Here is an 83,794-nt window from a genome sequence, read left to right on the forward strand (position 1 = left end):
CCCAGTAGCACCTTGAGCCCCCGCCGGTCCTTGAGGTCCAGTAGCCCCCGTAGCCCCCGTAGCACCAGTTGCTCCTCCTCCTCCAAGGCATCCTGACCCGTATTGAACTAGGATAGCTTGGATCTCTGTTATGAGTTTAACTAGTTTGTCGGTCGTACAACAATCTACTTTGAATAACTTAGCGATATACAATAAATAATTAAGCAGGCTTTGTAGTTCAACGTACAACGCTCCGCATGAGAAAGGTGTTGTTCTTAAAATAGTTAATAGATTAGCAATGATAGAATTTCCAATTTGTTTTTGTGCTGGAGATAAATCTAAGCAATTGAGAAATTTTTGTAAGTTATTTAGGGCAGCGATTAAGTTATCGATATTATTTTGAGAAGGGTTTTGAAAGACAGCTTGAATAGCTTGGCCAAGAGCTTGAAGAAGTCTAACGAATTCTGTAAGTTCGGACTTAGAGATGTTAATATGACTACAAGCTCTGACTTCGCAACAGTCATTACCATAAAATACTTTTCCTTTATTTTTATTGTTCATCTTTTCATTCCTTTCTTTCATAGAATCAATAGTCATTACTATATATTAAAATGAAATTTATACTAAATCCGTGATGGACAAACTACCATTTCTAAAAAAATAAGGAATTGGCCCGCTTGGCAAACAAATAAGTAAGATATAGAGAAGGTTTCATATAATGTAAAGAAGAAAAGTTCAACATAAAAAACTGCATGTCGATTGTTAAGGGATTTAACAATCGACATGCAGTTCGTGGATTGGATTTTATTTTATTTGTCTTGATTTAATCTTTCAAGGGCTGTTTTAGGTAAGATTGGAATTGAAATAGTAAAAGTAGTACCATCTTCATTACTAGTCATTTTTAATGTACCGTTATGATTTTGAATAATTTTTTTCGTTACTGCCAAGCCGAGTCCTGTACCGGAATCTTTTGTTGAGAAGAATGGATCAAATATATATTCTTGAATCGCTGATGGAATACCAGTTCCATTATCAGTGAAAGTAATACGAACAAAATTATCTAGGCGGTAACTAGTAATTTGGATAGAAAGTTTTTTTTCTCCTTGAGCATCGACAGCGTTCTGGAATAAGTTTAAAAAAACTTGCACAAGTTCATGACGATCAATATGAACTAAAATATCATCTAATTCGGTAGAAAAATTATAATCAATTGAAATGTTATGTAAAAAGACTTCGCTAGCTAGTAACTGTTGAATATAATCACGTAAAAATGTATTAATTGGAAAGGGTTCTCTTGTAAATTCACGTGTTTTTGAAATAGATAAAAATTTTGTAATGATACTATTTGCGCGATCTAATTCAGGAATAAGTAAGTTTTTAAATAGTTCTTTATTAGATGGAGAAACAGTTTCTTGTAAAAATTGTAAATAACCTCGTACGGTTGTAAGAGGATTACGTACTTCATGTGCAATACCAGCTGCAATTCGCCCTGCTAACGAAAATTTTTCTGCATCACGTTCTGTGTTTAAATAATGAAAGACACTAATAACTCTAAAAATTTCTCCGTTATAATCACGAATAATCCGGTTATTTAAAATGCCATAGTTTTTGTCTAAAACTTCTTCATTATATATTTCTGTGCCTGTTCTTAATGTTTCAAGAGCTTTAATTTTTTCTTCAGGTAATTTTAGTAATTGTTGAATTGGTTTTCCGATTATATCATTTCGTACTACACCAAAATCATCTGCCGCAGCCTGATTACATAAAGTTATATTTCCTTTATTATCAACAAAGGTTACATGATGTGAAAAAGCATCAAAAATATGAACAAAGTATGTTTCAAGTTGTTTAAATAAAAATAATGAATCGCAAGTAAGCTGAAAATCAGCCTCTTTATTCTCTTTTTGTATGTTTTGAATAGAATGAGTTGATCTCGTTTTCTTTATTTGTAAACCAATCTGTGGATTTTTATATGTGAAATGATGTGGTAATTGATTCACAAGTTCTTCATAAAAACGTACTTTATTTTCTAATTCTTCTATTCGTTTTTCATGACACACAATATCATCTTTTGGAAGCATAAATAAATAACCCCTCAATTTAAAAATTCTTCCATCTAGTATATCATATTTTTATACGGATACTCTTAAAGAAGGGACTACTTAATGAAATTGATTGGTCGAAGTGTTCAGGAAGTGAGTAGAATGGATAGTAGGTGAAGTTAAAAAGGGAGGAATATATTTGCTTTTCATTGGAGTAACAGGGTGGGGAGATCATGATTCTTTATATATAGACCCCTATGAAAATAGAAATAAATTACGAACATATAGTGAGTATTTCCCTATAGTAGAAGTGGATAGTTCATTTTATGCGATGCAACCTGCACGAAACTATACAAAATGGGCAATGGAAACACCGAAAGATTTTTCTTTTATCGTCAAAGCATATCAAGGAATGACAGGACATATGAAAGGTGAAATTCCTTTTTCTACGTTCGATGAGATGTTTGATGTATATAAACAATCTATTCTTCCTTTAATTGAAGCTGGTAAATTAAAAACGATTTTATTTCAATATCCACCATGGTTTGATTGTAAAAAGAAAAATGTAGATTTTCTCCGATATACGAAAGAAAAAATGGAAGGTTTGCCGTGTGCAATAGAATTTCGAAATCAAACATGGTTTTATCCAGAAATGAGAGATAAGACGTTACAGTTTCTAGAGCAAGAGAAATGGATTCATACAATTTGTGATGAGCCACAAGCAGGGATGGGTTCAGTACCACTCGTATTAGAAGTAACGAATGCAGAGATGGTGTTAATACGTTTTCATGGCCGAAATGTTCATGGCTGGCTTGATAAAGGGGAAAATTGGAGAGCGGTTCGTTGCTTATATCGCTACAACAATAAAGAATTAGAAGAATGGGTAGAAAGACTAGAACAATTAAAAAAGAAGACAAAGGACATATACGTACTATTTAACAATAATTCAGGCGGAGATGCAGCTGATAATGCGAAACAGCTTATGAAAATGATGAACATTACATATGGTGAGCCAAAGCCTGAGCAATTAAATTTGTTTGAGTGATAATAAACAAGAAAGGCACTGTACAAACAGGGGGAATGTACAGTGCCTTTCTATATGAAAAAGAGGGGTAACAATGTTACTGAGCGTTTGGTTGATTCATCAATTGTTGGCTTCGTAATAAATGATAATGGTTATCATTATCATTGTCAATGGTTTTCCTGAAAATAAATAAAAAATTTTTTGTGAGGTAGTAACGATAGGGAGATGCCTAATAGAAGTTTGGCTAAAGTAAGGAATTGTTTCGAGGTAGATTTCCGGCAAACCCCTGATAAAGTGAAACTTTAATCAGTGGGGGGGTGTTCATCCCCCACTGATTATTAGTTGAAGCAATCGGGCTTTTACGGGCAGCCCGCCCCCCACCCACCTAACTTCTTTGCTTCCGCTGAATTTTGAGGTGGGGTCTTACTGCCCGTTAATGCGGGATAAAGTATAAAAAAAGAACAGCAATTAATGCTGTTCTTTGCTAGTGATGAATTGTTGTAAATCAAAAGGAGTTATCGCTTGGATAAATTCTTTTGAGATAAGTGTTTGAACAAGAGTACTCTCAGAAATAGAAGCACCTGTTTTCTTTTCATAAGCTTGTTTTAATAAATCAAGTTTTTCAGCCGTTTCTTTCGGTAATTCAATTGTTAAAGTGTTCATAATTTCTCCCCCTTACTATTAGAGTACCACTACAATATAGGAGAGACAAGAAAAGAGAATGTGAAACATAAAAAAGGTTACCATTTATAAATGGTAACCTTTTTTATGTATAAGAGTTATTAAGCAATACCGATATACTTTAAAGTTTTTGATGGAGTACTATGATCAAAGAAGTGTTGTAAAAATGCGATATCAACACCTGATTTGTATGCACAATATCCCCAAGTTTTTCGAAGTGTATGTGAGCTAATCCCTTCTAATCCAACTTCTTTTGCAGCTTTGTTTAAAATGTACCACGCATGTTGTCTCGTAATAGATTTTGTTCCTTTTTGAGACTTTAACAATGGTTCATTACGTTTCCAAGTTTTACGTTCTTTCATATAGTCTTCGATCGCGTGCTGTAAGTCTTCATTTACAGCGAACCATTTATGTTTCTTTACTTTTTCATTGTAAAATAAAATGGAATGGCGAACATTTTCATTTTCATCGATTACATCACTAACTTTTAATTGTAAGATTTCGCTTACTTTTAAGCCAGAATTTACAGCTAATACGAATAATAAGCCATCACGTTTCGAAGATTGTAAAAGTATATTTTTGATAGTTTCTAATTGTTTTTCGTTTTGAATAGGTTGTCCTGCTTGTTTCATTTCACGCACTCTCCTCTTTTATATGTGTAAAGGAAAGGATTAACTTGTTTCTTACTATAAAGGGAGAGTGTGAATTTCATGTGAACTCCTAGTGAAATTAAGACAAATTATTTGACTTCTTTTACTTTTTGTAAATTAAAGTAGAATACAACACTATTAGTCGTATTATATACACCGTACTCGGCATGGTGGAGGTCTAAAATATTTTTAACAATAGATAATCCAAGACCAGTACCACCAGTATGACGGCTACGCGATGCATCTAAACGATAGAAACGATCCCAAATTTTTTCAAGACTTTCTTCTGGAATAGGGTTTCCTGTGTTTTCGATTTCAACTTTTACTGTATCTTCCATTTCCATAACGGAGACTTGTATTTTTTCTCCATCTGGTGTATAGCGAATTGCATTGCTAAGTAAATTCACAACTACTTGTTCAATACGACTACGATTCGCTTTCACAAATATAGAAGGGTCTACATCTATATTCACTTGTAAATGCTTTTCCTCCATGCTAAATAATAACTTTGTATAGACTTGTTGAATTAATTCACCGATTGAGAACGTCGTCATATCTAGTTTGTACGTACCTGATTCTAATTTTGCTAATTCTAACATTTCAACAATAAGTCTGTTCATATTTTCAGTTTCTTCTAAAATAACATCTGTGTAATACGTCGTATCTTTACTAACGCCATCTTTAATTCCCTCAGCGAAACTTCTAATTACACTGAGCGGTGTTTTTAATTCGTGTGATACACCAGAAATGAATTCTTTTCGCGTTTTTTCTAATTGACGTTCACGTTCAATATCTTGTTGTAATTTTGTATTGGCAACATTTAATCGATCGATTCGGTCTTTTAAATTTACAGATAACGTATTAATACTACCGGAAAGCCCTCCAATTTCATCGTCTGCTGTTACAGGTAATTTTTCGCTAAAATCAAAATTGGCCATTTTCTTTGTAACGCGATTCATTTTAATTAATGGTTTCACAATGATTTTTGAGTAGTAGAAGGATAACAAAATAATTACGAGAAATACGATGATTAAGGCATAGACATAATAATCTTTCAAAACGAGCATCGCTTCATTAACAGGTTGCAAAGATGCTATCGCAAAAGCATATTCTGTAATCTCTCCATTTTCTATAATAGGTTTTACAAAGATACTATTCTTTATATTCTCCCCGCTATCTATTATATAAGTGTTTAATTGCTGCGAGTTAGCAGTGCCATTTCTAATAAGCTCTGCAAAATATTGAACGGCTTGTAATGTTTCAATATCATTTGCAAGACGAACCTCCGCTTTCGATGGAAGCTGTAACTTAGAGATCGTACCAGTAAACTCAATTTGAGTAACAGTTTTGTATCGGTTTGTAAGTCTATTTTTAGAAGGGTTACCATTAATAGATGAAAAATCTGAATTGGTATATTCGTTTTGCCATCTATTATAATTTGTTGTCAATTTTATTGGTGTTATTGTATTGTTTTGTAGTAAACCGACGACGTTTATCACATCGTCTTTTTTCAATCCTAAGTTTTCGAATTTCTTATATTCTTCGGGTGTTAAAAGATTATTGAGCGGAATGGAATATGTTTCATTATTTTTAGGATTAAATACATCAATATAGTAATTGCTGTCGCTTTTAATAATGCCATTCGCATTTAAAAATTGCATGTCAGCATTTGTTTTATCATGAAATTCTTGTTTTAGTTTTCGAATTTCTTCATAACTTTTATCACTTTTATCACTTTTTTCGTAAGCATCTACAAACTTCTCAAAAGCAGTTTGTACTGTTTTTACTTTTTTATTAATATAAAATTTCTCTAAAAATAGAGATTGTCCTAGGAAAAAAAGGAGGAATATGATTGTAAATAATGTTGATGTTAATAGAAATAGTTTAAAGACGATACTTCTGTTTTTCACTGCGTCACCTCTTGTGAGAAATACTGTAAATGATTTCTTTATTATAACAAACGTTACAAAAAAGTAGAGGAGAAAATCTGTCTCTTCCGAAAGTAGTTTTTTATAAAAAGTCACATAAAAAGAACTCGACAGACGTATGACGAGTTCTTTAATGTATTATTGTTGAATTGCTGCATCTAAAGCGATTTCAATCATTTCGTTAAATGTAGTTTGACGCTCTTCAGATGTTGTTTCTTCACCAGTGAAAATGTGATCGCTTACTGTTAATACAGATAACGCATTTACACCGTATTTCGCTGCTAATGTGTAAAGCGCAGTTGTTTCCATTTCTACTGCTAGTACACCGTAATCTCCAAGCTTTTTAACCATGTCCATGCTTTCGCGGTAAAATACATCTGCTGTTAAAACGTTACCAACACGAACGTGTAGGCCTTTTTCAGTTCCAGCATCGTAAGCTTTCTTTAGAAGATCGAAGTTTGCAGCTGGTGCAAAATCAAATCCTGGGAATGTTAAACGGTTCATATTAGAATCCGTACAAGCTGTCATTGCAATAATAACGTCACGTACTTTTACGTCTTTTTGAATGGCACCGCAAGTTCCAACGCGAATTAAATTTTTAACTCCGTAGCTTTGGATTAATTCGTTTACATAAATAGAAATAGAAGGAACACCCATACCTGTACCTTGCACAGATACACGTTTTCCTTTATAAGTTCCAGTGAAACCTAACATACCACGCACGTTATTATAGCAAGTAACGTCCTCTAGAAATGTTTCAGCAATATATTTTGCACGCAATGGATCACCAGGTAATAGAATAGATTCAGCAATTTCGCCTTGTTTTGCTTCAATATGTACACTCATGAAAAGTCCTCCTTATAATGTATTGATAGAAATCAATATCATTTGCATTATACACTACGAATCCTTTCAATTAAAATCTTTTTATTATTTGTAATATGTGCAAAACAGAAGGATTTCATAAATTGTCATCTAGAATATATATGTAAGAAGTTTTGTATGAATAGAGACTATAAAAATGGTAGGTGATGTTTTGAAAAATCTTGTCATTGGACTCGTTGCTTTGCTATTTGTTGTAGTAGGCGGATTTTACATAAAAAAGTATCAAGAAACTACAGAGACTGTAGGTGATGTTCAGGAAGTAAAATGGGATGTGTCAAATGGAAAAGGAAATGAGAAAGCAGATATTGTGTTTCAATTATTAAATAATAAAAGTAGCGAAGTGCGTGGTGTGAATGATCAAATTCGGGCAGTTATTGTAGACGGACAATTAAAACATGTACAACAAATGAAACCTACATTCGCAGGAAATGGATCATATAAGGTATCTTCTAAAATAGCGAAAGATGAAGGATATACAATATTTTTATATGAAGACAAAAATAAGTCTGTGCAATCATTTGCGAAGAAAGATTTTGGGAAGGAAATAGAGGCGAAAAATAAGAAAAAAGTAAAATTTCCAATCGATAGTGTACTTACAAAAAAAATAGGGGAGTATGAAGTTTCTCTTTTATTCGGTGCACTGCATCCGAATGAGCCAGTGACGTTAACATTTCAATTTCAAGCGAAAAAGGGTGAAAAATTGAAATTACATTCAGAGAGAGGAGAAGTGGAGGCGCTCTATATTGTGGACGAAACGAGAGAAAATTTTTTATATGCAATCCCTGTTGATACAGATGGACAATTACAATACCGTATTACATTTCCTGCTGAAGGAACGTACAAAATATGGGGAGATTTCTATATAAATGGTAAGAAATATGAAAAAGAATTTATTGTACAAGTTCAAAAAAGGAAAAACAGCTAACTATTTAGCTGTTTTTTCTTTTTCCTATTAATTTTGTTACAGAGAGCATTGTAATTGGTAAAGAATGATTCTTTCTAAATGCTAAATATTTACCGCTCCATGCTGGTTTATATTTTTCTTTAAAATGTCGTAACCCGCTGAAACTATATGTGTAACGAACATTATTAAAGATGGCAGCAGCAACCCGTTCAGACCAGAAAGATTGTGTCGATAAACCTACATTTGAAAGTGGTGCCATACCAATATTAAAGGAGTGGTATTCATTTTCTTTTGCCCACTGGAATAGGTGGATGAAAATTGCATCCATAATGCCGCTAGGCGCATCTGGATAATAGCGCATTAAATCAACAGACAATGATCCGTCTTGATATACGGGCATAAATGTCGTGAATGCAATGATTTTTCCATCTGCATCAGATAATGTAGCGATAGGAGCACGGCTAATATATTCACGATCAAAGTATCCGAGTGAGAAACTTTTCTCTTTTTTTCCACCGAGCCACGCATCTGAAACTTTTCTTAATTCTTCAAATAGTTCATCTGAGAACGGCGGCTGGTGAATAGAGAATGTATAGCCTTCTCGTTCAAAACGGTTGAAAGTTGCTCGCATACCGGCACGTTTTTTTCCTGTTATTGTAAATGTGTTCAAGTCAACGACAGCCTCTTCACCAAGCTTAAAGAAGTTGTAACCAAAATCATGATATAAACTCATCCATTTACTTTCGATTTGGTAGAATACACAAATGTATCCAAATCGGTCAGCTTCAGCTAAAAACTCTTGTAACACAGTACGGTAGGAGGAAGGATCTCCAATTGGATCACCTAGCACAACAAGACGTTTTCCAGTTATAGAGAAGAGAAGGAGCGCTTTCCCATCACTACTAAAGAAGAATTGTTTATCACCTAAAAAACCTAAATGACTAAGTACATTTCCACCATGTTCATCTAAAAAGTTTTGCAATCTTTTATCGTTAGCTGGTTGCCCGGGAAATTCATTTCGATAACGATTAGCAATGAGTGAGCCAATCAGTAAAAATGTAGGAACGAAAAAGGCAGCTGCTAATGCACTTCGTTTTACTTGCGTAATATTACGAACGACAAAATCAGGTTTAAAAGCTTCTTTTGCACCTGCAAATAAAATCCCTAAGTTTTTATATAAATATAAAGTTATAAGTAAGAATATAAAAACTTTTACGATATCAGAAAGTGAGACTTCCATTTTCTCGCGTACAAATCTTTTACGAAGCATATATAATACAGCGAGTACAATTAATAAAATAAACGTTTCTTCAATATCAATCCCTTTTAGCGTATTAAAGATAGCTGCTCCGATTAAAGAAACAATCGTCATATAGTAAGAACGCTTTGTTCCATAATATATGCCTCGTGAAAGGATTAGGAGGAGAATACCGAATGTTAGTGATAAGCTAAAAGAAAATTGAATAAGATGTTTTGGAGCTAGAATATGTAAGGCGTGTGCTCTGTTTATACTTGTCGGTAGAATGGTCGATAAAATAACCATTAATCCAGCAAATACTGTTAAAGCAGCAGAGGCCCATGAACCTAGTTTTCCTAGAAAATCACGCTGCAAAGTCCATATAACACCAGTTGTTTCTAATGCAGGCGCAATAAAAGGTTTGTCTTCAAACTTTTTAATGGCCACGCCTGTCATTTCAAAAGCTGCAAAAATAAGACCGAGGCAGAATGGTAAAATGTAATAGACGAGGCGATATAATAACATAGCAGGTAGTAATACGCCTGTATCAATGCCATATTGTCCGAGCCCAGTTAAAAAGACAAGGTCAAATGAACCAAGTCCACCAGGTACAAGACTAACAACACCAGCTAAAGCAGCAATGACATACACACCTAAAAACTTTTGAAATTCGATATCAATGCCAAATAATATTAGTATGACGTACATAACAATGCCAGCAGATACCCACTCAACTAATGAAACTAATGAGTATAAAACAGTTGGATTTTTCTCTTCTTCTCGTTCATCTTGTCCTTCGGTTTGCTTTGGTTTTCTATTTTTTAGTTTAGAAAAGCCGATGTATATAGGGACGAAAAGGGCGAAGAAGATCAAAACAGGCCATAGCCACGGTTTTTCATGCAAAATAAAACTTGTGTCTAATATCCCAATAAGGCCGAGGAATGAAAGAATAGCGAGTCCGTTAATAAAAGCAGTTGTCATCCAGGCGATACTTTTAATCAGCTTGCCATTTTCTTTTATGTATGGACGATAAAGCATCGTACGTACACCCGCTCCAACGAGACCACCAAATCCAATAAATCCATTTAAGGTATTAGCAATCCATGAGATACGAAAAATCTTTTGGACAGGTATATCAGCTTTTAAATAACGAAGCATAACATAGTCGTAAAAGAACATTGTTGATACGGCAAATGCACCAAGTGTAATTGCTAAAAAGACTCCTCCGGTTGGAATGTTTTTAATTGTATTGATTGCTTCTAAAAAAGAAATGCCTGCTAATTCTTTTTTTGCTTGAAAGAATACAATGGTTAATACAACAAATGGGAAGATAATTTTCCCGATTTGTAAGAAACGTTTCCATGAAAACGACATAAATACAACTCTCCTTGTATAAGAAAACTGAGACAATAATATTATTATGACAAACTTCAAGAAAAATAAAAAGGTAAATTCCTGTATGAGGAAGCTATTTTTTTATAGGGATTATATTTAAAAGAGTATTTCGTTTGTCAGAAAATTAAGTTAAAATAAATTGAAAGAAGGAAGAGAGGGGAAGTAGATGATTATAATAGGTTATGCGGGATATGAGCTAGAGAAAGCAAAACCTAATACATCAGAAGATTTCTTTAATAGATCTGAAGTGACATATATATTAAATGATAAAGAAAGAACCTTTTCTGTTTTATATGTTCGATATTTTGAAGAAGTTTTACAAGAAATTACTCCTTTTGAAGGAAATCCGGTATGTAAAGTAGAAAATCAAGACATATATTTGCGGGATATTGTAGCGATCTGTTGTTTACTGAAAGAGAATGAGCTTCGCATGCAAAAACGTTTGTATTTAAATAATATAGAAGAATTCCAACAATATTTTGATGAGGAAATAGTCGTGAAAGTACAAGAAATATTGGCTGAATTACATAAAAATAAAAGAGTAGAAATAGCGTGAACTGGCAAAGGAGAGGGAAAAATGTCTAATCTAATGGTGGAAAATCAAACAGAACAAGTTTCTATGTTTTTAGAAGATGTTATTCATTTGATAACCAATTATGTAAATTATCATACGTTGCCTTCTTTATTAGAAGAGACACCGGCAGGAAACGAACAATATTATAAAGGGTTATTAGCGTCAATAAGACGTCTTCTCGTTTTTTGTGAAGAAGGGCATGATGCGTGTTTTGTTTTGTTAAATAGCCAGCCATTTCGAAAGACAGCAGCTGAAAAGATTTTATATAAAATTTATCATCAAGTAATTGCAGAGTTTTTTTCACCAAAGAGTGATCATTGGTATGAAAATAGTCGATCTGCTTATACAGGGAAAAACTCCATCGTTTTTCAACAAACGCCACCTGCATCTATAGAGCAAGTAATGAAGAATTTAGAAGGTAAATTTCAATTGATGCGTGAAGAACTAGAATATTATGAGACGGATTACCAAACAAAGATGTTACACAAATATTAATTGTGAAAAAGAAGCTAAGGGTACTTAGCTTCTTTTCCTTTTGCACAGTTATATAAGGGATTTCCTTTGAATATATTTAAGGGGATAGCATTAAGGAGGTGTAACATGAGTCAGCAAGGTGTATTCACAGATTACTTTCATGAAGTAGAAAGCTGGTGTGAAAGTGTTCTTCACGTATTAGATAGCCGTGCAATGGAAGTGTATGATGTCCATATGCTTGCTTATAAAATTCAAACGTTATTAGATCGTATGAAAGAGCATGAGTATGATACAGATGCAGAGTTTATGTATGAAATAAGTGATGATGTAGAACATATTCAGCATCATTTGCAGGAAGTATTCGTGCAGGGAGAAGAGGAATATGAACTATGTGAAAGAGGGGATAGTGAACGAGCTGTTCCAATTGGAGGGCATACACTCCCGCCACTACCATATCCATATAATGCGTTAGAACCGTATATTTCTAGAGAAATTATGATGTTACACCATGATAAACATCATCGTAGTTACGTGGAAGGATTAAATAAGGCAGAGAAGATGATGGAAGAAGCGAGAAAAACAAATCAATTTGATTTAATTAAGCATTGGGAAAGAGAAGCTGCTTTTCATGGATCAGGTCATTACTTGCACACAATATTTTGGAATAACATGAAAAAAGGTGGCGGCGGAAGTCCAAGAGGGGCTCTTTCACACCGGATTGAACAAGATTTTGGAAGTTTCTTGCGTTTTCAAAAACATTTTACAGAAGCAGCCTCTAAAGTGGAAGGTTCAGGATGGGCAATTCTCGTTTGGGTTCCGCGATCGGGAAGATTAGAAATTTTACAGAGTACACTTCATCAATTATTTACACAATGGGATACGATACCGCTCCTTGTACTAGACGTGTGGGAACATGCGTATTATTTACAATACCAAAATCGAAAAGATGAATATATTAAAAATTGGTGGAATGTTGTAAATTGGCCGGATGTAGAAAAAAGATTTGAAAGTGCAAAACAAATAGAATGGACACCTTATTAGACGCAGATTCTCTGCGTCTTTTTTATTGGTAGGAGAGGGAGATTTCGTTCATATTTTAAAAGGCCAAGCATACACTTGTACAAAAAGTGCCAAAAGGACGTGGGGGGAAATATGAGACGAATTTGTGTAATCATTACGCTTCTTATTATGTACGCAAGCGTTATACCAATTCCTACATATGCAAAGATGACCAGCAATGTTAGTGCTCGAAATGCTGTATTAATGGAGCAACAGTCAGGTCGCGTATTATACGGAAAAGCAGAACATGAGCCGCAAAAGATTGCTAGTATAACAAAAATTATGACTGCCTTGTTAGCTGCTGAGTCAGGAAAAATGAAAGAAATGGTCTCGGTTAGTAATGAAGCAGTGAGAGTAGAAGGCTCAGCAATTTATTTGAAGCCTGGACAGAAAGTAAAATTAGAGGATTTAGTATACGGACTCATGCTTAGATCTGGTAATGATGCAGCACAAGTAATTGCTGAAAATGTAGGAGGGAGTATAGAAGGGTTTGTATATTTAATGAATGAAAAGGCGAAACAAATTGGAATGAAAGATACTCACTTTTCAAACCCACATGGTTTGGATGGAGATGGATCCCATTATTCGTCGGCCTATGACATGGCACTTTTAACAAGGTATGCAATGGGGAACGAAACCTTTAAGAAGATTTTTGGGACAAAAACGTATAAATCAGATTCGTGGGATTATCCGTGGAAAAACAAACATAAACTTGTGACGTCTTATTATGAATTTGCAACAGGAGGAAAAACGGGTTTTACGAAGAAAGCAGGACGGACGCTTGTTACAACAGCATCAAAAGATGGACTAGATTTAATTGTCGTGACTTTGAGCGCTTCTAGCGATTGGGATGATCATATGAATTTATTTGATAAAGGTTTTGAACGTTTCAAACAAACAAACGTTGTAGGACAAGGAGCTCTTGCTGAAATAACTGAAAAGAAATATGCCAATCATGTTTATACGAAAAATAGTTTTGCGGTACCTTTAACTGAGCAGGAAAGAAAGAATGTCGTATTAAAAGTTGAACTCGATAAAAGTGCGAAACTTAAGGATGGAGTAAAGGTTGGAAAGACAGAAATTTATGTTGGCAATGAGAAAGTTGGAGAACGAAATTTATTTTATAGTAAACGAAAGTTAGTAGCTACAACGGGAGTGTATTGGAATAATGTGAAAGAAATTTTTTCTCATATGATAGGTGTTGGAAGCGATGGTTAATCTCGTATGGGTAGCGATGGCAGTCATAGGGATTGTATATGCCATGATAAATGGAACGATGGAAGCAATCAATAAAGCAGTATTTGATGGAGCAAAAGACGCAGTAACAATTTGTATAGGGCTCATTAGTGTTTTAGTATTTTGGCTCGGTTTAATGAAAGTTGCAGAGGAAGCAGGGTTGTTAAAAAAGTTAGTGTCACTTTTTATGCCGATAGTAAAAAGATTGTTTCCAGAAATACCAAAGGACCATCCGTCAATGGGATTTATTTTATCGAATATGATGGCTAACTTTTTTGGGTTAGGTAATGCTGCGACCCCTCTTGGTATAAAAGCGATGGAACAATTGAAAGAGTTAAATGGGGGAAAGGATTCGGCGAGCCGTTCTATGGTGACGTTTCTTGCGTTAAATACATCAGCGATTACTTTAATTCCTACTACTGTCATTTCGATTCGAATGACGTATGAATCAGCGAATCCAACTGAAATTGTTGGGGTAACATTCATTGCACAAGTACTCTCTATGATCGGAGCGATTTGGATTGATCGCTATTTTTACCGAAGAAGGAGTAGGAAGGGGCGGAAAAAATGAGTATTGTTAATACGATATCATTATGGGTAATCCCTTGTGTAATTGGTTTTATCCTTTTATATGGAACGATAAAGAAAGTGCCGACGTATGAATCGTTCGTTGAGGGGGGGAAAGAAGGGATTCAAATTGCAATCTCTATTTTACCGTTTATGGTTGGAATGCTCGTATCTATTTCTATATTTCGAGCTTCAGGTGCATTGGATGCAATGATATCAGTAATGAAGCCGATGTTAGATTTAATTCATGTCCCAGCAGAAATTGTTCCACTGGCACTTATACGCCCTATTTCGGGCTCTGCTGGTTTAAGTATTACGACCGATTTAATTGCCACATATGGACCAGACTCATTCATTGGGCGATTGGCTTCTACGATGCAAGGGAGTACAGATACGACTTTTTATATTTTAACAGTATACTTCGGAGCTGTTGGAATTAGAAAAATGGGAGATGCATTAAAAGTAGGACTTTTTGCTGATTTAATCGGAATTATTTGTTCGATTGTGTTTGTTTCTTTAATGTTTAAGTAATACTATTCATTTTTTATGCTATTTCGCTTATAATACGTATACGACCACTATTAAGGTGTTGCTTAATAGTGGTTTTTTTATGCGGTATTTTTGACAAAATAATGAACTTTTATTGTGAGCAATATGAAAAATATGGACAATAATAAAAGGTAAAACCATGATTTGACCTTTATATGTTTATTATCATCGCTATGTTGTTTAAGTAAGAGGAAGCGAAAAGCCGTTAAGCGTATGCGGTTGCCAAGTCTTTCTAATGTAAGGTAAGATAAATTCGAGGTGAAAAAAAGAAATGGAACGATTACAAAAAGTGATTGCGCAAGCAGGTATTGCATCGAGAAGAAAGGCTGAGGAATTAATTCAGCAAGGAAAAGTGAAAGTTAACGGAAAAATAGTGAAGGAGTTAGGAACGAAAGTAACTCCTCAAGATAAAGTAGAAGTGAATAACATTCCTCTTGAAAAAGAAGAACCTGTTTATTTTTTACTATATAAACCAACTGGCGTAATTTCAAGTGTATCAGATGATAAAGGAAGAAGTGTTGTAACAGACTTTTTCCCGGAAATTACACAACGTTTATTCCCAATCGGACGATTAGATTATGATACGTCTGGCGTATTATTAATGACAAACGATGGGGACTTCGCAAATGTATTAATGCACCCTAGATATAAAGTTGAAAAAACATATGTTGCAAAAATAAAAGGTCCTCTAACAGGTGAGAAAATTCGCATGTTAGAACGCGGTGTTATGTTAGAAGACGGAAAAACAGCACCAGCGCGTGTGAAAATCATTTCTTGGGACAAGCGTAAAGAAATGGCGATTGTACAATTAACAATTCATGAAGGTCGTAACCGTCAAGTACGTCGTATGTTTGAAGCTTTAGACTGTAAAGTAGTGAAACTAAAGCGTGAACGCTACGCCTTTTTAGAAGTGGGTAGCTTGCGACCTGGTGATGCAAGAGAATTGACACCGCATGAGGTGAAACAATTACGTGCATTGGCTTCTACAAAGCCTCGCTAATCGATATTGTGAAACTTTCACCAGTGGAATGCTCCGCTGGTGATTTATTAAAAATACATATATTCATCACTCGTCGAAGAGAGGGGAAACAATATGAAAAAAAATCGCTTATTATTTCGCGTTATTATTCTGCTCATTTTAAGCGGTGCTGTAGGATTTACACTTTATCAAGGATATTTCTCTAAAGAAGAGAAAATGGAAATTGGAAAAGAAGCACCTAACTTTGTTGTGACAGATTTAGAAGGAAAGAAAATTGAGCTAAAAGATTTTAAGGGAAAAGGTGTATTTTTAAACTTTTGGGGTACGTGGTGTAAACCTTGTGAGAAAGAAATGCCTTATATGAATGAACTATATCCAAAGTATAAAGAAAAAGGTGTTGAAATCATTGCGTTAGATGCAGATGAAACGGATATTGCTGTTAAGAATTTTGTGAAACAATACGATCTTAAGTTCCCCGTTGCAATCGATAAAGGTGGAGAAATTATAAAAACGTATGGAGTAATACCATTACCAACAAGCTTCTTGATTGATAAAGATGGTAAGGTGATTCAAGAGATTAAAGGTGAACAAACGAAGGAACAATTGGAGGAGTATTTAAAGAAAATCACTCCGTAATAAAGAAAACCTTTACATACAAGGCGCTTACCTATAGTGCCTTCGGTTTAAAAATTCTGAGTATTGCGGTAACTTGAGGTTAGAATATACAATAGTACATATAGATACAGGGGCGGTGAGAGTGTTGAAAGAAATTAAATGTGAATGTGGACATGTGAATCCGATAGGAACTGTTTTTTGTGAAGCTTGTGGGAAACCATTTGAAAGCAATGAAAATATAAAACTATTGGATATGCGCTATGAGGGGAGTGCTCGGAGATCTCTCACGCAAACAAAAACGATTATTGATAAAATTTGGAGCTTTTTCTCTTCTGTAAAAGTAGGTGTATGGCTCATTGTAATCACTTTAGCTGCATCGGCGATAGGGACTATTTTTCCGCAAGAAATGTACATAACTCCAGGAATTGCACCAGCTGAATATTATAAGCAAGAATACGGATTTTTAGGGCAATTATACTATCAATTAGGCTTTAATAATTTATACGGTTCATGGTGGTATATGATGTTAATTGCTTCAATTGGTATTTCTCTTGTGATATGTAGCTTAGACCGTGTCATTCCACTTTATAAAGCTTTAAAGAAGCAAGGGGTAAAAAGACACCCTAGCTTTTTAAAGAGACAAAGATTATATGGCACTGGTACACCGCAAGAGGGAGATTTTGAAAAAGTTCAAAAGAACTTAAAGAAAACGAACTATAATGTGAAAGTGGAAGACGGAAACGTTTTAGCAGAAAAGGGACGTTTCTCGCGTTGGGGTCCATATGTAAATCATATCGGTCTTATTATCTTTTTATTCGGTGCGATGCTTCGTTTTTTACCGAGTATGTATGTAGATGAAACGCTTTGGTTACGTGATGGTGAAACGAAAGAAATACCAGGGACGGATGGCCAATATTATTTAAAAAGTGAGAAGTTTATAAAGGAAGTTTATGATAAAAGTAAGGACAAGGAAGTTTTTGATGAAGCAATTGACCGTGTAGGTGATAAAATGATTGCGAAAAACTTCCAAACGAATGCCGTATTATATAAAGCGGTAGGTGAAAAGACAGCTGGACAAAAACCAAAATTGGAAAAAGTAAAAGAAGTTGAAATTCGAGTAAATGAACCGCTGAAATTTGATCAATTTGCTGTTTATCAATTGAGTTATAGAGAAAATGAATTTAAAAGTATGTCCTTCCGTTTGCAAAATAAAGAAAATAATCAAAAGTGGGGACCGATTAAAGTTGATTTAACAAACCCTGCAGAAAAATATGATTTAGGAAATGGTTATTCTTTAGAACTATTAAGCTATTTCCCTGATTTTTATTTTGATGAGAATGGAAGGCCAAATACAAAAACAAAATTACCAAACAACCCTGCATTTGTATTTAAAATGTTTACGCCTGAAACACCAGATGGTGAAGTGAGTTTTGTTGGTATTCAGCAAAATATAGAACCTGATGGGAATAACAAATATAAAATGTCGTTTGCAGGCGTGGAAATGCAAAATGCAACAGCACTTACTGTAAGGAAAGATTTAACACTTTGGATTCTCGGTATTGGAGGATTTATATTTATGGTTGGTGTCATTCAAGGAATGTATTGGAATCATCGCCGTATTTGGATACAACGCGTTAATGATGAATGGTGGATTGCAGGACATACGAATAAAAACTGGTTCGGTTTAAAGAAAGATATTGAAAGAGTACTAGAAGGTACAGCAATTCCGCAACCAAATGATAAAGTAGTCGATAAAAAAATTAGTTAAGGTGGGGAAACGCGATATGGTGCAAATAAGTAGTAACTTTCTCTTTACCGCATTTATTTTATATTTAATTGCCACTCTATTTTTTGGGGGAGCAATTAAAGAAAAGGGTCATAAATGGGCAAACGTAGGAATAACGATTACAATTTTAGGGTTTATTGCACAAACAGTTTATTTTGTAACAAGGTGGATCGCATCAGGTCATGCGCCAGTTAGTAACTTTTTTGAATTTGGTACGTTTTTCGGCATGATGCTTGTCGGAGCATTTATTGTCATGTACTTTATGTACCGCGTAAGTATAATCGGACTATTTGCATTACCAGTTGCGCTTTTATTAATTGCTTATGCAAGTATGTTTCCGAGGGAAATATCACCGCTTATTCCATCTTTAAAAAGTAATTGGTTACATATTCACGTGACGACTGCGGCTGCAGGACAAGCAATTTTAGCAATTAGTTTTATTACGGGCGTTATGTATTTATTGAAAAATGTAGATCAATCAGTGAAAAGTAAACGTACATTTTGGCTAGAGACGGTAGTATTCACACTTGTTTGTACAGTTGGGTTTATTGGAGTAACAACGGTATATTCTAGTATGAAATATGAAGCGAAGTTTCAATGGATTGATAAAAATGAACAACAAGTGGAAATGAAATACAATCTTCCGGCTTTAGTGGGACCGCATGAAGGGAAGTTACTGACAGAAAATAAATTAGAGCCGACAGTTGAAGTTCCGGCGATTGTAAATGCGAAAAAATTAAATACTGTTATTTGGTCAGTGTTAGTTGGAACGTTACTCTATATCGTATTAAGGCTAATTTTACGTAAACGAGTATCAGCGGCACTTCAGCCGTTAGTGAAAAATACGAATAGCGATTTGTTAGATGAAATAGGATATCGTTCTATTGCAATTGGATTCCCAGTTTTCACATTAGGTGCATTAATTTTCGCCATGATTTGGGCTCAAATAGCGTGGACACGTTTTTGGGGCTGGGATCCGAAAGAGGTTTGGGCACTTATAACTTGGCTCTTTTATGCGGCGGTATTACATTTACGTTTATCAAAAGGGTGGCACGGAGAGAAGTCAGCATGGTTAGCGGTAATTGGTTTTGCAATCATTATGTTTAACTTTATTGTAGTAAACTTAATTATCGCGGGTTTACATTCATACGCATAGAGAAATAAAATAGGAGAGTGTATGTCACTTTCCTATTTTATTTTTGTCAACTTTTCTTCTTTTTTGAGAAAAACATGACAAAGTAGCGGTTGATTTTGTAAAATGATGTCGAGGACATTATATACTGTTCAAAAAAAATACATAGTTTTGGAAAAAAATTGAACAAACTTTATTATTCTTGTGAAGCATAATATGGGAAGTGAAACATTTAGAAGATTGCTTAAATAAACGAGAATAGCGCAACATAATAGTATAGAAGGGTAGGTGTGAACCGTTGTGGTAAAAGTACGCAACGGGTAGAAATGGAAAATGAATCAAGAATTTTAATTGTAGACGATGAGGATCGTATTCGTCGTTTGTTGAAAATGTATTTAGAGAGAGAACAATACACAATTGAAGAAGCAGACAATGGTGATACAGCTTTAGAAATGGCGCTGCAAAATGATTATGATTTAATTTTATTAGATCTTATGATGCCGGGTAAAGATGGTATCGAAGTATGTAAAGGGGTTCGTGAGAAGAAAGCGACGCCAATTATTATGTTGACAGCAAAAGGTGAAGAAGTAAATCGAGTACAAGGGTTTGAGGTAGGAACTGATGATTATATTGTGAAACCATTTAGCCCACGTGAAGTAGTGCTTCGAGTGAAAGCGGTCTTACGCCGTTCTGTACCAACAACATTCTTTACACAAGATACAACGACAAAAGATGTTACTGTATTCCCTCATTTAACAATTGATAATGATGCACACCGTGTTACAGCAGATGGTAATGAGGTGAACTTAACACCGAAAGAATACGAATTACTATTATTCTTAGCGAAAGCGCCTGATAAAGTATTCGATCGTGAGCAATTGCTAAAAGAAGTATGGCAATATGAATTCTTCGGAGATTTACGTACAGTTGATACGCATGTAAAGCGTTTACGTGAGAAGTTAAGTAAAAAATCACCCGATGCTGCGAAGATGATTGTTACCGTTTGGGGAGTAGGTTACAAGTTTGAGGTTGTGAACGACTGATGCTTTGGAGAAGTGTAGTAGGGAAGTTATGGATGACCATATTACTTCTCGTTTCGTTCGTGCTTGGATTTGTTGCGATTTTACTTTCACAGTTTTTTAGAACATATTATGTTGATATGAGTGAAGCTAGGCTTCAAAAAGTTGCAACAAGTGTTTCAGAGTTAATTGAAGAAGGTGCCGATGTAAAAACGATTGAGAATATCGCATACAAATTCTCTGATCCACTTTCAAGGATCATTATTGTAGAAGATGGAAAAGAAATATCTTCTTCACCGAAACAAGAAGGATTAGTCACTCTTACAATGGACGACTTAAAAGAAGATAAAGAATTAGCGGCTGTGTTTACAGACAAAAAAGAAATTAAGAATAACATTAGAAAAGCCTCTAATAGTAGAAAGAATAAAAATACTGAAAATGATATTATGATTGTTGGAAAACCAGTACAGTCAAAAAATCAAAGTGCAGTGTTTGTATACGAATCTTTACAAGTGCCGATACAAGGTATGGAAAGAACGACTGATTTTATATTCTTATCAGCAGGGATTGCGATTATATTAACAACTTTCTTTGCATTCTTCTTATCTACTCGAATTACAGCACCGCTTCGTAAAATGCGTGAGGTTGCTTTTGAGGTATCGCGTGGGAAGTTTGATGCAAAAGCTCCTATGGTATCCCAGGACGAGATTGGTGAGCTTGCAACAGCCTTAAATCAAATGGGGAAACAGTTGAAGTTTAATATGAATGCCCTGCAGCAAGAGAAAGAACAGTTAGCTAGTATTTTAAGTAGTATGGCAGATGGGGTTATTACATTAAATCAAGAGGGTGAAGTCGTTGTAATCAATCCGCCGGCTGAACATTTCTTACAAGTTTGGCAAGAAGAAAAAGAGATAGAGCTCAGTAAAAAACTACCTTCTGAACTTGTTGAACTATTCCATCTCGTTGTAGAAAGCGAACAACAACAAGTGGTTGAAATTAATTTACAAAAAGGTAACTATGTAGTTCTTATGACGCCGCTTTACAATCAAACGAAAATTCGTGGGGCTGTAGCTGTATTGCGTGATATGACGGAAGAACGCCGTCTTGAGAAAATGCGCCAAGACTTTATTGCGAACGTATCACATGAACTTCGTACACCGATGGTCATGCTCCAAGGGTATAGTGAAGCAATTTTAGATGATATTGTGCAAACAAAAGAAGAAATTAACGAGTTTGTTCAAATCATTTATGATGAATCCGTTCGTTTAGGGAAACTTGTAAATGAATTGTTAGATTTAGCGCGTATGGAAAGTGGTAATGTAGAGTTACATATAGGTGAAGTTGATATTCATCCTTTCGTTGAAAAAATAGGTCGTAAATTCCAAGGAATTGCAAAGGATAAAGAAGTCGCGTTAACGGTTGATTTCAAAAATCCAATTGAGCAATACCCGTTTGATGCAGATCGTATGGAACAAGTATTGACGAATTTAATTGATAACGCAATACGTCATACGAACGCAGGTGGACATGTAACGCTTGTAATTGATACGAAAAATAATGGTCTTATTTTTGAAGTACAAGATTCGGGCGCTGGTATTCCAGAAGAAGATATTCCATTTTTATTTGATCGTTTCTATAAAGCTGATAAAGCAAGAACACGTGGGAAAAAAGGTGGAACAGGACTCGGGCTTGCGATTGCAAAAAATATTGTGCAAGGCCATGATGGGAAAATTGCTGTTTCAAGTGTCGTTGGAGAGGGAACTACATTCTCTGTATATTTACCGAATCGTATAATTTAGATATACGTTTTTAAAGTTGATAATGAATAAAGTTCTACTGTTGTTTATTTTTTTGTAAAATCAATTAAATAAATAATAGTAGAACTTTTTTTCTAACTTAGTCAAATGAAGAATGATGAGAGGGGTGTCGTAAAGCGATGAAATTATATACAAAAACAGGAGATAAAGGGACAACAAGTGTAATAGGCGGCAGAGTGGATAAAGATAATATCCGAGTTGAAGCATATGGCACAATAGATGAGGCGAATTCTCATATTGGATATGCGATGACTAAACTACAAGGCGGGTCTTTCGGAGATATTTACAATGAACTTGAAACGATTCAACATGAACTATTTGATTGCGGGGGAGACTTGGCGATAGTAGGCGAGAAAATTCCTTATAAAGTAAAAATTGAAATGGTCGAAAACTTAGAAAGTAGGATCGATTCGTATACAGAAGAAGCACCGCCACTAGAACGGTTTATTTTACCAGGTGGAAGCGAGTCGGCAGCTGCTATTCATATTGCACGTACAGTTGTAAGGCGAGCAGAACGATGTATCGTGTCCCTGCAAAAAGAAGGAGAAATAAATGAAGTTGTTCTAAAGTATGTAAATAGATTATCTGATTATTTATTTGCAGTAGCTAGAGTAATAAACGCTCGATTACAAGTAAAAGATGTAGAGTATAATCGCAGTGCAATCGTTTTTCGTGATAAGAAAGAGAAGGAAGTGGAGTGATTCACTTTCTTTTTTTGTATAGTTTTTTCTGTAATATACCAAAATAGAGAAGGTATGGTCGTAATTAGAAAACGGAGGATGTATATGAAAGCTTTAAAATATGGCGTCATGTTATTGACAGTACTATTTTTATCTCAATTACATGTGTACGCAGAGGGAAATCAATGGGCATGGCCTGTTGAAGGACAGATAAGTGATTATTTTGGAACAAGGCACGGAAAACACTACGGTATAGATATAGCGGCACCGATCGGCGCGCCTGTGTCAGCTATTCAAGAAGGTAAGGTAACAAAGTCTTATTATTCAAGTAGTTATGGAAACGTTGTTTTTATTAAACATGGAGAATATGAGGCTGTGTATGCACATTTAAATAAGAGATATGTAGTTCAAGGGGATTATATTTCAAAAGGAGAAATAATTGGAGAAGTAGGAAATACAGGAGAATCCCGAGGTGCACACTTACATTTAGAAGTTCATCAAGGAAGATGGACGATGGCAAAAAAGAATGCGATGAATCCATTGCTTGTTTTACATGAACAAAGAAATGAAGCAGTTTCTTCATCGTTATACGTCGTCCAAAAAGGCGACACTCTAGTTAGCATTGCGCGGAAATTTAGAATGTCAGTTAAGGAAATTCAAGAAAAAAATGGGTTGCAACAAGAGCTGATTTATCCAAATCAACAATTATATGTAAAGTAAAAAAAGAGCTAGTTAAAACTAGCTCTTTTTTACCAAAAAATAAAGACACATATAAATCCAGAAATAGCTAAGTAGCTATATAAGTAAAATACTTTCGCTCTTGTTTTTTCGTTTGTTCGAAATAGTACAATAGTCGGTTCAATTAAACCAATTGTCAAACAAAGTAAACCAAGAAGCATACAACCGATTGAAATAGAGTACAGGGCGATTTGTGGTCCTTGAAATGGAATCATCCATTTTAATAAAAATGCAATGAGTGCAGTATAGCAAATGCTGCCGATGTATTTATTCAACGGTGCATTAGAACGGAAACCAGGAAGCTTTTTTAAGAAAGAGCGGGAAACAACTTCAATTTGTAAAGTTGTATGCTCTTCTATTATTTTTTGAGCGTCTTTTCCTTTTTGGAAAAGGGATAATATCCAGTTTCGCTCACCTTGAAAAATAAATTGTGAAGTTGTCAAATAATGATCAACCTTTACTTTATTCCAACTCTTCCATGGATGACGCTCACATAATTTTAATTTACTTTCTGACTTTTTATCATACTGATAAATACTGATGCCATCTTCATCGAAAGCAGCATAGTATGTCTCGCTTGAGAATGTGCCTAAATCAATTGGACAGTAGAAAAGTAATTCTTTTTTTAAGTAAAAGTATTCTTTCCTTAAGTTTTTTTTCATTGTTTCTCGAATAGAGTGTCTCTTTTCTTTCTTCATGACATTTCCTCCATAATCCAGAAAATGTTCTTATCTTAACAATTCAACATCTTATCACTTTTAATTATATATGACTAGGGGATTCATAGGAGAAATGCCGAATACTAAAAAATATGGAGTGTATTGTAAAATATAATGAATGATTTTGATTATGTAAAATTAATAACTTATTTTTAATAAGTTACGATTTTTTTGTTCACAATACGATCATGTTGTTGTATAATGAAGTAGAAAATAGAATATCGGTCTATCTTCGGGGCAGGGTGAAAATCCCGACCGGCGGTGATGAACTATATGTGATTTTGTTCTAAGCCCGCGAGCCGTTAAGGCAGGATTTGGTGTGATTCCAAAGCCGACAGTACAGTCTGGATGGGAGAAGATGGAGGTTCAAGCGTTCAAAAAAGATAGGTATTTGAACGTCTGTTTGATGTGCCTTAAATTCTCCCTTTGTGTAAAACACAAAGGGTTTTTTCGTTCTATGAAAAAGTAGGCATAGCAGAACCTTTCCACTTTCCATGAGATGATCGATGGAAAAGGAGAGAGAAAGATGAAACAAAAAAACAGTGTAGTGCAGATGGTGAGTGTAGCAATGCTAAGTAGTATTGCATATTTACTGATGATGTTGGATTTCCCATTCCCAGGGCTTCCGCCATTTTTAAAAATTGATTTTAGTGATGTGCCAGCTCTAATCGCTGCGATTATTTTCGGGCCAGTTGCAGGGGTAATTGTAGAAGCGATAAAGAATATTTTACATTACGGGATTCAAGGGAGTTTAACGGGAGTACCAGTTGGAGAAATTGCTAACTTTATTGCAGGATGTTTATTTATTGGACCAGCAACTTTCTTATTTAGGAAGTATCGTACTGTTAAGAGTTTAACGACAGGATTAATGCTAGGGACAATTACAATGGCGCTCATTATGAGTGTATTAAATTACATCATCATATTCCCAGCTTACACTTGGTTTTTAAATTCACCAGCTATGTCTAGCGAAGCGATAAAAACAACGGTTGTAACGGCAATCTTACCATTTAATTTGATTAAAGGAATTGTTGTAACAATTGTATTTGTAGCGTTATTCTCACGCCTGAAAGTATGGGTATTTGCAAAAATGAAAAATGCATAAATATAAAATAAAACCATTAGTAGTATATAACTACTAATGGTTTTTTATTAAGGAGACTGACAATAGAAAACAAAAAATACCCCTCAAATGAATGAGGGGTATTTTTTGAAGTTAATAAAAGACTATTCGAATTTTAAAGCATCGCCGTCGAATGATTCGTCAGCAACTTTAATTGAGTCAGTTGGACAACCTTCGAATGCATCCATCATATCTTCAAGTAATACATCTGGAATTTCAACGATACCTTGGTTATCGTCTAATGTTACGAATGCAATACCTTCATCATCATAGTCATAAATGTCTGGTGCAGCAGCGCCACAAGCACCACATGCAATACAAGTATCTTTATCAACGATTGTATATTTTGCCATCTTTTTTCCCTCCTGATAATATGTATGTGAAAAGCTCGCCATAAAAATTATAACCTTATTGTAAAACGGTTTTTAAAACTTTTCAACATAAAATTATAATGATAATCCTTATCAATTAGAGTGTCAACTAATTTTTGCATTATGTCATAAGATTTTCAAAATACGTAAATGTTATTTCGTTTGGTACAATATAATATATACAAGTATATATTGCCCATATGATAAGTTTAATGAGTAACGGTAGATGGCGCAATCATATCAAAAGTAATTAAGTTAGATTGAAAGGTGGAAGCGGTAATGCAACTACAATATACTGTATTGTATTGTTTAAAACAATTGAATGGTGAAAGAACCGTTTCTTCTATTTATTATTTATTAAAGGGAAAACGTTCTTCGCAAACGTTACAAGATGGAAATATGTTCCGAATTTCTTTTTTGTTTGGAATATATAAATCGTTAAATAGAAATGAATATGATCGTGAAGTTGCAAAGTTGTTGCAAGCAGATTTGATTCAAGAAATACATGAAAATACATATTTGTTAACACCTAAAGGTAAAATGCAGTTACATACATGGGAGGAAGGGTATGCTTTTCCAGCCCATTTGCATGGTTTGCACTATGGTGAATTAGGTGAAACGTTTTGGAAAAGATTATCTTTAATTATTCAAACTGTATCTAATTTACAACAGAATAATACGAAGTTTATTCCTATTCAACAAGATACAGAAATAATGGTGTGGGTGAAGCGATTTTTAACAGGTATGCCGTATAGGCGAAGTGAATTGGCGAAAAGATTATGGAAAGAAATACATAATCTTTTAGGGAAATGTGATGTGATAGAAGCGACGATTGTAACATATAGATTAACAGGATATGAACGTATCGGTTGTACATTGCAGCAGTTAGCGGAAATTACGAAACGAGATATTTTCAGGGTATATTTCTTATTTTGGGGTACAATTCATTTCCTTATACAAGAAGTTCGCGATAAAGAAAATGAATTTCCGTTATTAGCTGAGATTATCTCTTATCCAAATGAGAGAGCTGAATTATTTAGTTTATCAACGAAAAAAACATATAATTTTTGGAGACAAGGGCGCTCATTAGAAGAAATAGCGACAATTAGAAATCTAAAGGTTGCAACGATAGAAGATCATTTTGTTGAAATTGCTTTGCGTGAAAGAGATTTTTCTATCGAGATGTTTATGGAAAAAGACAAAATAGATAAAGTAACAGAAGTAATTGATGCATTACAAACACGTAAGTTGCGTGAGTTGAAACAAGCTGTTGGAGAGGGTATCTCTTATTTTGAAGTTCGTCTTGTATTGGCGCGGATGGAGGGTATAAATGAAACTTGAGGAATATTTATATAGGTGGTTTGGATATTCTGAATTTCGTCCAGGTCAAAAAGGGGTAATTACAGATTTATTGGAAGGAAAAGATGTTATAGCGATGCTTCCGACCGGAAGAGGGAAGTCTATGTGCTATCAACTTCCAGGGCTCATGCAAGAAGGGACAGTACTTGTTGTCTCACCATTATTATCTTTGATGGAAGATCAGGTTACACAATTAAAATATGTTGTGAAAAACCGAGTGATAGCATTTAATAGTTTTCGGACATTACATGAAAAAAGAGAAGCAATGAAAAGGTTAGCTTCCTATAAATTTATTTTTGTTTCACCTGAGATGTTGCAGTCGGAATTGTTAATAAGAGAATTGAAGAAAGTTCATATTTCATTATTTGTTGTGGATGAAGCTCATTGTATTTCGCAATGGGGTTATGATTTTAGACCAGATTATAAAAAACTAAATGTAGTTATTGAAAATATCGGGTCTCCTACGGTGCTAGCATTAACTGCAACAGCGACGAAAGATGTACTCCGAGATATAGCAGAGAGTTTGAATTTGGAGAATGTGACGCAGCATGTGTATTCTATTGATCGTCCAAATATAGCAATGGAAGTACAATTTGTGGAGACGATAGAAGAGAAGAAAGAGGCGCTTTTGGAACAGGTGATGTATTTACAAGGGCCGGGGATTGTATATTGTTCAAGCAGAGCGTGGACAGAACGTTTAACGGAATATTTAAGAGGAAAAGGCGTTACTGGTGTCGCTTTCTATCATGGTGGTATGGAACATGAAGAGCGCATGTTAATTCAACAGCAGTTTATGAATGACCAGTTGCAGCTTGTAATATGTACAAGTGCTTTTGGTATGGGAGTAAATAAATCAAATACGAGATATATTATTCATTTCCACTATCCGACTAATATAGCTTCTTATTTACAAGAAATCGGAAGAGCTGGAAGAGATGGTGAACCTAGTATAGCTATTTTACTATGCAGTCCGTTAGATCACGATTTACCAATTTCAATCATTGAAGATGAATTGCCAAGCCAGTCACAAATACAATTTTTATTTTCTTTACTGCAGGAAAGAATGTTTCAAACGAAAGAATTACCAATAGAAGAGGTAGAAGAAATTTGTTATAATGCAGCAAGATTTAATGAACAATATTGGCGTTTCATCCGCTATCATCTTGAAAAGCTTGGAATCATACAACAGAGAAAATTAATATTAGAGAGCTTGTCAGATGAAATTATGACAAGATTAATAGCTGAAGTAGAAATCAGGCTACGTAATAAATATAGTGAGCTAGAAAACATGAAATCATGGATACAAGTGAAAGAATGTAGACGTGAATATTTGCTGCGACAGTTCGGTTACAGAAAAGAGGGCGAGTTAAAGAATTGCTGCGACTATTGTCATATTACAAAAACAGATTATAAAAAAAGACAAGCGCAACAATCGGATTTCGACTATAATTGGGAAACAGAGTTACAAAAGCTTTTCGGTCTAGAAAAGATGGGGGAATGATGAACATTCAAAGGCATAATATTGAAGATATGAGTCCGAAAGAAATAAGGTTGAATCTGTATATCACACAGTTCATTATTATCGGTATCGGTTGTTTACTAGCATATATACTATTCCGAGATATAAAGTCGGTGTATAGTCTGTGGAAATGGGAACCGGTGTCTATACTTATAATAGGTGGCTTGTTAGCGATTGGTATTGTGTTATTAGATTATGTTGCAATGCGAGTATTTCCAGAGTCTTGGTTTGATGATGGTGGTATTAATGATAGGATGTTTCAAGGGATGTCAGTTATGCATCTACTTGTTATTACATTCATTATCGGCTTTGCAGAAGAATTTTTATTTAGAGGTGTAGTGCAGACGCACTTTGGAATTGTAATAGCGAGTTTCGTATTTGCAGTATTACATATTCGGTATATAAAAAAGCCATTTTTGTTTTGTTTCGTCTGTTTCATTAGTTTTGTTTTTGGCTATGTATTTGAATGGACAGGAAATTTGTTTATAACAATCTTTGCACACTTTCTTGTTGATTTTATAATGGGGCTCCAATTAAGAAAATAAATGGAAGGTGGTGGTGAACAACATGAGAAGACGAATTCCTGATTTTGAAGAGGAATTAGAAGTTGAGCGAGTGGAAGAAAAAGAAGGTTTACCGCCGCGTAGTGAAATTCATAGAAATAAAGAGAAAAAACAAAAGTTTAAAATGAATCATATTTTCGTCCGAGTTTTAACATTTCTATTCATATTACTACCAATTAGTATTTTATGGTATACGGATAAATATATTCAGGTGAAAAGTGATGGTAATAACGCTGGAAAAAGTGCATTTGAGGTCATTTTCTTTGATTCAGCTAAATCTCAGTCCGAGGCATCATCTGAGAAAGTTGTCACACATACGGTGAAAGAGGGAGAAACCTTAGAAAGTATAGCGAAGCAATATTTTTCAGATGAAACTGGGATCGAAGTGATTAAAAAGTATAATGATTTACAAAAAGATGAAGTGAATGTAGGTCAAGAATTAAAAATTCCGATAAAAGATAAGTCCACGAAGCGAGAGAGTTAGTAAAATACTTACTATAAAAACTGGGAATTATCTTTATGAGGAAGGGAGTAAAAAATATATGATATGGATTATCTTATTAAGTACTCTCGTTTGTATTGGTATTATATTTCTTCTTGTAATGTATACGGAAGCAACGCGTAATACGGTGCTAGAACATACTTTAATATTTGAAGAATTTCCGAAAAGTTTTCAAAAAGTAAATATATTTTTTATATCAGATATTCATAGAAGGGGCATTTCGAATTCGTTAATTGAACAAGTAAAAGGAAAAGTAGATCTTGTAATTATTGGTGGTGATTTAGCGGAAAAAGGTGTCCCTTTATCGAAAATCTCTGCAAATATACAAAAGTTAAGAGCGATAGCTCCTGTATATTTTGTATGGGGAAATAATGATTATGAAATTGAATATCATGAATTGGATGCTTTATTATTAGAAAATAATGTGAAAGTTTTAGATAATACAAGAGTTGTATTTGAGTCTGAATTAGGAGAGAAAATTTGTTTGCTCGGTGTAGATGATGTTGGCTTGAAACGTGATCGTTTAGATTTAGCGTTGGCTGATTGTAAGGAAGATGGTTTTCGCATATTAATTAGCCACAACCCTGATATAATAAATAAAATGTCTGGAAAAGAACAAATTTCACTTGTGTTAAGTGGACATACACATGGAGGACAGATTCGATTATTCCCATCTAAAAAATATTTAAAAGGTGGCGTATATAAGCATTCAAATATGACTCTTTTTGTTAGTAATGGGTATGGAACAACGTTGGTTCCATTTCGCTTCCGAGCACCTGCTCAAACACATATTATTACGTTATGCGGAGGGAAATGATGCCAACTCTAAACGGAAAATATAATATAAAAGCTGTTTCGAATATAATTGGAATTCAACCAAGTACGCTTCGTGCATGGGAAAGACGATATCAAATGATTGCCCCAAAGCGGAATCATGCGGGGCATCGATTATATACAGAAGAGCATATTCAAATTTTGAAATGGTTAATGGACAAGGTTTCTGCCGGCATGATGATTGGACAAGCAGTTCAATTATTAGAAGGGAATCGTTTGCAGAATAATGTTCAAAATGAAATACATTACGATAGAGAAGTTGTTTTAGTGGACGATATACTACAAGCTTTGTTAAAATTTGATGAAATTACAACTTCTGCATTGTTAAACGAGGCTTTTAGTATTTATACAACAGAAAAAGTTATAGCAAGTATTGTTCTTCAAGTGTCAAATAAATTGTTAGCGTTAAAAAATAATAATGAAGTTACAATGGTGCAATTCCAATATGTCGTATCATTTTTACAAACGCGTCTAGGGATGGTATATCATAATGCATCATCGTTTTCTTCTATACACAAAGTTGTCGTGTTAGAAAGTAATATGTTGAAAGGGTTTGTTTTCTCAACGTATTTACGATTAAAAGGATATGATGTGATATATATTCGGGCAAGCTTAGCGGAAGATAGTATTTCGTTAGCTGTTGAGCAAATAAGACCTAAATATGTAGTAATCTCTTTTGATGACGGACGAGAACGGAAGAACGCAATGAGCTATGTGGATTTTTTGCAAGAAAAAAATGAGAACCTTTCTGTTGGAATTATAGGAGAAATAGGTGCTCGAGATCAGTTGAACATTCAAACAAGCCTAATTGGTGATACGAAAGAAGAATGGGATGATTGGTTAAACATGTTAGAATAGTTGTTTGAAAAGAACCATCTATTTTCTATTTCATATAATAAAAATTATATTCATTGGTTGCGTAGGGAGGGTATGATATGAGGCTGGAACGATTAAATTACAATAAGATAAAAATTTTCTTAACATTTGATGATTTATCTGAAAGAGGATTAACGAAAGAAGATTTGTGGAGAAATGCACCGAAAGTACAGCAATTATTTCGTGATATGATGCAAGAAGCAAATAAAGAATTAGGATTTGAAGCGGATGGTCCGATTGCAGTTGAAGTATTTTCTCTACAAGCGCAAGGAATGGTCGTAATTGTAACGAAAGAACATCAAGAAGCGGATACAGATGATGAGTTCCGTGACGAGTTTATTGAAATGCAAGTGACTCTAGATGAAAGCGAGCATATCCTTTATGAATTTGCTACACTAGATGACGTAATTAACCTGTCGAATCGTTTATATAACCTTGATGTAACTGGCGGAAAATTATATACGTGGGATGGGCGTTTCTATCTTTGGATGGAAGAAGAGGAGCAAATTCAATTACTGAAGGCAGATTTTATAGCTATTTTAGCGGAATATGGTAATCCGTCTACAGCAACTATTTATCGTCTAATGGAGTATGGTAAAGAATTAATGGCTTCTCAAGCAATTGAACAAATACACAATTACTTTGTGAAAAAACAAAACCTTAGCTAATATAACCTAAGGTTTTGTTTTTTTTATTGTACTTAAATGTATCTTTTCAAAGTGCTGTACATGAATAAAATAAAAAATATTTAAATATTTAAGTATTTTACTTTTCTAAAAGTAATAAAAGGACTATAATGATAGTGAAAACGCTTGCAACAGAAAATACTTTGTATATATTTGTTAGCGTTTTCTATTGCATTCCAAATTTAACGGTGTATACTAGGCAATGAAGGTTTACTAAACAAGTGAAATTACAGGGGGTTTACTTACTATGGTAGCCGAAAAGGGAACTCAAACAAAAACACAACAACAAAGGGAACAACATTTTGAACTATTGAATTCAACACAAATTGTTATCAGTGAAGCGTTAGAAAAATTGGGTTATCCAAACGAAGTATATGAATTATTAAAAGAACCAGTTCGTATGATGACAGTGAAAATACCAGTTCGTATGGATGACGGGACTGTTAAAATATTTACAGGATATCGTGCACAACATAATGATGCTGTTGGTCCTACGAAAGGTGGAATTCGCTTCCATCCGAATGTAACAGAAAATGAAGTGAAAGCACTTTCAATTTGGATGAGTTTAAAATGTGGTATTGTCGACTTACCATATGGCGGAGGTAAAGGTGGAATTATCTGTGACCCACGTGAAATGTCATTCCGTGAGTTAGAAAGATTAAGCCGTGGTTATGTACGAGCAATTAGTCAAATCGTAGGGCCGACGAAAGATATTCCAGCTCCAGATGTATTCACAAACTCTCAAATTATGGCATGGATGATGGATGAGTATAGCCGTATTGATGAATTTAACTCGCCAGGATTTATTACAGGTAAGCCACTTGTATTAGGTGGATCACATGGACGTGAAACAGCAACAGCGAAAGGTGTTACAATTTGTATTCGCGAAGCTGCAAAAAAACGCGACATTGATATTAAAGGTGCGCGCGTTGTTGTTCAAGGATTCGGTAATGCTGGTAGCTTCTTAGCTAAATTTATGCATGATGCAGGTGCAAAAGTTATTGCAATCTCAGATGCTTACGGCGCATTGCATGATCCAAATGGATTAGATATTGATTATTTATTAGACCGTCGTGACAGCTTCGGTACAGTAACAAAACTATTTAATAATACAATTTCAAACAAAGAATTGTTAGAACTTGATTGTGACATTTTAGTTCCAGCTGCAATTGAGAATCAAATTACAGAAGAAAATGCTAATGATATTAAAGCAAAAATTGTTGTTGAAGCTGCAAATGGTCCAACAACATTAGAAGCAACTAAAATTTTAACAGATCGCGGAATTTTACTTGTTCCAGACGTATTAGCGAGTGCTGGTGGGGTAACAGTATCTTACTTTGAGTGGGTACAAAATAACCAAGGTTACTACTGGACTGAAGAAGAAGTAGAACAACGTTTAGAAAAAGTAATGGTAAGATCATTTGATTCTATTTATGAAACAGCACAAGTTCGTAAAGTGAACATGCGCTTAGCAGCGTATATGGTCGGTGTTCGTAAAATGGCTGAAGCAAGTCGCTTCAGAGGTTGGGTATAATATTATATTGTGAGAAAACGTGATTCCTTTCGAGGGAATCACGTTTTTTTTGTTGAAGTATTAGAGTGAGGTGTTGTAAACGGGAAATGAAATGATGGAACGAGTAGAACAATTAGAAGAAAGGGTTAAGAGGTTAGAGGGAGAACTCGTAAAAACGAAGCAAAATCGAAAAGCAAGTACCGCTCGGGTGTTCGGAGAAGGACTATTGTTTTTAATATTTGGTGCGGTTGTAGTAGGGCCGATTATCGCTTTTATATTGGTAATTATTAATTGGTTTGTTGAAAAATAAAATAAAAACAAAAAGAACGCTTGTTCTACACGAACAAACGTGCTATACTCTCCTTAGATAAACAAAACGGAAATGATTTTAAGGAGAGATAAATGATGAAAATGACAGTAGACCAAAGATTTATGATGCCAGCAGATGTTGTAGAACGAGTGGAAGTATTAAGAAACAAACAAAGTAAGCGCGGCACATTATTACAATCAGTAAATAAATTTTTCGGTTTAGATACGAAAGAAGATTGTGTTTGGTTTTACGGTTTTTATGGAGTTGCTGTAAGTATTTTATTATTTATGGTGTTCACATCAAATATTTTCGATTTTCTCTTCGCGTAAGAAATATGCTATAAGGACATTGCTACCGAATACATATATAAAGAAGTAAGGTAATCTTCTGAAGCGGGAGTTGGTAGTAATGGCGATGTTTCCTATAGAGCGTAACTATATTGGATATGGAAGTTCACGACCGGGTATTCCTCTTTCTAAAGTAAGGTTTATTGTAAGTCATGATACGGGGAATCCTGGTAGCAATGCGATTGGGAATCGGGATTATTTTAATGAAATACAGCCGAAAGCTTCGGCACATACATTTATAGATGACAAAACGATATTAGAAATTATTCCTATAAATGAAGTTGCCTACCATGTTCGATATGGTGTGCCGACAGATAATGACTTATATGGATATGATGCCAATAAGGCTGCCATTGGAGTGGAGCTTTGTTATGGCGGTGATGTTAACTTTTGGGAAGCATATACCCGTTTTACGTGGTATCATGCGTATTTATGTCAAAACTTCGGCTTGAATCCGAAAAAAGATATCGTATCACATAAAACACTTGACCCAGCTAGAAAGATTGATCCTGAAAATGTATTAGGGAAACAAGGTATTAAATTTCAGCAGTTTTTAGCAGATGTCTATCGGATGTACGTTTCGTTTAGATGACAAATATATGAAAAATGAATACAATAAAGATAGGTGCCTACTGCTGTAAGTAGGTTTTTTCTTGTTTTTATAAATAGTGTATTGGTAGAAGACTAGGAGTGAACCGAGTATGCAGAAAGAAACAGCTATTATAATTGGAGGCGGTCCGTGCGGATTAGCAGCAGCAATTTCGTTGCAAAAGGTAGGGATAAATCCGTTAGTAATTGAAAAAGGAAACATTGTAAATGCAATTTATAATTATCCAACTCATCAAACATTTTTCTCCTCTAGTGAAAAATTAGAAATTGGTGATGTAGCTTTTATTACAGAAAATCGTAAGCCTGTTCGAAATCAAGCGCTTGCGTATTATCGCGAAGTAGTAAAACGTAAATCTGTACGTGTAAATGCTTTTGAACGAGTGGAGAACGTTCAAAAAGATGGAGAAGCTTTTCAGGTTGAGACGACAAAGCGTGACGGAAGTAGAGAAATATATATAGCGAAATATATTGTAGTAGCAACTGGATATTATGACAATCCAAATTATATGAATGTTCCTGGTGAGGAATTGAAGAAGGTAGCTCACTATTTTAAAGAAGGACATCCTTATTTTGATCGAGATGTAGTCGTTATAGGTGGGAAAAACTCGAGTGTAGATGCCGCTTTAGAGCTTGTGAAAGCTGGTGCGCGTGTAACGGTTTTATATCGCGGAAGTGAGTATTCACCAAGTATAAAGCCGTGGATTTTGCCAGAGTTTGAGGCGTTAGTCCGAAATGGTACAATTGACATGCATTTCGGGGCTCATGTGAAAGAAATTACTGAACATACATTAACGTATACAGTTGATGGCGAAGCATATACAATCCAAAATGATTTTGTATTTGCGATGACTGGTTACCATCCTGATCATAGTTTCTTAACAAAGATGGGTGTTCGGATTGATGAAGAGACAGGACGTCCAATTTATGCACAGGATACGATGGAAACGAACGCTGAAAATATTTTCATTGCAGGTGTAATTGCTGCTGGAAATAATGCAAATGAAATATTTATTGAGAACGGTCGATTTCATGGGGATGCGATTGCGCAAACCATTGCAACAAGAGAAATATAAAAAGAAGCTGTCGAAATAAACTTCGACAGCTTCTTTTTTAATCGTGCATAAACATGTTTTGGATTGCTTCATGAGAAGTTGTATTCTCTAATGCAACTAATAATTTAATACGTGCTTTTTGAGCGTTTAAACCGTATGTGAATACAATACCCATATCTTTTAATTGTTTGCCGCCACCTTCATATGAATATACATCTTGAACGATGCCATTGAAACAGCGAGAAACTAATACGACAGGAATTCCTTTATTTATTAGTCGCTCTAGACTAGGAAGTGTTCTTGGAGGTAAATTACCTTGTCCAAGCGCTTCAATAACAATCCCATCTACCGGAAGATTTTCAATTGCTGCTAACAATGTATCGTCCATACCAGCGTACGCTTTTAGAACGACTACATTTTTAGAAACCTTATTTACTGAATATGTTTCGTGATGTACTAAAGCATGGTGGAATACAACACAACGTTTTGTTACCATACCAATTGGTCCATACTGTGGACTTTGGAATGTTGCTACATTACTTGTATGTGTTTTCGTTACGTTTGTAGCGCAATGAATTTCGTCGTTTAATACGACTAAAACGCCTTTTTCGGCAGCTTCACTACTGCTAGCGACTTTTACAGCTGATAAGAAGTTATATAGACCATCAGCACCTAATTCATTGCTAGAGCGCATTGCGCCTGTTACAACGATCGGAATAGTTGCTTGTACTGTTAAATCTAAGAAATAGGCTGTTTCTTCTAATGTATCCGTACCATGCGTAATGACTACGCCATGAATGTTGTCTTGTTTTACTCTTTCATCAATGATGACTTGTAATTGTAACATTTCGCTCGGTGTCATATGAGGAGATGGTAGATGAAACACATCTTCAACGATTAAATCAACATCGCCTTCTAAATCCGGAATGAATTTTAAAAGAGGATTTTTTTCACCTGGTTGTACGACCCCAGTTTCTTTATCTTCCTCCATTGCAATTGTTCCACCTGTGTGTAAAACTAGGATTCTTTTCAATGCTTATACCCCTTTCAAGTAAAAAAATACATTTAGAACATAACATGTTTTGAGTAAATTCGACAATGGAAATGTATAAAAGTATGCCTCGAAAATGACAATAAAATGAAATGCTATATGTACGATGTATAAAATTACGAAACGAAATGTGCAAATACAGTATAGGAGGGAGCCATTACGTTGAAAAAGATGGAGAGAATGCTTATTCGTATATTAATAATACAATTCATTTGTCTTTCTGTTGTGCAATTGTTATTTATACATAAGTCATCAGTGAAATATTTATCTAAAATTGTTTATTATGAAGGTGTCATGGTAAAAAACAAAGCAGAAATCTTACTGGTGAATAGGTAGTTTTCATTTTCTTCTATGAAGGATTATGCTACAATAATTGAGGATTTAATGACGTGAAGCAAATGAGAAGAAGCAGGAGAATACCTGCTTTTCGTTTTGTTTTACAAGTGAAAAAATGAGGTGTTACAATGGATAAACGAATTTCAATTGCTATAGATGGTCCAGCAGCTGCTGGAAAAAGTACAGTTGCAAAAGTTGTAGCGAAGAAGCTTTCTTACGTTTATATTGATACAGGCGCAATGTATCGTACAATTACATATGCAGCCCTTGAGCAAAAAGTGGACATTGAAAATGAAGAGCAGTTAATGGAAGTTGTAAAAAATGTAAAAATTGAGTTTCAGCAAGGAGAAAATACACAACTTGTATTTTTAAATGGACAAGATGTTTCGGAAGTCATTCGTACACCTGAGGTGACGAATCGAGTATCAATTGTGGCAAAACATCGCCTTGTTCGTGAAGAAATGGTACGTCGTCAACAAGAGTTAGCAGAAAAAGGCGGCGTTGTAATGGATGGCCGTGATATTGGTACACATGTGTTACCAGATGCTGAAGTGAAGATCTTTATGCTTGCTTCTGTTGAAGAAAGAGCAGAGAGAAGACATTTAGAAAATATGAATAAAGGCTTCGATTCTAATTTAGAGCAGTTAAAAGAAGAAATTGCTCAGCGTGATAAATTAGATTCAGAACGTGAAGTTTCTCCTCTAAAAAAAGCTGATGATGCATTGGAATTAGATACAACTTCTTTATCAATTGAAGAAGTTGTCCAAAAGATTATGAGTATTGTTTCAGGAGTGTTTGCGAAATAAAGAAAGGGCATAGCCCCTTTCTTTTTTTATTTATGAAATGTAAAGGATACGTGAATTGTGAGTCTCTTTCCTTGACAAATAATCAGATTTGTAAGAAGTTAATAAAAGAAGGATAAAACTTTCAGAATATATTCGCTATTATATTTCAAAACATACTTTCTTCAAGATGATTTTGCTGTATACTATTTATATAGGTTTAATATATTTTCTAGTGAAATGTATGAAGCTTACGTATGTGATGATAAATTCTTAAACATGCAAATGAAAACAATTGTTTTCATTTCGTATATACATAAAAAATGCTTTGTCAATTCTGTAGGGAGGTATTTCCATGGTAGAGAAAATGAATGAAGAAGTTATGGATTCAAAAGAATTACAAGTTGGTGACGTTGTTACAGGTTCTGTAACGAAAGTTGAAGAGAAACAAGTGCTTGTAAATGTTGGATACAAAACAGATGGCGTAATTCCAATTAGTGAATTAGCTAACGTTCATATTGAAAAAGCAAGCGATGTTGTAGAATTAGATCAAATACTAGAATTAAAGATTATTAAATTAGAAGAAAATGATCTTGTCTTATCTAAACGTGCTGTTGATGCAGAAAAAGCATGGGTAGAATTACAAGAGAAATTTACTTCTGGTCACGTATTTGATGTTACCGTAAAAGATATCGTGAATGGTGGATTAGTTGTGGACCTTGGTGTTCGTGGTTTTATCCCAGCTTCACTTGTAGAAGTACATTATGTAGAAGATTTTACTGACTATAAAGGGAAAACATTAGCCGTGAAAATTGTTGAATTGGACCGTGAAAAAAATCGCGTGATTCTTTCGCATAAAGCGGTAGTAGAATTAGAACTAGATTCTAAGAAGAAAGAAGCAATTTCTTCATTAAAAGAAGGAGACGTTGTGGAAGGAACAGTACAACGACTAACGGATTTTGGTGCTTTCGTTAATGTTGGAGGTGTGGACGGTTTAGTTCATATTTCACAAATTTCACACGAACGTGTAGAGCAACCTTCTGAAGTATTAGAGCAAGGTCAAAAGGTAAAGGTGAAGGTGTTATCTGTGGATGCTGATACACAACGTATTTCTTTATCAATTAAAGCAGCTCAACCAGGACCTTGGGAAAATATTGCTGGTGAAGTAAAAGCTGGAGATATTCGTGAGGGAATAGTAAAACGTCTTGTTACATTTGGTGCATTCGTTGAAATTTTACCTGGCGTCGAAGGTCTTGTGCATGTATCTCAAATTGCAAATCGTCACGTAAAAAATCCAAATGAAGTATTGGAAATGGGACAAGAAGTAAAAGTGAAAGTACTTGAAGTTCATGTAGCAGAGAAACGTATTTCTTTAAGTATAAAAGAAGCGTTTGAGGAAAATAATGTAACTGAAGATTATAGTCAGTATGAACCGAATGCTGATTCTGCTACTTTCCAATTAAGTGACATTATTGGTGAACAACTGAAAAAATTAAAGAAATAAAGAGGGGTACAAGTGGTAAGGGCAAAACGTAAATTAGATCATATTGAATACGCTCTTTCTACTGGTCAGTCTCGTACGCATGGCTTTCATGATATTGATTTTGTGCATCAAAGCTTGCCAAATTCAAATTATGACACAATAACATGTGAAACAAAAATCGGCGAACTTTCACTAAGTTCGCCGATTTTTATCAATGCGATGACTGGTGGTGGAGGAGAGAAAACGTTACATATTAATGAGCAATTAGCATATGTAGCGAAACATCATAACCTTGCTATGGCTGTAGGTTCGCAAATGGCGGCGTTAAAAGATGAAAGTGAGGCAGCTTCTTATAAGATTATCAGAAAGGTAAATCCAAATGGTATTTTCTTTGCTAATTTAGGTAGTGAGGCAACTATCGAACAGGCAGAGCGTGCTGTTGATATGATTGAAGCGAATGCATTGCAAATTCATTTAAATGTCATACAAGAGTTAACGATGCCAGAAGGAGACCGTGACTTTACTGGTGTACTTCGGCGCATTGAGAAAATTGTTTTAAATAGTAAAGTTCCTGTCATTGTGAAAGAAGTTGGATTTGGGATGAGCAAGGAAACAATGCAACAGTTAGCGAGCATAGGTGTAACGGCAATTGATATTGGCGGACAAGGTGGTACGAATTTTGCTGCTGTTGAAAATGAAAGAAGACAGCGAATGCTTTCTTATTTTAATAACTGGGGCATACAAACAGCAACCTCGATTGTTGAAGCAACCTCTACAAATAATAACCTCTCTTTTATTGCATCTGGGGGTATACAAACAGCGCTTGACGTAGCGAAAGCAATCGCATTAGGGGCGAATACAACTGCTTTTGCTGGATACTTTTTACGCATTTTAATGCAAGATGGCATCGAGAAGTTAGTGGATGAAATTGATCTTCTACATACAGATTTGAAATTTATTATGACAGCTCTCGGTGCGAAGACGATAGAAGAGTTACAATCTGTACCTCTTGTTGTAAAGGGCGAAACGTATCATTGGTTAACGCAGCGTGGTATTGATACGACGCATTATAGTAGGAGATAAAAAATCAACCGAACGGTTGATTTTTTTGTATTCTATTCGTTTTAGTAATATAAGGTGAGGGATAGAATTGATATTCTATAAAAATAAAATTGTTAATATATATAAATTTTTTATTAAATAAGTTTTGATTAAAAATGTGGAAAGTTTGCTAATTAATTATTGAAGAAGATTTAATTTTGCCAAGGGAAAAGAGAGAAGAATAGAAATAAATTGTAGAAAGATTCGCATGTGAAATGTTATTTTGATATAAATAAAAAATATGAGGGATACGTAAAAGACGGTTTCGTACAATATCGAAACCGTCTTTTTGTATTCATTAGTGCTGATTTTGCTTACGAGCTTGCTCAGGTGTATCAAGTCCAGTTGCACCCGGATATTGTAGTGATTGGTCACGATCAGATTCAACGCGGCGAGATTCTCTTAGTTTTCGTTCTTGACGATCTTTACCCATAATGAATAGCACCTCCTTATTAAAAGTGTTGCTGTTATATGAAAAAACTATGCGCGAAGAAAGTGGATTAACTTTCATAAAAAGTTCCCATAATGGAAAACATAGGAGGTGAAATGATGGAAGGGAGTACTTTTTATTTTGTAGCTTGGATAGGGTGGATTGTCGTAACATTTTTTATGAAAAAGGACTCTATTCGGTGGAAGATAAGCGCCTGTATATTGATTTTTATTATTTGTTCTCCGTTACATGTAACGATTGCTTCATTCACGGTATCAGTAAATGCACTTTTACTTTCTGGTATAGCTTTTATAGGAATCACGCTCTATTCTATTTGGAAAAAATTATATAGCTTACTTTCGGCACTTATTATTGCAATGTTATATACAAGTTTTCATTTGTTAGAAGTATATGATCCGATTTGGATTGTGGTGGACAGGTTGTTTTTGTTAAGTAGTGCTCTTGTATATGCATCCGTTTTATTACATGAGGATCGCATATTACGACTATGTTCTCTTTATATAGGAATGTTGCAGGGAGAGTTGTTTGTGACAATTATTTTTCGGAAACTGCATTTTCCTTACGATTACGGTAGTTTAGCGTTTTTTGATATCGTCGCTGTTTCTACATTATTCATGGCAATTTTATTTTGGATTGCGAAAGTATCAGTACACATGGAACAGTTTAAGAGGAAAACACGTAAAAGAAAGGCGAGGGTAATACATGATTGAATATACACCGGCCATTTTATGCGGCGTAATAGCAGGGACAGTAACGAGAGTGCTTATGCTCCGGACAGATACGCGGCAATATCCGACGAGGCTCCACGGGAAAATTATTCATATTGCGATGGGGTTAATTGCGGCAGCTTTAGGAGCGATTGCGATTCCGTCTATATTGAAAAAAGATTTTTCTGCCATTACGTTTCTTACGTTAGCAGCAACACAGTTTCGTGATGTGCGTAATATGGAAAGAAATACATTGCAACAATTAGATGGTTATGAGCTTGTACCGCGTGGGAATACATATATTGAAGGAATTGCATTAGTTTTTGAAAGTCGCAACTATTTGGCGATGTTAACGTCGTTTGTAACGACGTTTGCTTATATAGGGTTCCGTTCATGGATTGCTGGAGTAGTTATGGCTATCATCGCATTTTTTATCGCGAAAAAATTAATGTCTGGTAAGAGGTTGCATGATCTTGTTGATATCGAGCATGTTCCACTTCGTTTTGAAGGAGCGGGGCTGTATATTGATAATATTTACATTATGAATATTGGATTGCCAGCAAGACAAGAGGAAATTATGAAGTATGGAATGGGTTTTATTTTAAGACCGAAATCAATTGATGCGATGGTGACAATCTCTAACTTAGGACAACGACAAGCTATTTTACATGATGTTTCTGTTGCTTTAGGAATTTATAGAGATTCTGGTACGCCGGCACTTGTACCGTTAGCAAAGCGTGATTTAGAGGATGGCAGGGTTGGAATCTTTGTCTTGCCACAAGATCAAGATGCGGAGAAAGCGATAGGTGTCATAGGGAACGTGCCGACGTTAGAAAGTGCTGTTCATATGTCATCGGAAGCCCCGAAAGGAAGGGGAGATAAGAGATGATGTTAGAAAGTGTAATTCTTGCAGTTATTACAACGACCCCGGAGAAATTTGCTGGTGGTGCTCCTCTGTTTACTTGTGAATCTAAAGAGGAATTAGAATTTGTTGCAAATAATTTAGAGGCAATTCTAGATGGCATTGCGCATCGCTTACAAGAGAATGTATATATTATTGTGAAACATTAGCAACGTGTGTTATAATGTGAGGTGTTTTGATACGTTGAGAAATATTCTGGAATGCAAATCCCTTCTTGCACAAAGAAGGGTTTTTTACATAATAAACAGAAGCAAGTTGAAAGGATGAAAGTATATGCCGAAACCAGTAATAGCAATAGTAGGCCGCCCGAACGTAGGGAAATCTACTATTTTCAATAGAATTGTTGGAGAGAGAGTTTCAATCGTAGAAGATATTCCAGGTGTAACGCGCGATCGTATTTATAGCGCTGGAGAATGGTTAAATCATGAATTTAACATTATTGATACAGGTGGAATTGATATTGGAGACGAGCCATTTTTGACACAAATTCGTCAACAAGCTGAAGTAGCAATTGATGAAGCGGATGTTATCATTTTTATGACAAATGGTCGTGACGGTGTAACAGCAGCTGATGAAGAAGTTGCGAAAATATTATATCGTTCAAATAAACCGGTTGTACTTGCAGTAAATAAAGTGGACAATCCGGAAATGCGCAGTGATATTTATGATTTCTATGCATTAGGATTTGGTGAGCCATTCCCAATTTCGGGTACACACGGATTAGGATTAGGTGACTTATTAGACGAAGCTGCACAGCATTTTCCAAAGATTGAAGAAGACGGATATGATGAAGATACAATTCGTTTCTCTTTAATTGGCCGTCCAAACGTAGGGAAATCATCACTTGTAAATGCTCTTCTTGGTCAAGAACGTGTAATTGTTAGTAATGTAGCAGGAACAACTCGTGATGCGGTCGATACACCATATAGTAAAGATGGGAAAGATTATGTAATTATCGATACAGCTGGTATGCGTAAAAAAGGGAAAGTGTATGAAAGTACAGAAAAGTATAGTGTACTTCGTGCACTAAGAGCGATTGAACGTTCTGACGTTGTTTTAGTCGTTTTAGACGGTGAAGAAGGAATTATTGAACAAGATAAAAAAATCGCTGGATACGCTCATGATTCAGGGCGAGCTGTCGTTATCGTTGTAAACAAATGGGACGCAGTGAAAAAAGACGAGAAAACAATGAAAGCATTTGAAGAAAACATCCGTGCTCATTTCCAATTTTTAGATTACGCACCGATTGTGTTCTTATCTGCGAAAACGAGAAAACGTACACAAACGTTAATACCGGTTATCGATGAGGTAAATGAAAGTCATAGTATCCGTATTCAAACGAATGTATTAAATGATGTAATTATGGATGCGGTAGCGATGAATCCAACGCCAACGCATAACGGTAGTCGTCTGAAGATTTTCTATGCAACACAAGTTGCGGTAAAACCACCAACATTTGTTGTGTTTGTAAACGATCCAGAACTATTGCATTTCTCATATGAGCGTTTCTTAAAGAATCGTTTACGTGAATCATTTGGCTTTGTGGGAACGCCGATTCACATTATCGCTAGAGCAAGAGACTAATGGAGAGGATGTGATTTTATGACAAAAATCACAGTAGTTGGAGCAGGTAGCTGGGGAACAGCGTTAGCGATGGTATTAGCTGACAATGGGCATGATGTACGTATTTGGGGAAATCGTTCTGAACTTATGGATGAGATTAATACAAAACATGAGAATAGTCGATATCTTCCGGGAATTACATTGCCAAGCACAATCGTAGCCTACTCTTCTTTAGAAGAAGCATTAGTAGATGTAAATGTAGTACTGCTTGTAGTACCAACGAAAGCGTATAGAGAAGTACTACAAGATATGAAGAAATATGTAGCGGGTCCGACTACTTGGATTCATGCAAGTAAAGGAATTGAACCTGGTACGTCAAAACGTATTTCGGAAGTGATTGAGGAAGAAATTCCAGAGGACTTAATTAAAGATGTTGTTGTACTATCTGGACCGAGTCATGCTGAAGAAGTTGGGTTACGTCAGGCGACAACTGTTACGTCTGCAGCAAAGCGTATGGAAGCGGCTGAGGAAGTACAAGATTTGTTTATGAATAGTTATTTCCGTGTATACACAAATCCAGATATCGTTGGAGTTGAACTTGGTGGTGCGTTAAAAAATATTATCGCATTAGCTGCTGGGATAACTGATGGTCTTGGATTAGGTGATAATGCGAAAGCGGCATTAATGACGCGTGGTTTAACGGAGATTGCTCGTTTAGGAAGAAAAATGGGTGGAAATCCGTTAACGTTTGCTGGTCTAACTGGTATGGGGGACTTAATTGTAACTTGTACAAGTGTCCATAGCCGAAATTGGCGTGCTGGGAATTTGCTTGGAAAAGGACACTCTTTAGAAGAAGTGTTAGAAAGCATGGGTATGGTTGTGGAAGGTGTAAGAACAACGAAAGCTGCGCATGAGTTGGCAGAGAAAATGGAAGTGGAAATGCCGATTACAGCTGCTTTATATGACGTCTTATTCAATGGGAATAATGTAAAAGATGCAGTAGGCTCATTAATGGGGCGTGTTCGAAAACATGAAGTGGAAGCTATACCTGACTTACTTTAAAGAAAAGCGACAGAAGTACAATTGTACTTCTGTCGCTTTTTATTTTTTTGGGTCTTTTCACCATTTTTTTATTTTTGCATAGGATGAAGAGTAACTTGAGGAGAGGGTGAAAAGAATGGATAACAACATTTTTAATAACATTGAAAAAGAAGCGAAAGTGAATAAAGAAGATATTTTTAAATTAGCATCATCTGTACAAAATGCGAATTTACGTGATGAGACTGTACTTCGTCAATTGATTCATCAAGTGGCTCTTATGGCAGGACGTGAAGTGCCGAAAGAACAAGAGGATCAAATTGTAAAAGCGATTATTAACAATAATATGCCGACAGATTTTGGCTCGTTAAGCAAAATGTTTAAAAAATAAAATATGAGAAACAAAGAGTTTGTAGATTGCATATGATAGCCATGAAAGTATGGGAATAGAGCTGTTTTGGGCATATTTGGTCAACCGAAGCGAGTGTATCACTCGCTTCGGTTTTATTTTTATCCCGCTTTAATGGGCAGTAAGACCCCCACCTCAAAATTCAGCGAAAGCAAAGAAGTTAGGTGGGGGATCAACTGCCCATAAAAGCCCGATTGGTTCAACTAATAATCAGTGGGGGATGAAGAACCCCCCACTGATTAAAGTTTCACTTTATCTAGATTTGTAGTAAAATGTTTTTTTTTGTATTTGTTTAAAGATTTTAATTTGTTAAAATAGTATAAAAATAGATTAATAAAAAGGGGGTGTGTATATGTCGGAAGGGCTTATAAAAATGTGGTTTGCTCTAGGGGCAATTGGATTTATGTTTTTTGCAGTAAGTTTTATTTTGCTAAGCAGATATAAAATAAAGAATAAATTTTTGAAAGGGATTACAGCGTTGGTAGCGTACACCCTTATGATTGTATCAGGAATTGTTATTTTTCTTGTTGTATTTAGTGGACCTGTACAGCAGTAAAGGGAATGGTACGGAGCGAGTTATATTAGTATGAAAAGGTGATTGCTAGTGAAAAAAGTCCATATTATTTTAATATTTTGTTGTATGAGCATTTTAACAGGATGTCTGTATCCAAAAGAAAATATGAAACAAAATGCTGTGCCTTATGAAGAGCAGCTGCAGGTCGTTCAAAAAGCTGTTGCGACATTTAAGGAGCAAAATGACGGGATATTGCCAATTAAGACGCGGGATATGAATACGCCTATTTATCAAAAATATCCAATCGATTTTCAAAAGATTTCTCCGCGTTACATACAAGAAGCGCCAGGGAATGCCTATGAAAGCGGGGGAGTATATCAATACGTATTAATAGACGTTGAAACAAACCCGACAGTAAAGTTAATTGATGTGAGGATGGCTGAACAAATTCAGCAATTATCATTAAAGCTTAGGATGTATCGAGATGAACATCAATATCCACCTTTTAAAAAGGTAATTTCAGATGGTGTGTATGAATTAGATTTCAAAAAACTTGGATATAAAGATGTACCGCAAGTGACAAGTCCGTATTCTGGTAAAGGACTTCCGTTTGTAATTAACGAAAAGGGAGAAATTTATGTTGATTATAGAATCGACTTATATGAAGCGCTGAAAAAAAACGAAGGACAATTTAAGGAGGGGGAAGATATTCGGAATATACTTTCGAAAGATTCTCCATTTGTACCTGCGTATTCTTTACCGTATACGGTAAAGAATGGAGAACCAATTTTTTTAAAATCATAAGTCATGAACCTTTCTTTTAGTGAATAAGTTCTAGAAGAAAGGTTTTTTATGTTACACAACTTGCGATGCAAACAAAAGGTATTTTTTTAATAGTCATATGAAATTGGACAAAATTATATGATATATTGTCCGAACTTCTAGAATACCATTATATTATATCAGATATTATAGGCAACGTTAGAGAAGGTATTAGTTGACTATAAACGTGGAATTATTCCCAAAAATATTGAGGGAGGGAATCACTTGGAAAAGGTAGATATTTTTAAAGATATTGCGGAACGCACAGGCGGTGATATTTATTTTGGAGTTGTAGGAGCTGTTCGAACAGGAAAATCAACATTCATCAAAAAATTTATGGAACTTGTAGTTATTCCTAATATTGAAAATGAGTCTGACCGTCAAAGAGCGCAGGATGAACTACCTCAAAGTGCTGCTGGCCGTACAATCATGACGACGGAACCGAAGTTTGTTCCAAACCAAGCGGTTTCTATCGAAGTAGATGAAGGTCTTGAAGTGAATATTCGATTAGTAGATTGCGTCGGATATACAGTTCCAGGAGCAAAAGGCTATGAAGATGAGAATGGCCCGCGCATGATTAATACTCCTTGGTATGAAGAACCTATTCCATTCCATGAAGCTGCAGAAATCGGAACACGGAAAGTAATTCAAGAACATTCAACAATTGGTGTTGTAATTACAACAGATGGAACGATTGGTGAAATTCCAAGAAGAGATTATATAGAGGCAGAAGAACGCGTCGTAAATGAGCTAAAAGAAGTCGGAAAACCTTTCATTATGATCATTAACACTGTACAGCCGTATCATCCAGATACAGAGCAATTGCGCCAAAGCTTATCTGAAGAATATGATATCCCAGTCATTGCGATGAGTGTTGAAAGTTTAAGAGAAACAGATGTATACAATGTACTTCGAGAGGCGTTATTTGAGTTCCCTGTTTTAGAAGTGAATGTGAACCTTCCGAGCTGGGTAATGGTGCTAAATGAAGGGCATTGGTTACGCCAAAGTTATCAAGAAGCCGTTCAAGAGACTGTGAAGGATATAAAACGTCTTCGTGATGTAGACCGTGTCGTATGGCAGTTTAGTCAGTATGAATTTATTGATCGAGCGAGCCTAGCTGGCATTGATATGGGGCAAGGCGTAGCAGAGATTGATCTATATGCACCAGATGAATTATATGATCAAATTTTAAAAGAAGTAGTAGGGGTAGAAATTCGAGGGAAAGATCATTTATTGAAGCTTATGCTCGATTTATCTCATGCGAAAATAGAATATGATCAAGTGGCGGATGCCCTGCGTATGGTAAAACAAACAGGATATGGTGTAGCGGCGCCTGCGTTAGCTGATATGAGCTTAGATGAGCCAGAAATTATTCGTCACGGTTCAAGGTTTGGTGTGAAATTAAAAGCGGTAGCACCATCTATTCACATGATTAAAGTTGATGTGGAGTCCACGTTTGAGCCAATTATTGGTACTGAAAAACAAAGTGAAGAACTAGTTCGTTACTTAATGCAAGATTTTGAAGATGATCCATTATCAATTTGGAATTCTGATATATTTGGACGTTCGCTGAGCTCGATTGTTCGGGAAGGTATTCAAGCGAAACTATCTTTAATGCCAGAAAATGCGAGATATAAATTAAAAGAAACGCTAGAAAGAATTATTAATGAAGGATCTGGCGGATTAATCGCGATTATATTATAAGAAAAAATCCCTCTCATCGTAGAGGGATTTTTTAAATTTTCGCATACAAAATAGGAAAATAAATAGCCATTATCTAATATATTGTTGTAAATTGTCAAGTTTCATCAGATTTTCACATTTTAAGAGTAACAATTTCCTTAAAAATATTGAATTATAAAGGAGAATCGTATAATATAGGCGTTGATAATGATTTATCTACATCTTTGTAGTATAGAATTTGTAAAAATTGCCTACAAATGAAAGTAAGACTCATTTTATGATCATTATACAGTCTTATCTTTGGGAGGAGGTGAATGGCATGAACAAGACAGATTTAATCAATGCTGTTGCAGAAGCAAGTTCCCTTTCTAAAAAGGACGCAACAAAAGCAGTAGACGCTGTTTTTGATTCTATCTTAGAAGCTTTAAAACAAGGTGATAAAGTACAACTGATCGGATTCGGTAACTTCGAAGTTCGTGAGCGTGCGGCTCGTAAAGGTCGTAACCCACAAACAGGTGAGGAGATTGAAATCGCTGCAAGTAAAGTACCTGCATTCAAACCTGGTAAAGCGTTAAAAGATGCGGTTAAATAATCCTTACATATTAACAGGGAAGAAGAGTTTCCTTTTAGGAAACTCTTCTTTTTGCTTTTAAAAACATAAATATGCTAGAATGTGTTCGTATCACTTTTAGGTTTTCGGGAGGGCTAGCGGATGGCAAAAGTTAATTTAGAACAAATTGAACATGCAGTACGTCTTATTTTAGAGGCAATCGGAGATGACCCAAATCGTGAGGGAGTACTTGATACACCAAAGCGTGTTGCAAAAATGTACGCAGAAGTGTTCTCAGGTATGCATGAAGATCCGAAAGAACATTTGCACAAAGTGTTCGGAGAAGATCACGAGGAGCTTGTACTAGTAAAAGATATACCGTTTTATTCGATGTGTGAGCATCATTTAGTTCCATTCTATGGAGTTGCTCACGTTGCATATATTCCGCAAGGCGGAAAAGTGACAGGGTTAAGTAAATTAGCTCGTACTGTAGATACAATTGCACGTCGTCCACAACTGCAAGAACGTATTACATCAACAGTAGCGAACTCTATTATGGAAGTACTAGAGCCGCATGGTGTAATGGTAGTAGTAGAAGCGGAACATATGTGTATGACGATGCGTGGTGTGAAAAAGCCAGGTGCAAAAACAGTAACAACAGCAGTACGTGGTGTACTAGAAAATGATGCTGCAGCACGTAGTGAAATTTTATCTTTTATTAAAACGAAGTAAAGAAAAGTGGGAAACTGCTTTTCTTTTTTTTTTTTTTTTTTTTTAATAAATGATATAGTTTTAGCAAGGCAGAGTGAGAATAGAAAGGCTACTTAAAAGAATAGAAGATGTTATGTAGTTCGATAGAAGTTTGGAAAGAGTAGCCAAGTTTTGGTTATAGAAAATAGAGTGTATGTGTTATAATAAGTTTTATGAATTAGAAAACAAGGGTGATTTTTGTGTGTGACATCTACGGAGGGTATGCGGGTATAAGAGAGAAATTGATGGTGAAATTACGCCATCCTTATTTTATAAACTATATTGAAGAACCATTTATTGATGAAGAGAAAATAGCATTGTTATATGGTGCTTTAAAAGGTGCAAATTTACATATAAAACAAATTGAGCATTATGTAGTGACGATTATGCTTGTGCAAATTGCGCTTGATACACATGAAAGAGTATCGAATAAAGTAGGGGAAGAAGCGAATGAATCGCATAAGCGCCGCCAGTTAACAGTGCTTGCTGGTGATTATTATAGCGGGTTATATTATTACTTATTATCTATGAATCGTGATATTGTTTTAATTCGTGCGCTTGCTGAAGGAATTAAAGAAATTAATGAACACAAAATAATGTTATATCAAAAAGCGCATAAAACGATGGATGACATACTGGAAAGTGTAGTAACGATTGAGTCTGCACTTTTGCAAAAAACATGTGATCATTTTCATTTATCGCATTGGAAATCGTTTATAACATATGTATTAGGGAAAAATCGTCTCCAAAAAGAATGTGAATTACATGTTGAAAAACAGCATTCACCTGTTTTTCAAGCGGTTCAAGAGATTTTGAACGATAAAGCGGATGCAGAAACAGTTATGAATGGATGGATGATGGAACTCGGAAAGAAAGAAAATCAATTTTTAGAAAATCACACAGATATAAGCGAAATAAACTCTGTGTTAAGAGATAAATCGAAGACATAAGCAATTTTACATTGGAAGAAGGTACGAGCATGCAACAATCAAAAGAAGAAAGAGTACATGATGTATTTGAGAAAATCTCTGATAAATACGATGTAATGAATTCTGTAATTAGTTTTCAAAGGCATAAAGCGTGGCGTAAAGAGACGATGCGCATTATGGATGTAAAACCAGGTAGTAAAGCGCTTGATGTTTGCTGCGGGACAGCGGACTGGACAATTGCGCTAGCTGAAGCAGTGGGTGAACAGGGCAAGGTTGTTGGTTTAGACTTCAGTGAAAATATGTTATCTGTTGGTAAGCAAAAGGTAGAGGCTTTACAATTAAAACAAGTAGAACTTCTACACGGAAATGCAATGGAACTTCCATTTGAAGATAACACATTTGATTATGTAACGATTGGATTTGGTTTACGTAACGTACCGGATTATATGCACGTATTAAAAGAAATGACGCGTGTAGTAAAACCGGGTGGAAAAGTAATTTGTTTAGAAACATCTCAACCAACAATGATTGGTTTTCGACAAGGTTATATTTTATACTTTAAATATATCATGCCGTTATTTGGAAAGTTATTTGCGAAAAGTTATAAAGAATATTCATGGCTGCAAGAATCTGCTAGTACATTCCCAGGTATGAAAGAATTGGCTAATATGTTCGAAAAAGCTGGACTTGAACGTGTGCAAGTGAAGCCATTTACTTTTGGGGTAGCAGCGATGCATTTAGGTATGAAACCAGAATCAAAATAGAAAAAAGAAGTTTTAGGTTAAGGTGAACAATATGAAGTTACAACTTATGTACTCTTTTTTACGATCGGATATTAATGTGATAGAAAAAGAATTAAAAAAGACAGTTGCTTCTGAACAGCCATTAGTAGAAGAGGCGGCATTACAACTTATTGAAGCTGGTGGGAAGCGAATTCGTCCTGTATTTGTGTTGCTTGCAGGGAAATTTGGAGATTATAAGTTAGACGCAATTAAGCATGTAGCTGTTGCGTTAGAACTTATTCATATGGCTTCTCTTGTTCACGATGATGTTATTGATGCCGCGTTTTTACGACGTGGTAGTGCAACTGTGAATGCGAAATGGGGAGATCGTATTGCCATGTATACAGGGGACTATTTATTCGCTAAGTCTCTTGAATGTATAACGAATATTGAAATTCCAGAGGCACATCAGGCTCTATCGCATACCATTTTAGAAGTTTGTAAAGGTGAAATCGAACAAATTAAAGATAAGTATGACTATGACCAAAATTTAAGAACATATTTAAGAAGAATAAAGCGAAAAACCGCATTATTAATTGCTGCAAGTTGCCAATTAGGAGCAATTGCTGCTGGCGCTAATCGTGATACAGTAAGTCGTCTGTTTTGGTATGGCTATTTCGTAGGGATGTCGTATCAAATTATTGATGATATTTTAGACTTCGTTTCCACAGAAGAGAAACTTGGAAAACCTGCTGGTGGTGATTTATTGCAAGGAAACATTACGCTTCCTGCTCTATATGCTATGGAAGATCCGGTTCTTTGTAAGAAAATCAAATCTGTACATGAAAATACAACAGCGGACGAAATGAAAGAAATTATTGAGGCTGTAAAAAATAGTGATGCTATTGATAAAGCATTTGCGTTTAGTGAACGTTATTTACATAAAGCATTAGAAATTATAAAACCACTCCCACGTGGACAAGCAAAGTATGCATTACAAAATGTAGCAAAGTATATTGGGAAACGAAAATTTTAGTGTTTTTTCTAAAAAATAAAATAATCTCTCTATTTCAAAACTATTGCACAATTGTGATAAGGGTGTTAATATGTGTGTGGGGATATACAATTACATACATAATTCAGAAGTGGAGAGATTTTTTATGGAAAAAACATTTCTAATGGTTAAACCAGACGGTGTACAACGTGCCTTCATTGGGGAAATTGTAGCTCGTTTTGAGAAGAAGGGCTTTCAATTAGTTGGTGCAAAATTAATGCAAGTCACTCCGGAAATTGCTGGACAACATTATGCTGAGCACACAGAGAAACCTTTCTTTGGTGAATTAGTAGACTTTATTACATCTGGCCCTGTATTTGCAATGGTATGGCAAGGTGAAGGTGTAGTAGATACAGCTCGTAACATGATGGGTAAAACAAGACCACATGAAGCAGCTCCTGGAACAATTCGTGGAGATTTCGGTGTAACTGTTGCGAAAAATATTATCCATGGTTCTGATTCGTTAGAAAGTGCAGAGCGCGAGATTGCTATTTTCTTTAAAGAAGAAGAATTAGTTGACTACTCAAAATTAATGAATGAATGGATTTACTAATTATTTTGAAATAATTTGTAAACGCTTTAATCACTGTGATAATAGTAGAAAGTGCAAGGAGAATAGGGGTATTCTTCTTGCACTTTTTTTATTTCTATTAGTTACGAAGTTAGAGCTGTTATGATATATTGATATGTAAAGTAACGGCCTATCGGAGAATAAGCGAATGGCTGATGTATTCATAACTCTTTCATATTTTTAGAGTAATGAAAGATAATATTATTGCTTAATATAGCGAGATAAATACATATACGAAAAGAGGAATAACGTATGCGATATATTACAGCTGGTGAATCTCATGGTCCACAACTTACAACGATTATAGAAGGTGTTCCGGCCGGACTACCATTAGTAGCGGATGATATAAATGAAGAGTTAGCTAGAAGGCAAAAGGGATATGGGCGCGGTAGACGCATGCAAATTGAAACAGATCAAGTGCAAATTGTAAGTGGTGTTAGACATGGAGAGACATTAGGTTCTCCAATTGCGCTTGTTGTCGAAAACCGTGATTTTGCACATTGGACAAAAATTATGGGTGCAGAGCCGTTAACGGAACAAGAAGAAAAAGAAATGAAAAGGAAAGTAACAAAACCAAGACCTGGACATGCTGATTTAAATGGTGCGATTAAATATGGTCATAGAGATATGAGAAATGTACTGGAACGTTCTTCGGCTCGCGAAACGACAGTACGTGTTGCTGCTGGTGCGGTTGCTAAAAAAGTGTTGGCGGAACTTGGTATTGCAGTAGCAGGCCATGTAATTGAAATTGGTGGTGTACAGGCTAAGGAGACTACGTATCGTTCAATTGAAGAATTAAAAAGTATTACAGAAGCATCACCTGTACGTTGTTTAGATGAAGAAGCTGGTAATCAAATGATAAAAGCAATTGATGATGCGAAATCAAATGGTGATTCAATTGGTGGCATCGTTGAAGTAATTGTGGAAGGAATGCCGATTGGAGTAGGAAGCTATGTGCATTATGATCGGAAACTAGATGCAAAATTAGCAGCCGCAATGATGAGCATTAATGCTTTTAAAGGTGTTGAGATTGGAATTGGTTTTGAAGCAGCGCATAGACCGGGCAGCGAAGTTCATGATGAAATTGTGTGGAATGAAGAGCATGGATATACAAGAAGAACAAATAACGCGGGTGGCTTAGAAGGCGGTATGACGACTGGAATGCCAATTGTTGTACGCGGTGTGATGAAACCGATACCTACACTATATAAACCGCTGCAAAGTGTCGATATTGATACGAAAGAGCCTTTTACAGCAAGTATTGAACGTTCAGATAGTTGTGCTGTTCCAGCAGCTAGTGTCGTTGCAGAAGCGGTTGTAGCTTGGGAATTAGCTACAGCTCTAATAAAACAATTCGGATTAGATCGTATGGACCTTATTCGTGAAAATATTGAGAGACATAATGAATATGCGAGGGGATTTTAATGGGAAACATACATATTCAAACGAAATCAAAAGAATATGATGTATATGTAGGGAAAGAATCGTTGTCACATTTGACAACGATTGTTCAAAATATGAAGCCATCTGTATCAAACATCATGATTATTTCAGATGAAGCTGTTGCATCTTTACATTTACAGACGGTTGTAGATGCGTTGCAAATAGAGAAAAAAGTATTTTCATTCGTTGTACCGAGTGGTGAAAAAGAGAAGTCCTTTGAAAATTTCTATGCGGCTCATACGTCAGCTCTTGAAAATAAATTAGATAGAAATTCTTTAATTATCGCACTTGGAGGCGGGATGATTGGAGACTTAGCTGGTTTTGTTGCTGCGTCATTTATGCGTGGAATTCGCTTTGTTCAAGTTCCGACGACTTTATTAGCTCACGATAGCGCAGTAGGTGGGAAAGTAGCAATCAATCATCCGTTAGGTAAAAATATGATAGGTGCATTCCATCAACCAGAAGCAGTCGTATATCATACGCCGTTTTTACAGTCTCTTCCTGAAAAAGAGTGGCGCTCAGGTTATGCAGAAGTGATAAAACATGCTCTAATTGGTGATGTGAAACTATATCATTGGCTAAAAGAAGAAGTGCAAACATTAGCAGATCTTCGTGATGAGAAATTAATCCACATATTAAAGAAGGCGATTCCTGTAAAGGCAAACATTGTAGCACAAGATGAAACAGAAAAAGGTGTACGTGCTCATTTGAACTTTGGACATACGTTAGGTCATGCTCTTGAAAAAGAACTAGGATACGGAAATATTACTCACGGTGACGGAGTAGCGGTTGGAATGTTATTTGCTATATTCCTAAGTGAGCAAGTGTATAAGGTTAATCTTGCTTATGAAGAGATGAAGCAGTGGTTTTTAAAGTACGGTTATCCAAAAATGCCAAGTGATTTGAATGTAGAACGCCTCGTCGGGTTGATGAAACAAGATAAGAAAGCGAATGCTGGAGCAATTCATATGGTACTTATGCAGGAATATGGGGTAGTGAATGTCGTATCTATTCCAGATGAGACTGTTCATATTGCGTTAGAGGCATTTCAAAAGGATATGGTTTAAGAGCTAAGGAGTGCTTGTTTCAAGGTGTCCTCGTAATAGTGACGGTTAAGATAAACGATTGCAGTGAGAGATTATAACCTCATTGTAATCGAATTGAATAAAACGACTGGGGGAAGAAAAATGAGAGTAAAAGAACAATTGTTAACTTTGAGAGCGTATGTGCCTGGGAAAAATATTGAAGAAGTAAAAAGGGAATATGGATTATCAAAAATTGTGAAATTAGCATCGAACGAAAATCCATTCGGTTGCTCAGCGCGTGTAACAGAAGCATTAACTTCTTTAGCGAGCCAATATGCCCTTTATCCAGATGGATATGCCTTTGAACTTCGGAAAAAAGTAGCGGAACATTTAGGTGTAAAAGCAGAACAACTACTATTTGGTAGTGGATTAGATGAAGTCATTCAAATGATTAGCCGTGCATTACTACACGAAGGAACAAATGTTGTAATGGCGAATCCGACATTCTCGCAATACCATCACCATGCTGTTATTGAAGGAGCAAAAGTTCGTGAAGTACCACTTAAAGATGGCATTCATGATTTAGATGCGATGCTAGAGCAAGTAGATGATAAAACGAAGATCGTATGGATTTGTAATCCGAATAATCCGACAGGTACATATGTAGAGAAACAAAAATTACTTTCATTTTTAGAATCAGTTCCTAAGTCAGCGCTCGTTATTATGGACGAGGCATATTATGAATATGCGGGGGCAGAAGACTATCCGCAAACGTTGCCACTTCTTGAAAAGTATGGAAATCTTATGATTTTACGCACGTTTTCAAAAGCATACGGTTTAGCCGCTTTCCGTATTGGGTATGGGGTTGGTAATGAGCAGTTAATTGGGCAATTAGAAGTAGCAAGGTTACCATTTAATACATCGACTGTAGCGCAATCTGTAGCACTCGCTGCTTTAGAAGATCAAGCATTTTTACAAGAATGTGTGAAAAAGAATGAAGAAGGTTTACATCAGTATTATGCATTTTGTAAGGAATATAACGTATTCTATTATCCATCTCAAACAAATTTCATTTTCTTAAAGCTCGGTATTCCTGGTAATGAGGCTTTCGAACGATTAATGAAGAAAGGCTATATCGTTCGTTCTGGTGCTGCATTTGGTATACATGATGGCATTCGTATTACTGTCGGTTTGAAAGAAGAAAATGATGAAATTATAGAACTGTTGAAAGAGCTTGTAAACGAGCAAGTAAAGAAAGAAGAAACATACTCTTAAGAGTTTGTAAAGGCTCCTAATATAGGAGTCTTTTTTATTTAAATAAAGAAGAACTGTAAAGAGTTCGTGCGGGCTAATAATTCATAAGGGGAGTTATTTGCACGGTCATAAAAGAAAACGGTACAATAGAAAGTAGTAATGCGGTATCGGTGTCATATTTGAATCGTTATCAGTGAAAGTACAAGAAGAAGTATGCTCATTCTAAAGGTTGCGTTCTTACACCTAGTTGCTTATGATAAAGTGAAACTTTAATTAGTAGGGGGATGTTTATCCCCCGCTGATTATTAGTTGAACCAATCGGGCTTTTACGGGCAGTTGACCCAAAAACTAACTTCTTTGCCTTAGCTGAATTTTGAGGTGGGGTCTTACTGCCTGTTAATAGCGGGGTAAATGAACAGAAAAGAATATTTTTTAGAATTAAAGGAGACGTTTATGCAAAAGTTTGAACAAGCTGTTTCATATATTGAAAATGGTGAAGCGGAAAAAGGATTACAATTATTAAAAGAACAATTAAAAATTGCGAATGATGAAGAGAAGTATGATATCGCTCGCTATTATCATACACTTGGATTTACGGATGAAGCGTTAGCTATTACAGAAGACTTACGTTTATTGTATCCAGAGGAAAGTGAATTCACTGTATTTTTAGCAGAATTATATATTGATCTAGACAAAGAAGATGAAGCGATTGAAGTGCTTCATGATATTCCAGAAAATGATGATTTATATGTTCAATCGTTATTACTTGTTGCGGATTTATTCCAAATGCAAGGTTTCGATGATGTAGCAGAACAAAAACTATTAAAGGCGAAAGAAATGATGCCTGACGAGCCTGTCATTACGTTTGGATTAGCAGAGTTATATAGTAGTAAAGGTGAAGAACAAAAGGCAATCACTTATTATGAGTCGCTATTAGCGGAACATAAAGTAATGGGTGGTGTTGTCATTGCGCTACGCCTTGGAGAAACGTTAAGCGCGATTGGAAATTGGGAAGAGGCGATTTCTTACTACGAAGCAGGTTTAGAGGAACAAAAAGATATTCACTCATTATTTGGATATGCCTTCACGTTATACCAAGGTGAAGAATACCAACGAGCAATTGGTGCTTGGCAAGAACTGAAAGAATTAGATCCTGAGTATGCATCGCTTTACATGTATTTAGCGAAAAGCTATGAAAAAGAAGGGATGCTTCAAGAAAGCTATGAAACACTTCATGAAGGAATTAAAGTAGATGAGCTTTCTGTACCATTTTATGTAGAATTAGCAAACATTGCAGCGAAATTAGGGAAAATTGCGGAAGCAGAGGAAGTACTTCAAAAAGCGCTTGAGTTAGATCCAGGACATTTAGGTGCAACATTAAAATATGCGTACATCTTAAAGGAACAAGAAAAATATGAAGAGTTAATCGCTGTTGTAGAGCGTGCAATTGATAGCGGAGAACCAGATACACAACTACTTTGGGATCTTGCATTTGCAAAAAAACAATTAGAAATGTATTCGGATGCATTAAAACACTATGAAAGTGCATATACTTCTTTTAAGAATCATCCAGACTTCTTGGAAGAGTACGGTTATTTCTTATTGGAAGAAGGTATGCGAAAAGAGGCGAAAGAAGTATTTACTCAGTTAATACAACTAGACCCGACACAAATTCATATTGAAGAATTGTTATATAATTTAGAGGATTTTTCATAAGTTGGAAGGAAACTGAATGCCGCTTCTTGAATCTAAAAAGAAAAGAGAAAGACAGAGGAGGGACTTAATTGCTATGAATACCCCTGTTTCTGTAAACGAGAAGAAGGATTTTGTAAAATGGTTTTTGAATAATTACCAACTGAAACAGCGTGAATGTGTATGGATTTTGAATTATTTAATGAGTCACGACCAATTGATGCATAAAGTCCACTTCGTAGAGCATGCAAAATATTGTCCGCGTGGCTTAGTAATGTCCGCGAATTGTGTAAAAGATACACCGTTTCACTTTTTTAAACAAAATGTTATGACAACAGATGCTGAAAAATCGTTTCATGATATTCGTTTAAATCGAGATGAGGATATTTATATTCAACTCAATTTTAAATCATCGTTTCAAAATGCCAACTATGTAGCTGTATTAGAAGAAAACCCGTATTTACCAAAGCACATTGAAGTAAATGAAAAAGATCGTTTACTTGCAGAAAGGTTTTTAGAAGAAAGTGTATTTTCTTTTAGAAGAGAACGTCTTCTAAAGCAAATTGATGAAGCGCTGGATAAGCAAGATAAGGAAGCGTTTCATAGGTTAACAGCGGAGTTAAAGATGTTATAAAATTCATTTGGATTCATAAAATTTTACAAATTTCAGACTTTTTAAGAAAAACTACCTTAATATAGGGAGTTTTTCTTTTTTTACCTCTTTTAGTATGGTTTAATATATATAAAGTGAAAGTTCTGTCATTTCCAGGTGAGGGAGGGAAGAAATTTGAAATGGATTGTAAAAGATGTGGAGCAGTTTGAGCAAGCAAGAGAATATGTAGATACGGGTGTTATACCACTTTTATCAATTTCAGCAGCAAAAGAAATGAAAACGGTAGTAGAACAAGGCGAATTTATCGAATTGTTGAGTATGGAGCTAGAAAGAGAATATAAAGGAAGAGTGCTTTTACTACCTGCATTTACGTATTTAGTAGAAAGTCAAAAAAACGAAAAAGGTCGTTTGCAAGAATGGACAAATCATTTGAGAAAGCAAGGTTTTAAGCATATTGCTTATGTTACAAGTGATTTTTCATGGAAAGAAGATATGCAAGAATTGCAGGGAGATTTATTTTGGTTTCCTTCATTAGCGTTAGAACAATTTAGTGATCAAGCGAAAAGAGAAGTGATTCATGCACATATAAAAAATATAATGGTAATGTTAGAAGAAAAATGGGGAAAACAATAATAAACAGAAAGTTCTTATTATTATGAGTAGTATGATATTGACCTGTGCATGAGCGTATTATATCATGATAGTGTCCTAGTTTTTATTTTTTATATAATTTATCACGAGGGGACAATTTCTGATAGAGGGGGGAAATTTTCGTGAGCGAGAAAGAACATCGTGTGTCAAGAAGACAGTTTTTAAATTACACCCTTACAGGGGTAGGAGGCTTTATGGCAGCGGGTATTTTAATGCCGATGACGCGATTTGCGCTTGATCCGGTGTTAAGAAAAGAAGCGGGAACGGATATGGTTGCTGTTGCACAAGTAAAGGATATTACAACAGAGCCGAAACGTTTCGACTTTAAGGTGAAGCAGGTTGATGGTTGGTACAAGTCCGAAGAGCCAAAATCAGCTTGGGTTCATAAAGATGAAAGCGGAGACATTGTTGCGTTCTCTCCAGTATGTAAACATTTAGGATGTACGGTTAACTGGAATTCGGACAAAGCACATCCGAATCAATTCTTTTGTCCATGTCACGGGGGCCGTTACACAAAAGACGGAATTAACATTAAAGGCACGCCGCCCCTTGCTCCACTTGATGTATACGAATCTAAAGTGAAAGATGGAACGTTGTATCTAGGAAAAGCGAAGCCAAGAGGGGGTGCAAAGTAGATGCTAAATAAAATTTATGATTGGGTAGATGAAAGGTTAGATATTACACCAATATGGCGTGATATCGCTGATCATGAAGTACCTGAACATGTAAACCCGGCACATCACTTTTCTGCATTCGTTTATTGCTTTGGCGGACTTACCTTTTTCGTTACTGTAATTCAAATTTTATCTGGAATGTTTTTGACGATGTATTATGTGCCTGATATTAAAAATGCTTGGGAATCGGTTTATTATTTGCAAAATGAAGTTGCATATGGGCAAATTGTTCGTGGTATGCACCACTGGGGTGCTAGTCTCGTAATTGTAATGATGTTTTTACATACACTTAGAGTTTTCTTCCAGGGTGCGTATAAAAAGCCTCGTGAGCTAAATTGGATTGTTGGTGTTCTTATTTTCTTTGTTATGTTAGGTCTTGGTTTTACCGGATATTTATTACCGTGGGATATGAAAGCGTTATTTGCTACGAAAGTAGGGATTCAAATTGCAGAGCAAACGCCGCTCATTGGTCCTTACATTAAAACATTACTCGCTGGTCATTCCGAAATTGTTGGCGCTCAAACATTAACTCGCTTCTTTGCTATTCACGTCTTCTTCTTACCAGCAGCACTTCTAGGTTTAATGGCCTTCCACTTCATCATGATTCGCAAACAAGGTATTTCCGGTCCACTATAAGAGATTGCTAAATTAAAGGGGAAAGAACTAAAGGAGGGAGATTATGCATCGCGGCAAAGGGATGAAGTTTGTAGGAGATTCTCGGGTACCAGTAGCTCGGAAACCAAACATTCCAAAAGACTATTCGGAATACCCAGGGAAAACAGAAGCATTTTGGCCGAACTTCTTGTTAAAAGAATGGATGGTTGGTGCAGTTTTTTTAATCGGTTATTTATGTTTAACAGTGGCGCATCCGTCACCGCTTGAAAGAATGGCGGATCCAACTGATGCTGGGTATATACCACTTCCAGATTGGTATTTCTTATTCTTGTATCAGTTATTAAAGTATTCTTATGCTTCTGGCTCATTTACTGTAATTGGAGCGTTCATTATGCCAGGGATTGCGTTTGGCGCATTACTGTTAGCTCCATTTCTTGATCGAGGCCCAGAAAGACGCCCATTGAAGCGTCCTGTAGCAACGGGATTTATGCTTTTAGCAATTGCATCGATTATCTTTTTAACTTGGGAATCTGTAGCACACCACGACTGGGAAGCTGCAAAAAAACAAGGAGCAATTGTAAAAACAGCACCAGTTGATAAAAATGATGACGGTTATAAATTAATGCAAAAAAATACTTGTTTAACATGTCACGGTGACAATTTACAGGGCGGAGCAGCAGCACCGGCACTGCAAAATTTAACTTTGAAGCCAGAAGAAATTGCTAAAATTGCGAAAGAGGGAAAAGGTTCCATGCCTAAAGGTGTATTTAAAGGTACAGATGAGGAGCTGAAGAAGCTTTCGGAATTCGTTGCAAAGTATAATAAAAAATAATAAAAAGCTGACTACAAAATTTGTAGTCAGCTTTTTATTTTGATGATAGAAAGTTTACTATATAATAGAGTAGAGTTTGATGAAAGAATGAAAGGTGTTGGACATACAACTTGGTTTATTTGTATGCAATGTTAAGACAACGCTCCGTATTATTATTTTTATTAGTTGTTAACATATTAGGTACAATATACGGATTTATATGGTATGGAAATCAATTAAAAGAAACTTCACCTATATTTTGGCCGTTTGTACCCGATAGTCCTATGGCAAGTCTCTTTTTTGTCTTTGTTTTAATTGCTTTTTTAATAAAAAGAAATTGGGGATTAATAGAGGCGCTAGCGATTGTTACTTTAATAAAATATGGAATATGGGCTGTTGTTGTAAATGGGATTATGATCTATGTAAAAGGTCCTATTGGCTTTATCGGGTATATGTTAATGCTTTCACATTTTGCGATGGCAGTACAAGCAGTGCTATATGCACCGTTTTACCGTATAAAAAAATGGCATTTTGCAGTAGCAGCTATATGGACATTACATAACGATGCAATTGATTATTTGTTTTGGCAAATGCCGAGATACGGAATTATGCATTTGTTTGTAGGGGAAATTGGTTATTTTACGTTCTGGTTAAGCATTGCTGTGCTTTGTATGACATATTATTATTGCTTACGTGAGAATCGAAAACAGTTTTCTTTATAATCGTTAGAACATTAGGGGGAGAAAATGAAGAAAAATACGAGTGGTACAAAAATATTGGATCGATTGATTACGATAATTGTTTCATATAGCATAGCATTTTCTATATTTGCACTCGCAACAACGGCGGTTGTATACGGAAAATGGCTATATTATTTTGAAATTGATTTTTTAAACATTCCAGATTTAGCAGATATGACGAAGGATGATATTAAAAGAAATTATGATGTGCTTATCACATATTTATCTCCGTTTTATGACGGTGCATTACAGTTGCCCACATTAGATATGTCTACAAATGGTCGTATTCATTTTGTAGATGTTAAAAATATTTTAGTAAAGATACAATATGTAATGTATGCGACAATTATAATTGCAATAGTAGGCGGCATGTATTTATTAAAAAAGAAAAATGAAAAGTTTTTACTGCATGGATCGATTGTAACAATTATCTTTCCGATTGCGCTTGTGTTACCAATCGCTATTAATTTTGAAAAGAGTTTTGTATTATTCCATAAGCTTTTATTCAGTAATGATTATTGGATGTTTGATATTGAAACGGATCCGATTATATTAATGTTACCAGAAGAGTTCTTTATGCATGCAGCGTGTGCTATTTTATTATTTATTTTATGTGGTAGCATAATTTGTTATAGCTTGTATAAATATTTTGTAAAAAAGAAAAGGATTTCAAAAGAAAAATTCTCTGTTTAAAGAGAATTTTTTTGTTTGTAAAACGATAATATATTTTTCCGTCCAGTTCTGTTCTATTCTTGTCCAAATTAACATATTTTGTACTAGTAGTTATAGGGGGGACCGTGATGAAGAGAACATTAGTTGGATTGATAGCATTTCTAATTATAATGTTTCCGTTACGTATATATGCTGAAGAGTGGAGTGAACTAACAGGCTTGTTGGATGACTCATTACAATTAGTGAAGCGTAATGAAGATGAAAAAGCAGTACAAGTATTACAACATTTCTCGGAGCAGTTTGTCATAAAGGGGAATGAAAAGAAGCAAGAAGTAACGCCAGATCAAGTTAGAGTTATTTCTTTAGCTTACGACAAAGCGAAACAATCTCTCGCGGAAGAAGAGGTAAGTAAACAAGTTAAAATTGATAATGTACTAGCACTGCAGCTCGCTGTTGATGCACAAGTATCGAAGTACCAACCACTTTGGATGGAAAGAGAAGGAAAAGTAATGGATGCCTTTTCTCAAATGGAAAAAGCGATGACAAAAGAAGATACGGGACAGTTTCAACAAACGTTAAACACATTTTTACATGAATTTAATATTATTTATCCAAGCTTAATGATAGCTCTGCCAGAAAACGAAGTGCAGCGTGTAAATGCCCATTTATCTTATTTGGATGAATTCCGTAACGTTATGTTAAAAACGAAAGGTGGGCAAATGCAAGTAGGAATCATTAAAGGGGATTTACAAAAGATATTTCATACAGTAAAAAAAGACGAAATTGCACCCTCTCTCATTTGGTTTATGACAATTACTGGAGGTCTTATTTTATTCACATTAACTTATGTTGGATGGAGAAAGTATAAAGGGGAGAGAGAAAAAAGAAAAAGTAATGTACATTCTAAGAATAGATAATGTAATAAATAAAGATACGGATTGTAAGGTTTATTCATTGACAATGGTGGCAGAAGAAAATAGAATGAGAAGTACTATAATTAAAACTTCAATGGAGGTTCATGATGTTTTATTTAATTTACTTCGCGATCATTTTGATCATACCGTTGTACGCACAGTCAAAAGTACGTAGTGCCTATAGCAAGTATTCACAAGTTTACTCAACATCAGGTATGACAGGAGCAGAAGTGGCTCGGAAAATTTTAGATGAGAATGGATTATACAACGTAGCCGTTGAAGAAACACCAGGTCATTTATCAGACCATTATGATCCAACTGCAAAAACAGTTCGATTATCAACAGATAACTATTACGGTCATTCAGTTGCTGGTACAGCAGTTGCAGCACACGAAGTAGGACACGCAATTCAAGATGCAAAAGATTATAACTTTATGCGCGTTCGTCATTCGTTAGTGCCAGTTGCAAACTTTGGTTCGAATATGTCTTGGATTTTCGTCCTAATCGGTATATTTGCACAAATGTCTGGTTTGTTGTTATTAGGTATCATTTTAATGGCAGCAGGTGTTGTGTTCCAACTTGTTACATTACCAGTTGAATTTGATGCATCCAAGCGTGCAATGCAACAAATTGAAGCGTTAGGTATCGTATCAACTGATGAATATGGGCAAGCTCGTAAAGTATTAAATGCGGCAGCATTAACATATGTAGCAGCTGCAGCTGTAGCGGTATTTGAATTATTACGTCTTGTATTGATTTATACTGGTATGCAGCGTAGCGACGACTAAAGACTATCAATTATGATAGTCTTTTTTGTTTTATGAATTGAATTATATAATATATGGCAAGTAGCAATAATAGAAGTAATGCGGAAAGGTGGTGGGGCAAATGAAATATCCAAGTCATTTAGTAAAACAAGTGAAAGAACGTAGTGCTCCTTATCAGCTAGAAGGCTTTTTAAGTGGACAAGGTCCTGAAAATCCTAAATTTATGTTGTTAGGAGAAGCGCCTGGTGAAACAGAAATTCATAATGGGATTCCGTTTAGCGGGAGGGCAGGAAAACAATTAATGGGTTTTTTAGAACGTATTCACGTTACAAGGGATGAAGTATATATTACGAGCGCTGTTCGGAGTAGACCTTATAAATGGCGAGAGAAAAAAGAACGAAATGGTGAAATCATACAAAAAAAGTATAATAGAACGCCAAATCAAGGAGAAATAGTTGCCCATGCGCCTTTGTTAGATTATGAATTAGAGAAAATAAATCCGAAACTTATCGTCACGCTTGGCAATATCGGTCTTCAACGTTTAACAGGAAAAGATAAAAAAATCACAGACGTACACGGACAATTATTCAAACAGCCCATTCAAAAATTAAAGGATATGCAAAGTGCAGAGTTTACATGGTCAGAGAAAGAATATTATATTTTTCCGACATTTCACCCTGCTTCCATTTTTTATAATCGGAGTTTATTGGAGCTTATTTATGAGGATTTAGAGAAACTTAAGCGATATGTAATAAAAAACTAGAAAAGCTAAAAAGCTTTTCTAGTTGTGTTTACGTATGTAATGGATTTTTATTTTCATCCAATGTAAAACCTTCACCAACTACATCATGTACGTCAGTTACAGCAACAAAGGCGTGAGGATCTACAGAAGTAATAATGTTTTTTAGTTTCACGATTTCATTTTTAGCAACAACGCAATACAATACGTTCCGTTCCACTTTTGTATACGACCCAACAGCTTTTAAAAAGGTTGCTCCGCGCTCCATCTCAGATAAAATTTTGGCAGCAATTTCATCGTTTTTATCTGAGATAATCGTTGCTCCTTTTGCTGCATAGGCTCCTTCTTGCATAAAATCAATCACTTTCGCTCCGATAAAAACAGCAACTAACGTATACATACCCTCGCGATATGATAAATAGGTAAGGATAGAGACGATAATGACGATAGCATCAAACATAAACATCGTTTTCCCCATACTCCAGCCAACATATTTATGAGCGAGTCTCGCGATAATATCTACACCGCCAGTAGTTCCGCCGTATTTAAATATAATCCCAAGACCGATACCAATAAATGCTCCGGCGAATAAAGCAGCAAGTGTCATATCGTTTTGTAAGTTTACATGTAAGTTGAGAACTTCGTAACGCTGAAAAATCCATAGAAATAAAGATACGCTAAAGGTGCCGATTAGTGTATATATAAATGTCGTTCTTCCAAGTAATTTCCAACCAATAAAAAATATAGGGATATTTAAAAGTAAGTTTGAATAAGAAGGGTCAAACTTAAATAGAAAATACAATAATAGTGTAATACCGGTAAATCCACCTTCTGCAAGGTGATTTTCAATATTGATATTCACAATACCGAAAGAAAAAATAGCGGAACCGATTAAAATGAAAATGATATTTCGAATCTTCAAATTTGATGTCATATAGAAATCCCCCTAATTATGTAAATGGCATTGCTCCGCTGAAACGGTAAAACATAATGATAAGTAATTTCTAGTTGCTAGTGAAAATAGTGAAGGCTGTAAAAACGCAAAAGAAGTTTCACTTTACCCCGTTCCAACGGCTGGTAGGGAATAAAGCAAGGAAGCAGGGAAAACCAGTCGTTGGAACCCGATTGGTTTAGGTTGATCTTTTGCCAAAAATGCAAAAGAAAGTTTCACTTTATTATAATCTTTCCCAAAAAGGGTCGCAAATAGGTGTTTGGCGGGGAATAATATTTGTCAAATCGCGATGAATTGGCTAACATGAAAGAGGAAGGATTAGAGGTGAATTGTATGGAAGCGAAAACGATGAAGGATATGCAGAAAGAAGTAGATGCATATATTGGTCAGTTTAAAGAAGGTTATTTCAGTCCACTTGCAATGATGGCTCGTTTAACGGAAGAAATGGGGGAGCTTGCAAGAGAGGTTAATCATTATTATGGTGAGAAACCGAAGAAAACAACTGAAACAGAACGTAGTATTGAAGAAGAGCTTGGAGATGTATTATTTGTTATGATTTGTATGGCAAATAGTTTAAATATTGATTTAGAAACAGCACATAACATTGTAATGAATAAATTTAATACTCGCGATAAAGATCGCTGGACACGTATTGATGAGGGAGAGAAAGAATAATGAAAGAAATTAAAGTAATTATCGCTGGACCAAGAGGACGTATGGGACATGAAGCAGTTCTTCTTATGGAAAGAACGGAACATTTTAATTTAGTAGCAGCAGTGGATTATAAGCATGGTGGAGAGAAAATCTCTGATTTACCTGGAATGCCAGCGTTAGATACACCTATTTACGCGGATTTACATACTTGTTTAGAGGAAGTAGAAGCAGATGTGTTGTTAGATTTAACAACGCCAGAAGTTGGAAAACAACACGTTACACTAGCAGTTGAGCGTGGACTTCGTTCTGTTATTGGTACAACTGGATTTACAGAAGAAGAGCTAAAACAATTAACCGAGACTGCAAAAGAAAAAGCAGTAGGAACAATTATCGCTCCAAACTTTGCAATTGGTGCAGTTCTTATGATGAAATTCTCACAAATGGCAGCGAAGTACTTCCAAGATGTTGAAGTAATTGAATTGCATCATGATCAAAAGTTAGATGCACCATCTGGTACTGCGGTAAAAACAGTAGAATTGATTCGTCAAAATCGTGAATCTAAGCAGCAAGGTCATCCAAATGAAGTAGAGCAACTAAAAGGAGCTCGTGGTGCAAACGTAGACGGCATTCACATTCATAGTGTACGTTTACCAGGACTTATTGCACACCAAGAAGTAATGTTTGGTGGAGACGGACAAATGTTAACAGTTCGCCATGATTCATTCAATCGTGCATCATTTATGTCTGGTGTAAAACTATCAATTGAGACAGTAATGAATCTAGATCATCTTGTGTACGGTTTAGAAAATATTATCGACTAAAGGGGAGACAACGGATGAAAATTGCCTTAATCGCACATGACAAAAAGAAAAATGACATGGTTTCGTTTGCATACGCATATAAACCAATTTTTGAACAACATGAATTATTTGCAACAGGAACGACAGGGCTTCGTATTATGGAAGCGACCGGTTTAGTTGTAACAAGATATCAATCTGGTCCTCTTGGTGGCGATCAAGAAATTGGTGCAATGATTGCGAAAAATGATTTAGACATGGTAATTTTCTTCCGCGATCCATTAACAGCACAGCCGCATGAACCGGATGTGAATGCATTGCTTCGTTTATGTGATGTATATGCAATTCCACTTGCAACGAATATGGCGAGTGCTGAAATGTTAATGCACGCATTAGAACGAGGAGATTTAGATTACCGCAAGTTAAGAAAATGAGGGGAACAATTATGAGTGGATTACATATATTAGCGTTTGGTGCTCATGCCGATGATGTTGAAATCGGCATGGCTGGTACCATTGCTAAATATACGAAGCAAGGGTATGAAGTAGGTATTTGTGATTTAACAGAAGCTGATCTTTCTTCTAATGGAACGATAGAGTTAAGAAAAGAAGAAGCAAAGGCGGCAGCTCGTATAATGGGAGTAAAAACGAGACTAAATTTAGCGATGCCAGACCGTGGTTTGTATATGAAAGAAGAGTATATACGTGAAATTGTAAAGGTAATTCGTACATATAAACCAAAACTAGTTTTTGCACCGTATTATGAAGATCGTCATCCAGATCATGCAAATTGTGCAAAACTTGTGGAAGAAGCTATTTTTTCAGCGGGAATTCGCAAATATATGCCAGAGGTTCCACCACATCGTGTGGAGTCTTTTTATCATTATATGATTAATGGTTTTCATAAACCGAATTTTTGTATAGATATTAGTGAATACGTATCGCAAAAAGTGGAAGCACTAGAAGCGTATGAAAGTCAGTTTTCAACAGGGAGTGATGGTGTGAAAACGCCGTTAACAGAAGGTTACGTTGAAACTGTAGTCGCTCGTGAGAAAATGTTTGGAAAAGAAGTTGGAGTCTTATATGCCGAAGGGTTTATGAGTAAGAAACCGGTTTTATTACATGCTGATTTAATAGGGGGATGTAAATGAAATTAAAAATAGGTATTACATGTTATCCTTCTGTAGGTGGTTCTGGAGTTGTTGGAACAGAATTAGGAAAGCAATTAGCGGAACGCGGGCATGAAATTCATTTTATTACATCGGGTTTACCATTCCGGTTAAATAAAGTGTATCCAAACATTTACTTTCATGAAGTGACAGTAAATCAATACTCTGTATTTCAATATCCACCGTACGATTTAGCGTTAGCGAGTAAAATGGCAGAGGTTGCACAAAGAGAAAACCTAGACATTTTACATGTGCATTACGCAATACCACATGCCATTTGTGCTTATTTAGCAAAACAAATGATTGGCGAGCGTATTAAAATTGTTACAACCTTGCATGGAACAGATATTACTGTGTTAGGTTCCGACCCTTCGTTAAATAATTTAATTCGTTTTGGTATTGAGCAATCCGATGTTGTGACGGCTGTCTCGCATTCATTAATTAACGAAACGCATGAGCTTGTAAAACCAAATAAAGACATTCAAACGGTATATAACTTTATAGACGAACGTGTATATTTCAAGCGTGATATGACTCAATTAAAGAAAGAATACGGTATAAGTGAAAGTGAAAAGATACTCATTCATATTTCAAATTTCCGTAAAGTGAAACGTGTGCAAGATGTTGTGCAGGCTTTTGCTAAAATTGTTACAGAAGTAGATGCGAAGTTGCTTCTTGTTGGAGATGGACCGGAATTTTGCACGATTTTACAGTTGGTGAAAAATTTACATATTGAAGATCGCGTCTTATTTTTAGGGAAGCAAGATAATGTTGCAGAGTTACTTGCGATGAGTGATTTAATGTTACTTCTATCAGAGAAAGAGAGTTTTGGTCTTGTTTTATTAGAAGCGATGGCGTGTGGTGTACCTTGTATCGGAACAAGGGTTGGAGGTATTCCAGAAGTCATTCAACATGGTGATACAGGATATTTATGTGAAGTTGGCGATACAACAGGAGTGGCCAATCAAGCTATTCAGCTATTAAAGGATGAAGAACTTCACCGTATTATGGGAGAGCGAGCAAGAGAAAGTGTTTACGAGCAGTTCCGCTCTGAAAAAATCGTCTCACAATATGAAACGATTTACTATGATGTACTAAGGGATGACAAAAATGAAAAGATTTAAAAAAGCTAGTTCTATTATTGAGACTTTAAAGCAACAAGGGCATGAGGCCTACTTTGTCGGCGGAAGCGTACGCGATCTTATTATCGATAGGCCGATTGGAGATATTGATATTGCGACATCTGCTTTACCAGAAGAAGTGATGGCTATATTTCCAAGACATGTTCCTGTTGGTCTTGAGCATGGAACTGTAATTGTAGTAGAAAATGGTGAACCTTATGAGGTAACCACGTTTCGAACAGAGAGCGAATATGAAGATTTTCGAAGACCTAGTAGTGTTCAATTTGTTCGTTCATTAGAAGAGGATTTAAAACGTCGTGATTTCACAATGAATGCAATTGCTATGACAGAAGAAGGCGAAATGGTTGATTTATTTGCTGGGCAGGAAGCGATTCAAAAGAGAGAAATTGTGACAGTGGGAAATGCTGCGGATCGTTTTCAAGAAGATGCCCTGCGAATGATGCGTGGTATTCGGTTCGTAAGTACGTTAGGTTTTTCTTTAGAGACGAAAACGAAACAAGCAATTGAAACATATGGACATTTGCTGGAACATATAGCAATTGAGAGAATTACAGTGGAGTTTGAAAAACTGTTAACTGGCACATATTGTGTGAAGGCTCTCAAAGAATTAGTAGAAACGAAACTATTTTCTCATCTACCATATTTACAGATGTCAGAAGAGAGATTGTTAAAAGCTACGCAGTATAACTGGGATTCTTTTGAAACAGACATTGAGGCATGGGCCTTTTTCTTATATTGTATCGGGGAAGAACATCCAGCTGTCTTTTTACGTCAATGGAAGTTTTCAAATAAAAAAATAAAAGATATCGTCGCAGTTTTATTAACAGTCCGTAAGAGAAAGGAGAAGGATTGGGATACAGTTCTTCTTTATAAAACGGGAATTCATATAGCTGAAATGGCAGAAAGAGTATATGAAGCGATGATTGAAAGCTATGATCATACATCTGTGAAACGAGTACAAACGTTGTTTCAAGCATTGCCAATCAAGAATCGACAAGAGATGAATGTGACTGGGAATGATTTGTTAAACTGGGCAAGTAAAAAGCCAGGTCCGTGGGTTGCTGAAATGATTCAAAAAATTGAAGAAGCAATCGTACAAGGAAATGTAGTGAATGAGAAAGAGTGTATAAGGGAGTGGCTGCAAGAATGCAATCTACTATAAGAAAGCAGTTATTGCAAGTTTTTTCGGAAGCGGATGGCGAGTTTGTATCTGGTCAAACAATTAGTGATAAACTTGGTTGCTCAAGAACTGCTGTGTGGAAACATATGGAGGACCTTCGGAATGAGGGGTATGAACTTGAAGCTGTGCGTCGATTAGGCTATCGAATTGCAAGTAAGCCAGACAAAGTGACTGCGAATGAAATTCAGTTAGGATTACAAACGAAACATATTGGTAGAACAGTGTATTTTGAAGAGTCTGTTGAATCGACGCAGTATATTGCAGCAAAACTTGCTTATGAAGGTGCAGAAGAAGGAACGATTGTTGTGGCAGAAGAACAAACAGCGGGTAGAGGTCGTTTAAGCAGAAAATGGCATTCACCAAAAGGAACAGGAATTTGGATGAGTATTATTTTACGTCCATCAATCCCGGTTCATCATGCACCACAACTTACTTTGTTAGCCGCTGTTAGCGTTGCGCAAGCAATTGAAAAGTGCACAGGTGTAAACGTAGGAATAAAATGGCCGAATGATATTTTAATTCAGGGGAAAAAAGCTGTAGGTATATTAACAGAAATGCAAGCTGATCCTGATAAAATTAATGCTGTCATTATGGGTATTGGTATTAATGCGAATCAAAAGCAAGAACATTTTGATGAGGAAATTCAGCATATTGCTACTTCTTTAGCGATTGAATCTGGTAAGCCAATTGTTCGTGCGGAGCTTATGCAACAAATCTTTTTACAACTAGAAAAATTATATGAAGAGTATTTACAAAATGGTTTCTCTGTCATTAAAATTCTTTGGGAAAGTTACGCTGTGAGCATCGGGAAAGAAATTAACGCTCGAACGATGAGAGAGACAATTACAGGGATAGCAAAAGGAATTACAGAGGATGGTGTATTGCTTCTAGAAGATCATGAAGGAAAAGTACATCACATTCATTCTGCGGATATCGAAATTAAGTAAAAGAAGTTCCTCTTTTGGAACTTCTTTTTTATTTCAATATTTTTGAAATGAGTTTGCGGTGCGATAATGAATTTTTTAGTATTTACTTGTCATTTGACGATTACTTTTCCCTCCATTCCTTTAAGTAGGTGATACCGGCATATTAATTCATATGTACCAGTATTTTTAGGTTTCACGGTAATATTTTTTTCTTGTCCTGATTCGACTACGACGTCAATGCCGAGTTTTTTTACTGTAAAGGTGTGCTCACTCTTGCCTTTATTTTTCAATAGCAATGTTGTTGATTCTTCAATTGGAATCGTGATGACGTTCGGTTTAAAGTAATCATCGTTTAGCTCGACTTCAATCACTTTGGCAGACTCAACAGGTTGTGTTACGACGTTAATTGATGCAAATACATTGAGGGAATTTAAAGTTGTTACTCCCACAAGCATCACAAGAAAACCGATGAATCGAAATAACCATGTGCTTATAGACATTAGCAATTCTCCTTTTGTAAGTATGTTTCCTCAATTAACCTGCATCATTATTTTAAGAGTTATACTATGCATGTAAACAAATCTGTTTATCTTTCTATGCATACGTTATTTAAAAATTTCACATACCGTAATAAGGATAAAAATTATTTTTTCAAAAAAATGTAGTAATTCCTTTTTAGAGTTTGCTATAATTAGTTCGAATGTGGGCAGTATCAGAGCGAACTGCACCATGATTCGATGCAATACGAAAAATAATAACTTGGATTCTGCCTTGATCCAATAACGGACTGGGACAGAGGGATGAATAATGCCGACTAACACACAACCCTTCTGCCCTTTTATGGCCAGAGGGGTTTTTTATATGATTTCGGCCATCTCCTCTCTCCTATATAAAGGAGGAGTAGTTTTTGAAAACAAAAACAGATTTTTTGAAAATGAAAGAGCAAGGTGAGCCGATTACAATGCTAACGGCGTATGATTATCCATCTGCTAAGTTAGCAGAAGAAGCGGAAGTTGATATGATTCTAGTTGGAGATTCCCTTGGGATGGTTGTGCTCGGCTATGATTCAACAGTACCTGTAACAGTAGAGGATATGATTCATCATACGAAAGCTGTACGCCGGGGAGCGAAACAGACGTTTATTGTAACTGATATGCCATTTATGTCGTATCATGTGTCGCCTCAAGATACGATGGTGAATGCACGCCGCATCGTTCAAGAGAGTGGTGCTCATGCACTGAAGGTAGAAGGTGCAGGAGAAGTGATATCAACTATTCATTACTTGACGAGTGCGGGAATTCCTGTCGTGGCACACTTAGGCTTAACTCCTCAATCTGTAGGAGTGTTAGGTGGCTATAAAGTACAAGGAAAAGATGCTGAAAGTGCAAAAAAATTAATAGAAGATGCGAAGAGATGTGAGGAAGCTGGTGCGATAGCACTTGTATTAGAATGTGTGCCAATGCAGCTAGCAGAATTCATTTCGAAGCAACTAACAATTCCAACGATTGGAATTGGAGCAGGACAAAAAGTGGATGGGCAAGTACTCGTTTATCATGATCTTATCTCATATGGCGTAAATCGTGTTCCGAAATTTGTGAAGCAATATACGTCTGTTCAAGAGGAGATTGTGCGAGGGATTTCACAATACGTAACTGAAGTAAAGACAGGTCAATTTCCGGAAGAAAAACATTCATTCACAATGAAAGAGGAAGAATGTTTAGCGTTATACGGAGGAAAACAATAATGAAAATCATAACTACAGTGCAAGAGATGCAGCAAATTACAAACGAACTACGTGCAAGTGGAAAAAGTATTGGTTTTGTCCCAACGATGGGTTATTTACATGAAGGTCATGCGACTTTATTACGTAAGGCAAGAGAAGAAAATGAAATTGTAGTTTTAAGCGTATTTGTTAATCCGCTACAGTTTGGACCAAATGAAGATTTAGATCGATACCCTCGTGATATTGATAGAGATGAAAATGTAGCAAAAGAAGACGGTGTAGATTATTTATTTTATCCGAGTGTAGAAGAAATGTATCCAGCAGAACAAACGACAACAGTAGAAGTTGTGAAGCGTACCGATGTGTTATGCGGAAAACAAAGACCTGGTCATTTCGCTGGTGTTGCGACTGTACTAATGAAACTATTTAATATTACATTGCCAACACGTGCTTATTTCGGTATGAAAGATGCACAGCAAGTTGCTGTCATTGAAGGATTTGTCGCTGATTTTAATATTCCGGTTACAATCGTACCGGTGGATATTGTAAGGGAAGAAGATGGATTAGCGAAAAGTTCTCGTAACGTGTATTTATCACAAGAAGAGCGTGAAGAGGCTCCTCATTTATACCGCAGTCTATGTATAGCGAAAGAAAGAATTGAGGCAGGAGAACGTAATGCAGAAATCATTACAGCTCTTGTGAAAGAGTATATTGAGACGTATACGAAAGGCACTGTAGATTATGCTGATTTATATACGTATCCTTCACTACAAGTAGTGGATAAAATTGAAGGACGAATCATTTTAGCAATTGCAGTTAAATTTGACAATGTACGATTAATTGACAATATAACATTAATGGTTAAATAAGGGGGAGCATCTATGTTTCGCACAATGATGAGAGCGAAGTTACATCGCGCAACAGTAACAGAAGCAAATTTAAATTATGTAGGTAGTATTACAATTGATGAAGATTTAATGGATGCAGTAAATATTGTAGAAAACGAAAAAGTCCAAATTGTAAATAATAATAATGGTGCTCGCTTAGAGACATATGTTATTAAAGGAGAACGTGGTAGCGGTGTTGTTTGTTTGAATGGTGCAGCTGCAAGGCTTGTACAACCAGGAGATAAAGTTATTATTATTTGCTACGGTCTAGTGGCAGAAGAAAATATTCATAAACAAGAGCCGAAAATTGCAGTATTAGACGATAATAATCAAATTATTGAAATGTTAGGTGCTGAAAAAGCAGGAACGATACTATAAGTAAGAAGGCTATCTCTATTACGGAGATAGCTTTTTTGTGCATCTTTTCATTAAGATGAGATAAAACGTGGTATAGTAACATTATATAATTTTCTGTTTGATAGGTAAGAAATTGAGGTGTTACATATATGAGTAAGCGTTATGTCGTTGTGGATTTAGAGACGACAGGGAACTCCTGGAAGGATGGGAAAGATAAAATTACCCAAATTGCAGCTGTTGTAGTGGAAGATGGAGAGATATTAGAGATTTTTTCATCTTTTATTAATCCGAAGAGAGAGATTCCGCCATTTATTACAGAGTTAACAGGGATTGATGAGAGTATGGTTAAGCAAGCCCCGTTATTTCAAGATGTAGCCCCGATGGTTGTTGAGCTATTACAAGGTGCAGCTTTCGTTGCACATAATGTTCATTTTGATTGGAATTTTTTAACGGAAGAATTAAGGCAGGCTGGATATACAGAAATACATTGTCCAAAAGTTGATACAGTTGAGTTGGCGCAAATTCTTTTGCCAACGGCTGATAGTTATAAATTACGTGATTTAGCTAAACAACACGAATTAGAGCATGATCAACCGCATCGTGCGGATAGTGATGCTCTTGCAACAGCGGAATTATTTTTACAATTTTTAAATGAAATTGAGAAGTTACCCCTTGTCACCTTGCAATCGCTTTATGAATTGAGTGATGTGTTTCAAAGTGATATAGCGGATGTGCTTTCTGAAAATATTTTAAAGAAAATGATGCATGGTAAAAAAGGCGCAGAGGGATATGAAGTGTATCGAAATATTGCACTTCGAAAACGGAATTATTCTTTAAACTTAAGTGAAACATGTGCATTTAAATTTGATGCTTTCTTGCATAAGACAATTGATAAACTTGAGTCGAATATGCCAAAGTTTGAAAAAAGAGAAAGCCAACAGAGTATGATGAAGGAAATATATACAGCGCTAAGAGATTCTAGGTTTTCACTAATTGAAGCAGGAACAGGAACAGGGAAGACTCTTGCATATTTGCTTCCAAGTATTTATTTTGCAAAGAAAAAAGAAGAACCTGTCATCATAAGTACCCAAACTGTACAACTGCAACAACAAATACTAGAAAAAGAAATTCCATTATTACAGAAAATAATGCCATTTTCATTTGAAGTAGCTCTGCTAAAAGGAAGAAAGCATTATCTTTGTCTACATAAATTTGAATATGCTTTGCAAGAGGAAGAGAAAAATTATGATATGGCGCTCACAAAGGCAAAAATTTTAGTGTGGTTATTGCAAACGGAAACGGGCGATCGTGATGAATTAAATATTCCTGAGGGCGGAAAGTTACTTTGGAACCGGATTTGTAGTGATGTACATAGTCCGGGTGGGATGCAAAGTAACTGGTATAGTCGTTGTTTTTATCAACGAGCAAAGAATAAAGCATTATTTGCAGATATCGTTATTACAAATCATGCGTTATTATTTCAAGATTTTTCAAGTGAAGAACCACTGTTTGCCTCATGTGAACATATTATTTTTGATGAGGCTCATCATATTGAGGAGGCAGCGAGTAGAACATTAGGTGAACAGTTCTCCTGTATGTATTTCCAGCTAGTTTTATCTCGTCTTGGTACGCTAGAAACAGATGATGTACTTTCTAAAGTATATAAAATGATGAAAAAATCAGAGCAAGCCTCCCGTTCTACTTTCCGCATGGTAAGTCATAGTTTGAAGGAATTGAAATTTGATGCGGATGAGCTATTCCAAATGTTACGTGCATTCATCTTTAAACAAACAAAGCAGGAACAAGGGATCAGCAATATGCCACTCATTTATCGATATAACACGGAAGTAGAGAAAGGTAAGTTATGGGATAGTATTACCGAGTTAACAAATCGCTTTGTATATGATGTAAGAAAATTACTCTCTACACTTGAGAAGCAAGTTGATATATTGCAAAGTAAATTAGAATGGGAAATGCATGTTGTCACAGGTGAATTTATGCATTTAATTGAGTTGTTGAGAAAGATGGCGCAATCTTTACAAGTACTCATTTTAGAAAAAAATTCATATGTGACATGGATGGAAACTGAAACGAAGGGAACCATTCATTCAACTGTTTTATATGGACAACCTGTTCGTATTGGTGAAAGATTTGCTGATGAATTTTTAACAGAGAAAAAGAGTGTTATTTTCACATCAGCAACGCTAACAGTAAACGATTCATTTGACTATATAAAAGAAGAGCTAGGCTTACATGATTTTGCTCCAAATACATTACAGGTCCCATCACCATTCCATTTTGAAGAACAGATGAAATTAATGGTTTCAACGGATGTGCCTTTTATTAAGCAAGCAAGTAATGAAGAATATATTGAATCTGTGTCGGCTCATATTGCAAAAATAGCGAAAACTACAGAAGGTAGAATGCTTGTTTTGTTCACTTCGTATGAAATGTTGAAAGAAGCGTATACGAATTTGAAAAATGATGAGGAATTAGAAGGCTATTTATTATTAACGCAAAGTGTGAATAATAAGAGCAGAAGTCGCCTCATTCGTAAGTTTCAAGAGTTCGATAAATTAATTTTATTAGGAACAAGTAGTTTTTGGGAAGGGATAGATATACCTGGAGATGCCCTTAGTTGTCTTGTTATTGTCCGCCTTCCCTTTACGCCTCCTCATCAACCGATGATGGAAGCAAAAGGAGAGTGGTTAAAAAATCAAGGAGAGGACGTATTCGCTAAGTTAGCACTCCCGCAAGCAATACTGCGTTTCAAACAAGGATTTGGTCGTCTTATTAGAACAAGTACAGATACCGGGACGGTGTTTGTATTAGATCGTCGTTTGACAAGCGCTTCCTATGGAAAACGTTTTTTACAATCAATTCCAACTGTTCCGCTTTATGAAGGCCCTCTAGAAGAATTGTTAGAACAATTAAAGGAACGGCCAATTGAATAAAATTGGAAGAAAAAATACGCCTGAAGTGCATGTAAACTTCAGGCGTAAAAAATGTGGGTAGGAGGAATTTTATTTTTCTTACTTCTTGTATACAAAATGTATTGGTTTTCGACTTGAAACCTTTTTTTGCTGTACATGTCCTGCTATAATAGATGGGTGATGAAGCAGGGGTTGTAAAGAATGTACTCTTATTGTAACCGCATTGCGTTCTTCTATAATTAGAAATTTTTGTGTAACGGAGGAGTTTTTTCATGGATAAGAAAATCGAAGTCCTATCAACGACGCGTATTAAATATTCGTCTGACTTGTATAAAATCGTTGATAGTTTGAATCGTACGTTAAAAGAGCAGGACCTCATGTTCGGATTAGCATTAGACGAAAAAGATAAAGAAACAGCTGTATTTACGATTTACAGAACGTAGTGATACAATGAAAAAGTGGATCTTTGCAATCGTTATCGTAATCGTTGCTAGCGGAATATATGGGGCGTATGTTTATAATAAAGCAATGGAAAAGAAAATCCCTAAAGAGGCAAAATCTGTAGAAATTGCAAAAGAAAAAGCAAAGCTTGTAAAAGTAAAATCTGTGGATTATTATAACGGAAATTCTTCATATACAGTCGTACAAGGTGTAGACGAAAAAGGAGAACAAATTATTGTTTGGGTGCCTAATAAAAAAGGGAATGTCCTTGTGAAGAAAAAGAGTGAAGGTATTCCTGAAAAAGAAGCTTTGCAAAAGTTGGCTGAACAAGCTACAGGAAAAGGCGATGAGCCGAAGCCAAAGCCAAAAGAAATTATAAAAGTAAAATTAGGTGCTCAAAATGATATTCCGTTGTGGGAAATTACATATATTGATCAGGAAGATCGTTATACGTATTATTATTTAGAGTTTCAAAATGGGGCTTATGCTGGTCATTACAGCATTGAAAAATAGATGTAGGGGGAACTACAAATGAAATTAGCAAAGCGAGTAGCTGCTTTAACACCATCTGCAACTTTAGAAATTACAGCAAAGGCACAAGCATTAAAAGCAGAAGGTCATGATGTAATTGGATTAGGGGCAGGAGAACCTGACTTTAATACGCCAGAACATATTATGGATGCTGCACATAAAGCGATGTTAGAAGGACATACGAAGTATACACCAACAGGTGGATTACAAGCGTTAAAACAAGAAATTGTGAAGAAGTTTACTCGCGATCAAGGAATTGCGTATGATCCGTCTGAAATTATTGTATGTAACGGTGCAAAGCATGCATTATATACATTATTCCAAGTGTTACTTGATGAAGGAGATGAAGTTATCATCCCTACGCCATACTGGGTAAGTTATCCGGAACAAGTAAAACTTGCTGGTGGTAAGCCAGTTTATGTAGAAGGTCTTGAAGATAATGAATACAAAATTACAGCGAAGCAGCTGCGTGAGGCAATTACAGAGAAAACGAAAGCAGTTATTATTAATTCACCGAGCAATCCAACAGGAATGATTTACAGCAAAGAAGAATTACAACAGCTTGGAGAAGTATGTTTAGAACACGATATTTTAATCGTTTCAGATGAAATTTATGAGAAATTAATTTATGGTGGAGCAGAATATACTTCGGTTGCCCAGCTTTCTAATGCATTAAAAGAACAAACACTTATTATTAATGGTGTATCTAAATCTCATTCTATGACAGGATGGCGTATTGGATATGCAGCAGGAAATAAGCAGCTTATTAAAGCGATGACGAACTTAGCGAGTCATAGTACGTCAAACCCTACTTCAATCGCTCAATACGGCGCAATCGCGGCATATGCAGGCTCACAAGAACCTGTAGAAACAATGCGTCAAGCATTTGAAGAGAGATTAAACATTATTTATGATAAATTAATTCAAATCCCTGGCTTTACTTGCATTAAACCACAAGGTGCATTTTACTTATTCCCTAATGTAAAAGAAGCAGTAGCTTTATCAGGATACGAAACTGTTGATGATTGGGCAAAAGCTCTATTAGAAGAGGAAAAAGTAGCTCTTGTACCAGGTACAGGATTTGGTGCTCCAAATAACGTTCGTTTATCATATGCGACATCTCTTGAACAAGTGGAGAAAGCATTAGAACGTATTCATACGTTTATGAAAAGTAAAGTGCAAGCTTAATTGTATATTTTATTAACGTAATACAAAAAAACCTTCCTACATAATAGGGAGGTTTTTTTGACGAATTGTGGCAAAAAGAAATAGCGAAAGGTGTGTTATACTAGAGAGCGAGGTGTTTGGTGATGAAAAAGAAAATGATGTTACAGTGGTTTGAGCAGGGAAGCATTGCAATTCCAAAATTACTTATGATGCATTATAAAAAATTAGGGTTAAATGAAACGGAATTTATGGTTGTACTTCATGTACATACATTTTTAGAATCGGGCAATTCGTTTCCCACTCCGTCAGAGATTTCAGAACGGATGACGATTACCGAAATGAAATGTATGGAAGTCATTCAGGCATTGATTCAAAAAGGTTTTTTATCACTAGAAGGTGGACAAAAATCAGAAGCGATGATGTGTGAAAGTTATTCTTTACAACCGCTATGGGAAAAAATATTGCATTTCTTAATGAATGAATCAATAGAGGAAGAACAAAAAGAAATAAAGCAACTGCAAGTAAATTTATATACAGTATTTGAAAAAGAATTTGGAAGACCACTCTCTCCATTTGAATGTGAAACGTTGGGAATGTGGGAAGATCAAGATCAACATCATCCGAATTTAATTCAAGCGGCCCTCAGGGAAGCTGTAATGAGTGGTAAGCTTAATTTCCGATATATTGATCGTATTTTATTTGAATGGAAAAAGAATGGTATTAAAACAGTAGATCAAGCCCAAAACCAAGGACGGAAATTTAGAGCAAATCAACAACGAACGCAGCAAACGACAAAACAAGAGACGAAATTTACTGGAAAAGTGCCTTTTTATAATTGGTTGGAGCAGTAATGTAGGAGGAAGTATATGTTAAATAAAACGCAAATTCGCTATTGTTTAGACACAATGGCGGATATGTATCCAGAAGCACATTGTGAATTAATTCATGATAATCCGTTTGAACTAGTAATAGCGGTAGCGTTATCTGCACAATGTACAGATGCACTTGTAAATAAAGTGACGAAAAATTTATTTCAAAAATATAAAACACCAGAAGATTATTTAAGTGTTTCGCTAGAAGAATTACAACAAGATATACGTTCTATTGGTTTGTATAGAAATAAAGCAAAAAACATTCAAAAATTGTGCCAGATGTTACTGGATGATTATAACGGAAAAGTTCCAGAAGACCGTGACGAGTTGACGAACTTGCCAGGAGTAGGGAGAAAAACAGCAAATGTAGTTGTTTCGGTAGCGTTTGGTATTCCGGCAATTGCTGTTGATACGCATGTAGAAAGAGTGAGTAAACGGTTAGCGATTTGTAGATGGAAAGATTCGGTGTTAGAAGTAGAAAAGACATTAATGAAGAAAATTCCGATGGATGAATGGAGCGTCACACATCACCGTATGATTTTCTTTGGACGTTATCACTGTAAAGCGCAGCGACCACAATGTGAGGAGTGCCCTTTACTAGAAGTATGTCGTGAAGGAAAGAAGCGAATGAAGGGGAAATAAAGGATGGAGCGAGTGATAGAAATACCGAAAGAATTTCGATGCTTACCATTTTTTAAAGAAAGTAAAAATTCAATTGTGTATTATACAGAACAGTCTTTTGAAGAAACAATACAAAATACTTATTTTATATATGATATGGAAAGACAATATGAGCCGTGGAATGAAATTGAAAATAGTATTCCAGTATTATTGAATGTATGGAAAAGTAAGCATGAAGACATTGCGACACTTTTTCGAAACAGAAATAAGCAAGAAGCTGAAGGCCCAATGATTCTTTTTGCAGCACATTTGTTATCAATTGTATATTGGCTAAATGAACAACCTGTTTATAGTTTGAACGAAATGGAAGATTACACGAGTATGTTGGAAGTACAACCAGTGAATTTTATAGAGCGCTATTCGTTCATTATAAAGAAACCGAATAATTATCATTCTTATATTCAGTTAGCGCAGTTGTATATTGAAATAGAAAAGTTATATGTAAAGAAAATGATAACAAAAAAGAAGTCCTTTTCTCGTTAAGAGAAAAGGACTTCTTTTTTGTATTAAGACTCTGTTGTAACAACATTTCCGTCTGCGTGTGGTGTATCTTCACCGGTATTGTGTTGTTGTTCTTGTTGTTTCTTAGCTTCTTCTTCAGCTTTTTTTCTAGCTTCCTCTTCAGCTTTCTTTTGAGCCTCTTCTTGCTGTTTACGTTGTTGTTCTTGTTGTTTTTTAGCTTCTTCTTCAGCTTTTTTTCTAGCTTCCTCTTCAGCTTTCTTTTGAGCTTCTTCTTGTTGTTTACGTTGTTGTTCTTGCTGCTGTTGCTCTTGTTGTTTACGCTGCTCTTCCTCAGCTTTTTTCTTAGCATCTTCTTGTTTTAATTTATCTTCATTAGCCTTTTTCTGAGCTTCCTCTTCAGCTTTTTTCTTAGCTTCTTCTTCAGCTTTCTTCTTAGCAGCCTCATCTTCAGCTTTCTTCGCGTCTGGAGTTCCTCCAGGCGCAGTGAAGGATGCTCCAACTGCTGGGCTTGTTCCAGTACCTTTTTTCGCTACTACAGAG

General features: G+C 35.6%; 92 protein-coding genes, 1 pseudogene and 1 riboswitch. Of the genes and pseudogenes, 79 read left to right on the forward strand and 14 right to left on the reverse strand.

Annotated features, from left to right (window positions below; translation table 11 throughout):
- Together MR083_RS08285 and MR083_RS08290 are read right to left on the reverse strand one after the other, a co-directional pair.
- Positions 1–576, reverse strand: a 576-nt coding sequence (locus tag MR083_RS08285; RefSeq protein WP_242268940.1) for a collagen-like repeat preface domain-containing protein, incomplete at its 3' end; no start/stop codon positions are given.
- Between the two features lie 212 nt (positions 577–788).
- Positions 789–2,060, reverse strand: a complete 1,272-nt coding sequence (locus tag MR083_RS08290) for an ATP-binding protein (protein ID WP_016716999.1) — start codon at positions 2,058–2,060, stop codon at positions 789–791.
- Between the two features lie 160 nt (positions 2,061–2,220).
- On the opposite strand from MR083_RS08290, the gene MR083_RS08295 reads away from it, so the two are divergent.
- Positions 2,221–3,066: a DUF72 domain-containing protein gene (locus MR083_RS08295; RefSeq protein WP_014893183.1), complete on the forward strand. Its 846-nt coding sequence runs from the start codon at positions 2,221–2,223 to the stop codon at positions 3,064–3,066.
- 447 nt (positions 3,067–3,513) lie between these two features.
- Here MR083_RS08295 and MR083_RS08300 read toward each other — a convergent pair whose 3' ends face one another.
- From MR083_RS08300 to deoD, 4 genes are all read right to left on the reverse strand, one after another.
- Complete coding sequence (locus tag MR083_RS08300) at positions 3,514–3,708, reverse strand: DUF3924 family protein (RefSeq protein WP_001094859.1); 195 nt, start codon at positions 3,706–3,708, stop codon at positions 3,514–3,516.
- A gap of 119 nt (positions 3,709–3,827) precedes the next feature.
- Entirely contained in the window at positions 3,828–4,358 is a 531-nt protein-coding gene (locus tag MR083_RS08305) for a tyrosine-type recombinase/integrase (protein WP_000806236.1), read from the reverse strand.
- 107 nt (positions 4,359–4,465) lie between these two features.
- A complete protein-coding gene (locus tag MR083_RS08310) occupies positions 4,466–6,286 on the reverse strand; it encodes a sensor histidine kinase (protein ID WP_242268943.1) in 1,821 nt (606 codons plus the stop codon).
- A gap of 156 nt (positions 6,287–6,442) precedes the next feature.
- A complete protein-coding gene (gene deoD / locus MR083_RS08315; RefSeq protein WP_000110707.1) occupies positions 6,443–7,150 on the reverse strand; it encodes a purine-nucleoside phosphorylase in 708 nt (235 codons plus the stop codon).
- A gap of 175 nt (positions 7,151–7,325) precedes the next feature.
- Here deoD and MR083_RS08320 point away from each other — a divergent pair, with 175 nt between their 5' ends.
- Positions 7,326–8,114 carry a hypothetical protein gene (locus MR083_RS08320; protein ID WP_074614873.1) on the forward strand — a complete coding sequence of 263 codons (789 nt, stop codon included), beginning with the start codon at positions 7,326–7,328 and terminating at the stop codon, positions 8,112–8,114.
- A gap of 4 nt (positions 8,115–8,118) precedes the next feature.
- On the opposite strand, the gene mprF is transcribed toward MR083_RS08320, so the two are convergent.
- Entirely contained in the window at positions 8,119–10,704 is a 2,586-nt protein-coding gene (mprF, locus tag MR083_RS08325) for a bifunctional lysylphosphatidylglycerol flippase/synthetase MprF (protein WP_000010863.1), read from the reverse strand.
- Positions 10,705–10,891: 187 nt separating this feature from the next.
- On the opposite strand from mprF, the gene MR083_RS08330 reads away from it, so the two are divergent.
- The 14 genes from MR083_RS08330 to MR083_RS08395 all read left to right on the forward strand — a co-directional run bounded on the left by MR083_RS08330 (position 10,892) and on the right by MR083_RS08395 (position 23,932).
- Entirely contained in the window at positions 10,892–11,281 is a 390-nt protein-coding gene (locus MR083_RS08330) for a hypothetical protein (protein ID WP_000583785.1), read from the forward strand.
- Positions 11,282–11,302: 21 nt separating this feature from the next.
- The gene (locus MR083_RS08335) at positions 11,303–11,794 is read left to right on the forward strand and encodes a YpuI family protein (protein ID WP_000067566.1); all 492 of its coding nucleotides are present in this window, start codon (positions 11,303–11,305) and stop codon (positions 11,792–11,794) included.
- A 105-nt stretch (positions 11,795–11,899) separates the two neighbouring features.
- Positions 11,900–12,814 (forward strand): superoxide dismutase, encoded by a 915-nt coding sequence (locus MR083_RS08340; protein WP_000082669.1) that lies wholly within the window; start codon positions 11,900–11,902, stop codon positions 12,812–12,814.
- Between the two features lie 111 nt (positions 12,815–12,925).
- Positions 12,926–14,050, forward strand: a complete 1,125-nt coding sequence (gene dacB / locus MR083_RS08345) for a D-alanyl-D-alanine carboxypeptidase DacB (RefSeq protein ID WP_001252623.1) — start codon at positions 12,926–12,928, stop codon at positions 14,048–14,050.
- A complete protein-coding gene (spmA, locus tag MR083_RS08350; RefSeq protein ID WP_000247807.1) occupies positions 14,043–14,639 on the forward strand; it encodes a spore maturation protein SpmA in 597 nt (198 codons plus the stop codon). The genes dacB and spmA overlap by 8 nt, the downstream gene beginning before the upstream one ends.
- A complete protein-coding gene (gene spmB / locus MR083_RS08355) occupies positions 14,636–15,166 on the forward strand; it encodes a spore maturation protein SpmB (protein WP_000029511.1) in 531 nt (176 codons plus the stop codon). Before spmA ends, spmB begins: the two co-directional genes overlap by 4 nt.
- A 289-nt stretch (positions 15,167–15,455) precedes the next feature.
- Positions 15,456–16,184, forward strand: a complete 729-nt coding sequence (gene rluB, locus MR083_RS08360; RefSeq protein ID WP_000440555.1) for a 23S rRNA pseudouridine(2605) synthase RluB — start codon at positions 15,456–15,458, stop codon at positions 16,182–16,184.
- 93 nt (positions 16,185–16,277) lie between these two features.
- Entirely contained in the window at positions 16,278–16,799 is a 522-nt protein-coding gene (gene resA / locus MR083_RS08365) for a thiol-disulfide oxidoreductase ResA (RefSeq protein ID WP_000742210.1), read from the forward strand.
- A 121-nt stretch (positions 16,800–16,920) separates the two neighbouring features.
- Positions 16,921–18,546: a cytochrome c biogenesis protein ResB gene (resB, locus tag MR083_RS08370; protein ID WP_242268946.1), complete on the forward strand. Its 1,626-nt coding sequence runs from the start codon at positions 16,921–16,923 to the stop codon at positions 18,544–18,546.
- 16 nt (positions 18,547–18,562) lie between these two features.
- A complete protein-coding gene (gene resC, locus MR083_RS08375; protein ID WP_000250096.1) occupies positions 18,563–19,720 on the forward strand; it encodes a cytochrome c biogenesis protein ResC in 1,158 nt (385 codons plus the stop codon).
- Between the two features lie 302 nt (positions 19,721–20,022).
- Entirely contained in the window at positions 20,023–20,739 is a 717-nt protein-coding gene (resD, locus tag MR083_RS08380; protein ID WP_000426862.1) for a DNA-binding response regulator ResD, read from the forward strand.
- Entirely contained in the window at positions 20,739–22,514 is a 1,776-nt protein-coding gene (gene resE, locus MR083_RS08385; protein ID WP_000964682.1) for a sensor histidine kinase ResE, read from the forward strand. The genes resD and resE overlap by 1 nt, the downstream gene beginning before the upstream one ends.
- Before the next feature lie 137 nt (positions 22,515–22,651).
- Positions 22,652–23,233, forward strand: coding sequence for a cob(I)yrinic acid a,c-diamide adenosyltransferase (locus MR083_RS08390; RefSeq protein WP_000781287.1), 582 nt, complete (start codon positions 22,652–22,654; stop codon positions 23,231–23,233).
- Between the two features lie 84 nt (positions 23,234–23,317).
- Positions 23,318–23,932 carry a peptidoglycan DD-metalloendopeptidase family protein gene (locus MR083_RS08395; protein WP_000645699.1) on the forward strand — a complete coding sequence of 205 codons (615 nt, stop codon included), beginning with the start codon at positions 23,318–23,320 and terminating at the stop codon, positions 23,930–23,932.
- 29 nt (positions 23,933–23,961) lie between these two features.
- On the opposite strand, the gene MR083_RS08400 is transcribed toward MR083_RS08395, so the two are convergent.
- Positions 23,962–24,648: a hypothetical protein gene (locus MR083_RS08400; RefSeq protein WP_242268948.1), complete on the reverse strand. Its 687-nt coding sequence runs from the start codon at positions 24,646–24,648 to the stop codon at positions 23,962–23,964.
- Positions 24,649–24,893: 245 nt separating this feature from the next.
- Positions 24,894–25,033: riboswitch (FMN riboswitch) on the forward strand.
- Positions 25,034–25,195: 162 nt separating this feature from the next.
- Here MR083_RS08400 and MR083_RS08405 point away from each other — a divergent pair.
- Complete coding sequence (locus MR083_RS08405) at positions 25,196–25,774, forward strand: ECF transporter S component (protein ID WP_000810858.1); 579 nt, start codon at positions 25,196–25,198, stop codon at positions 25,772–25,774.
- Between the two features lie 122 nt (positions 25,775–25,896).
- Here the strand turns inward: MR083_RS08405 and MR083_RS08410 are convergent, their stop codons facing one another.
- On the reverse strand, positions 25,897–26,145 hold the full coding sequence (locus MR083_RS08410) for a ferredoxin (protein ID WP_001151996.1): 249 nt from the start codon (positions 26,143–26,145) through the stop codon (positions 25,897–25,899).
- Positions 26,146–26,442: 297 nt separating this feature from the next.
- Between MR083_RS08410 and MR083_RS08415 the strand changes: the two genes are divergently transcribed.
- The 12 genes from MR083_RS08415 to MR083_RS08470 all read left to right on the forward strand — a co-directional run bounded on the left by MR083_RS08415 (position 26,443) and on the right by MR083_RS08470 (position 36,354).
- Positions 26,443–27,504: a YpbB family protein gene (locus MR083_RS08415; RefSeq protein ID WP_014893181.1), complete on the forward strand. Its 1,062-nt coding sequence runs from the start codon at positions 26,443–26,445 to the stop codon at positions 27,502–27,504.
- Positions 27,494–29,023 (forward strand): RecQ family ATP-dependent DNA helicase, encoded by a 1,530-nt coding sequence (locus tag MR083_RS08420; protein WP_016717008.1) that lies wholly within the window; start codon positions 27,494–27,496, stop codon positions 29,021–29,023. Before MR083_RS08415 ends, MR083_RS08420 begins: the two co-directional genes overlap by 11 nt.
- A complete protein-coding gene (locus tag MR083_RS08425; protein WP_001025765.1) occupies positions 29,023–29,586 on the forward strand; it encodes a CPBP family intramembrane glutamic endopeptidase in 564 nt (187 codons plus the stop codon). The genes MR083_RS08420 and MR083_RS08425 overlap by 1 nt, the downstream gene beginning before the upstream one ends.
- Positions 29,587–29,608: 22 nt before the next feature.
- Entirely contained in the window at positions 29,609–30,088 is a 480-nt protein-coding gene (locus MR083_RS08430) for a LysM peptidoglycan-binding domain-containing protein (RefSeq protein WP_001254344.1), read from the forward strand.
- 58 nt (positions 30,089–30,146) lie between these two features.
- Positions 30,147–30,923 (forward strand): metallophosphoesterase, encoded by a 777-nt coding sequence (locus MR083_RS08435; protein ID WP_242268950.1) that lies wholly within the window; start codon positions 30,147–30,149, stop codon positions 30,921–30,923.
- Positions 30,923–31,798: a MerR family transcriptional regulator gene (locus MR083_RS08440; RefSeq protein WP_208747124.1), complete on the forward strand. Its 876-nt coding sequence runs from the start codon at positions 30,923–30,925 to the stop codon at positions 31,796–31,798. The genes MR083_RS08435 and MR083_RS08440 overlap by 1 nt, the downstream gene beginning before the upstream one ends.
- A 77-nt stretch (positions 31,799–31,875) precedes the next feature.
- Positions 31,876–32,484 (forward strand): genetic competence negative regulator, encoded by a 609-nt coding sequence (locus MR083_RS08445; protein ID WP_001235392.1) that lies wholly within the window; start codon positions 31,876–31,878, stop codon positions 32,482–32,484.
- Between the two features lie 265 nt (positions 32,485–32,749).
- Entirely contained in the window at positions 32,750–34,036 is a 1,287-nt protein-coding gene (gene gudB / locus MR083_RS08450; RefSeq protein ID WP_000225176.1) for an NAD-specific glutamate dehydrogenase, read from the forward strand.
- Between the two features lie 91 nt (positions 34,037–34,127).
- The gene (locus MR083_RS08455; RefSeq protein WP_073569243.1) at positions 34,128–34,325 is read left to right on the forward strand and encodes a hypothetical protein; all 198 of its coding nucleotides are present in this window, start codon (positions 34,128–34,130) and stop codon (positions 34,323–34,325) included.
- A 92-nt stretch (positions 34,326–34,417) separates the two neighbouring features.
- Complete coding sequence (locus tag MR083_RS08460; protein ID WP_001983018.1) at positions 34,418–34,654, forward strand: DUF3961 domain-containing protein; 237 nt, start codon at positions 34,418–34,420, stop codon at positions 34,652–34,654.
- 79 nt (positions 34,655–34,733) lie between these two features.
- The gene (locus MR083_RS08465) at positions 34,734–35,264 is read left to right on the forward strand and encodes a peptidoglycan recognition protein family protein (RefSeq protein ID WP_001240643.1); all 531 of its coding nucleotides are present in this window, start codon (positions 34,734–34,736) and stop codon (positions 35,262–35,264) included.
- Between the two features lie 109 nt (positions 35,265–35,373).
- Positions 35,374–36,354 (forward strand): YpdA family putative bacillithiol disulfide reductase, encoded by a 981-nt coding sequence (locus MR083_RS08470; protein ID WP_014893179.1) that lies wholly within the window; start codon positions 35,374–35,376, stop codon positions 36,352–36,354.
- A 37-nt stretch (positions 36,355–36,391) separates the two neighbouring features.
- On the opposite strand, the gene ansA is transcribed toward MR083_RS08470, so the two are convergent.
- A complete protein-coding gene (gene ansA / locus MR083_RS08475) occupies positions 36,392–37,366 on the reverse strand; it encodes an asparaginase (RefSeq protein WP_277931436.1) in 975 nt (324 codons plus the stop codon).
- 180 nt (positions 37,367–37,546) lie between these two features.
- Between ansA and MR083_RS08480 the strand changes: the two genes are divergently transcribed.
- The 4 genes from MR083_RS08480 to MR083_RS08495 all read left to right on the forward strand — a co-directional run bounded on the left by MR083_RS08480 (position 37,547) and on the right by MR083_RS08495 (position 41,068).
- Positions 37,547–37,720: a YpfB family protein gene (locus MR083_RS08480; protein WP_000738060.1), complete on the forward strand. Its 174-nt coding sequence runs from the start codon at positions 37,547–37,549 to the stop codon at positions 37,718–37,720.
- A 128-nt stretch (positions 37,721–37,848) separates the two neighbouring features.
- Positions 37,849–38,526: a (d)CMP kinase gene (gene cmk / locus MR083_RS08485; RefSeq protein WP_000361265.1), complete on the forward strand. Its 678-nt coding sequence runs from the start codon at positions 37,849–37,851 to the stop codon at positions 38,524–38,526.
- 331 nt (positions 38,527–38,857) lie between these two features.
- Positions 38,858–40,006 carry a 30S ribosomal protein S1 gene (gene rpsA, locus MR083_RS08490; protein ID WP_242268952.1) on the forward strand — a complete coding sequence of 383 codons (1,149 nt, stop codon included), beginning with the start codon at positions 38,858–38,860 and terminating at the stop codon, positions 40,004–40,006.
- A 12-nt stretch (positions 40,007–40,018) separates the two neighbouring features.
- Entirely contained in the window at positions 40,019–41,068 is a 1,050-nt protein-coding gene (locus MR083_RS08495; RefSeq protein WP_000251031.1) for a type 2 isopentenyl-diphosphate Delta-isomerase, read from the forward strand.
- Between the two features lie 316 nt (positions 41,069–41,384).
- On the opposite strand, the gene MR083_RS08500 is transcribed toward MR083_RS08495, so the two are convergent.
- Positions 41,385–41,519, reverse strand: coding sequence for a YpzI family protein (locus tag MR083_RS08500; RefSeq protein ID WP_000513900.1), 135 nt, complete (start codon positions 41,517–41,519; stop codon positions 41,385–41,387).
- Between the two features lie 116 nt (positions 41,520–41,635).
- Between MR083_RS08500 and MR083_RS08505 the strand changes: the two genes are divergently transcribed.
- The 29 genes from MR083_RS08505 to MR083_RS08645 all read left to right on the forward strand — a co-directional run bounded on the left by MR083_RS08505 (position 41,636) and on the right by MR083_RS08645 (position 66,405).
- Complete coding sequence (locus tag MR083_RS08505; RefSeq protein ID WP_000399223.1) at positions 41,636–42,247, forward strand: YphA family membrane protein; 612 nt, start codon at positions 41,636–41,638, stop codon at positions 42,245–42,247.
- Positions 42,240–43,133 (forward strand): YIEGIA family protein, encoded by an 894-nt coding sequence (locus MR083_RS08510; RefSeq protein WP_000575281.1) that lies wholly within the window; start codon positions 42,240–42,242, stop codon positions 43,131–43,133. Before MR083_RS08505 ends, MR083_RS08510 begins: the two co-directional genes overlap by 8 nt.
- Entirely contained in the window at positions 43,130–43,315 is a 186-nt protein-coding gene (locus MR083_RS08515; protein WP_000979051.1) for a capping complex subunit for YIEGIA, read from the forward strand. Before MR083_RS08510 ends, MR083_RS08515 begins: the two co-directional genes overlap by 4 nt.
- A 124-nt stretch (positions 43,316–43,439) precedes the next feature.
- Entirely contained in the window at positions 43,440–44,750 is a 1,311-nt protein-coding gene (gene der / locus MR083_RS08520; RefSeq protein WP_001125892.1) for a ribosome biogenesis GTPase Der, read from the forward strand.
- Positions 44,751–44,768: 18 nt separating this feature from the next.
- Positions 44,769–45,791: an NAD(P)H-dependent glycerol-3-phosphate dehydrogenase gene (locus tag MR083_RS08525; protein WP_000161775.1), complete on the forward strand. Its 1,023-nt coding sequence runs from the start codon at positions 44,769–44,771 to the stop codon at positions 45,789–45,791.
- Positions 45,792–45,906: 115 nt separating this feature from the next.
- Positions 45,907–46,158, forward strand: coding sequence for a stage VI sporulation protein F (locus tag MR083_RS08530; RefSeq protein ID WP_000369754.1), 252 nt, complete (start codon positions 45,907–45,909; stop codon positions 46,156–46,158).
- A gap of 370 nt (positions 46,159–46,528) precedes the next feature.
- Positions 46,529–46,732, forward strand: coding sequence for a DUF2768 domain-containing protein (locus MR083_RS08535; protein ID WP_001288995.1), 204 nt, complete (start codon positions 46,529–46,531; stop codon positions 46,730–46,732).
- Positions 46,733–46,780: 48 nt separating this feature from the next.
- Positions 46,781–47,494 carry a hypothetical protein gene (locus MR083_RS08540; RefSeq protein WP_000755476.1) on the forward strand — a complete coding sequence of 238 codons (714 nt, stop codon included), beginning with the start codon at positions 46,781–46,783 and terminating at the stop codon, positions 47,492–47,494.
- A gap of 243 nt (positions 47,495–47,737) precedes the next feature.
- Complete coding sequence (gene spoIVA, locus MR083_RS08545) at positions 47,738–49,216, forward strand: stage IV sporulation protein A (protein ID WP_000416519.1); 1,479 nt, start codon at positions 47,738–47,740, stop codon at positions 49,214–49,216.
- Positions 49,217–49,514: 298 nt separating this feature from the next.
- Positions 49,515–49,787 (forward strand): HU family DNA-binding protein, encoded by a 273-nt coding sequence (locus tag MR083_RS08550; protein ID WP_001043860.1) that lies wholly within the window; start codon positions 49,515–49,517, stop codon positions 49,785–49,787.
- Positions 49,788–49,907: 120 nt separating this feature from the next.
- Positions 49,908–50,477: a GTP cyclohydrolase I FolE gene (gene folE / locus MR083_RS08555; protein WP_001151482.1), complete on the forward strand. Its 570-nt coding sequence runs from the start codon at positions 49,908–49,910 to the stop codon at positions 50,475–50,477.
- 218 nt (positions 50,478–50,695) lie between these two features.
- On the forward strand, positions 50,696–51,445 hold the full coding sequence (locus tag MR083_RS08560; RefSeq protein WP_016717014.1) for a heptaprenyl diphosphate synthase component 1: 750 nt from the start codon (positions 50,696–50,698) through the stop codon (positions 51,443–51,445).
- A 29-nt stretch (positions 51,446–51,474) separates the two neighbouring features.
- Complete coding sequence (gene menG, locus MR083_RS08565) at positions 51,475–52,188, forward strand: 2-heptaprenyl-1,4-naphthoquinone methyltransferase (RefSeq protein WP_001187662.1); 714 nt, start codon at positions 51,475–51,477, stop codon at positions 52,186–52,188.
- A 31-nt stretch (positions 52,189–52,219) separates the two neighbouring features.
- Entirely contained in the window at positions 52,220–53,182 is a 963-nt protein-coding gene (hepT, locus tag MR083_RS08570) for a heptaprenyl diphosphate synthase component II (RefSeq protein WP_000776070.1), read from the forward strand.
- Positions 53,183–53,306: 124 nt separating this feature from the next.
- Positions 53,307–53,753: a nucleoside-diphosphate kinase gene (gene ndk, locus MR083_RS08575; protein ID WP_000415885.1), complete on the forward strand. Its 447-nt coding sequence runs from the start codon at positions 53,307–53,309 to the stop codon at positions 53,751–53,753.
- 270 nt (positions 53,754–54,023) lie between these two features.
- Positions 54,024–55,196, forward strand: a complete 1,173-nt coding sequence (aroC, locus tag MR083_RS08580; RefSeq protein ID WP_242268954.1) for a chorismate synthase — start codon at positions 54,024–54,026, stop codon at positions 55,194–55,196.
- On the forward strand, positions 55,196–56,281 hold the full coding sequence (aroB, locus tag MR083_RS08585; RefSeq protein WP_242268956.1) for a 3-dehydroquinate synthase: 1,086 nt from the start codon (positions 55,196–55,198) through the stop codon (positions 56,279–56,281). The genes aroC and aroB overlap by 1 nt, the downstream gene beginning before the upstream one ends.
- 120 nt (positions 56,282–56,401) lie before the next feature.
- Positions 56,402–57,514, forward strand: a complete 1,113-nt coding sequence (gene hisC, locus MR083_RS08590; RefSeq protein ID WP_242268958.1) for a histidinol-phosphate transaminase — start codon at positions 56,402–56,404, stop codon at positions 57,512–57,514.
- 432 nt (positions 57,515–57,946) lie between these two features.
- The gene (locus MR083_RS08595; protein WP_001168676.1) at positions 57,947–59,209 is read left to right on the forward strand and encodes a tetratricopeptide repeat protein; all 1,263 of its coding nucleotides are present in this window, start codon (positions 57,947–57,949) and stop codon (positions 59,207–59,209) included.
- A 73-nt stretch (positions 59,210–59,282) separates the two neighbouring features.
- Complete coding sequence (locus tag MR083_RS08600; protein ID WP_001095923.1) at positions 59,283–59,819, forward strand: ReoY family proteolytic degradation factor; 537 nt, start codon at positions 59,283–59,285, stop codon at positions 59,817–59,819.
- 135 nt (positions 59,820–59,954) lie between these two features.
- Positions 59,955–60,431 carry a YpiF family protein gene (locus MR083_RS08605; protein WP_116733345.1) on the forward strand — a complete coding sequence of 159 codons (477 nt, stop codon included), beginning with the start codon at positions 59,955–59,957 and terminating at the stop codon, positions 60,429–60,431.
- A gap of 140 nt (positions 60,432–60,571) precedes the next feature.
- Entirely contained in the window at positions 60,572–61,084 is a 513-nt protein-coding gene (gene qcrA / locus MR083_RS08610; protein WP_001290418.1) for a menaquinol-cytochrome c reductase iron-sulfur subunit, read from the forward strand.
- Positions 61,085–61,759: a menaquinol-cytochrome c reductase cytochrome b subunit gene (gene qcrB, locus MR083_RS08615; protein WP_000932700.1), complete on the forward strand. Its 675-nt coding sequence runs from the start codon at positions 61,085–61,087 to the stop codon at positions 61,757–61,759.
- Between the two features lie 43 nt (positions 61,760–61,802).
- Positions 61,803–62,570 (forward strand): menaquinol-cytochrome c reductase cytochrome b/c subunit, encoded by a 768-nt coding sequence (qcrC, locus tag MR083_RS08620; protein ID WP_000554603.1) that lies wholly within the window; start codon positions 61,803–61,805, stop codon positions 62,568–62,570.
- 110 nt (positions 62,571–62,680) lie between these two features.
- Positions 62,681–63,271 carry a lipoprotein heptaprenylglyceryl N-acetyltransferase LhaT gene (gene lhaT, locus MR083_RS08625; RefSeq protein ID WP_000262825.1) on the forward strand — a complete coding sequence of 197 codons (591 nt, stop codon included), beginning with the start codon at positions 62,681–62,683 and terminating at the stop codon, positions 63,269–63,271.
- Positions 63,272–63,295: 24 nt separating this feature from the next.
- The gene (gene lit, locus MR083_RS08630) at positions 63,296–63,982 is read left to right on the forward strand and encodes a lipoprotein intramolecular transacylase Lit (protein WP_000742534.1); all 687 of its coding nucleotides are present in this window, start codon (positions 63,296–63,298) and stop codon (positions 63,980–63,982) included.
- A 107-nt stretch (positions 63,983–64,089) separates the two neighbouring features.
- Positions 64,090–64,878, forward strand: a complete 789-nt coding sequence (ypjB, locus tag MR083_RS08635; protein WP_000831687.1) for a sporulation protein YpjB — start codon at positions 64,090–64,092, stop codon at positions 64,876–64,878.
- Positions 64,879–64,982: 104 nt separating this feature from the next.
- Positions 64,983–65,663: a zinc metallopeptidase gene (locus MR083_RS08640; RefSeq protein ID WP_000499537.1), complete on the forward strand. Its 681-nt coding sequence runs from the start codon at positions 64,983–64,985 to the stop codon at positions 65,661–65,663.
- 100 nt (positions 65,664–65,763) lie between these two features.
- Complete coding sequence (locus tag MR083_RS08645; protein WP_000876953.1) at positions 65,764–66,405, forward strand: uracil-DNA glycosylase; 642 nt, start codon at positions 65,764–65,766, stop codon at positions 66,403–66,405.
- 28 nt (positions 66,406–66,433) lie between these two features.
- Here the strand turns inward: MR083_RS08645 and MR083_RS08650 are convergent, their stop codons facing one another.
- Complete coding sequence (locus tag MR083_RS08650; RefSeq protein ID WP_000203310.1) at positions 66,434–67,315, reverse strand: YitT family protein; 882 nt, start codon at positions 67,313–67,315, stop codon at positions 66,434–66,436.
- A 351-nt stretch (positions 67,316–67,666) separates the two neighbouring features.
- Here MR083_RS08650 and MR083_RS08655 point away from each other — a divergent pair, with 351 nt between their 5' ends.
- From MR083_RS08655 to MR083_RS08685, 7 genes are read left to right on the forward strand one after another with little or no spacing between them, the layout of a single operon-like run.
- Positions 67,667–68,008 (forward strand): nucleotide pyrophosphohydrolase, encoded by a 342-nt coding sequence (locus MR083_RS08655; protein WP_001992677.1) that lies wholly within the window; start codon positions 67,667–67,669, stop codon positions 68,006–68,008.
- A complete protein-coding gene (gene dapB / locus MR083_RS08660) occupies positions 68,008–68,808 on the forward strand; it encodes a dihydrodipicolinate reductase (protein ID WP_000658804.1) in 801 nt (266 codons plus the stop codon). The genes MR083_RS08655 and dapB overlap by 1 nt, the downstream gene beginning before the upstream one ends.
- A gap of 14 nt (positions 68,809–68,822) precedes the next feature.
- On the forward strand, positions 68,823–69,218 hold the full coding sequence (mgsA, locus tag MR083_RS08665; protein WP_000684765.1) for a methylglyoxal synthase: 396 nt from the start codon (positions 68,823–68,825) through the stop codon (positions 69,216–69,218).
- 11 nt (positions 69,219–69,229) lie between these two features.
- Positions 69,230–69,934 carry a bacillithiol biosynthesis deacetylase BshB1 gene (bshB1, locus tag MR083_RS08670; RefSeq protein WP_000015666.1) on the forward strand — a complete coding sequence of 235 codons (705 nt, stop codon included), beginning with the start codon at positions 69,230–69,232 and terminating at the stop codon, positions 69,932–69,934.
- Entirely contained in the window at positions 69,931–71,076 is a 1,146-nt protein-coding gene (gene bshA / locus MR083_RS08675) for an N-acetyl-alpha-D-glucosaminyl L-malate synthase BshA (protein ID WP_000768300.1), read from the forward strand. Before bshB1 ends, bshA begins: the two co-directional genes overlap by 4 nt.
- Positions 71,063–72,256, forward strand: coding sequence for a CCA tRNA nucleotidyltransferase (locus tag MR083_RS08680; RefSeq protein ID WP_000819498.1), 1,194 nt, complete (start codon positions 71,063–71,065; stop codon positions 72,254–72,256). The genes bshA and MR083_RS08680 overlap by 14 nt, the downstream gene beginning before the upstream one ends.
- Positions 72,241–73,221, forward strand: a complete 981-nt coding sequence (locus MR083_RS08685) for a biotin--[acetyl-CoA-carboxylase] ligase (protein ID WP_016717023.1) — start codon at positions 72,241–72,243, stop codon at positions 73,219–73,221. The genes MR083_RS08680 and MR083_RS08685 overlap by 16 nt, the downstream gene beginning before the upstream one ends.
- 89 nt (positions 73,222–73,310) lie before the next feature.
- On the opposite strand, the gene MR083_RS08690 is transcribed toward MR083_RS08685, so the two are convergent.
- A complete protein-coding gene (locus MR083_RS08690) occupies positions 73,311–73,700 on the reverse strand; it encodes a cupredoxin domain-containing protein (RefSeq protein ID WP_000028419.1) in 390 nt (129 codons plus the stop codon).
- A 407-nt stretch (positions 73,701–74,107) separates the two neighbouring features.
- Between MR083_RS08690 and panB the strand changes: the two genes are divergently transcribed.
- The 10 genes from panB (at position 74,108) to MR083_RS08740 (ending at position 83,275) form a co-directional block, all read left to right on the forward strand.
- Positions 74,108–74,944: a 3-methyl-2-oxobutanoate hydroxymethyltransferase gene (gene panB / locus MR083_RS08695; protein WP_049113576.1), complete on the forward strand. Its 837-nt coding sequence runs from the start codon at positions 74,108–74,110 to the stop codon at positions 74,942–74,944.
- A complete protein-coding gene (gene panC, locus MR083_RS08700) occupies positions 74,944–75,792 on the forward strand; it encodes a pantoate--beta-alanine ligase (protein WP_242268962.1) in 849 nt (282 codons plus the stop codon). The genes panB and panC overlap by 1 nt, the downstream gene beginning before the upstream one ends.
- Positions 75,793–75,804: 12 nt before the next feature.
- Positions 75,805–76,188, forward strand: a complete 384-nt coding sequence (gene panD, locus MR083_RS08705; protein WP_000490177.1) for an aspartate 1-decarboxylase — start codon at positions 75,805–75,807, stop codon at positions 76,186–76,188.
- Between the two features lie 128 nt (positions 76,189–76,316).
- Entirely contained in the window at positions 76,317–79,121 is a 2,805-nt protein-coding gene (gene dinG / locus MR083_RS08710) for an ATP-dependent DNA helicase DinG (RefSeq protein ID WP_242268965.1), read from the forward strand.
- Between the two features lie 251 nt (positions 79,122–79,372).
- The gene (locus MR083_RS08715; protein ID WP_000358352.1) at positions 79,373–79,543 is read left to right on the forward strand and encodes a YpmA family protein; all 171 of its coding nucleotides are present in this window, start codon (positions 79,373–79,375) and stop codon (positions 79,541–79,543) included.
- A 7-nt stretch (positions 79,544–79,550) separates the two neighbouring features.
- A complete protein-coding gene (locus tag MR083_RS08720; protein ID WP_000758750.1) occupies positions 79,551–80,054 on the forward strand; it encodes a cell wall elongation regulator TseB-like domain-containing protein in 504 nt (167 codons plus the stop codon).
- 18 nt (positions 80,055–80,072) lie between these two features.
- Positions 80,073–81,260, forward strand: a complete 1,188-nt coding sequence (gene aspB, locus MR083_RS08725) for an aspartate transaminase AspB (RefSeq protein WP_000761546.1) — start codon at positions 80,073–80,075, stop codon at positions 81,258–81,260.
- Between the two features lie 122 nt (positions 81,261–81,382).
- Entirely contained in the window at positions 81,383–82,090 is a 708-nt protein-coding gene (gene dnaD, locus MR083_RS08730; protein WP_000728540.1) for a DNA replication protein DnaD, read from the forward strand.
- Between the two features lie 15 nt (positions 82,091–82,105).
- On the forward strand, positions 82,106–82,753 hold the full coding sequence (gene nth / locus MR083_RS08735; RefSeq protein WP_087994413.1) for an endonuclease III: 648 nt from the start codon (positions 82,106–82,108) through the stop codon (positions 82,751–82,753).
- A 3-nt stretch (positions 82,754–82,756) separates the two neighbouring features.
- Positions 82,757–83,275: a YpoC family protein gene (locus MR083_RS08740; protein WP_014893171.1), complete on the forward strand. Its 519-nt coding sequence runs from the start codon at positions 82,757–82,759 to the stop codon at positions 83,273–83,275.
- A gap of 23 nt (positions 83,276–83,298) precedes the next feature.
- On the opposite strand, the pseudogene MR083_RS08745 reads toward MR083_RS08740, so the two are convergent.
- A pseudogene (locus MR083_RS08745) lies at positions 83,299–83,794 on the reverse strand (penicillin-binding protein); the annotation flags it as partial.

Origin of the sequence: Bacillus cereus group sp. BfR-BA-01408 (genome assembly GCF_022663305.1) — a bacterium.
In the GTDB taxonomy this organism is placed as follows: domain Bacteria; phylum Bacillota; class Bacilli; order Bacillales; family Bacillaceae_G; genus Bacillus_A; species Bacillus_A pacificus.

Bases quoted from the DNA above. Each gene is read 5' to 3' on its own strand.
- resC (WP_000250096.1), top strand. From the start codon at position 18,563: ATGGTGCAAATAAGTAGTAACTTTCTCTTTACCGCATTTATTTTATAT.
- cmk (WP_000361265.1), top strand. From the start codon at position 37,849: ATGGATAAACGAATTTCAATTGCTATAGATGGTCCAGCAGCTGCTGGA.
- MR083_RS08435 (WP_242268950.1), top strand. From the start codon at position 30,147: ATGATATGGATTATCTTATTAAGTACTCTCGTTTGTATTGGTATTATA.
- MR083_RS08390 (WP_000781287.1), top strand. From the start codon at position 22,652: ATGAAATTATATACAAAAACAGGAGATAAAGGGACAACAAGTGTAATA.
- MR083_RS08445 (WP_001235392.1), top strand. From the start codon at position 31,876: ATGAGGCTGGAACGATTAAATTACAATAAGATAAAAATTTTCTTAACA.
- MR083_RS08290 (WP_016716999.1), bottom strand. From the start codon at position 2,060: ATGCTTCCAAAAGATGATATTGTGTGTCATGAAAAACGAATAGAAGAA.
- MR083_RS08645 (WP_000876953.1), top strand. From the start codon at position 65,764: ATGAAATATCCAAGTCATTTAGTAAAACAAGTGAAAGAACGTAGTGCT.
- MR083_RS08505 (WP_000399223.1), top strand. From the start codon at position 41,636: ATGGAAGGGAGTACTTTTTATTTTGTAGCTTGGATAGGGTGGATTGTC.
- ypjB (WP_000831687.1), top strand. From the start codon at position 64,090: ATGAAGAGAACATTAGTTGGATTGATAGCATTTCTAATTATAATGTTT.
- MR083_RS08460 (WP_001983018.1), top strand. From the start codon at position 34,418: ATGATGAAAATGACAGTAGACCAAAGATTTATGATGCCAGCAGATGTT.
- MR083_RS08305 (WP_000806236.1), bottom strand. From the start codon at position 4,358: ATGAAACAAGCAGGACAACCTATTCAAAACGAAAAACAATTAGAAACT.
- panC (WP_242268962.1), top strand. From the start codon at position 74,944: ATGAAAATCATAACTACAGTGCAAGAGATGCAGCAAATTACAAACGAA.
- MR083_RS08300 (WP_001094859.1), bottom strand. From the start codon at position 3,708: ATGAACACTTTAACAATTGAATTACCGAAAGAAACGGCTGAAAAACTT.
- dapB (WP_000658804.1), top strand. From the start codon at position 68,008: ATGAAAGAAATTAAAGTAATTATCGCTGGACCAAGAGGACGTATGGGA.
- deoD (WP_000110707.1), bottom strand. From the start codon at position 7,150: ATGAGTGTACATATTGAAGCAAAACAAGGCGAAATTGCTGAATCTATT.
- spmA (WP_000247807.1), top strand. From the start codon at position 14,043: ATGGTTAATCTCGTATGGGTAGCGATGGCAGTCATAGGGATTGTATAT.
- MR083_RS08600 (WP_001095923.1), top strand. From the start codon at position 59,283: ATGAATACCCCTGTTTCTGTAAACGAGAAGAAGGATTTTGTAAAATGG.
- resA (WP_000742210.1), top strand. From the start codon at position 16,278: ATGAAAAAAAATCGCTTATTATTTCGCGTTATTATTCTGCTCATTTTA.
- MR083_RS08320 (WP_074614873.1), top strand. From the start codon at position 7,326: ATGGTAGGTGATGTTTTGAAAAATCTTGTCATTGGACTCGTTGCTTTG.
- MR083_RS08715 (WP_000358352.1), top strand. From the start codon at position 79,373: ATGGATAAGAAAATCGAAGTCCTATCAACGACGCGTATTAAATATTCG.
- MR083_RS08440 (WP_208747124.1), top strand. From the start codon at position 30,923: ATGCCAACTCTAAACGGAAAATATAATATAAAAGCTGTTTCGAATATA.
- MR083_RS08680 (WP_000819498.1), top strand. From the start codon at position 71,063: ATGAAAAGATTTAAAAAAGCTAGTTCTATTATTGAGACTTTAAAGCAA.
- ndk (WP_000415885.1), top strand. From the start codon at position 53,307: ATGGAAAAAACATTTCTAATGGTTAAACCAGACGGTGTACAACGTGCC.
- nth (WP_087994413.1), top strand. From the start codon at position 82,106: ATGTTAAATAAAACGCAAATTCGCTATTGTTTAGACACAATGGCGGAT.
- MR083_RS08500 (WP_000513900.1), bottom strand. From the start codon at position 41,519: ATGGGTAAAGATCGTCAAGAACGAAAACTAAGAGAATCTCGCCGCGTT.
- MR083_RS08330 (WP_000583785.1), top strand. From the start codon at position 10,892: ATGATTATAATAGGTTATGCGGGATATGAGCTAGAGAAAGCAAAACCT.
- hepT (WP_000776070.1), top strand. From the start codon at position 52,220: ATGAAGTTACAACTTATGTACTCTTTTTTACGATCGGATATTAATGTG.
- resE (WP_000964682.1), top strand. From the start codon at position 20,739: ATGCTTTGGAGAAGTGTAGTAGGGAAGTTATGGATGACCATATTACTT.
- MR083_RS08340 (WP_000082669.1), top strand. From the start codon at position 11,900: ATGAGTCAGCAAGGTGTATTCACAGATTACTTTCATGAAGTAGAAAGC.
- bshA (WP_000768300.1), top strand. From the start codon at position 69,931: ATGAAATTAAAAATAGGTATTACATGTTATCCTTCTGTAGGTGGTTCT.
- bshB1 (WP_000015666.1), top strand. From the start codon at position 69,230: ATGAGTGGATTACATATATTAGCGTTTGGTGCTCATGCCGATGATGTT.
- MR083_RS08655 (WP_001992677.1), top strand. From the start codon at position 67,667: ATGGAAGCGAAAACGATGAAGGATATGCAGAAAGAAGTAGATGCATAT.
- panD (WP_000490177.1), top strand. From the start codon at position 75,805: ATGTTTCGCACAATGATGAGAGCGAAGTTACATCGCGCAACAGTAACA.
- MR083_RS08400 (WP_242268948.1), bottom strand. From the start codon at position 24,648: ATGAAGAAAGAAAAGAGACACTCTATTCGAGAAACAATGAAAAAAAAC.
- hisC (WP_242268958.1), top strand. From the start codon at position 56,402: ATGAGAGTAAAAGAACAATTGTTAACTTTGAGAGCGTATGTGCCTGGG.
- dacB (WP_001252623.1), top strand. From the start codon at position 12,926: ATGAGACGAATTTGTGTAATCATTACGCTTCTTATTATGTACGCAAGC.
- der (WP_001125892.1), top strand. From the start codon at position 43,440: ATGCCGAAACCAGTAATAGCAATAGTAGGCCGCCCGAACGTAGGGAAA.
- MR083_RS08535 (WP_001288995.1), top strand. From the start codon at position 46,529: ATGTCGGAAGGGCTTATAAAAATGTGGTTTGCTCTAGGGGCAATTGGA.
- dinG (WP_242268965.1), top strand. From the start codon at position 76,317: ATGAGTAAGCGTTATGTCGTTGTGGATTTAGAGACGACAGGGAACTCC.
- MR083_RS08425 (WP_001025765.1), top strand. From the start codon at position 29,023: ATGAACATTCAAAGGCATAATATTGAAGATATGAGTCCGAAAGAAATA.
- aspB (WP_000761546.1), top strand. From the start codon at position 80,073: ATGAAATTAGCAAAGCGAGTAGCTGCTTTAACACCATCTGCAACTTTA.
- lit (WP_000742534.1), top strand. From the start codon at position 63,296: ATGAAGAAAAATACGAGTGGTACAAAAATATTGGATCGATTGATTACG.
- MR083_RS08455 (WP_073569243.1), top strand. From the start codon at position 34,128: ATGATGGAACGAGTAGAACAATTAGAAGAAAGGGTTAAGAGGTTAGAG.
- MR083_RS08640 (WP_000499537.1), top strand. From the start codon at position 64,983: ATGTTTTATTTAATTTACTTCGCGATCATTTTGATCATACCGTTGTAC.
- MR083_RS08530 (WP_000369754.1), top strand. From the start codon at position 45,907: ATGGATAACAACATTTTTAATAACATTGAAAAAGAAGCGAAAGTGAAT.
- MR083_RS08405 (WP_000810858.1), top strand. From the start codon at position 25,196: ATGAAACAAAAAAACAGTGTAGTGCAGATGGTGAGTGTAGCAATGCTA.
- rluB (WP_000440555.1), top strand. From the start codon at position 15,456: ATGGAACGATTACAAAAAGTGATTGCGCAAGCAGGTATTGCATCGAGA.
- MR083_RS08550 (WP_001043860.1), top strand. From the start codon at position 49,515: ATGAACAAGACAGATTTAATCAATGCTGTTGCAGAAGCAAGTTCCCTT.
- MR083_RS08740 (WP_014893171.1), top strand. From the start codon at position 82,757: ATGGAGCGAGTGATAGAAATACCGAAAGAATTTCGATGCTTACCATTT.
- MR083_RS08510 (WP_000575281.1), top strand. From the start codon at position 42,240: ATGATTGAATATACACCGGCCATTTTATGCGGCGTAATAGCAGGGACA.
- folE (WP_001151482.1), top strand. From the start codon at position 49,908: ATGGCAAAAGTTAATTTAGAACAAATTGAACATGCAGTACGTCTTATT.
- MR083_RS08515 (WP_000979051.1), top strand. From the start codon at position 43,130: ATGATGTTAGAAAGTGTAATTCTTGCAGTTATTACAACGACCCCGGAG.
- MR083_RS08335 (WP_000067566.1), top strand. From the start codon at position 11,303: ATGTCTAATCTAATGGTGGAAAATCAAACAGAACAAGTTTCTATGTTT.
- mgsA (WP_000684765.1), top strand. From the start codon at position 68,823: ATGAAAATTGCCTTAATCGCACATGACAAAAAGAAAAATGACATGGTT.
- MR083_RS08420 (WP_016717008.1), top strand. From the start codon at position 27,494: ATGAAACTTGAGGAATATTTATATAGGTGGTTTGGATATTCTGAATTT.
- MR083_RS08470 (WP_014893179.1), top strand. From the start codon at position 35,374: ATGCAGAAAGAAACAGCTATTATAATTGGAGGCGGTCCGTGCGGATTA.
- mprF (WP_000010863.1), bottom strand. From the start codon at position 10,704: ATGTCGTTTTCATGGAAACGTTTCTTACAAATCGGGAAAATTATCTTC.
- MR083_RS08395 (WP_000645699.1), top strand. From the start codon at position 23,318: ATGAAAGCTTTAAAATATGGCGTCATGTTATTGACAGTACTATTTTTA.
- gudB (WP_000225176.1), top strand. From the start codon at position 32,750: ATGGTAGCCGAAAAGGGAACTCAAACAAAAACACAACAACAAAGGGAA.
- rpsA (WP_242268952.1), top strand. From the start codon at position 38,858: ATGGTAGAGAAAATGAATGAAGAAGTTATGGATTCAAAAGAATTACAA.
- qcrB (WP_000932700.1), top strand. From the start codon at position 61,085: ATGCTAAATAAAATTTATGATTGGGTAGATGAAAGGTTAGATATTACA.
- MR083_RS08650 (WP_000203310.1), bottom strand. From the start codon at position 67,315: ATGACATCAAATTTGAAGATTCGAAATATCATTTTCATTTTAATCGGT.
- qcrC (WP_000554603.1), top strand. From the start codon at position 61,803: ATGCATCGCGGCAAAGGGATGAAGTTTGTAGGAGATTCTCGGGTACCA.
- MR083_RS08525 (WP_000161775.1), top strand. From the start codon at position 44,769: ATGACAAAAATCACAGTAGTTGGAGCAGGTAGCTGGGGAACAGCGTTA.
- resD (WP_000426862.1), top strand. From the start codon at position 20,023: ATGGAAAATGAATCAAGAATTTTAATTGTAGACGATGAGGATCGTATT.
- aroC (WP_242268954.1), top strand. From the start codon at position 54,024: ATGCGATATATTACAGCTGGTGAATCTCATGGTCCACAACTTACAACG.
- menG (WP_001187662.1), top strand. From the start codon at position 51,475: ATGCAACAATCAAAAGAAGAAAGAGTACATGATGTATTTGAGAAAATC.
- MR083_RS08430 (WP_001254344.1), top strand. From the start codon at position 29,609: ATGAGAAGACGAATTCCTGATTTTGAAGAGGAATTAGAAGTTGAGCGA.
- MR083_RS08690 (WP_000028419.1), bottom strand. From the start codon at position 73,700: ATGTCTATAAGCACATGGTTATTTCGATTCATCGGTTTTCTTGTGATG.
- dnaD (WP_000728540.1), top strand. From the start codon at position 81,383: ATGAAAAAGAAAATGATGTTACAGTGGTTTGAGCAGGGAAGCATTGCA.
- MR083_RS08685 (WP_016717023.1), top strand. From the start codon at position 72,241: ATGCAATCTACTATAAGAAAGCAGTTATTGCAAGTTTTTTCGGAAGCG.
- MR083_RS08595 (WP_001168676.1), top strand. From the start codon at position 57,947: ATGCAAAAGTTTGAACAAGCTGTTTCATATATTGAAAATGGTGAAGCG.
- spmB (WP_000029511.1), top strand. From the start codon at position 14,636: ATGAGTATTGTTAATACGATATCATTATGGGTAATCCCTTGTGTAATT.
- MR083_RS08465 (WP_001240643.1), top strand. From the start codon at position 34,734: ATGGCGATGTTTCCTATAGAGCGTAACTATATTGGATATGGAAGTTCA.
- MR083_RS08720 (WP_000758750.1), top strand. From the start codon at position 79,551: ATGAAAAAGTGGATCTTTGCAATCGTTATCGTAATCGTTGCTAGCGGA.
- MR083_RS08410 (WP_001151996.1), bottom strand. From the start codon at position 26,145: ATGGCAAAATATACAATCGTTGATAAAGATACTTGTATTGCATGTGGT.
- MR083_RS08415 (WP_014893181.1), top strand. From the start codon at position 26,443: ATGCAACTACAATATACTGTATTGTATTGTTTAAAACAATTGAATGGT.
- aroB (WP_242268956.1), top strand. From the start codon at position 55,196: ATGGGAAACATACATATTCAAACGAAATCAAAAGAATATGATGTATAT.